Below are 112,277 nucleotides of genomic sequence, written 5' to 3'. Positions count from 1 at the left end.
TGAGAAACAGATTCTGGTCAGCCGTCATCTTGGCCGTTTGCGCCAGGGTAAATTGCCAGCCCAGCAGCGAGCCGACACAGGCCATGACGGCCAGGGCCATGACGATATTACCCACCATCGGGCTGAACATCGTGGCGTAGACCAGCGCGAAAGGTGCCGAGGACTTGGCCAGTTCATCGTTGGGAATGATGCCCTGGATGACGGTGGTCGACAGCACATAAACCACCGCGGCTCCGAGGGTGCCGAACAGACAGGCCAGCGGTACGTTGCGCTTGGGGTCTTCCACGGCATCGGTGGCCTGGGCTGCGGATTCCATGCCCAGGAATGCCCACAGGGTCAGGGGTATGGCTTTGCTGACGGCTTCGGAAATCGCCAGGTTGTTGGGGTTCCAGGCGGCGGCCAGCACATCCGGCTTGAACCAGAACCAGCCGATGATGCTCAGACCGGCTACCGGAATGATCACGCCCCACACCGTGAAAGCGCCAATCTTGCCGGTAATGCCAGGGCCACCGAAGTTGGCGAAGGTGGTCAGCCAGATCAGCCCGATCGTGCCGACGCATAACGGAATGGCACCCGTGCCGAGCCAGGGCACGAAGGCCGTCATGTAGCCCACTGCCGAGATGGCCACGGCCACGTTGGCGATGGCCAGGGACAGGAAGTACAGGTACGAACACAGGAAAAAACCGGACTTTGAATGGGCTTCCTCGGTGTAGGCGGACAAGCCGCCTGAACGCGAACAAAAGACGCCGCACTGGGAAAAACAGTAGGCGATGGCCATCGAACCGATTGCGGTGAAAATCCATGACAGCAGCGACACGGCCCCCAACTGAGCCATATTAGTGGGCAACATGATGATTCCCGAGCCCATCATGTTGACTGTTACCAGCGTCGTGAGCCCCATCAGGCCCATTTTTTTGCTTGAATCAGCCATCGCAAACTCCTTGCCTTGTGCGAAGTTTTGAACCTGGGTTCGGCAACGTGCAGCACGCGACCGGACAGGGGCTACTGCTTACTGCTTGACTACGTAAACCTTGTAGGTCGGGCGCCCCTGGCTGTCGCGTTCGATCTCGACGCCATGGTTGTCATGTTCAAAACCGGGAAACCGGCCGTCGAAAGTCTCCATCGCCAGCAAATAGTCGACGATCGCTTTTTTGTCATTGCCTGCTTTTTCACCAGGCATCATCAGCGGAATGCCTGGCGGATAAGGAACGATCTGCACGGCAACGGTGCGATCGACCATATCGCGTACGGCAATCTGCTCGATTTCACCTTTGACCAGGCAGGCAAAAGTCGCCCTTGGCGAGGACACCGGGTCGGGCAGCAAGGTGTAGGCGGCATCCATGTTGTGCAGCATTTTCGTGGCCAGCATGTCCTGGTGCATCTCTTCGGCCAGGTCCTTGAGGCCCAGGCCGCTGTAACGCTCACCATGGCTGTCGACCAGGTCAGGCATCACCTGTTCGAGGGGCGAGTTGCCATCGTAGTGCTTCTTGAACTCCATCAGCCCAGCCACCAGCGAACCCCATTTGCCCTTGGTCACCCCCAGGCTGAACAGCAGCAGGATTGAGTAGGGTTCGGTTTTCTCGACCACGATGCCGCGACTGGAAAGGAAGGACGACACCAGCGGAGCCGGGATGCCGCTGTCCTCCATCTGCCCTTCAAGGGTTTGCCCTGGCGTGAGCACGGTGACCTTGATCGGGTCGAGCATGCAGTAATCGCTGCCCAGGTCGCCGAAACCGTGCCAGGTTGCCGTAGGCCTGAGCACCCAGGCGTCGCCGTGGTGCAACACCTGCGGGTCGACGTCAGCAAACGGCACGCCGTCGATCTGGTCCGGTTGCCACACGCCGAACCACCAGTCCTTGGCGTTGCGTTGCTGTATTTCGTTGTTCAGACGCGCCATGGCTTGGCGAAAGGCAATGGCTTCGTCAATGGATTCATCGGTCAGGTAACCACCGGCATCGTTCATCATTTTCGCCGAGACATCGGTCGACGCGATGATGCTGTATTGCGGTGATGTCGAGGTGTGCATCATGAAGGCTTCGTTGAACAGCGCCGGCTTGACCGGCACCTTGCCCGAGCGGATATGGATCATCGAGGCCTGGGACAGCGCCGCCAACAACTTGTGGGTGGAGTGGGTGACGGTCACCGTGGCGTCGTCGGCATGCCGTTCGCCGCGATGCATGCCATAGCGCCCCTCGTACAAGGGATTGAAACGGGCATAGGCATACCACGCTTCGTCATAGTGAATGCGGTCGACGCTCTGGCTCAGTTCGCGGGTGGTGGTCTGCACGTTGTAGCAGAGACCGTCGTAGGTCGAGTTGGTCAGCACCGCCAGCACCGGCCTGGCAGTCTTGTCGGTTGCCAGTGGGCTGTCAGCGAGTTTCTGTGCGACGGCCGCAGGCGTCAGCTCGCTAAGCGGCACCGGTCCGATCAAGCCACGCGCATTGCGCCGTGGCCGCAAGTACAGCGGCACCGCGCCGGACATGTTCAAGGCATAGTTCAACGACTTGTGACAGTTGCGATCGACCAGAACAGGGTCACCATCGGTCACTGCCGAATGCAGGACAATCTCGTTGCTCGCGGAGCTGCCGCCCACGGAAAAGAAGGTGAAGTCAGCGCCAAACACCCGTGCCGCATATTTTTCCGCTTCATTAATCGGGCCGGAATGGTCATTGAGCGAGCCCAGTTCGCCGACCGAAACACTCAGGTCCGAGCGAAGCATCTGCTCACCGTAGAAGTCGAGAAAAGTACGGCCCACCGCAGTTTTCATGAAGGCGGTACCACCGGTGTGCCCCGGGGTATGCCAGGAATATTCATGGGTGCCGGCGAAGTTCACCAGTGCGCCGAAAAACGGCGGGAGAATACTGTCGAGGTAACGCCGGGCGGCGGCTTCGACGCGTCCAGCGATGAACTCCGGACTGTCTTCGGGCAGCCAGATAAAGCCGTCGATGTTCTCCACGAAAGCCAGCGGCACCTGGCTCTGATGTGCCTGGCTCATGCCGAGCATGATCGGCAACTGTGCCGTGCGGCGACGGATCAGCTGAATCAACTTCAGCGCCTGGTCCTGATTGTTTTCGCAAAGGCCCCAGCCAATGATCGCGCAGCAGTAGGCGGAGTTGGCACTGACGGCGATGTCTGCCTCCTCCAGCGACCCGACCAGTTCCACCTCCATCTCATGCTCACGCAAGACGGCAGCAATCGCCTGAGCACTGCGCAGAATGATGCTGTCGTCATGTTCCTGGATGTTGGCCACGATCAGCACCGGGAAGCGCTGTGCCAAATCGACTGGCAAGCGGGTAAGCGAGTGACTCATGCGTATCTCCTTGAGCAATGTTGAAAATGCAACATCAGACCTTGAGCACGTACCCATAGGCGCGGGTACGACCGCCGTCCTGTTTCAGGTACACGCCCTGCAACTCCGGTGTGAAGCCAGGCAAGCGGTTAATGCCCTCCTCCAGTGCCAGGAAGTACTTGAGCACCGCGCCGCCCCATATTTCCCCGGGCACCACGCAGAGCACGCCGGGTGGATAAGGAAGCGCACCTTCGGCCGCAATGCGACCATCGGCGTCAGCCAGGGGCACAAGCTCGACATTGCCGCGGATGTACTCGATTTGCGCCTGCTGTGGATTCATGGCCTTTTTCGGGAAGTGTTCCTTGCGGAACATTTCCTTCTGCAACTGCTGCACGTTGTGGTGGCGATAGAGGTCGTGCATTTCCTGGCAGAGTTGGCGAATGGTGTAGTTGCGATAACGCTCCTCGTGCTGGTTGTAGATGGCCGGCAGCACCTGGCTCATGGGCGCGTCGTCATGTACGAAGCGTTCGAAACGCGCGATCTGTGCCGCCAGATGGCTCATCTTTGCCCAGTCTTCGGCCGGCGTGAGCAGGAACAGGATGGAGTTGAGGTCACACTTTTCCGGAACGATGCCGTTCTGGCGCAAGAAGTTGGCCAGGATGCCGGCATGAATACCGAAATCGGTATAGCTGCCATCCACTGGATCGATGCCCGGCGTGGTGAACAGCAACTTGCACGGGTCGATGAAGTACTGCTTCTCGGCATAGCCCGGGAAGGCATGCCAACGATCCTTCGGATGGAACTCAAAGAAACGGACGTCGCTGGCGATGGCGTCGGTCGGATGGTCCTGCCAGGGGCGCCCGTCGATTGAATCCGGCACGAAGGGGCGGACCAGGGTGCAGGCTTCCAGGATCAGCTTGCGGGCATTGATGCCGAACTTCACGCAGTCGTCCCACAGGCGCAAGCCGCTACGGCCTGCGTGAATACGCGCATTCACATCCAGCGAGGCGAACAAGGGGTAAAACGGGCTGGTGGATGCCTGGGCCATGAAAGCGTTGTTCAGCCGTGCGTGATTGCAATAACGCGGCTGGCCCTTGATGTGTCGGTCCTTCTTGTGAATTTGCGAAGCCTGGGAAAAACCGGCCTGCTGTTTATGCACCGATTGCGTGACGAAGATCCCGGGGTCGTTCTCGTCCAGATCGAGCAACATGGGCGAGCAGTCCTTCATCATCGGGATGAACTGTTCGTAACCGACCCACGCCGAATCGAACAGGATGTAGTCGCACAGTTTGCCGATGCGCTCGACCACCTGCCGGGCGTTGTAGATCGTACCGTCATAGGTACCCAGTTGAATGATCGCCAGGCGAAAGGGTCGTGGAAGTTGAGCTTTGTCCGGTGCGACTTCGGTAATCAATTGGCGCAGGTAGTCTTCTTCGAAACAATGGGCGTCAATGCCGCCGATAAAACCGTAGGGATTGCGCGCGGTTTCCAGGTAGACCGGTGTGGCGCCGGCCTGCAGCAGCGCGCCCTGGTGATTGGATTTGTGATTGTTGCGGTCGAACAGCACCAGATCGCCCGGGGTCAACAGGGCGTTGGTCACCACCTTGTTCGACGCCGAGGTGCCGTTGAGCACGAAGTACGTCTTGTCGGCGTTGAACACTTTCGCGGCGTGTTTTTGCGCCAGCAGCGCCGGGCCTTCGTGGATCAGCAGATCACCGAGTTTGACGTCGGCGTTGCACATGTCGGCGCGAAACAGGGTCTCGCCAAAGAAGTCGAAGAACTGCCGGCCCGCCGGGTGTTTGCGAAAGAACTGGCCGCCCTGGTGGCCCGGGCAGGCAAAGGTCGCGTTGGCCGATTCGGTGTAGTGCTTGAGTGCGTCGAAGAACGGTGGCAGCAGGGTTTCTTCGTAGGCTTTGGCTGCGGTCTCCAGTTGATTGCCGTAGTACTCGGCATTGTTGCTGGACGAATCGAAGACGCCATTGACCTGCAAAATGACATCCTGCAGCTGTTTATAGACCTCCAGGGAGCGATTGCTGCGTCCCTGGGATGCCACGAGGAAGATCGGGATATCGAAGCCTGTTCGCTTGATGGAGTCCAGCGCCCCTGCTGCCAAATCATCTACCGAAAGAACGGCGACCGCGACATCGGTAAGGTCGGTCTGGTCGAACGGGACGATTTCACGGGTCGTACGAAAGCAATTTCGAACTGCATCGCTGGCAGCGATTTTCAAAGCGTTCATAACCAGAATCTCTCGGTCTGTTTGACGTTGAAGTTCCTGGGACGACCATCTTTAAATGGCATCAGGTCCCGGAGTCAGGAGCGATTGCCCTATTGGGTATAGTTCATTTTTATATTCTGTTGCTCGTTAGCTAGTTTTTTTGAGGGGGTATGTGAGGCATGGCGCAGTAACCGGACCATTTCTGCTAACAGGCCTTTCGGTGTTTGTCCGGGGTTATCGGGAGCTCTATTTCGAGAGTGTTAATCGATAACAGAGCATCGTGATATCGACTCTGTACTACATACTTTCGGACACCGAAGCTTCTCTTTTTCAACGCGGCATAAAGGTCACGTATAAAAAACGCTACTCATTAAGTGGCTTTTCTTTAAGAAATCTGGAGCGGGAAACGAGACTCGCAACTGGCGTCCGTCCCGTTGAATTCCAAGGGGTTCTTTCTTGCCTAGGCAGACTCAATTCTGGATTTCAACCCATCAAGAGCGCCAACTGGCGCGAAGCGTCGCGCGTGCTCCTTTAAACTCACCCGCTGCCCGGCAGCCCCTAAGGAACGGTTGGTAATCACAAGGAGGGGTCAACCACGGAGAAAAAGGCAAAAAGGCGCCGGCAAGCCGCAAGATGTGGAGCGCCGTATCGTGGCCACTACGTATTCACAGTGCGACAAGGGACGGGCGACGATTGCTTCATCGCCCTCCTCCAGTCCATTCGATGGGCCGTTAGATCCCGCTGCTCGACCGCCTCAACGGTTACGTTGAACCAACTCGGCCGTTCGCCTCCCTGGGCGAGTGCCGCCGGCCGCCGATCACTTAAGGCCCTTACTCGGTCAAACCAACGATGTGCTCAGGTGCAGGCTCGGCATCGCTGATCGGCGCGTTGAGCAACAGGTAATACGCCAGGGCCGAACACAGCGCCACCACCGCACTGATCATGAACGCGGTATTGAACGACCCCGAGTACTGGATGCTGAAGCCGGTGACAATCGGCGCGACGGAACCGGCGATGTAGCCGCCGAAGTTCTGGATGGAACCGAACGAGGCCACCCGACGGCTGTCGACGATGGTGTTGACGATCATCCAGGCCGTGGCACTGGCCATGTTGATGCTGAACAGCGCCAGGCAGAGCAGGATGATGCAACCGGTAAGGCCGGTGACAAACGACAGCGGCACGGTAAACAGTGCAGCCAGTACCAGGCCAGTGATCACGCCGAACTTGCGGCTGGCCAGGATGCTCATGCCACGGCGCACCAGCCTGTCGCAGAAGCGCCCGGCGACGATAGTACCCACCGCGCCGAAGCCATAGGCCAGCGACACCAACCACGCGGTCTTGTACAGGTTCATGCCATGCTCGCGCTCAAAGTAGCCCGGCAGCCAGGTCAGGTGCAGCCAGAGCATGTAGATCACGCCCATGAAGCCCAGGACGGCACCCCAGGTGCTGCGGTGTTTGAACAGGTCGAGCCAGCCGGCGAAGTAAGAGACCTTCGGTGCGGTGGCCGCTTGCACTTGAGGCTTCTTCTCGGTCGGCAACGGTTTGCCTTCAGCCGCGAGCTCGGCCAGGTACTGCGCCTTGCTTTTGTAGAAGGTAAGCCAGCACACGGCCAAGACGATACCGATTGCGCCAGTGATGATAAACATCCCGCGCCAGCCAAAGTTGACCATGAAAAGCGTCAGCAAGGGCGGCGCCAGGCATGGGCCCAGGCAGGTCGACGACCAGACGATCCCGGTCGGCGTACCACGCTCGTTGGCATCGAACCATTCGGACAGGGCCTTGGCCGCCGAAGGGAACATCGGTGCCTCGCCAATCCCCAACAGCACGCGCAGGCCCATGAAACCGGCGAAGCTGTTGACCATGCCAAACGTCGATTGAGCCACCGACCAGGCCAACAACGATGCGCCAAGAGCGATCTTGCTGCCCAGGCGGTCGATGATCATGCCCATCGGCAACTGCGCAAAAGCGTAGGCGATGGAGAAGGCCGACAACAGAATGCCCATCTGCGAGGGGCTGATCATCATGTCCTTCTGGATCGAGGTATTGGCGATCGACAGCGCACTACGGTCCAGGTAGTTGACGATGCCAATCAACAACAGGAAAACAACGGTGATGCTTTGATACTTCTTCAGTGTGTTCATCTGATGGCCTTTATTATTTTTATTGCAGCGGTTTCAATGCCCGGTGATCCTTCAAGCGGTGACACACTCATCCTTGGGGTATGACGAAAAGAATCAGGGCTGACGCGCCGTCACAGCCGCCTCAAGCAGGCCACGTCGACTCAGGCTCTCGATCAGTGAGCGCAGGCCGAAATTCCACTGCGGCGCCTGGTCGCTGGTGGTCACGCGGTTGCTCAGGGTGCCCAGTTGCGCGTTGCTGATGGCCACCATATCGCCCAGCTTGTGGGTGAAACCGTTGCCCGGCTGGTCGCGGTCCTGCTTGGGGGCGAACAGGGTACCGAGAAACAGCACCAGGCCATCGGGATATTGGTGGTTTTCGTTAAGGGTCTGCTGGACCAGGTCGAGCGGGTCGCGGCTGATCTGGCGCATCGAACTGTGGCCTTCAAGGATGAATCCGTCCTGGCCTTCGACGCGCAAATCCACTTGCGCGTTACGCACGTCATCCATGTTGAAAGTCTCGTCGAACAGACGCAGCAAAGGTCCCAGGGAGGTGGATGCGTTGTTGTCCTTGGCCTTGCCCAATAGCAAGGCGCTGCGCCCTTCGAAGTCGCGCAGGTTGACGTCGTTGCCGAGCATTGCGCCACGCACGATACCGTTGCTCGACACCGCCAGCACCACTTCCGGCTCCGGGTTGTTCCAGCTCGACTTGGGGTGAATCCCGATGTCGGCACCGTGACCGACCGCCGACATCGGCTGGGCCTTGGTGAAGACTTCGGCGTCCGGACCGATGCCCACTTCCAGATACTGGGACCACAGGCCCTGCTCCACCAGGACCTTACGCAAGGCTTCGGCCTGGGCCGAGCCAGGGACGATTTGCGAAAGGTCAGCGCCAATGCGGCTGGCCAGCGCGTCGCGGATCGCGTCGGCCTTGGCCGGATCACCCTTGGCCTGTTCTTCGACCACACGTTCCAACAGGCTGGCGGCGAAGGTCACGCCAGCGGCCTTGACCGCTTGCAGGTCGATCGGCGCCAGCAGCCACGGCAAGTTTTCGTCGCGCAGGGTCGGGTCACTATTGTCCAGCAATGCGGGCAACTCGATCAGAGCCGGGGTCAAGGGTAATGCACGCAAATACGCCACGGGGTCAGCCACTTCAAGCAAGGCCGAGACGGTCGCCACATGGTCACTGATATCGTGCACGGCGCTGTCCTTGACCAGAACCACTGCTGGCCCCTGGCCGGGTAACCAGACACGTCCGACCCAACTGCCGGTATTGAATACGGTGGCGTTGTTGCTTAACTGCAGCGGTGCTTGTGCTCTTGATTCGTTTGTCATCTCTGCACTCTTGTTGTCGTTGTCAGTCATTGAAAAAGCGCTGGCAGTTGCAACTGCACGGCGGTCTGGTTGAGGTCATCGACCACCTTCTGTGACAGGTTCACGCCTTCGCGCAGGGATTGCTCGCGCAGCTTCAGGCCGGCCTGTCCAGGCAAGCGCACCGGGCGCTCCGGGTCTACCGGGCGGCTGGCCAGGATCAATTTGCTCAGGAACGAACTTTCGTCGGTGAAAGCATCCAGCCCGCCGAAGAAACGCGGGTCAATCACCACGGCTGTTGCCGAAGCCCCCCATTGATCGGGAACGTCCTTGCGCCCGTGGCCGGCCAACCCCGAGGTCAGGGCCTCGACCAGAATCGCCAGAGCAAAACCTTTGTGGCCAAAGGCCTGACCACCCAGGGGCAGGATGCTGCCCGGCGGGGTGGTGAAGAAGTCGGCCGGGTTGTCGCTCAGGCGGCCCTCATTGCTCATCAACACCGGGTGCGGCAGTGTGCTGCCGGTATCGCGGCACTGGCCGATCAGGCCCAGGGTGACGGTGGACATGCTTACATCCAGCAAAATCGGCTCACCCCGGGTCGGGATACCGGCGGCAATCGGGTTGGGTGTGTAGATCGGGTCGATCCCGCCATGGGCGCACACCAGTCCCACTGACGGATCCGAGGAATACACCATCGCCACCAGGCCACGGTCAGTGAAAGGCTTCAGGTAAGCCGCCAGGCAACCGATGTGCGAGGCACGACGCACTACGGCGATACCTATGCCCTGCGCCGTGGCGCCTTTGGCCGCGCAGTCCAGGGCGCGGCTGACACAATAAGGGCCCAGCACATAGTGGCCATCGAACAGAGCCGAAATGCCGCTGTCCGAGACATGCTCAAGCAACTGGGTACTGGCCTTGACCTGCCCTGTCAGCATGCCGCCGATATAGCGGCTCACCAGATTGAGGCCGTGGGTGCGATGGCCCAGCAGTTCACCTTCGAGCAGTACCCGGGTCACCACCTGGGCAACTTCGGCATCAGCCCCTGCCGTTTCGAAAAGTTGCTCGACGAACGTGGTAAGCGTTTGCGCGTCGTAGCGTTTGGCTTCAGTCATGCTTGCTACTCCGAGATCAACCCAAGGCCGCTGTGCTGTGCTTGCCATCGACCAGACGCTGTATGCCCAGTGGGTTGGCGTTCTTCAAAACATCGGGCAGCAACGCATCGGGCACGTTCTGGTAGCACACCGGACGCAGGAAGCGATCGATCGCCAGCGTCCCGACCGAGGTGCCGCGTGAATCAGAAGTCGCCGGGTACGGGCCGCCATGGACCATGGCGTCGCACACCTCGACACCGGTCGGGTAGCCGTTGAGCAGCACCCGACCGACCTTCACTTCCAAGGCGCCGAACAGTTGACCAAATGCGGCCAGGTCATCGTTGTCGGCCAGCAGCGTGGCGGTGAGCTGACCACGCAAGGCGTCGACAGCGCGTAACAATTCAGCCTCGTCCGCTACCTGGACGACCACTGTGCAAGGGCCGAAGACCTCTTCCTGCAGCAGCTCATCCTGTTCCAGCAACAGGCTGATATCGGCCTCGAACAGCTGCGGCTGCGCCTGGTTGCCTGTTTGCGTCAAGCCGCTCAAGTGTTTGATGCGCGGGTGAGCAAGCAAGGCCTGCAAGCCTTTGCCGTAACTGTTCAAGGTGCCGACATTGAGCATGGTCTGTGGCGCCTGCTCGGCCATGTGTCCGGTCAAGCGCTCAATAAAAGTACTGAACGCCGGTGAGCGAATACCCAACACCAGGCCAGGATTCGTGCAGAACTGGCCACACCCCTGCACCACCGAGGCAGTCAGTTCCTTTGCCATCTGCGCGCCTCGATTGACCAGGGCCTGCGGCAAGATCAGCACCGGGTTGATGCTCGACATCTCGGCAAACACCGGGATCGGTTGCGCCCGAGCGGCAGCCATGTCGCACAGGGCACGGCCGCCCTTCAGCGAGCCGGTAAAGCCGACCGCCTGGATGCCAGGATGCTTGACCAGCGCTTCGCCGACGCCAGCACCGAAGATCATGTTGAACACGCCGGCCGGCATGTCGGTGCGCTCGGCGGCGCGGATCAGCGCTTCGGCCACCCGCTCGGCTGTCGCCATGTGACCGCTATGGGCCTTGAACACCACAGGACAACCAGCGGCCAGGGCCGCGGCGGTATCACCACCGGCCGTGGAGAACGCCAGAGGGAAGTTGCTGGCACCAAACACCGCCACCGGGCCTACACCGATGCGGTACTGACGCAAGTCAGTGCGTGGCAAGGGCGTGCGTGCAGGCAGAGCCTGGTCGATGCGTGCACCATAGAAGTCGCCACGGCGCAGCACCTGGGCAAACAAGCGCATCTGGCCACTAGTACGACCGCGCTCACCCTGGATGCGGGCGCTCGGCAGCGCCGTTTCCTGGCAAGTCAATGCAATGAAATCCTCGCCCAAGCCGTCGAGCTCGTCGGCGATGGCTTCAAGAAATTCCGCCCGGCGTACCGCCGGCAGGTTGCGAAACAGCGCAAATGCCGCGCTCGCAGCTCCCACCGCCGTATCGACCTCCGCAAGGGTTGCCTGATGGAAAGCGCCTGGCAGTCGTTCGCCAGTGTGGGCGTCGACGCTGTAGACCAGGGTGTCGCCCAGCGCGCTGCGCTGGCCGGCAATAAAGTTGTATCCGGAAACTTGCATGTACTTTTCGCCTCGTGAAAGTTGCAGGGCTGTCAATCAGGTCACGGCACCGATCTGCCAGGGCACGAACTCGTTCTGCCCATAACCATGTTGTTCGCTCTTGCTGCGCTCGCCGGAAGCGATGCGCAGCATCTGTTCGAAAATGTAGGCGCCGCACTCTTCAATGCTGGTGGAGCCGTCGGCGATGCCGCCGCAGTTCACGTCCATGTCTTCTTCCTGATGCTCGAACACCCGGTTGTTGGTCGCCAGCTTGATCGAAGGTGTCGGCGCGCAGCCGTAGGCTGAGCCCCGGCCGGTGGTGAAGGCGATCAGGTTGGCGCCGCCGGCGACTTGCCCCGTGGCCGAGACCGGGTCGTAGCCTGGGGTGTCCATAAACACCAACCCCTTGGCCCGGACCGCTTCGGCGTACAGGTACACATCCACCAGGTTGCTGGAGCCGGCTTTGGCCACCGCCCCCAGGGATTTCTCCAGGATGGTGGTCAGGCCACCGGCCTTGTTGCCAGCCGAGGGGTTGTTGTTCAGTTCGGCGTTCATGCGCTGGCAGTAGTCTTCCCACCAGTGGATGCGCGCGATGAGTTTTTCCCCCACCTCGCGGCTCACGGCGCGGCGCGTCAGCAGATGCTCGGCGCCATAGATCTCCGGGGTTTCCGAGAGAATCGCGGTACCGCCCGCCGCCACCAGACGGTCAATGGCATTACCGAGCGCCGGGTTTGCGGTGATGCCCGAATAACCGTCCGAGCCACCGCATTGCAGGCCGACGATCAGATGGCGAGCGCTGACCGGCTCACGCTGCACCTGGTTAGCCGTTGACAGCAATGCCTTGACCTGCTCGATGCCACTGGCGATGGTTTTCGACGTACCGCCTGCGCCTTGTATGGTGAAGGCACGTAACTGGTCACTGGCCTTGAGACCTTGAGTCTCAAGCAGGCTCTCGATCTGGTTGGTTTCACAGCCCAGGCCGATGATCAGCACCGCAGCAAAGTTAGGGTGGACGGCGTAGCCACCGAGCGTGCGACGCAATAACCCCAAGGCCTCGCCGTTGGGGTCCACTGCGCAACCGGCGCCATGCGTCAGCGCCACCACGCCGTCGATGTTCGGGAAGGCGGCCAATGCCTCGGGGTGGATATCCCGGCGAAAGTAATCGGCCACGGCCCGGGCCACGGTCGCGGAACAATTGACCGAAGTGAGGATACCCACATAGTTGCGGGTCGCGACGCGGCCATCGGCACGCACGATGCCCTGAAAGACGGCTTCAGTGCTTGGCGTGGCGTGGGCATCGACGCCGAAGGCGTAGTCACGGGCAAATTCGCCCATCTCCACGTTATGCACATGCACGTGGTCGCCGGCTTCGATGAGCTGTGAAGCAAAACCGATAATTTGCCCATAACGGCGCAGCGGCTGGCCCTGCTCCACACGCTGGGTAGCGACTTTGTGCCCGGAGGGAATCAGCTGGCGCACAGTGATCGCTTCGGCTTCCAGGCTCAGGCCTTCAGGCAGGGCCTGCCGTGCAATCAGAACATTATCCAGGGGGTTGAGGCGGATCACGGCAGCGTCGCTGGTCCGGGTTCTGGCAATCAGTTGCATGGGACCTCTCAGGGCAGTACGGCAGTCTTCTTGTTATGGCGTCGCCCTTTCTGCGAAGGGCGAATCTGCGATAACTGTATGGACCCTGCCTGAACATTCCCAATGAGATGATCCGATCAATCGATAACCTGGCGTTATCGATTCGTCTTATTCAACCGTGTTAATCAATCAATCGCCGTCTCCTCCTCCCGTCGCTGGAGTGCGAAATCGAGCAGGATGTCGGCGAACTCACGGGCCGACCCTGTCAGTGGCTCGTCTTTGCGGGTGATGATGCCGTACTCCAATGGCGCCAGGCGTAGCGGGGTCTGCAGCTCTTTGAGCTGGCCGCTATCCAGCTGCGCTGCCACCATGGATCTGGGCAGCATGGCGATCATGGGCCCCGATTGCAGCAGTTGCAGGAACATCTGCATGGAGATGGTATCGACGCTGTCTGCCGGCGATGCGAGGCCAGCGGCCTTGAACGCCAACTCCAGGCGATCGCGAATGGGCGTACCGACCGGATACAGCACCCACGGCCACTGGCCCAGCGCTTCAAGCGGTGTAGAGTCCAGTTCGTTAAGCGGATGACGGCTGTTGACCACCAGGCTGAAGGGCTCAGGCTCCAATGGGTGGAAGTCAAAGACCTGGCTGTAACGCTCTTCGGTGAAGCGGCCGATCATCAGGTCGAGCTTGTTTTGCTCAAGCATGGTGAGCAGGTGATCGCTGGACTGCTCCACCACTTCGATCGACAGCAAAGGGCTGCGCGCCTTGATAGCGGCGATGGCCTGGGGCAGTACCATCGAGGTTGCCGCAAAAATCCCGCCCACCTTGAGAAAACCATGGCCGCCTTTGCGCAGCCGGTTGACCTGGTCGACAAACTTGTGTGAATCGGCCAGTGCACCTTGGGCGTAGCGCACCACGTGCTCGCCCAGCTCCGTTGGTGGCATGCTACGTGGCAGGCGCTGGAACAGGGCAAAGCCGAACTGCTCCTCCAGGTCACGCAGCATTTTGCTCAAGGCTGGCTGGCTGAGGTTCATCCGTATGGCGGTGGCGTGCATGTTGCGCGTGCGTGCCAGAGTGTCGATCAGCACCAGGTGCTTGAAGCGCACCCAGTTGCAAAAACTGGAATGGGTAATGTCCGACGGCATCGGGTCAGTGCCTCCTGAAGGTGGTGTGCAGCGTCTGTCAGGTGTTGCGGGATGTCTGTAAAGCCAAAGCTATTGCTCCCGCAAATACTGCAGCAGCGTATTCAACGCCACCGACCTTGGCCGGGAACGCAAGGTCAGCAGGCCAATATTGACCATGGAGATCGGCAACTCGACCGGCAAGATAGCGACCATGCCATAGCGCGCATAATGCTCGGCCACGTCATTGGGCACCACCGCGATCATGTCCGAAGCCTCAAGCATCGCCGTGGTTGCCAGGATCGAAGCGGTCTCAATAATGTCCAGCGACTGCACCATACCGCCGGCCTGCAGGGCCGTTTCCACCCGGCGGCGCATGGGGCTGCCGATGGGGTGAAGGATCCAGGTCAATGTAATCAAGTCGGACAACTGCAATGGCGAGGCACCCGCCAATGGGTGACCAGCCCGGGCGATCACGCGCATCTGCTCGCCGTTGTCGAACAGTTCGATATCCAGGTCCTGACTGTCGCTCTGGTCCGGCAGGCGCCCCAGCACCACATCGAAATCACCGCGCAGCAAGGCCGGCAGCAAGGTGTCACTAGTGCCCACCTCAATGGAAATCCGCACCTTCGGGTGATCGCGCTTGTACGCCAGCACCGCTTTGGTCAGCAGCCGGGGCACCGGCCCCATCACGCTGCCGACGCGCACCCGTCCCATGGCCCCGCGCTCCAGTTCAGAGATCTGCGCCTGGGCCTGCTCGAACTCATGCAGCGCACCTTGGGCGTAACGGATCATCACCTCGCCATAAAGGGTCGGCTGCATGCCGCGGGGCATGCGTTCGAACAGGCGCACGCCGAGGCGCTCTTCCAGTTGCTGCAACAGCAAACTGGCGGCCGGTTGCGTGGTGTGCATCGCGGTGGCTGCCCGCCGCAGGTTGCCGAACTCACCGAGCGCATTGAGCAAGGTGATCTGCCGGCTGGAGATTTTCAGGGCGCCGAGGTTACGCGGTGTGGTCGTAGTGGTTTCTGGACCAGCTGACATATCGAATCCGGTATCCCTACTTACGAAACCGTGATTATGCACATATCACTTGGCGACCTACAGTCGAGTCTCCAACTGGTCATAGAGCACAAGAGCACACCATGAGCATTCGAATCACCCAACTGAGCGTTCGCGACATCCGTTTCCCCACTTCCCTGTCGCTGGACGGATCCGATGCGATGAATAGCGCGCCGGATTACTCCGCGGCCTACGTCGTGCTGCACACCGACGCCCCTGCCGACCTTGAGGGTCACGGCCTGACGTTCACCATTGGCCGTGGCAACGAGATCTGTGTGGCGGCCGTGCAATCCCTGGCACCGATGGTGGTCGGCCTGACCCTGGAAGAGATCGTTGCCGACATGGGGGCCTTCTGGCACAACATCACCGTGGGCGACAGTCAACTGCGCTGGCTGGGCCCGGAAAAAGGCGTGATCCACCTGGCCACCGCGGCCATCGTTAACGCGGTCTGGGACCTATGGGCCAAACGCGAAGGCAAGCCCGTGTGGAAGCTGTTGGCCGACATGACGCCGGAACAATTGGTCCGCTGCCTGGACTTCAGCTACGTCACCGATGTGCTCACCCCCGAAGAAGCCATCGCCCTGCTACGCCGCCAGGCGCCGGGCAAGGCCCAACGCGAGGCGCAGATGCTGCGCGAAGGCTACCCTGGCTACACCACCGCGCCTGGCTGGCTCGGTTACAGTGAAGAAAAAATGCGCCAACTGGCCCGCGAAGCGGTTGAGGATGGCTGGACCCACATCAAGCAGAAAATCGGCGCCAATCTGGAAGAGGACATCCGTCGCGCCACTGTTCTGCGCGAAGAAATCGGCTGGGAACGCAGCCTGATGATGGACGCCAACCAGGTCTGGGGCGTCGATGAATCGGTCGCCAATATGCGCCGCCTGGCGGTTTTCGAACCGCTGTGGATCGAAGAGCCGACCAGTCCCGACGACATCCTCGGCCATGCCAGCATCCGCCAGCGCATCGCACCGATTGGCGTCGCCACTGGGGAGCATTGCCACAACCGGGTGATGTTCAAGCAAATGTTCCAGGCCGGTGCACTGGACTTCTGCCAGTTGGACGCGGCGCGCTTGGGTGGTCTCAACGAGGTATTGATCGTGCTGCTGATGGCCGCCAAGTTCGATGTGCCAGTCTGCCCCCATGGCGGTGGTGTCGGTTTGTGCGAGTACGTGCAGAACATCGCCCTGTTCGACTACATCGCCGTCTCGGCCTCGCTGCACAACCGTGTTCTCGAATACGTCGACCACTTGCACGAGCACTTCCTTGACCCCGTTGTGATCCGACGCGGCCGCTACATCCCTCCCCTTCGCCCGGGCTATAGCATCGAAATGACAGCTGAAACCCTGGAGCTTTACCAGTACCCCAACGGACAAGTGTGGATCGATATCGCCTGTACCTGATCGCCACGCCGCGACAACCGACAAAGTATTAGAAACCCAAAACCGCTCAACTTTCGAGGAGCAAGTGCATGTCACAGGGGGGGGCAAAGAGATAACCACACGCTCTGCGCCGCTATAGAGCTGACTGCTTAAAATGCGGTCATTGTGAAAGGCTAAAAATTATTGTGAAGCGATCAGTTTTTTCGCACCAACCAAATGAGCAAGATCTGTGTACACCCAAGAAAAAATCAAGCCCCGAAAAAACACGGGGCTTGATGTGAATCACACCTCATCAGGACTTACGTCCGCTACCAGGGCCTTGTTCACCTCCTTTGCGCCCTGCTTGAGAGGCTTTATCCCTGTCGTCGGCAAAGTTACCGCCGCGACCACTTCCCTGTCCGCCACTGGACGACCGATCCGCGTCGGAGGATTGTCGCCCACCCGAAGCCTGGCCACCTTTCTGGCCCGACTGCGAGATTTCTTCGTTGTCGTCGGTAAAGCTGCCTTCGCGTCCTGCGCCCTGACCACCGCCGGACATACGGTCAGCATCTTTTGACTGCTGTCCGCCTGAAGCCATGCCACCTTTTTGGCCAGCCTCAGAAGCCCGGTGTGGATCGTTGGCAAAATTGCCGCTTGATGCCTCGCCGCCTTTCTTGCCGGCTTCCGAGGCTTTTTCCCGGTCATTGCCAAAGTTTCCGGGGTTGTTGTTTCCAGTGTTAGCCATTTTTGTTCACCTCATTTTCAAGGACGAGCGCGTGTGCTCGCCTTCAATTACGAGGTCATGAAAAATCGAAAGTTTGAACGAAAATGCCCCTCTCGGGACGGGCGGAATGGGCAATATAGTTCCCGGAAAATCTGCCGGGAGCGACTGGCGGCACAGTCGCCGCCGATCACCTTGCGATTGGATTATTTTTCAAAAGAGTTCAGATTTTTATTAGCCTGTATTGGCTTTTGGATCCTGCGAATGTCGTGCATGGGAGGTCAGTCGATGACTGAACACATCATCCATTTTCATTGCCAGATCGACCAGGGAACGACCGAGCGCTTCAGGGATTGTTGTCTTGAAGCCATCGATCAAGGTGCCACGTCATTGCTGTTGAACCTGTCGACGTGTGGTGGCAGCACCAATTTCGGCTTCACGCTCTATACCTTTCTGAAGTCGTTGCCGGTGCCGCTGTGCGCGATCAATGCGGGCAACATCGAATCGATGGGCATCATCATGTTTTTAGCGGCAAGCCGACGCATCACGTCGCCGCATGCGCGCTTCCTGATTCATCCCATGAACTGGTACTTCAGTCAAAAATCGGTCGACCATCAACGCTTGCGCGAATACCTGTCGAGCCTCGACAACGACCTCGCCCGCTATGTACAGATCTTCAACCTCGAGACCGCTGAGGCAGAAACCAAACTCGATATTTTCCATTGCCTTTCAGCGGAAGAGAAAGTCATCGCAGCCCACGAATCCCTGGCTTACGGCATCGCCCATGAGATGCAGCAGATGGTCTTCGCCGACGATGTCAAACACTGGAAAGTCAGCGGTGGTTGAGGTCAGCGCGGTCAGTTAAGCCCCCCCACAATCCTGTAGCAGCTGGCGAAGCCTGCGTTCGGCTGCGCAGCAGTCGTAAAACCTGAACGCACGATCCGCTTCAATCGACGCGCCGGAGGGCTGCTCGCACATACGTCGAGTATCCAGGTCAGTGATGAAGTATTCCTCTTCAATACCGAACCTCAATGGCCTGTTCATTGAATTCATGGCAAGGCAAATCCCCGAGCTATTTTTGATGGGTCAACAGGACTCGACGCAGGTTCAGGGGCGCCGACAAGAGGCGCAAATCCAGACGAAAAAAACACTTGATTCACACGCTTCAGAAGGTCTGTTAAACACTTTGAATTTTTTTTGACGCACTCACTCCTTTGTCTATGAGCATAAGGAGGGGGTCTTATGAACCGCACTGATCTCTTCGTCATCGAGTACAAGCTCCATGGAGAGCCGAGGTCCTTCATCATCCGGGCCAAGAAAATGTGCAATGCGGATGCCTGGCATTGGGCGAGTTGTGATGCCGGATTGGCGCCTATTCCCAGGCCCGGGAAACCGCCGCTTAAAGTCGTATCCAAACCCCAGGCCGAGCGGTACGGCGTCACGGATGTGAAATGGCGCGAGTCCGCAGCGCTGGATTGGACGCAGGTTTAGACTTAACGAGGGATAAAAAACGGGAGGTCAGTTCTGGCCTCCCGTCTTTCATTCGACCTTTTACGAAGTGCCTAACCCTCGTGATAGATCGGCTGGTGAATCGGACGCAGGACGGCGCTCCCCATCCGGCCTGACCTCCGTCTGCGAATGATCAGTGGTCTTTGTCACGGTGTCGCGCACCGCCTCAAAGCCCTCCCGTGCCTGTTGCTTGACCTTGTCAGCCAGACCGGCGCTGGTCTTGCCCAGGTACCGCTGTTCAGTCGCCGTCGACGGCAAAGCCGCCCCCAGCATGGCGCCCAAGGCGATGCCAGCAGCGGCGACCACCAAGGGTTGTTCCTTGAGCAGATGGCTGAACTGATTGCTCATGACGTGGGTGCTGCGCACCAGCCGGTCGCCGACATCATGCACGGTGTGGCTGATGTTTTCGGTGGCGGCACCCAGGTTATCCGTCAGGTTGGCGGCTTTGCTTTTGACCGTCTGATAACCCTCTTTGAGCGTATCGGTGGTGTGGTGCAAATGCTCGCGCGCACTGTCGATACCTTCCGCCAGGCCATCGGCCCACTCGCCAACCCTGTCCTGATCGGGAACCGTTCGATAAACCGGGGTCGGTGGACGATTCTGACTCATCATCAACCACAGCAACCCGACTGACGTCAGTACCGCTGGAACGGGGTTGTTACGAACGCTGGTGCCCAGGTTGCTCAGGAACATCGTGCCATTGCTCTGCATCAAACCCAGCGCCTGATCGAATATCTGACCCGGGGTGAATTTGCTTTCCAGCGCATCAACGATATTGCCGATGCTGGCCCGCTGCGCATCGATTTCACGTTCGATGGTTTCCGGGCTTTTTTGTGATTCCAGTTCAAGTTCACGGTTCATGAGACTTTCCTCCGCAGGGCTTCCTGATCTTTATTCAAAGCGTCCAGTGTGCGATCTGGCTTGAAGTGAGACGGCTCGAATTGTTTTTTTCCTGACTGCAACATGGCGAACCCGATGATCATCACCACCACACCCACAATCAGCGCAGCCAACCAGGGCGCCATCACGAGGCTCAGTCCGTAGACGGCAGACATCAACAAGATAATGAAGCCTGCCAGCAGCACAATCGCACCGCCCGCGACCGCGGCAATGCCGGCCTTGAGCGTCGTCAGGCTGGCTTGAAGCTCGGCTTTGGCCAATGCCAGTTCCTTGGTAAACAACGCTGGCACTTCGCGCGACAGCTGGCGTAACAAGCCGACAACCGACGCGTCATGCTCAGTGGCGGACACCGGTCTTGTGCCGGGAAAATCTGAATCTTCTCTGTTCATCACAGTTCTCCTTTGAAGGCTGTCGAGCCAGGTGTGGAGGTCGTTGCGAAGTCCGAAGGACGGTCTTGTTCATTTGGTGAAGGCGGCGTGATGCCAGTGTCCGGACCGGCGCCTGGATCGGTGCGTGGTGCCACGGAAGTTTCATAGGGTCGTTGGGCGCCAAAACCGCCTGGTGGCGGCATTGAATGGCCTGCCGCCGGGTCGCCGGTGTCGGGGAATGTCGCCGCAGGGGCGCTGCCGGCTTTGAGGAAGCGCGACAGGCCAAAACCCAGCGCAACACTGCCTGCGATGAAAAGTGCCGGGTTGTTACGCGCCAGGTCGGCCGCGTCGTGCAACAGCTGTTCGGCGCTCTTCCCACGCAGGTTGCCCGCCAGGCCGCTCATGGACTCCGCGATGTCTGACAGGTAGTCGGACATACCGAGCGTGTCTTTGCTTTCAATCTCGGAAACGAAGGATTTCGTTCCCTGCGCCAACGCCTCGATCTGGTCTGCTGCCGTGTCGCGGTATTGCCCAAACTGCGCATCGGCCTGCTGTCTTGCGTCGCCAAGCGCCTCTGTTACGTTTTCCTTCAAGTGTTGAAAATCCTGCTCCGGTGTTCCGGTGCCCTGCTGATCGGTCTGACCGTCCGTTCTGGTGTCTGAAGTATTCATGACTGCCCTCGCCTTCTAGATGAAAAAAGCGGTATCGGGTTCGCCACGAAACGCCCGTAGCCCCCCTCATTGCAGAGGACGGAGCAGCGTTATGGGAGTTCCAACGAAATGATGAGCGATGCGTCGGCAAGACAGATATGAACGGCAATGGCAAATATTGATTTAAAGACTTTAATCATAAAAATAACTTATTTTTGAAAACGACAATATAAAGGCGCCACTTAAGTGACTATCAAGCGCATGATAGCTCTGACAATCCGCTCTCACCGCGACACTTATAGATAAGGAATAATTCAAACTTCCAGACAAACGGACAATAAACTTTAAATACTTATAAAAACATAAACTTAAGCAATAATTTATTAACCCCGATAACCTTTCATAAAATATCGAAAAACTAGAAAAGACCCGCAACCCATATAAAAGTTTCAAACTTATTCGCTTAAATAAAAAACGCATATACCCCTTTGAGATATGTACATTCGATGCTAATAATCCCGGCCGGTTACTGCATCCAAACACTCAGTACATATCAACACTCCCACTGAGCACTCGGCCTCTCCCAACTCCAACTATCGCTTGCGGCCCAAGTTTCAATAGAACTTGAACTGCTGTTGTGCTGCGCACTGAAGCTGCGCAAGGAAGACACCATCATTCACCCTCATTCAAGGCTGAAAATCCTTTCGATCTTCGGTACCCGTCCGGAAGCCATCAAGATGGCGCCGTTGGTCAAGGCCCTTGCTGCAGAACCTGGCATTCATTCGCAGATATGCGTTACCGGCCAACATCAAAGCATGCTTAAACAGGTGCTGGATCTGTTCGACCTCAAGGCCGATTTCACCCTCGATGTCATGACCCCCCATCAGACGCTCAACTCGCTGACGGCGGCGCTTTACGGGGCGATTGATCCGGTTCTGGAAACGATTCGGCCGGACCGGGTGCTGGTGCATGGCGATACGACTTCGGCGATGGTGGCCGCGATGGCTGCTTTTCACCGTCGGATCCCGGTCGGTCATGTGGAAGCCGGGTTGCGAACCGGTGATATCTACAGCCCATGGCCGGAAGAAATGAACCGGCGCTGCATCGATATGGGGGCGGACATGCTCTTTGCGCCGACTCACGAATCGCGCAAAAACCTGCTCGACGAACGCCTTCAAGGTCGTTCCTTCGTGACCGGTAATACGGTGATCGACGCGTTGCAAATGACGGCGCGGCGCATTGAGCGGGACGCTGAGTTGCGTGCAAGCCTGGACCGGCAATTCCTGTTCCTGAAACCCGGCCGCAAGGTTCTGCTGGTAACCGGGCATCGTCGGGAAAACTTCGGCGAAGGCTTCCTCGATATCTGCAAGGCGCTGAGCCATTTGGCCCGACGGGCTGATATCCAGATCGTTTATCCGGTGCACTTGAATCCCAATGTCATGGGGCCGGTTACCGAGCACCTGGGCGACCTGCCCAACGTGCACCTGATCAAGCCACTTGACTACCTGGCGTTCGTGCGCCTGATGCAACGTGCGCATGTGATCCTCACCGACTCCGGTGGCGTGCAGGAAGAAGCCCCCTCCCTGGGCAAACCCGTGCTGGTCATGCGTGACGTTACCGAGCGCCCCGAAGCTGTCGCCGCGGGCACTGTGCGTCTGGTTGGCACCTCGCCCAACTCGATCATCGCTGGCGTCAATGCATTGTTCGATGACGACTTGCTGTGGCGCCGTTGCTCCCAGGCTGCCAACCCTTATGGCGATGGCAAGGCCAGTGCGCGCATCGTCGACGCCCTGATGGGTCGCCCGGTCGATGAATTCGTCGTGACACGGGGGCTTTTACCCAAGTTCCTGCACTACCCGTCCGGGGTGCCTGTTACCGAAAAATATCACCCGGCCTTCACCTGAACCGCTTCTCCCCTTATCAGCTCGAGATCTACCTGAATGAAGTCTTCCGTTGCCATCCATACGGGTGCGCTCAGCGCCCTTGCCTGTGGCGTGAGTCTGCTCGCACTCATGCCGACCTTTGCTCTGGCCGCGGACAGCCCGCTCACCCAGGCGATCAACCGGCTCAATGCCGACACGCGCCAGGAGCGTGAGGTCCGCTTGAGCGATCTGGGGATCGACGCTCCCATCATCCTCGGTTCGACCGATGCCCGGCGCGAACTGTATCTGCCGGTACCGGCGGGTGTGCCGCTGACGGATGCCACCCTGAATTTCGACGCCAGCTACCTCAATGGCGAAGGCGGCCGCAACACGCTGCTGTTGTCGCTGGACGGCTATCCGGTGAGCGCGCAAGGGCTCAGCGAACCCCAGGGCGACGCCAGCGTCACGCTCGGCGTGGATAAGAAAGCGCGAGAAAACGGCTCGTTACGCCTCGGGGTTGCCTGGTCGTCAATCGTGTCCCGTGTGCTGTGCGAAGACGAACGCGCCATCGGCAACGTGTTGCGCATCGAACCGGACACCCGCCTCACTTACAGCTACGACGCCAGCCAGTTGCAGGACGTCGGTGCCGCCTGGACGGCATTGCCCGGCAAGCCGGGGATCATGGTCGCGCCGGGCACCTTGTCCGCCGAAAGCTACGACGCGGCCTGGCGCCTGGGTGTGGCACTGGAGCGGATTGGCAAACACAGCCGCATCCTGCCCTTCCCCGCCGTGCAGGACAGCGTTGACCTGACCGGCCTGCGCATTCCGGCCGAACTGCAAATGATTCCAGCCTTCGCCAGCCTCAACGTTAAAGGCCCGCACGTTCTGGCGAACCCGGCAGAAATCGGCGCCCTGTTGATGTTGGGACAGACGCCGAACGTCCAGGCGGATCTGGCCGTCAACGATCCGCAACTGCTCAATGCCGTCAACCAATCCCTGGACGCGTTGCAGAGCCAGGTTCAAGGCCTGGACGCAACGGCAGCCCGCGCCTTTACGCAATGGCGTGAGCGGCATATCAACGCAGGCCTGGCCGCCACCGGCACGGACAACGTGCGCCTCGCATTGCTGGGCACCCGCCCGGTGCTGATGATCGCGCCACAAGCGACCGGCAAGGCACTGGCCTTGTTCAGTTCAGCCTGGAACACATTGGCACGCAGCCGCCAATTGACCGTCAGCGAAGCACAAATGCCCTTGAGCGCCGACGGCCGCGTGGCCTTGTCGCGCCTGGGTGGAAACGCCGGCGCCATTGACGTGCTGGCCAAATCCGACTGGAGCACCTCGTTCCCGCTGGGTAGCGTCGCCTACGACGGTCGTTTGCCGGTGAAGGCCGTGATCGATGTGTCTGCCGCCCCTGGCGCCTCGGATACCGCGCCGGTGGCCTCGCTGTTTCTCAACGATTACCTGATCGGCGCGCAACAGCTGGTGGCCGACGGTGAGAAGCAACGCATCGAAGCGCGAATCCCGCGGTACGCCCTGGGTTCGAAAAACGTGCTGCGCGTCTCTTTCCAGCGTCAGCCGGTCAGCGACCGTTGCCTGGAAACACCACAGGCCTTCCCGGTCTCAGTGCTGCCGACCAGCCACATCGTGCTGGAAAAAACCGCGTTGGATGATGACTTCTCCGGCATGGCTGCGCGCTTTGCCATGGACGCGCAAATCCTCGTGCCGCAGGCCTACCTTGAGCAACCGGCGAGCAGTTTGCCGCAAGTGATTTCGGTCGCTGATGCCACCGGCGTTTCACCGTTGCGTGCGCACTTGAGCGTCAGCGCCGACTCCAAGGTTTCGGCCACGCCGGACAAAGCCTTCCTGGCGTTCGAGCTGCCGATCAAGGACAGCAAAGAGTCGGTGCAGGTCGATGAGCAGGGTCGCCTGCGCATCAATCACAAGGATCAGGTGCTGCTGGACGTCCATCCCCTCAATCATCTGGCCTCGCTGCAAGTGGTGGATGCTGGCGGCCAACACGGTCTGGTCTATCACGCCCTGGGCAACGACGCGCCCCGCTTCGCCAGGCAGATTCTGCTGACCCGCGGCGACGTGGCCATCCTCGGTGATAACGGCGTGCTGTCCACCTTCGATGCCAAGGATCCAAGTGGCAGCCAACTGATCGACAACGACGAACCCAAGAGCCTGGACGCCTGGCGCACGCCGTCGCTGTTGTGGCTGATTCCGGGTGGAATCCTGTTGGTCCTCATCCTGATGCTGGCTGGCCGTAACGCCCGTCGCAATCGCCAGTAACGGAAGCCCTCGATGACGTCGCTCTATTGGCCCTATTGGCTGGCCCACTACTACAGCTTCCTGGAGATCGCGACCATCGTGGTCGCGGTGCTGATCCTGATTTCCAGCCTGGACGACCTGTTTATTGACCTGTGGTACTGGTCTCGCCGCCTGTTCCGCAAGTTCACTGCGGACCGCAGGTACCGGCCGCTGACCGCCGAACAGTTGATGGCCCGGGATGAACAGCCTCTGGCAATCATGGTCCCGGCCTGGCTGGAATATGACGTCATCGCCCCGATGATCGAAAACATGGTCTCGACCCTCGATTACCAGAACTATGTGGTCTTCGTCGGCACCTACATCAACGACCAGCGCACCATCGATGAAGTGGAACGCATGCGTCGGCGTTACAAGCAGCTGCATCGCGTGGAAGTCCCGCATGCCGGGCCAACCTGCAAGGCCGACTGCCTGAACTGGGTGATCCAGGCCATCTTCCTGCACGAAAAAACCCACGGCATGACCTTCGCTGGCGTCGTGTTGCACGACAGCGAGGACGTGCTGCACCCGCTGGAGTTGCGCCTGTTCAACTACTTGCTGCCGCGCAAGGACATGATCCAGTTGCCCGTGGTTTCGCTGGAGCGCAACTGGTACGAATGGGTGGCCGGCACTTACATGGACGAATTCGCCGAATGGCATGGCAAGGATCTGGTGGTGCGTGAAAGCATGACCGACACGGTGCCATCGGCCGGAGTCGGTACCTGTTTCTCCCATCGTGCCCTGCGAGTACTGGCCGGGGAAACCCAGAACCAACCGTTCAACACGGACAGCCTCACCGAGGACTATGACGTCGGCGCACGCCTGGCCAAGGTCGGCATGAACGCGATCTTCGTACGCTTCCCGGTGCAGTTTCGCGTGCTACGCAAATCATGGTTTCGCAAGCCTTACGAATCGACCCTGAAGATGCCGTTGTGCGTGCGTGAATTCTTTCCCGACACCTTTCGCACTGCGTTTCGCCAGAAAGCCCGCTGGACATTGGGCATCGGCCTGCAAGGCTGGGAGCAAATGGGCTGGAGCGGCTCACTGGCCAACCGATACCTGCTGTTCCGTGACCGCAAAGGCATAGTGACGGCGTTCGTCAGCATCATCGCCTATGTGATTCTCTTGCAGTTGCTGGGCCTGATTATCCTGCGCCAGAGTGGCCTGTGGGATGTGAGCTTCCCGACCCCGTTTGAAACCAGTGGCGTGATCAAATACTTGCTGCTGGCCAACGGTATCGCGCTGGCCTGGCGCATCGCACACCGCTGCTATTTCACCACCGTGCTGTACGGCTGGCAGCATGGTTTGCTGTCCATTCCGCGGATGGTCGTGGGCAACTTTGTCAACTTCATGGCCGCCTCACGGGCCTGGCGCATGTTCCTGGTCGGCAAGGTGCTGAACCGCAAGCTGGTGTGGGACAAGACCATGCACGACTTCCCGTCCACCGACCTGGTTGCCTTCGCACCGCGCAAGTTGGGCAGCGTATTGCTGTCGTGGCAGGCGATCAACGAAACCGACCTGCAAAGCGCCCTCGCCGAACAGAAAACCCGGCACATGCCATTGGGGCGGATATTGCTCAGTAACGGCTGGCTGGATGACGAGACACTGGCTGAAGCCATTGCCTTTCAGAACGACTTGCCGCGCGTGTTCAATGTGGCGGCCATGGCTCAGGATTCCACCCAGGCCCTGGACGATGAATTCGCCCTGCGCTGGCGCGTAGTGCCGCTTGGCTTGAATGCCGACGGCCGCGCGCAAGTCGCGGTGGCCAGTCCGCTGACGGCTGAAGGCCTGCAACAGATCAGCGATGAACTGGGCACCGAACCGCTACAGCTGATTGCCCGGGAAAGCGAAATCGTCGCGCAGTTGCGTCAACAGAACGTGCGTGAAGGCCAATCGGTGCCGGATGCGCGAGCGCCACTGTTGGGTGACCTGCTGATCGAAATGGGGCTACTGGATCGCGACGTGTTCAGTCGCGCCATGTTGCAGTACCGCCCACAGCATCACGGACGCATCGGCGACTATCTGGTCGACAGCGGCGTGTTGCCCCGCTCCACCATCGAAAAGGCCGTGGCCCGTCAGCACAGCCACTACCCTGAGGAACTTCCGGCATGAACCGTCCCTTCCTGACCCTAATGGCCACGGGACTGTGCCTGATACCCGCCGTTGCGCCTGCCGAGACGCTGCCATTGCCGTTGACCGGCCCGGCCTATGTCACGGCCAACGAGGCCTATAGCGCTTACGAACGCAAAGACTACGACCTGGCCATTGCCAAGGCCCGCGAGGCGTTGCGTCAGCGGGCCGATATCACCCGTTTGAACACGCTGATTACCTTGGCCCAGCGCGACAAGGATCTGCGGGATCATCCCAAACGCTACCCACAGTCGCGCCAAGCCCCGGGCTTCGGCGCCGCGGCAAAGGCGTTCAAGGCCTATGATCGCGATGACTTCGGCGCGGCTGCCCAGGCGGCACGCACCGCTGTCGCCCAGGCGCCGAAACGCATGGATTATCGGCTGCTGCTAATCGAGTCCTTGCAGCGTCAACAGCATCTGCAAGAAGCGGATCAGGCCACCACCCAGGCACTGGCGATGTTCCCGGACGACGATACGTTGCTGGTGCGGCGTGAAGTAATTCGTCGTCAACTGGCGGCGCCGCTGGCGGTACAGGGGTATCACGCCCTGGAGCAAGGCAATGTGACCTTGGCCGTTGACCAGGCCAGGAAAGCCGTCGCCTGGGCGCCCGAGATCAGCGCCAATCAGCAACTGCTGATCAGTGCGCTGCTGGCTGGCAAGGATTACCGCGGCGCCGAACAGGCTGCGTCTGCAGCATTGGCACAGGACGATAGGGACGCTGCGCCGTGGATTTTGCGCAGCTACGCCCTCGATCGCCAGGGCAAAACCCGGTTAGCCCAGGCTGACCTGAATCACGCGCTGGCCGTCGATGGCCTGCCGAAAGCGGAAACCCGCCACATTCGGTTTTTCGCCGCCGACACCGCGTTGGCCCATGGCGAGCCGCAGCAGGCGCTCGATCATTTGCAGCCACTGACCGACGATGACAGCGGCGAACTGGCCCGCCGACGGACTGCCGCGCGAATGGCGTTGCGGCAGAAAAACAACGGCTTGAACGCTGTCGCCCTCTTTCCGGCACCCGCATTGAACTGTCAGGAAAGTGCCTTCGGCCTGGTCTGCAATATCTGGCCGGGCAACCGGCGCGACGGGGGAACCGACATGGCCTCCCAGGCCTACGCGGCGTTGGCCCGCAAGGCCCCCGAGACGGCAGTTGCCCTGGCGAAGGTAGCCATTGATCGCGCACCGGAAAATCCGGCCTACCGACGTCTGTTGGTCAGCGCCCTGAGTGAGCAGAAACGCTTCCCCGAAGCCATCACCGCAGCCAACGACGGCCTCAAGTTCAATGCCGATGACGCGCAACTGTTGGCCCAGCGTGGTCGTCTGCGTCAGCAATCGGGGGACGATGCCGGGGCTCGCAAGGACTTTACCCAGGCCTTGGCACTGGGCAGCTTGCCCGCTTACGAGGAGGCCAGCCTGTATGCGGCGATCGGTCAGCGCCGAACTGCGCGCGAGCGATTGCAGCAAGCACGGGCAACGGGCGAACTGGAATCGATGAGCGATCTGCAGATCGCCTACCTGTCCGTCCAGGCGGGTGATGACGACGGCGCCCACACGTCGTTCCGCAACGCCGATGCCGATAACCCGCTCACGCCGACGGCAACGCAGGACGCGGCGTATACCGCAATGCGGGTCAATGACGACGAGCAAGCCGTCAGCTACTTCAAGCGTGTCATCGACGCACAAGCCTCCGGCGAACGGGACATGTCGGCGCAGCAGTTGTTCGATACCCGCCGCGCAGTGGCCGATGTTTCGCGCACCTGGGGCTTGACCAGCACCACCAGTTATCGCGGCAACAATTCCAGCAGTGGCCTGAGTTCAGCCCCGAGCGGCGGCAGTAGCAATGACAGCTTGCAGAACAGCACCGAACTGTCCTGGCGTCCCTTGGGTTATCGCAACGCCCGTTTCGTCGAACTCTACGGACGCGTCACTGACACGCTGTGGAGCAAGAACGGCGATTCGGACACTGGTTTCGATGCGCTGCAAGGCGCTGTCGGCGTACGGGTCAAACCGTTCACCTCGCTGAATGTGATGGCCGCGGTCGAACGCACGTTCCCGTTGGGATCGTCGGACATTGACGGTGATTGGCTGGTGCGCCTGGGCTACGGTTCAAGCATCGGCACCGATCTGCGGGTCGATGCCTCCAGCTGGTGGACCTCGCAGTTGTTCGCCGAGGCCGGGCACTACATCAACGACTCGCGAGACTATTTCAACAGCGAATGGCAGGTGGGTCGCAGCTACGCGATTGGTGGAGCAGGCTCGCGCTGGGTGAGTTTCCCGCATGTCGTGGCGGCGTTCGACTACGATTCCAAAATGAACAGCGGGACCGATGCCGATGGCAGCACCGGCTCATCATCCGGCAAGGCCGGTGGCGTGGGTGTCGGTAATAACGTTCGCTACTGGTTCCGCGAGGATGCCTACAACGCTCCCCGCTCCTACGTGGATTTTTCCTTGCAGTATCGCGTGAAGGTGCTGGGTGACGATCGCGCTCAAGGCGTGTTCGGGCGCCTGACTTATTCCTATTGAAAGGCACTGCCGTGAAAGTCTTTAACTACAACGTCAGTCGCACGACAGTTGCCGCGCTCCTGTTTGCCGTCACGCTTGCCGCCACGACCGGCGTGCTCTACGTGACGCGCACCCAGGCTGTCGAACCGGGGATTGTCGGCATCGTCTGGCAGCCGGACAACCAGACCGTCGGCATCAACGGGCACTGGGAAAAACTCGGGGCTCGTGAGTTGCTGGTGCAGTGGACCGTCGTTGACGATCAGGCCTTCATTCCCGGTACCGGCTTGCCCGGCGTGCCGGTACTACCCGATTGGGCGCGCATCGCCAAGGCGCCCTGGGCGCAGGATGTCATCCTTGGGCTGGCGGGTTATTTCAGCGAAAACCGTTCACGGGACAACATCGAGCAACTGGCTGCTGTCTCGGAACGCATCGCCAAACTGCCCACGCCGTTAAACGTCACCGGCTGGTATTTCCCCGTCGAAGTCGACCCGAGCTGGACCCGTGCCAAAGAGCTGCCCGCCCTGCTGGCCAAATTACCGCGACCGTTATGGATCAGTGTTTATGACGGCGCCAATATCGGCCCGGTCGCCACGGCCGAATGGCTCAAACGCTGGCTGCCGGATGACATCGGCGTGTTCTTCCAGGACGGCGTCGGTGTCTACGCCCGCAGCGCGCCGGTCGCCAGAACCTACGCCGACGCCTTGCGCCAACGTCTGGGTGAAAAACGTGTGCGCATCATCGTCGAAGCCTTTCGCCCGAGTTTCGGTGGCGGATTCCGCTCCGCCACGGCCGCCGAGCTCAAGACCCAATTGGCGGCCTATGACGGTTACCCGCTCTACCTGTTCGACGGACCGCACTACGTGACCGATGAGTTGGTGGAGCAACTGGTGCGCTAATACCCATCGCCTCAATGGCACCGAAACATCCAGAAATTGTCGCACTTTAAACAGCGCTACATTTCTCGCGCAAAGATTGAATGCGGAGATTTAATCATGAGCACAACACGGCGACCAAGCCTATGACCTTGGAGTGAAAGTCATTCATATCGCCGAATACGATTCTCAGTGTGCTGATCGCCGTAAAGAAATCGGAGAGTTCGTAAACACATGGTCAGTGGAAGGCTTCATCCCCGGAGGCATGCCAGCCCGCTGAACTTGGCTGGGGCAGCCATGAGTTTCCGGAGCACAGCATCAGCCGGACGACCCTTGGCAATTTCGCAATTTTCGAGCCGGCTGGTGAATGCATGAAAGAACTTCAAGATCGGTTTCGACGATGAAGGGTCGGTCATGGATCTCATTTTTCCTGGCACTTCAGCGGGTGTCCCTTACCCGGAATAGAAATGTCAGCGGCACGCGAATTGTTCCTGGCGCGTGATCTGGAGCGCTACCACCTCGATTGAGATAATCGCCTGAAGCCGTCATCGCCCCGGTCGCAATAGATCCCGCTGCTCCAAATCGTATTTGAACGTCTCTCCTTCATCGTCCTGGGGCATTACTTGCTCTGTTCAGCCTTACCTTCTTGCATCTGCACCGATGATTTGGTGCCGTCGGTATTTTGCTTGGTTGTATTTTTTGAGCTATCGAAGCAACCCTGCAGCAGAAACAGGCTGCCGAGGGTAAGGCACACGTATAGTTTTTTCATGGCTGTCTCCTGCTTTGGTAAATTTCAAAAAACCTTCAACGCTGTCGACAAACGGACAAGGTTTTATCCTTTGCTGTGTTCCTGCGAGGTTGGCCCCTCCTTGATTCCGCGCGGCCCTGCAACACCCCAAACGATCACTCCAATCACCGGAAAGAGGATGAGGCCGATAGCCCAAGCGGCTTTCACCCCCACCGTTTTGTCGCTGCGAAACACACTGATGATGGCCCAAAGGTCAACGAGCAGAATGAACACCGCGACAGCGATTGAAAAATAGCTGATAGCTTCAGACATGGTTTTGCCCTCCTGCGATTACTACTGATTAGGTCTCAGCCGAAGACAGGGGTTCAACCCAGGTTTTGCCTCGAAAGGGATGTCACTTGACGCTTCAGACCGTTAGGTGGGACAACGTGCGTGGCCCGGATGCAAGCGTTGGGTTCAACAGGAATCAAGGAAGACTCATTTGAAAACCCTACTGTGTTTGCTGATCGCCAGCGGCGTCGGCACCGCACTGCAATATGCCGGTCTCCCCCATGGCCTGTTGCTTGGTTCAATACTCGCCACTGCATTGATCGCCAGTAACCGTCCTGACCCATCACCTGGTGCGCATGGTCGTGCTGCACTTTGCGCCGGCGTTGGCGTGAAGACGTTTGATCGCCGGAAGGACTAAGCCGGAGAGATCGTGGCCAGGGCACCAATCAGAATGGTCAACACCAGAAATCCACCCAGGAAAATCGCCATCTTGCCCATTGGGCCTCCTACATTATGAGTTTGCGGTGCAGCGTTCGCTGCGAGTGCGGAGCGTGCCGTTATTGTGAGGCGGCGGCTGTGTGCGTTACAGATGCAGATAGCGCAGGAAAATACGGATCAGAACACCGAGTTGGGGCTGGATCGCCTTTAAACATCAATTGCGCCAGGATCTTTGTATGCCGCTGAGTTTTCAAAAAATGCACGCCAATGGCGATGACTTCGTTGTAGTGGACTCACGAAACGCGGCCAACCCAATGACAAGTGCCCTCGCTCGGCGAATGGGTGATCGCAACCGAGGCGTCGGATTCAATCAACTTGCGGTGGTGCTCGATTGCGATGATGCCGATGCGCGTTTGATGTTTTGGAATGCTGATGGCTCCACACTGGATGTTTGTGGCAGTGCCACGCGGGGCGCCGCGCATATGCTGATGCGCGAATCGAACAGCACTTCGATAGCGCTCCGAACCAACCGTGGTCTACTCACTTGCGAACGAACTTCAACCGGCGCAATTTCCGTCAACATGGGAGAGCCGCTTTTCAGCTGGTCGGATATTCCCCTGGCTCTGGAACTGGACACTGCTGTTTTGCCACTTACCGGTGACCCAACAGCTTGCAGCATGGGAAATCCGCACTGCACCTATTTCGTGGAGGATCTAACAGCCATCGATATAGCGACCATCGGCCCGACAATTGAAACCAACCCCCTGTTTCCACTCAGGACGAACGTGCATTTCGTCCAGATCATCGACCGAAAACATATTCGGTTGCGCATTTGGGAGCGCTGGGGTGGCATTCCGCTCGGTTCAGGTTCCTGCTCTTGCGGTGCCGCTGTTAACGGAATTCGTCGTGGCTTGTTAGATAACTCCGTTGAGGTTGAATGTGATGGCGGAACCGTAACGGTTCAATGGGATGGCGTGGGACCTGTGTTTCTCATCGGACCGGTCGAGGCGACTTTTTCGGGAGTATTCATGGATGGTTTATTGCACGTTTTATAGCTGCTTTATCATGGTCATCAGGGGAGTTGATCCTTTACGAAAACACCCTGCGGAATTATCAAAAAAATACTTAACCGCTACGCGACAAGCTCGACATAGCTCGACTCCCCACCTCCAGTCGCGCCCGACAGCCAACCCCATACGAAGGTCAGCGTGGTACGTCCTGCGTGATCAATGCCTACCGTGCCCCGGGACCAGCCGGAAAGAATCTCACCATCCGTAGTCAGGCACTGATAAAGAAGCTCAATGGTATCGGGGCCCGTCGCACGTCCGACTTGATTACCCAGGCGGATATGGCCGCCCTTGTAAGTACCCCAAACAGCATTTTCCTCGACATGGTAGTGAAATATTGTGCGTGCATCGGACAGCCCTTGGGCGTTGTCTGCTACTGAAAATCGGCGATTGTTCAAACGCTCGCTGATTTGAGAAAAGTGGATTTCCATAATTGTCGCGTCCTTTAGTCGAGATGTATCAATCCAGTCTTCAGTGATCTTAAGCCACATTATCGTGACAGAAGAAGGCACTGCTTTGGCCCGATGGAGCTGCGAACTCGGGAGACACCGTTTGTCAGCTTCTTAGCACCTTCCCTTTCCCGCTTTTTCCAACGCTGTACATCCCCTCACACGGCAGGCCCATCTGATGAACAGGACAATTGCTGCACTCACCATCGCAGGCCTGTTCGCCTGCCCGCTTTTCTCACTTGCGACCGAAAAGGTCACTGAAGATGCTGCTGTGCCACCTGCCACGCTCCCCGGAATCAATCAGACCCAGGGCACTGAATCCAAAGAGGAAAAGGCCGACAAAAAAGGTGAGGAAGCTTCGGGTTCAAACTCCGGCGCCGACCCGGAAGCGATGGAAAAAGATGCGGCCACCTCTAGCGATTCGGAGGACATTGAGCAAAAACCAACGCAGTAGCGTTATGACGGATGCGAAGTCTCCATTAATCGCTATTGTTACAGCGCGCGTCAGGCCCGCCACGGTGGAAGAGCCCCTTCGAAAAGAGAAAAGGCTCGATGCATGAAACTGTTGAAGCGAGCGGCATCGCGCCGCAGCCCTGCCTGTTGACCACCAATCAGGCACATATGGGCCACAAGCCCGATCACTTCTGCTTCGCCTGGCAGATGGACCAAGCGGCGGCAAGTTCGTATCGCGAAGTCCAGACGTCTTGTATCCACACGCTGCTGAAACTCGCCTACCAACGGATCGTGCAGCGACCAGGCTCGGATGGCAACTTCCCGCCCAGGTTGTTTCTCAGCGGCAATATTCAAGTAGCGTTTCAAGGTTTCGCCCGCGCTACGACCCTGCGCCGCATAAGCGAGCATGCGCTCCGTGTAGTCTTCTTCCCAAGCGGCCAGCAAGGTGCGGACAAAGTCTTCGCGATTGCGGAAATGGTGATAGAACGATCCGCGGGTCACATTCAATCGGCGCGATAGGCTCTCGGCCGAAACGCCAACATGCCCTATTTGGTCGAGGGCCTCAAAACCAGCCGCGATCCAATGGTTACGAGTTAGTGTGCTCACCAGTTTTTTCGCTCCATATTTAGCGCCATACAGACTGTGTATGGTGCGCAACCGATTGATACGCTGCGAACACCAGCAAAGATGGCCGTTGCGTTTTGCACGCCGCACTTTTCATGGAGCTCGCCTTGAAAAAAATCGTTCTGGTTGCTTTCGACCAATTCACTGATATCGACCTGTTCCTGATGTGGGACATCTTAGGCCGTAATACTGAGGACTGGCACGTCCGAATATTGGGTTCCAGCGCTATCGTGCGATCGGCGCACGGCTTGCCTGTTTCGGTGCACGGTCCGCTTTCCGAGGCCAATAGTGCTGACGCGGTATTGTTCGTCAGCGGCAAGGAAGGGATACCCGCTGCACTTGCCGCCCCGGATTTCCTGCCGTCGTTTGAACTTGACTCCAGGCGCCAGCGAATCGGCTCCATATGCGCCGGAGCGTTCATTCTCGAGCGGCTTGGGCTGCTCAACGGCCAAGCCACTACACACCCGGATGCACGATCGGGATTACAAGCTCTGGGACTTGAGTCCGTGAATCAGCCTCTTGTATGCCAGGGAAACGTTGCAACCGCTGGCGGATGCCTTTCGGCGCTCTATCTGGTGGGATGGCTGGTTGAATCCTGGTTCGATGCCGACAAGCGCCGGGCGACGTTGCTCCCTGTTCTGCCAACTGGGCAGCAAGCGCTCTATGATGCTTTGATCGGACTCAGTATCCGACAAGGAGAAGTTGGTGCCTCGTGCCGGACAGCCTAAGCAGGAAACGCGACATGGCATGTCGTCCAATCAGTAGTTGGAACTCAGGAGAGATCACCGATGCCCCGAGAATTTGAGCTCATTAAGTCCGTGCCAGTCCCCTCGAGGTCCGGCATCACCCACCTTTACAAGTCGATGAACCTGGCGGACGCTTTTGCGATTCGGCTGCCTGCGGGCACATCCGGCAATCCAGATTTGCTAGCTCGATTCATCCTTTCCCACCAGCCATCCTGGATCGGATGGCTCATGAAAGTCCGAGACACTATCGTTGCCTGTTTTGGTCTCAAGACAGCCAGACAGTTGGCATCACTTGCCAATCGGGTTGGAATCTTCAAGGTCTACAGCACGAACCACACTGAAATCGTGTTGGGAGAGGATGACAAGCACCTCGACTTCCGGATATCGATCCTGTGTTCTGGAGAGGCAGAGCCAGAAGGCAGTCGCCAACTCGTTTTTTCAACCGTGGTCCATTGCCATAACCGCTTAGGCCGGGCCTACATCTTCGTTATTGCCCCCTTTCACCGCATGGTTGTTAAGGCCAGTCTTCTTCGTGCAGCGCGCATCGGTTGGCCACTGGCTACCTGCCCCCAAGGCTGAGAGCGCTGACCCATCACGCACAAAAAAGCCCACTGACCGTCACCGGTTCAGTGGGCTTTTGATCAGGCCTCTAGTTACAGAGCCATATCTGTCGCAGCATTAGCCTTCGGCGCCTTGGCCGGAGCAGCCGGAGCAGCCGCCGGAGCCGCCATCTGACCAATCGCCGGCGGCGGAGTCAGCTGCAACACCTTGGCGGTGTAAGCCCACTCTTCAGCCACTTTCGCAGGGTTGCCATTCAACTGAGTGCCATAGCTCGGCACGATCTGGTGCAGCTTTTCCTGCCAGGCAGGCGATGCAACCTTGTCCTTGAACACCTTCTGCAGCACGGTCAGCATGATCGGTGCGGCAGTCGAAGCACCCGGCGATGCGCCTAGCAGGCCTGCGATGGTGCCGTCTTGCGAGGCAACGATCTCGGTACCCAGCTTCAGCACGCCGCCAGCGGCTTCATCACGCTTGATGATCTGCACGCGTTGGCCGGCTTGCCACAGGCGCCAGTCTTCGGCTTTGGCGTTCGGGAAGTATTCTTTCAGGGCGTTGAGGCGGTCTTCATCAGACAGCATCAGTTGGCCAGCAAGGTACTCGACCAGCGGGTACTCCTTGATGCCGACCTTGGTCATTGGCCACACGTTGTGCGTGGTGGTAGTGGTCAGCAGGTCCAGGTACGAGCCTTCTTTCAGGAACTTGGTGCTGAAAGTCGCGAATGGGCCAAACAGGATGACGCGCTTGCCGTCCAGGACACGGGTGTCCAGGTGCGGAACCGACATTGGCGGTGCGCCAACGGAGGCTTTGCCGTAGGCCTTGGCCAGGTGTTGCTCGGCCAGGGTCGGGTTCTCGGTCACGAGGAACGAGCCGCCTACCGGGAAGCCTGCGTATTCCTTGGCTTCAGGAATACCGGACTTCTGCAGTAGGTGCAGTGCACCGCCGCCCGCGCCGATGAACACGAACTTGGCGTCGGTTTCGGTTTTGCTGCCGTCTTTGAGGTTTTTGTAGCTGACGCGCCAGGTGCCGTCTTCGTTCTTGGTGATGTCTTGCACTTCGCTAGACAGTTTCAAGTCGAACTTTGGCGTGGTTTGCAGGTGCGCAACGAACTGGCGGGTGATCTCGCCGAAGTTGACGTCGGTCCCGATAGGAGACCAGGTGGCCGCGACTTTCTGGTTCGGGTCACGCCCTTCCATCATCAGCGGAACCCACTTCTTGATCACAGCCGGGTCTTCGGAATACTGCATGCCAGCGAACAGCGGGCTCGCTTGCAGGGCTTCGTAGCGCTTTTTCAGGAACTTGATGTTGTCATCGCCCCACACGAAGCTCATGTGCGGCGTGGAGTTGATGAACGAACGCGGATTCTTCAGCACGCCTTGCTGAACCTGCCAGGCCCAGAACTGACGGGAGATCTGGAAGGCTTCGTTGATTTCAACGGCTTTCGGGATCTGAACGTTGCCTTTATCGTCTTCCGGGGTGTAGTTCAACTCGGCCAGGGCGGAGTGACCGGTACCGGCGTTGTTCCAGCCATTGGAGCTTTCCAGGGCGACGCCGTCGAGGCGCTCGATCATTTCCATCGAAGTGCCAGGTTCCAGCTCATTGAGCCAGACACCGAGGGTCGCGCTCATGATGCCGCCGCCGATGAGCAGCACATCGACTTTCTTTGCCTCTTCCGCGTGAACGGACGTGATCCCCATCGACAAAGCCAGCCCCAGCAGGGCCGTGTTCATTTTTTTAAACATGTGTAGCACCTTTGATAAAACGCCATCCGCCCTTCCATCCCCATGCTTGAGGCCCCGGTTCACGGCATGCAGGCAGCATGCAGTGGGTTGCGCTCCCACAAGGATTGGAGGGTGGGCACACAAGGCCGACGTGTCTCCATCGACCTCAGTTTATATGTCCCTACTGAACTGACTTCTTATCGTTATTGGCTTCAGCTACTTGAGCGACAGTGATTCTGTTGGCGCGTCTCAAGGACACGCAAACTGAATAGGTCAAAGCAAGTTGGGGCGAAGAATATCACGACACGGCAAACCCGCGCGTCTGTTCCCGACTTGATAGTCTGCCCCGGCCACTATACTCATCGTGCTTTTCTCGATGAGCCGGTGAGGAGATGTCATGAGCGACAAGGTTGATCTGCGCAAATATTCCTCCCAAGTGGTCGACGGCGTAGAACGCACGCCCGGCCGCGCGATGCTGCGGGCCGTGGGTTTCACGGACGAAGATTTCAAGAAACCGCAGATCGGCATCGCCTCGACCTGGGCGATGGTCACGCCCTGCAACATGCACATCGACAAGCTGGCCATTGAAGCCGAAAAAGGCGCGAATGCCGCTGGGGCCAAGGGCGTCATTTTCAACACCATCACCATTTCCGACGGCATCGCCAACGGCACCGAGGGCATGAAATATTCGCTGGTATCGCGTGAAGTGATCGCCGATTCCATTGAAGTCGTGGCCGGCTGCGAAGGCTTTGACGGCCTGGTCACCGTGGGCGGATGTGACAAGAACATGCCGGGGTGCCTGATCGGTATGGCGCGGCTGAATCGCCCTTCCATCTTCGTCTATGGCGGCACCATCCGGCCGGGCGCCGGCCACACCGATATCATCTCCGTGTTCGAGGCCGTGGGTCAGCACGCGCGGGGCGATATCAGCGAGATTCAAGTCAAGCACATCGAGGAAGTAGCGATTCCGGGCCCCGGCTCCTGCGGCGGCATGTACACGGCCAACACCATGGCGTCCGCGATTGAGGCGCTGGGCATGAGCCTGCCCGGTTCCAGCTCTCAGGACGCCGTTGGCAGCGACAAGGCGTCGGACAGTTTCCGCGCTGGCCAGCAGGTCATGGAGCTGCTCAAGCGAGACATCAAACCGCGGGACATCATGACCCGCAAGGCGTTTGAAAATGCCATTCGAGTGGTGATCGCCCTCGCCGGCTCGACCAATGCCGTGCTGCACCTTCTGGCGATGGCGCATGCCGTGGATGTCGAGCTGACGCTGGATGATTTCGTCGAGCTGGGCAAGGTGTCACCGGTGGTGGCCGATCTGCGTCCCAGCGGCCAATACATGATGAGCGAACTGGTGGCCATCGGCGGCATCCAGCCGCTGATGAAGCGGATGCTCGCCGCCGGCATGCTGCATGGCGATGCGCTGACAGTCACCGGCAAGACCCTGGCCGAAAACCTGGAAAACGTACCCGATTACCCCGCAGGCCAGGACGTGATCCTGCCCTTCGACCAACCGATCAAAAAAGACTCCCATTTGGTGGTGTTGCGCGGCAACCTTTCGCCAACCGGCGCCGTGGCCAAGATCACCGGCAAGGAAGGCCTGCGCTTTGAAGGCACGGCGCGGGTCTATCACGGTGAGGAAGGTGCGCTGGCCGGCATCCTCAACGGTGAAGTCAAGGCCGGCGATGTGATCGTGATCCGCTACGAAGGCCCCAAGGGCGGGCCCGGCATGCGCGAAATGCTTTCGCCGACGTCAGCGGTCATGGGCAAGGGACTGGGCAAGGACGTTGCGCTCATCACCGACGGTCGTTTCTCCGGCGGTTCACACGGGTTCGTGGTGGGCCATATCACGCCCGAAGCCTTTGACGGCGGGCCGATCGCGCTGATTGAAGACGGCGACAAGATCACCATCGACGCCGAAACACGGCAGATTACGGTCGATGTCTCCGACGCCGAACTGGCCGAGCGCAAAACCCGTTGGGTGCGCCCGGAACCCAAGTACAAACGCGGTGTGTTGGCCAAATACGCGAAGACCGTGTCCAGCGCCTCGGAAGGCGCCGTAACGGACAAATATCTCTAGGTGTTCAGGAATGGCCTGGCGGTTACCCTGCCGCCAGTCCCTTCCCGGCCCGCTCCAGATTGCGCCACAACCAAACCGGCAGAACATCAGGGTCAAGGCTGTCGATCAGGTTCTTCAATGCCAACCCCAACTCCGTATCGCCCTCAATCACCAAACGCCGGCGAAAGAACAACGTGTCCGGATCTTCCTGACGGCTCGCCAGCAATAGAAACTCGCGCCAGTTACCACTGATCGTCACATGCGCCGTGGCGTGTTCGGCAATTCGCAACCCGTCACGAGTCAACGTCAGGAACCACGACAACCCCAGGTCCGGGATCCGCAAGCACAACCAACGCCCGCGCAAAACCTCAAACTCGCCATCGCGTAACGGCCCGGCGAGGCAGCGATTGAGCGCCTGTTGCAACGCCAGGCGCTGCACCGCAAATGGCACCCGGCGCACCAACGGCAACAACCGGTCGGCGCCTTTCAGCAGCCATTTCTTTCGATTCAACACAGGCCAACCTCCTCGACGCGCAACATGCCGGCCTGGCCATGCCAATAGCCATTGCAACCGTCGACGAACAACGGCGGTGTCTCGCCCAGACGAACCCGTTGATAGGCCGCGATCACCTCGGCCATGCCCTGAGCGCGGGGGCTCAGACGCAACAGATCGGCGCCACAGGCCACCAGCCCGGAGTAATCCGCCAGCAGATTGGTCACCTCCGCCGACATCGTTTGAATACCGTTGATGGTGAACAACGCCTGCCCTTCCTGACTGGTCAGCGGCAAGCCATCGGGGTAGTTGAGGCAGCAAAACCGGCAGTCGTCCTTGGGCAGGTTTTCCGCCCGTGCGGTGAAGCAGCGAGCGGAATAGGCCAACGGCAAATGCCCATAGGCAAAGATCTCGACTTCCGGCACCTCACGGCCCAGTTCGCGCACTTGCTCGAGCACATCGCCAATCAGCGCCGCGGAGCATTCCACCGGCGGCACCCACCGGGTCATCCCGCAGTCCAGCAGTTGCGCGAGGGTATGACCGTTGTACACATTCAGTGCCGGACCGCCCACGAATGGCAACTTGCGCTCGGCCAGAAACTGCACCGCGCCCATGTCGTTGGCCTCCACCAGCAATTGGCCGTTGTCGCACAGCCGCCGCAGGCTGGACAGTTCGGACGCCGCTTCGATCAGCGTCAGGCTGGAGATCACTAACTGTGCCTGGCTGCATTCCTGCAATTCGCGCCCCAGCCCTAGCCATTGATCCAGTGAAAAGGCCCGGCGTTTCGAACACACGGTTTCGCCCAGGTAAATCACGTCCAGCGGCAACGCCGACATTTCGGCGTAAAAGTTGCTGAGTTGCTCTTTGTCCCAATAAAACAGGACCGGTCCAAGGCTGAGTTTCATGTCGCCTCCCTCATTGCCATGATCGATGATAAGCACCCAGGGTGGTCTGGCTGCCTTCGGACAAACCGGCCAGTACCTTGCGCCATTCCTCCTTGACCCGAAAACTGCCCGGCGAGCCACGATGGGCATCCAGTGCCGCACGCCAGACTCGGGTGACTTGTTCGACATAGGCCGGGCTGCGTTGCCGGCCTTCGATTTTGACCGCCTCGACACCGATGGCCGTCAATTCCGGCAGCAAGTCCAGGGTGTCGAGGCTGGTGGGTTCTTCCAGCGCATGAAAGCGTTTGCCGCCGACCAGGAAACGGCCCTTGCACAGGGTCGGGTAACCGGCGGGTTCTTCGGGGGTGTAACGGTCGATCAGCACTTCACTGAGCCGCGCGCTCAAGCCTTCGGCGTCGTCGCTCCAGCGCACCGCTTTGGCCGGTGAGCAGACGCCGCAGAGGTTCGGCGACTCGCCGGTGATGTAGGACGACAGATGGCAACGCCCTTCGGCCATGATGCACAAGCTGCCGAAGCCAAACACTTCGATGGGCACCGGGCTGCTCGCGGCGACCTGGCGCACTTGCGCCAAGGACAACACCCGCGGCAGCACCGCACGTCGAATGCCGTAGCGTTGCGCGTAAAATTCCAGCGCCGCAGCATGGGTCGCCGAACCCTGGACTGACAGGTGCAGCGCCAGTTGCGGATGGCGCTGGCTGGCGTAGTTGAGTACTCCGGGGTCGGCGGCGATCAACGCATCCACACCGAAATCGGCGGCGCGATCGACCGCCCGTTGCCAGCGTTCCCAGCCCTTGGGTTGCGGGTAGGTGTTGACCGCGACGTAGAGTTTGCGTTGATGCTGGCGGATGTGGGCGACCGCCGCGTCGAACTGTTTGTCGTCCATGTTCAGCCCCGCGAAGTGCCGGGCATTGGTGTCATCGCGAAAACCGACATACACGGCATCGGCGCCTTCGCGCACCGCCGCTTTTAGCGCAGGCAGGTTCCCTGCCGGGCAGACCAGTTGCATGGGTGATCCTCATGGAAAAACGCGCTGCCAGTCTAGCGAGACCGGCAGGCGCGGCCTTGACGGCAATCAATTGCGATCAATGCATCAGGTCGGCGAAGGACAGGAACATCACGTTGTCGTGCTTGAGCACTTGCTGCTCGCACTCGATCACCGCCAGCCCATCGGCCCAACACGCGGCGCTCAACATCGCCGAACTTTGCTGAGGGTGCAGCTCCACGCGCAACTGGCCGTCAGCACCCGGCGTCAGTCGAGCCCGCAGGTACTGCCGACGCTTGTTGCGCTGCAACCAGTCGAACCCGGCGGGCACGGCCATTGGCAGCGGCAACACGTCTTTCACGCCCTGGGCCCTGAGCAGGAACGGCCGCACCACCACCAACGCGGTAATCAGCGCCGCCGAAGGATTGCCCGGCATGCCGATCCAGGGTTTGCCGGCCACTTCGCCGAAGGCCAGCGGTTTGCCCGGCTGAATCGCCAGCCGCCAGAAATCCAGGCTGCCGAGTTCCTCGATGGCCTGCTTGAGGTGATCTTCCTCACCGACCGAGACGCCGCCGGAACTCAACAACAAGTCGCATTCCGAGGACGCCAGGCTCAAGGCATGCCGGCTGGCCGCCAACTCATCAGCCATGACGCCATAGTCATGTACCTCGACACCCCAGCCGCTCAACAACGCCGCGAGACAGTAGCGGTTGCTGTTGTAAATCTGCCCCGGCGCCAACGAGTCGCCGGGTTCACGCAGTTCATTGCCACTGCTGAGCAGGCACACCTGCAGCGGTCGATAAACCTCGACCCGCGCAATGCCCGCGCCGGCCAGCAACCCCACTTCTTGTGCGCGCAGGCGTTTACCGGCCTGGAGCAACAGGTCTCCCCGGCGAACCTCCTCGCCTTCCTTGCGCACGTGATCGCCAACGCTTACGGACGGGAACCAGACGCGCTCGCCATCGATCCGGCAGCGCTCCTGCGGCACCACCGTGTCGGCACCCGGCGGTAATGGCGCGCCGGTGAAAATCTGTACCGCCTGCTGTGCGAGCAAGGGGGATTTCGCCTGATCGCCCGCCGCAATTCGTCCGCCAATCGCCAAATAGCCGCCGTCCGGTGGCAGGTCAGCGGCCCTGAGGGCGTAACCGTCCATGGCGCTGTTGTCCCAGGCCGGCAGGTTGACGGGGGAATGAATGTCCGCCGCCAGCACCCGACCCAAGGCTTGATCCAGACCGATCTTTTGCGCCAGGGGCGGCGGCGGTGCCTGCTCCAGCAGACGGTTGATGGCCTCGTCCACCGGCATCAGGTGGCCGAGGTCGCACACCCGGCCAGTCATGAGCGCGTCTCGCAGGCGTCGATGACCCGTTGCGCTTGCGGCTTCAAATGCGGGGCGAAATTGCACGGGCCGGTGCGGCTGTCCAATTGTTCGAGCAGGATCTGGTTCCAGGCAGTTCGACACGCGCCGGGCGAACCCGGAACGCAGCACACCAGCACGCCGTTGCTCATCCCGGCCAGCGCCCGTGACTGCAGACTGGACATGCCGATTTCCGCCAGGGACACCTGACGGAACAGTTCACCGAAGCCTTCCACGTGTTTGTCCAGCAACGGCAGGACCGCTTGCGGTGTGTTGTCGCGCGCGGTGAAACCAGTGCCGCCGGTCATCAGTATCACTTGAACCTGAGGGTCGGCGATCCAGTGAGAGACCTTGGCGCGGATCTGATAAATGTCGTCCTTGACCAGGTCACGGTCGATCAATACATGCCCGGCCGTTTGCAGCAAATCCGTCAGGGTCTGCCCCGAGGTGTCGGTGTCAAAGGTGCGCGTATCGCTGATGGTCAGCACGGCGATGTTCAGGGGTTCAAACGTGCGTTGCGCCAGATGGGCCATATCCAAGCCTTCCCGTGAATGAGGGTATGGGACAAAGCGTGAACCGGAATCCTCGGTGAGCCTATTCCTCCAAGGAGGTACCTCGACAGGGACATAAGCAGAATGTGTCGGGCACACAAAAACCTGTGGGAGCGAGCCTGCTCGCGATAGCGGTGTGTCAGGCAACATCAATGGTGACTGACACACCGCTATCGCGAGCAGGCTCGCTCCCACACTGTCTCCCATCGCTATCAGGGCGCCAGTCGGTTGCGCTGCCAAACACCATCGCGCAACCGGTAATCGAGACGGTCATGCAAGCGGTCGGCACGGCCCTGCCAGAACTCCAGACGCTCGGGGTGCAGGCAGTAGCCGCCCCAATGTTCGGGCCGCGGCACGGTCTTGCCGGCAAAGCGCTGGATGGTTTGGAGCAACAGCGATTCGAGCTCGGCCCGATTGGCCAAAGGCCGGCTTTGCGGCGAAGCCCAGGCGCCCAGGCGACTGTCCTGCGAGCGGGAATCGAAGTACGCATCCGACAGCATCGGGTCAAGCCTGGAGACCTGGCCTTCGATACGCACCTGACGCTCCAGCCCCGGCCAGAAAAAGGTCATCGCCGCATGCGGGTTGGCGGCCAGTTGCTGGCCCTTGTCGCTCTGGTAATTGCCGAAAAAGGTGAAGCCTTCATCACTCAAGCCCTTGAGCAGCAGGACCCGGCAGTGCGGGCGCCCTTCACTGTCGACCGTCGCCAACACCATGCTGTTGGCTTCGACAGGCGCGCGCTCGGTGTCGCGGGCCAGTTGCAGCCATTGCCGGAACATCGCCATCGGGTCGTCCAGCGCCGAGTCGTCTTGCAGGCCAAAAAGGGTGTAGTTACGGCGCATCTGGGCCAGGGAAAGGGGCATGACGGTGATCTCCAAAAAGGTTCTGCCCAGTGTGCAATGCACAGCGCAAGACCACCTTGACCACCATCAACCTTATTTGAGACGCAGACGCCGAGCCAGTTTGTGCAGGTTGCTGGGATCGACTTCCAGAATCCGCGCAGCGCTGGCCCAGTTCTCCCCGGACAGGCTCAAGGCCTGGAGGATTTTCTTGCGCTGGTAATCGTCGACCGCTTCACCCAGGGGCTGGAACGGCTCATCAGCCGTGACGTCCAGTGGATTTTCGACGACCGCACCCTGCCCGCCCACGGCACTGTCGAGGTCCAGAATCTCGGGCTCCAGGGTCATGATCAACGTGCGACTGGTGCCGCGACTGAGCTGCTTCAACGCGGCCCGGCTGATCACATGCTCCAGCTCACGCACGTTGCCCGGCCAGGTGTACGTCAGCAGCGCTCGCTCGGCCGCCGGCGACAGACGCAAACCGCGCAAACCGAGCCGCGCCCGATTGAGCTCGAGGAAATGCCCGGCCAGCATCAATACATCGTTACCCCGCTCGCGCAACGGTGGAATCGGCACCGGGTACACCGAGAGTCGGTGATACAGATCGGCCCGAAACAAGCCGTCGCGGATGCTGTCCGGCAGGTGCCGGTTGGTCGCGGCGATGATGCGCACATCGACATGCAGCGGCTTGTCGGCGCCGAGGCGCTGGATTTCGCCGTTCTGCAGGGTGCGCAGCAGCTTCGCTTGCACGGCCAATGGCAATTCGCCCACTTCATCGAGAAACAGCGTGCCACCGTTGGCCGCATCGAAACGTCCGGCACGGTCACTGGTGGCGCCGGAAAACGCGCCTTTGACATGGCCGAACAATTCACTCTCTGCCAGAGACTCCGGCAACGCCGCGCAGTTGACCTGCACCAGCGGCTTGTGACTGCGGCGCGACAGACGATGCAAGCGCCTTGCGAACAGCTCTTTGCCGACGCCGGTCTCGCCCAGCAGCAACACCGGCAATTCGGAGTCGGCCAGCACGTCCAGTTCATTGAGCAACTGATGCAGCACTTCACTTTGCCCGAGGATTTCGCCTTCATCAGCCGGCCGCCGCACGTCTTGAATATCGCTGCGGGACAAGCGCAGGCTGCGGTTTTCCTGCTCGAGCCGGGTGACTCGCACGGCGGCTTCGATCTGCAAGGTGCAGCGCTTGAGTTCTTCCCGCGCACGGCTGTCGAAAGTCCCGGCGTGCAGCGCATCGAGGGTGATCGCGCCCCAGATCCGCCCCTCCACGTACAGGCTCACGCCCATGCAGTCGTGCACGGGCATCGGTTCGCCGGCGTGATGGTCGAGCAAGCCGTCATAGGGGTCCGGCAGACGGCTGTCGGGCTCGAACCAGGTGGGTTCGCGCGACGCCATGATCGCCGCCAGCCGCGGATGCTGGGCGATGACGAACCGACGGCCCAACGCTTCATGCACCAGCCCCACCGTCGCCACCGGCCTGAGGCTGTCGTCGTCCAGACGCAGCAATCCCACGGCGCCACTGTTGAAGTACTCGCGCAGGGTCTGGACCAGTCGTTGCAACCGCACAGCATTGGGCAACTCGACAATCAGGTCGGCCGCCAGGCTTTCTCGCAGCATGGTAGTTATTACCCTCTATGGTTGGAATCACCCTAAAGCGTCCGGGTGCCTATCACCACAACTAAAAATAAAGCTCTATTTTTCAATACGTTAAAGATGGCATGTCGGGTGCAATGAGCCTGGGGAACCGTTGAAATCCAAACAAGGAACCCCCTGATGAGCCTGACCCTACTGGAACAAAGCCTCGGCCAACTGGCTTGCGACATTCCCGGCGCCACGCGGATTTTCCACACCTTCAAACTGGACTTCTGCTGCGGCGGGCATAAAAGCCTGCGCGAAGCGGCCGCTGGCAAAGACCTCGACCCGGTGCTGATCGCCGATGCGCTGCACCGGCTGCAAGACACCGGCGAAACCCAACACGACTGGCGCAGCGAACCGTCGGAGCTGTTGATCGCCCACCTCCTGGCGCGCTACCACGCCCGCCATCGCGAGCAACTGCCGGAACTGATCCGCCTCGCCCGTCGTGTCGAGCAGGTCCATGGTGCGCGCAGCAGCTGCCCCAACGGCCTGGCCGATCTGCTGAGCGACATGCAACAAGAACTCGAAGGCCACATGCTCAAGGAAGAGCAAGTGCTGTTCCCGATGCTGCAACAGGGCATCGGCCCTCAAGCGGCGCCGCCGATCCAGGTGCTGCGTTTTGAACATGATCAGCATGGCGAAGCCCTCGAAAGGCTGCTCGCACTGACCAACAACATCACCCCGCCGGCCGATGCCTGTAACACCTGGCGCGCCCTGTATCGTGGGCTGCTGGAGTTTCGGGATGACCTGATGCAACACATCCATCTGGAGAACAACGTGCTGTTTGTTAATGCCCTCAAACCCCGTCATTGATCGCCAACCAGTGACACCGCTTTCGCGAGCAGGCTCGCTCCCACAGAGGATGGAATTCCAATGTGGGAGCGAGCCTGCTCGCGAATGGCGTCACCTCGGAATTACGGGTTCTCCAGCGCGATCACCCGTGCCAATAGAACATCGCCTTGGCCAGGATCACGATCAACACCATGTGCCCGAGAATGCTGCGGCGAATCCAGCTGGCGCGGGTCGTGGTCAGTCGTGCGCTTTTCAGCCAGTACGCCAGCAGGAAGTAATGGCCGATGATGCTCAGGGCCAGGATGATTTTCAGACTCAGCAACGTGCCAAAACTGCTCGCCAGCGGCTGACTCAATACGCCGCGGTGTTGCCACGCCAGGCTGATGCCGGCGCCATACAACAGCAACACCACGCCATGCAGCACCTTGCGCGAACGCACTGCAATCGCTTGATCCGCCGTGGTTAGCGCGGTATCCGCCAACTGCTGGCGAGCGCGGTGCCAGATCACCACCTCAAAAAACAGCGTGCCGATGAAGGCAATCGCTGCCAGCAAGTGGGTGACCAGTAAAAAGGGATATAACACTGGCAGCCTCCATCAGTTGACTTGCTTAGCCCGGATGACCGTCGACACGGGCCCGCAGCAGCATCGGCCCATAGCGCCAGGCGTACAGCGCAAACGCCAGCGCCCAACACACACCGGCCAGCCACAACGCAGGCAGGGGAAAGAACAGGATCAACACCACCCGGCTCAGACAGGCCAGATTGAGCAGAATGAACGCCAGGGTCATGCCCGACGGCGGCTCCAGCGCACGACCGGTGTGGCCCAGGCTGACCCGCGCGATCATCGCCAGCACCAGGCCGCCCATGGCGCCGATGGTCAGGCAATGCACCGCCAGACTCGGATTGATCGGCACACCGAAATGCCACAGCGCCATTCCAAGACAGGCCGCTGCCAACCAGGCATAAGCCAGGTACAACGACCACAGCAGCGGCACGTGCCAGAGGGCCCGATCATGCCAGCGAACCAGGCGCACCAGATGCCCGGCGGCCAACATGGCGAACAACAGGCCGACCCAGAGATTGGGGTCAAGCGCAGGTCCGGCGGCATATAGCAACGCCACCAGCGGTGAGCCAATCAACAGCAGCCAATCCAGCCACGGCCAAGGGGTCACGCCATCGACCTTGCCGAGACCGCGCTGGATAAAGAACGGAATGACGCGCCCGCCGATCAAGCCCATCATCGCCGCCACCAACCAGAGGCCGGTCAGCACGCCTTGACGCTGCCAGGCTTCATGACCTTCGACCAGGCCGTAAAGGGACAACCCGTCGGCCGCCGCTAACAACAACAGCACCACCGCAATCGGGTAGTTACGTTTCTGCCGCACCTTCCACAAGGTGAAGCCCATGAGCGCCGCCACCGCCAGTGGGAACGCCAATTCCAGCACGGCGAGCACCGGCCACGGAGCATTGACCAGCCAGGCCACGCGCGCCAATAACCACAGCAACGCCAGCGCGGCCAGGGGTCGCCCGCTGAGGCCGGGACGACCGGTCCAGGTCTGCACGGCCGTCAGCAGAAAACCCGCGATGATTGCCAAGCCGAATCCGAACAGCAGTTCGTGTCGATGCCAGCCCAGCCAGCCACCCGCCGGCTGCCAGTCGGCAATCGAACCGCTGAAGACGGCCAGCCAGAGTGGAATGGCCAGCACTGCCAGCAGGCAGCCGGCGAGGAAAAATGGCCGAAAGGCCAAACGTAACAGCGGCGCGATGGCCATCGCTTTACGGCGGTCAAGCACTTGCATAAAGCCACTCCTTTACCTTGCTGCTGACCTGACGCCAACCCGCACGCGTCGAGGTAAGTCCGGGAGCAATGATCGGGTATTAGCGATCCATTGCCTTTGTCACAGATCAAGTGTGCAAAGGGCGTGCCCCGGATCCCAACTCAACCCACTGTGGCGAGGGGGCTTGCCCCCGTTGGAGTGCGAAGCACTCCCAAAACCGGTATCCGCGGTGCGTCAGATAGAACGCTTCAGCCGGTATTACGACTGCTACGCAGCCGAACGGGGTGGTGCGGCGGTCCGACAAGCCCCCTCGCCACAGGTGTTTCGGATCAGGGTAAAAATGACCATTTAAGGGTTATTTAAACCATTAACCTCGTGGTCGTTTTTACCCTCCTTTCTGACAACCCTAATAAACAAGGGGTCTCCAGGCATGGCCCGCGTCTTGCTCAGGCTTTCAGCAATCAATAAACCTTGATCCCTCTCGATCCCCAGGAGTCGTCATGAAAAAAGTCATCCAGCCATTGGCCTGGTTCGTGGTGTTGACCTCGGTGCTGGCGTTGGCCAGCGGCGTCTCGCTGGGCCTCGTTTGACTTGATCGCCCCCCCTCCTCAACCTTCAGGATGAATTCTTATGGTGCTTCATCGCGTCCATCACCAGATTCTGCGCAGTCACCACTTGTTCGAGCCGTTGAACGAAGAACAGCTGGATGAACTGATGAGTACCAGCCACTTGTTGAGCATCGACAAGGGCGAACCGTTGTTCCGCCAGGGCGAGCCGGCCGACTCGTTCTATTTCGTGATTGCCGGCGCGGTGAAAATCTACCGCCTGACACCGGATGGGCAGGAGAAAGTGTTTGAGGTGATCGGCGATCGGCAAACCTTCGCCGAGGCGATGATGCTGATGGACACCCCGAACTATGTGGCCTCGGCCGAAGCGATCTGCCCGACTCAGCTCTATCGGTTATCCAACAGCACCTACATGCGCCTGCTGCAGAGCAACAGCCGGCTGACCTTTGCGCTGCTCGGCAAGCTCTGCGTTCGCCTGCATCAACGGGTCAACGAAATCGAAACCCTGTCCCTGAAAAACGCCACCCACCGGGTCGTGCGTTATCTGCTGACGCAACTGGTGCGCCAGCAAACCGTCGACAGCCAATTCGAACTGCCGATGGCCAAGCAACTGATTGCCGGGCATCTGTCGATCCAGCCGGAAACCTTTTCGCGGATCATCCGTCGCCTGATCGATGAAAACATCATCACCCAGGACGGCCGCCAGATCGCCATTCTCGATCGTCTGCGCCTGGAACAGTTCGAGTGAGTGCCATGCCCGTCTGTTTGTATTGCCAGCACACCCACCCCGCGCAAGAAACCGAGTGCAGCCAATGCGGCATGCCCCTGCCGGCATTGGCGGCACAGGCAGGGGAACGCCGGCTGCGCCGGTTCACGTGGTTCTGCATCGGCCTGACGATCTTCTGCGTGGTCATGTTTTTCTGGCTGCCACGCAGCACCTGATCCCCACACATTTCCCTGTAGCAGCTGCCGAGCCTGCGAGGCAGCTGCTACAAGGGCGTAGGTGACTAGGGACCGTGTCGATCACGGCTGGGTCAGCTGCCGATACAACTGCGGCAAGCGCAGGGGCAATTGCTCGGGCTGGCGGATCAAGGTGTAGCCATTGGCGCCGAACATGTACGGCAGGTAGTCCCCGGCCTCGCGGTCAATCGTGATACAGAACGGCGTCAACCCCTGACGCCGCGCCTCCAGCACCGCTTCGCGGGTGTCTTCAACGCCGTAGCGACCCTCATACAAATCCAGATCATTCGGTTTGCCATCCGTGAGCAGCAGCAACAGCTTGCTACGGCGCTTGCTCTTGCCCAGCAGTTGGGTGGCCTGGCGGATGGCGGCGCCCATTCGGGTGTAATACCCCGGTTTGAGCCCTTGAATACGACCACGGGTATTGTCGTCATAACGCTGGGTGAAGGACTTGAGTTCCTGCATGCGCACTTGATGACGGCGCAGCGAGGAAAACCCGTACAGGGCGAAATCATCACCCAGCACCGACAGGGTTTCGCCGAACAGCAGCAAACTGTCGCGGATCACATCGATCACCCGATGCTCATCGTTCAAGTGCGCGTCGGTGGACATCGACACATCGGCCAGCAACAGGCACGCCAGGTCGCGGCGCGTCTGCCGTTGTTCCATGAACAGACCTCGCTCCGCACACTGGCCATGCTCGCGTTCAACGTGAAAATCCAGCCAGGCCTGCATGTCCAGTTCAGACCCTTGAGGTTGCTGGCGTAACCATTGGCGGTCATTGCGCAGGTGCTCGAACTGGCGGCGCAAACGGTGTGCCGGGGCCTTCAGCCGTGGCGGCAGTGGCTGCGCCTCGCAGTCCCGGGGCACCATCATTTGCAGATTGACGAAGCTGTCCTGCAGCTGCTGTTTGCGGTAGTCCCACTCCGGCAACTTGATGCCCTCGCCCAGGGGAATATCGTCGACATCGGCCGGCGGCAAATCCAGGTGCAGCTTGAGGCCGCCGCCCTTGCGCAGACGGGTGCGCGACAGGCTCAACTCGTCGAGGTCTTCGGCGACTCTGGCGGCGTCCGGGTTTTCGCTGTCGTCTGTCCAGCGATCCAGGTCCACGTGTTCGGTCCAACTGAACAGGTTCTCCAGGCGCACGATCAACAATCCGCCATCGCGGTTGCCTTCATCGATCCGCTTGGCGCGTTTGCTTGCGCCTTTCTGCTCACCGGGTGGGGTCGTCAGCGATTCTTCCGATTCGTCACCGAGGTCGGCCTTCTGCGGGCTGGCGAGGTTCTGCGGCGGGTACAGCCACAGCGGCAGCGGCCATGCGGCCCGTTCGCTGCGGGGAAAATGTTCGACACTGCCCGGCTCGCGTAGCGCCTGGCATAACGCTCGTTCCAGCGCCGCTTCGCCGGGGTTCAATGTGGCCGGATCCGGGCGCAATTGCAGGTGCGCATCGACTAGACGTTTATACCGGGCACGCAACGCGGGATAGCGCCGCAACAGCTGTTGCGTCCAGCGTTGATTGTCCCGCCCCCAATGACGCATCTGCCCGGCCTGGGCCGCCAGCAACGCGAGCCAGCGATAGAGCTCCTCGTTCAGTGCGACTTCAGGAAACACTGCCAGGCTCGACGGCAGACGCAGATTGGCCTCGTCGCACCACGCCAGGGGCACTTGCTTGCAGGTGCCGGCGATCTGCTGCAGCACGTTGCGCCGCAACAGCAGATCGCGGTCGCTGGCGGCTTCCACGCCGACGCCGTTGGCACCACCCATGGCGCGAAACAACAGCGCCAGCGGGCGCTGCTGGTGGATCAGTTCGACCCGGGCCTCGGGAAAGTCCGGGCTGGCGCGCCGTGTGATAAAGCGATGCCAGACACTGCCGACCCACTCTTCCAGTTCGACGGTAAAGGCCATGGTTTTTGTCCTCTGAAAACCAATGTGAAACGGCCCGCTGTACCAGCCGGGCCGTCCTCCTTCAGGGTGTTAATGACTCACGAACGAACAGCGGAGGCGGCAGTTGCAGTGATCCCCACTGGCACCCGTCGCTTGAAGCTGAACAGGTAGCAGATCAGCCCTGCGAAGAAACCGAGACCGGCGCCCAGACGGGCCCAGAACAGCACTTGCAGATGATCGACAGTGGCCATGAACGGTAACGCGACGCCATCCACCGGCCAGCGTTGCAGATAGATCTGCACGACACCGGCAGCGGTGAGCAACAGCGTGATCATCACCATCGACAGGGTCATCAACCAGAAACCCCAGATCTCGAGTTGCTGCGAACGCTCGTCCGCTGCTTCGCCGAGCCCGCGCAGTTTCGGCATGGCGTAGCTGATCAAGGTCATCACGATCATCGCGTAAGCACCGTAGAAGGCCAGGTGACCGTGAGCCGCCGTCAACTGCGAACCATGGGTGTAGTAGTTGACCGGTGCCAGGGTATGCAGGAAACCCCAGACGCCAGCGCCGAAGAACGCGGTGACCGTGGTGCCCTTGGCCCACAGCGTGGCGGCGCGGTTCGGGTGGTCCCGGCGACGGTTCTTGACCATGCTGAAGGCGAATATCACCATCGCCAGGAACGGTAGCGGCTCGAGTGCCGAGAAGATCGACCCCACCCACAACCAGACCTCAGGCGCACCGATCCAGAAGAAGTGGTGACCGGTACCGATGATCCCCGTGATCAGCGCCATGGCGATGATCACATAGAGCCATTTCTCCACGACCTCCCGGTCCACGCCGGTGATCTTGATCAGGACGAAGGCCAGCATCGAACCCATGATCAGTTCCCACACGCCTTCCACCCAAAGATGCACCACCCACCACCAGTAGAACTTGTCACGGGCGAGGTTGCCGGGGTTGTAGAAGGAGAACAGGAAGAACACCGCGAGACCGATCAACCCGGTCATCATGACCATGCTGACGGTGGTCTTGCGCCCTTTGAGCAAGGTCATGCCGATGTTGTAGAGAAAGCCCAGGCAGACCACCACGATGCCCATTTTGGAAATGGTCGGCTGCTCAAGGAACTCTCGCCCCATGGTCGGCAGCAGTTCGTTGTGGGTCAGCTTGGCCAGGCCGGCATAAGGCACCAGTAGGTAACCGAGGATCGTCAGCACACCCGCGGCGGCGAATACCCAGAACAGGATGATCGCCAGCTTCGGACTGTGCAGTTCGCGGTCGGCCTCTTCCGGAATCAGGTAGTAGGCCGCCCCCATGAAGCCGAACAATATCCAGACGATCAGCAGGTTGGTGTGCACCATCCGCGCCACGTTGAAAGGAATGATCGGGAACAGAAAGTCGCCGATCACGTATTGCAGGCCCATGATCAAACCGAACAGTATCTGACCGAGGAACAGCATCAGGGCAAACACGAAGTACGGTTTGGCCACGGCTTGCGAGGCGAATTTCAGATGCGGATTAGCAATGCTCATGTCTTAGCCCTCCTTGTTTGGCGGCCAGCCATTGGTGTTGATTTTCGAGCTCCATTTGAGGAACTCGGCGATGTCATCCACCTCCTGGTCACTCAACTTGAACTGCGGCATCGCGCGTCGGCCCGGTACGCCCAGTGGCTGCATCTTCATCCAGGCATGCAGGAAGGGTTTGAAGCCCGCCTCCCCGCCGCGCCGCTGGAACACGTTGCCCAGCTCAGGCGCGAAATAGGCGCCCTCGCCCAACAGCGTGTGGCAGCCGATGCAATTGTTTTGCTCCCAGACCAATTTGCCGCGCTCGACTGATTCGGTTAACAACGCCTCATTACTGCGCTCTGGAAAGGTCTGTTCCGTGTGATAGGTCAAAGCCAGGAATATCAGGAAGAAGAAGATGCTTCCCCCGAAGTAGATGTTCCTGGCCATGCCTTTGGTGAAGGTGTCTGACATGGTCGCTTCCTCTTTGCTAGGCCCGTCCATCATAGGAAGCGAAGGGTTGAAACCTGCTTGATGGCGATCAAGAAAGGCAGATGGTTTCGGTCGGGTATTACACCTGAGCCAAACTCGGTCCTTGTAGCAGCTGGCGAAGCCTGCGTTCGGCTGCGCAGCAGTCGTAAAATCAGGCACTGCGGTGTATCAGATTGACCGAGGTGGCAGGATTTACGACTGCTGCGCAGCCGAACGCAGGCTTCGCCAGCTGCTACAGGGATCGTTTAACGGAACAAGATAAGCGTCAGGCCTACCACCGTTGCCAACACCAGCGCCCAGCTCAACATCAAGCGCCGCCACAGTCGCGGCGCGTGGCGCATCTCCATGAAGCCGTCGGTGATCAGCCACGCCTTGCCGACCGCCACCAGCAAAATCGCAATCGACAGCAACCACGTCGCCCCGGCCTGGGCCAGCACTACGGTGCATACGCTTAACGTCGCGAGCGCCGCCCAACAGACGAGCAAAACCCTGGAAACAGACATGAGAACCTCGTCAACTCAACACGTAGACCAGCGGAAACAGCACCACCCAGATCAGATCGACCATGTGCCAATACAACACGCCGGATTCAAACCCGCTGCGATTGTCGGCGTCGTACAGGCCACGGCGACAGCGCTCGGCCAGCCATCCGAGAATGACCATGCCGAGTACTACGTGGAGAAAATGAAACCCGGTGAGGATCCAGTAGAGCGTGAAAAAGGTGTTGTGCTCCATGCCCAGCCCCGAGGCGAGCAAGTGCCGATATTCGGTGAGTTTCAACCCCACGTAGACACTGGCAACGAGCAACGCCATCAGCAGGAAAACCGCGCCATGACGAGGCCGCGAGCGCCTGACCTGCTCCTGCGCCAGTGCAGCGAACAGGCCCGCGGTGAGCAGGCTCAGGGTCATCGCCAAGCCGGTTGAGGTGTTCAGCAACAGGCGGCTTTCACTGAACATCTGCGGCTTGAGCGCCTGGGTCGCGGCGAACGTCAGGATCAGGATGGCGAACACCGACAGCTCGGCCAGAATGAAAAACCACATCGCCAGATCGCCCGGCAAGTGGCGACGCGAGACGCCCGCGGACTCAACCGAAGTGGACATCAACCACGTCCATCAGCGCGGCAACGGTCAGCGGATCATCGCTCAGTGGCTCGGCCAGGCATGCCATGCAGGCCTCACGCGGGCTCATGCCGGAGCCGATCATGCGCGCGGTAAAAATCAACAGCCGCGTTGAGGCGACCTCCTCCAGATCATGCTGATCGAGCCGGCGCAGTGCCTGCCCCAGCCGCACCACTTGCGCCGCCAGCGCGCTGTCCACCTGTGCTTCCCGAGCCACGATGCGTTCCTCATCGGCCACTGGCGGATAGCCGAAGCGCATCGCCACGAAACGTTGCCGAGTGCTGGGCTTCATGCCTTTGAGCAAGTTCTGGTAGCCGGGGTTGTAAGACACCACGAGCATGAACGACGGCGGCGCCTTCAGCACTTCGCCGGTGCGTTCCAGGAACAACTCCCGACGATCATCAGCCAGTGGATGCAGTACGACCACGGTGTCCTGGCGCGCCTCGACCACTTCGTCGAGGTAACAGATGCCGCCTTCACGCACCGCCCGGGTCAGCGGTCCGTCCTGCCACCAGGTGCCCTGGGCACCGATCAGGTGACGGCCGATCAGGTCGGCCGCGCTCAGATCGTCATGGCACGCCACGGTGTACAGCGGCAGTTTCAGCCGATGGGCCATGTGCTGGACGAAACGGGTCTTGCCGCACCCCGTCGGGCCTTTGATCAGCACCGGCATGCCGTGTCGCCAGGCTTGTTCGAACAGCGCCTCCTCATTATTCAGTGGTTGGTAGAAGGGTTCGGTCGGGTGTTCGCAAGACGGGGTACGGTCCATGGGCTGTCTGTTCCAAAAGCGGATTCAAGGAACACGCTACGGGCCCCTGCGACAACCTGGCAAGTGAGATGGCCGGCAAACTTGATCGTCGTCAAGCGGACATTGGCCTGCTCGGGCATAGCCTTGCACGGCACTAAGAACCTGCGTTCTGCGCTGCCGTTTCAGCACATCGCAAAGGTCTTGCCTGAGGAGAAATGGAATGCTGATCAGCAATAGAAAAACGTTTGCCCTGACCCTCGTCACATTGTGTTCGTCACTGGCCCTGGCGGTGAGCCATGCCGCCAGCGCTGAAGAGCCCGCCGCCGCGGCCGCCCCGCCCATGGTCAAAACCGCGGGTGCTCCCGACATGAGCCAGGCCGAGTTCGACTCGTCCAAGGAAATCTACTTCCAGCGTTGCGCAGGCTGCCACGGCGTGCTGCGCAAAGGGGCGACGGGCAAACCACTGACGCAAGACATCACCCAGTCTCGCGGGCAACCGTTCCTGGAGGCCTTGATTACCTACGGCTCGCCAGCGGGCATGCCGAACTGGGGGACGTCCAATGCGCTGACCAAGGATCAGATCACGTCAATGGCCAAGTTCATTCAGCATGCGCCGCCGACGCCGCCGGAATGGGGCATGGCCGAGACGCTGAAAACCTGGAAGGTGCTGGTCAAACCCGAGGACCGCCCGAAGAAGCAACTGAGCAAACTCAACCTGCCGAACCTGTTTTCGGTGACGTTGCGCGATGACGGCAAGATCGCCCTGATCGATGGGGACAGCAAGAAGATCGTCAAGCTGATCGAGACCGGTTACGCGGTGCACATCTCGAGGATCTCTGCCTCGGGTCGCTATCTGCTGGTGATTGGTCGAGACGCGCGGATCGACATGATCGACCTGTGGCCGCTGGAGCCGACCAAGGTCGCCGAAGTCAAAGTGGGCATCGAGGCGCGCTCGGTCGAGACCTCGAAGTTCAAGGGCTACGAAGACAAATACACCATCGCCGGTTCTTACTGGCCGCCGCAATTCACCATCATGGACGGCGAAACCCTGGAGCCGAAACAGATCGTTTCGACCCGCGGCATGACCGTCGACAAGCAGGAGTACCACCCCGAACCCCGGGTCGCGGCGATCATCGCCTCCCACGAATGGCCGGAGTTCATCGTCAACGTCAAGGAAACCGGCAAGGTCATGCTGGTCAATTACCAGGACATCAAAAACCTCACCGTCACCTACATCGACGCCGCGCCCTTCCTGCATGACGGTGGCTGGGACAGCACGCACCGCTACTTCATGACCGCCGCCAACAACTCCAACAAGGTCGCCGTGATCGACTCCAAGGAGCGCAAGTTGACCGCGCTGGTGGACGTCGGCAAAACCCCTCACCCGGGTCGCGGCGCCAACTTCAACCACCCAACCTACGGCCCGGTCTGGGCCACCAGCCACCTGGGTGATGACGGCATCTCGCTGATCGGCACCGACCCGACCAAACACCCGCAATACGCCTGGAAACAGGTCGGCTCACTCAAGGGCCAAGGCGGCGGATCGCTGTTTATCAAGACCCATCCAAAATCCCGTCACCTGTACGTCGACACCACCCTCAACCCGGACGCCAAGCTCAGCCAGTCGGTGGCGGTGTTCAACCTCGACAAGCTCGACGCGGGCTACACCGTGCTGCCCATCGCCGAATACGCCGGCATCAAGCAAGGCGCCATGCGCGTGGTGCAGCCGGAATACAACAAGGCTGGCGATGAAGTCTGGTTCTCCGTGTGGAGCGGTCAGGCAGAGGAATCGGCGCTGGTAGTGATCGACGACAAAACACTGAAGCTCAAATCAGTCATAAAGGACAAACGACTGATCACACCCACCGGCAAGTTCAATGTCTACAACACCCAACACGACATCTATTGAGCTCCATCAATGCAAGGAAACACCATGAAAAATACTCTGTTTTCACTGTTCGCCCTGACCGCTGCGCTGAGTGTGCAGCCGGCCATGGCCCAAGACGCGCAGGAGCTGTTCAAGAGCAAACCCTGCGCAGCCTGCCACTCCATCGACACCAAGATTGTCGGCCCGGCCCTCAAGGAAGTGGCGGCCAAGAACGCTGGTGTACCCGGGGCCGTGGACACCCTGGCCAGCCACATCAAGAACGGCACGCAAGGCAATTGGGGTCCGATGCCAATGCCGGCGAACCCGGTAACGGATGAAGAAGCAAAAATTCTCGCAACCTGGGTACTGACACTCAAATAACCGCCTGGAGGGCGTCTGATGGTTTATCGACACGCTGTGATTCTGGCGGCCCTCCTCCTCATTTGCGCAACCGCGGTTGCGGCGCCGGACGCCCAGCGTCAGGCACAACTCGAACACCTGCTGACCCAGGACTGCGGCGCCTGCCATGGGCTGCACCTGACCGGCGGGCTGGGCCCCGAACTGACGCGCCCAGCGCTGGCCGGCAAGTCACGGGACAGCCTGATTGCCACCGTCACCCATGGCCGGCCCGGCACGGCGATGCCCGGTTGGGCGTCGTTGCTCAGCCCCGACGACATCCGTTGGCTGGTCGATCTTCTTCTCCAGGGAAATCCCGCACCATGATCCGTTCAATCCTGCTGTCAGCGGCGACCGGGCTGTTGTTGTCCGCTTGCGTTCAACCACCGTTGCGTGGCACCGGCGACTTGGGCGTGGTGGTGGAGCGCGCCAGCGGTAGCGTGCAAATCATCGAAAGCGACACCCGCACCACGCTGGCCCGACTCGAGGGTTTCGGCGACCTGTCCCATGCCTCGGTGGTGTTCTCCCGTGACCAGCGCTACGCCTATGTGTTCGGCCGCGACGGCGGGTTAAGCAAAATCGATTTGCTGGCCCAACGTATCGACCACCGAGTCATTCAAGGTGGCAACAGCATTGGCGGCGCCATCAGTCAGGACGGCAAGTTGATCGCGGTGTCGAACTACGTGCCCGGCGGGGTCAAGGTGTTCGATGCCGACACCCTGCAACTGGTGGCCGATATTCCGGCCACACCGCTCGCTGATGGCAGCAAGCGCTCGCGGGTGGTTGGCCTGGTCGACGCGCCGGGGCAACGTTTTGTGTTCAGCCTGTTCGATACCGGCGAAATCTGGACCGCCGATTTCAGTCAGGGCAGCACACCGCAGATCAGCCGTTTCACCGGTATTGGCTCGCAACCCTACGACGCCCTGATCACCCCGGATGGCCGCTATTACATGGCCGGGCTGTTCGGTGAAGACGGCATGGCCCAACTCGACCTCTGGCATCCAGAGCGCGGTGTGCAGCGGGTACTCGGCGACTACGGACGCGGCCAGGTGAAACTCCCGGTCTACAAGATGCCGCACCTGGAAGGCTGGGCTGTCGCCGATAACCAGGCCTTTGTGCCCGCCGTTGGCCAGCATCAGGTGTTGGTAATGGATTCACGCACCTGGCAGCAGACCGCGGTCATTCCGGTCGCCGGCCAACCGATATTCGTCACCTCGCGCCCGGACGGTCGGCAGCTGTGGGTCAACTTCGCCTACCCGGACAACGATCGGGTGCAGGTCATCGACACCGAAAACCATGCCGTGGTCGCGGATCTGAAGCCGGGGCCGGCGGTGCTGCACATGGAATTCACCGCACGCGGCGACCAGTTGTGGCTGTCGTTACGCGACGGCAATCAGGTTCAAGTCTGGGATCCGTACAGCATGAAGCTGCTGAGCACCCTGCCAGCCTCCGCGCCGAGCGGCATCTTCTTCAGCAGTCGTGCGCAGAAAATGGGGTATTGAAATGAACCTTGAATTGCTCAGCCGCCAACTCATCGAGCGCTTTCAGCACGGCATGCCGTTGTGCCCGTCACCGTACAAGGAGATGGCGCGGATTCTCGGTTGCCGCGAATCGCAAGTAATGGCCTGCCTGGAAGAAATGGATCAGGCCGGCACCCTCTCACGCATCGGCCCGGTGTTCGAGCACAGCCGCGCCGGGGCCAGCACCCTCGCCGCCCTCGCCGTGCCCACCGACCGCCTGCAACAGGTGGCCGATCGCGTCAGTCAGTACCCGGAGGTCAATCACAACTACGCACGGGAGCATTTCTACAACCTGTGGTTTGTGCTGACCGCGCCTGATCGCCAACACATCGACCGTGTGCTCAAGGAACTGGAGGACGACACCGGCCTCATGCCGCTGGACTTGCCGATGTTGACCGCCTACCGCATCGACCTCGGTTTTGCCCTGGGAGAAAAATCATGACGCCCGGATTGAGCCCTCAACAAGTGCTGGATCTGCGTCGGCACCTCGAAGGCGGATTACCGTTGGTAGCGCGCCCGTATCAAGCCCTCGCCGAACGGATAAACACAGACGAAAACCAGGTGCTCGAACAAATGCGCCAGTGGAACGAGCAAGGGCTGTTTCGCCGTATCGGCCTGGTGCTGCACCATCGCGCGCTAGGCTTTACCGCCAACGCCATGCTGGTGCTGGATGTTCCTGATGCGCTGATCGACGAAGTCGGCCAGCGCCTGGGAAGAGCGCCCGGCATCAACCTCTGCTATCAACGGCCCCGGCGCTTGCCGCAGTGGCGGTACAACCTGTTTTGCATGGTGCACGGGCGTCGACGTGATCAGGTGGAGGCGCAGATTCAGGCGTTGCTGGAAGAGCATTTGCTGAGCGATTTGCCCCATCAATTGCTGTTCAGCACCCAGGTCTTCAAGCAGTGCGGCGGCCGCTTTGCGCCCTCGCGTACAGGCACACCGACCCATGGATGACCTCGACCGTCGACTGATCAACCGTTTGCAATTGGGCCTGCCGCTGGTGCGCCACCCTTGGCGGGTATTGGCTGCGGAACTGGAGAGCAGCAGCACTGAACTGCTCGAGCGACTGCATACCCTGCTCGATGACGGAATGCTCACGCGCTTCGGCCCGATGTTCGACATTGAACGACTGGGCGGCGCCTTCACCCTCGCCGCCCTGGCGGTGCCGGAAGAACGTTTCGACGAGGTCGCCGAGCAACTGCATGACCTGCCTGAAGTGGCGCACAACTACCGACGCGAACACGCCTGGAACATGTGGTTCGTGCTCGCTTGCGCAACTGAACATAACCTGACCGAAGCCCTGAACCACATCGAAACCCTGACTGGCTTGCCGCTGCTCAACCTGCCCAAAGAGGAGACCTACCATGTCGGTCTGTATTTCCCGGCCTGAAGACACACTCGTCCAGCGCCTGATCGTGTTGACCCAGGCGGGTCTGCCTTTGCTGGAAGACCCGTGGGCGTGGCTCGCCGAACAGCTGGGGCTGAACATCGACGCCACCCTGGATCTGCTCAAGCGCTTGCAGGCCGAGGGCGCGATTCGGCGGATCGCCGCCGTGCCCAATCACTACCGCCTCGGCTATCGCCACAACGGCATGACGGTCTGGGATGTGCACGATGCCGACATGCCGCGCCTCGGCGCGCTGATCGGCGCGCAACCCTTCGTCAGCCACTGCTATCGCCGTCCACGCCGAACCGACTGGCGCTACAACCTGTTCGCCATGGTTCACGGCCGCAGCGGCGATGAAATCAACAATTACCGCGAGCACCTGCGCCACTTGCTGGGTGACGCTTGTGCGGCCGACGAAATGCTGGTGAGCAGCCGCATCCTGAAGAAAACCGGCTTGCGCTTAACACCAGTCAGTCCAACACAGACCTTGTAGCAGCTGCCGAGCCTGCGAGGCTGCGTTCGGCTGCGCAGCAGTCGTGAAATCAGACAGTGCGGTGTTTCAGATAAACCTCGCACACAGGTTCTACGACTGCTGCGCAGTCGAACGCAGCCTCGCAAGCTCGACAGCTGCTACGGGTATCCGCGCTGAACACACCTGACTCAAGGAGAGTTGCATGTTGAGGATCAGCCAATACCTGCGTGCGTTAGCCGGCCAGGCGTCTGCACCCAGGACCAGTCCACCGGGCAGCAATCGGGCGCCGGTGGTGATCTGGAACTTGCTCAGGCGCTGCAACCTGACCTGCAAACACTGCTACGCCACCTCGGCCGACAGTGTCTTTCGCGACGAACTGGATACGCCCGCCGCGCTGACCGTGATCGACGACTTGCACGATGCCGGCGTCAAGGTGTTGATTCTTTCCGGTGGCGAACCGCTGTTGCGCGAGGATCTGTTTGTGCTCAGCGCCTACGCCCGGACCAAGGGTTTCTTTGTGGCGTTGTCCACCAACGGCACGCTGATCGATGAGCACAACATCGCGCAGGTCAGCGCAGCGAATTTCGACTACGTCGGGATCAGCATCGATGGCCTGGAAGCGACCCATGACGCCTTCCGCCAACTCAAGGGTAGCTTCGCCCGTTCCATGCAGGCGATCCGGCTCTGTCGCGAACAAGGCATTCGCGTCGGGCTGCGCACCACCCTGACCCAGGAGAACCATGCGCAGCTGCCGCAACTGCTGGCGCTGATGAACGAGTACGACGTGCAGAAGTTTTATCTGTCGCACCTCAACTACAGCGGTCGCGGCAAACGCAGTCGCAAACTCGACGCGCACCAGCAGATGAGCCGCGAGGCCATGACGTTGATCTTTGAGCGGGCCTGGGAAGACATCCAACAGGGCCGCGACAGCGATTTTGTCAGCGGCAACAACGATGCCGACGCCATTCTGCTGCTGCAATGGGCAGCCCTTCGTTTGCCCGAGCATTACCCACGCCTGGAAAACATGCTCCGCGCCTGGGGTGGCAACGCCTCCGGCAGTGGCATCGCCAACATCGACAACACCGGCGAAGTGCACCCCGACACCTACTGGTGGCAGCACTCGGTGGGCAATGTCCGGCGCACGCCGTTCCGCACGTTGTGGCTGGATCAGCCGGATGCCCTGCTGTTGCGCTTGCGCGAACATCCCCGCGCCGTCGGTGGCCGTTGCGCGCAATGCCGCTGGTTGTCCATCTGCAACGGCAACACCCGCACACGCGCCTGGGCCGAAGGAGATCTGTGGGGCCAGGACCCCGGCTGCCACCTCAGCGATGACGAAATCGGCGTGCCGCCGGTGACGACCATCCCTTGCATCACCCACTGAATAGCCCGTCCGGCCAACCACCTGACAAAGGTGGGGCCGGCCAACCTGATGAAGCACCAAGGACGTCCCATGCCTCCATCGATTGCTATACCGGCCACACTTGAGTCCCCGTTCCGACCGGGCGAAGTTGCCCTGGTCGGCGCCGGCCCCGGCGACCCACGCCTGCTGACCCTGCGCGCCTGGAGCCTGTTGATGCAGGCCGACGCCGTGGTGTACGACCGGCTGATCAGCCCCGAATTGCTGACCTTGATCCCCCTGACCTGCGCCCGCCATTACGTGGGCAAGGCCAGCGGCTGCCACAGCCTGCCCCAAGACCAGATCAACGAACTGCTGGCCGACCTCGCCGATCAAGGGCAGCGCGTGGTCCGGCTCAAGGGCGGCGACCCGTTCATTTTCGGTCGCGGTGCCGAAGAGCTGGAGTACTTGCTGCAACGCGGTGTTGATTGCCAGGTGGTGCCGGGCATTACCGCCGCTTCCGGCTGCAGCGCTTACGCGGGCATACCCTTGACTCACCGCGATCTGGTCAACTCCTGCCGCTTCATCACCGGTCATTTGCAACGCGATGGCGAGTTGTCGCTGCCCTGGAGCAGCCTCGCCGACAGTAGCCAGACCTTGGTGTTTTACATGGGCTTGTCGAACCTGGGCATCATCGCTAAACGCTTGATCGAAGCCGGGATGTCAGCCGACACGCCGGCGGCGCTGATCAGCAACGGCACGCGTCCCGACCAGCATGTCGCCCGTGGCAAGTTGCACCAATTGCCGACCCTGGCGCTGGATTGTCCACCGGGCATTCCGACACTGACGGTGATTGGCACCGTGGTCGATCTGTTCGCCGCAGAACAACTGGAATACCCGGCGCGGCTGTACCCGGCGCAAGCTCTGCAACGTCAGGCCAAGGTGGCGATATGAGGCGAATCCTCCTTGCCCATCTGTTATGGATCAGTGCCGCCCAGGCCGGCGCAGCGGTTCCGGCACTTGAACACGCGGCGCATAACTATCAGCAGCATTGCCAGAGTTGTCATGGCACTAACCGTCTCGGCGGTGCGGGGCCGGCGTTGTTGCCGGAGAGTCTCAGCCGGATCAAGCCTGATGAAATTCGTCGGGTGATCCAGAACGGCCGACCTGCGAGCCAGATGGCTGGTTATGCCAACGTGTTCAGCCCCGCTCAGATCGACGCGCTGGTCGATTACCTTCAGCAACCACCCGCCACCCCGCCCACCTGGAGCAATGACGACATTGTCGGCAGTCACTCGATGCTAGCGGATCTCGGCAAATTGCCCACCACGCCCCAGCATGGCGCCGATCCGCTGAACCTGTTCGTGGTGGTGGAAGCCGGCGACCATCACATCGACATCCTCGACGGTGACCGCTTCGAGGTGTTGGCGCGGTTTGCTTCGCACTTTGCCGTGCATGGCGGGCCGAAGTTTTCGCCAGACGGACGCTTCGTCTACTTCGCCTCCCGTGACGGCTGGATCAGCCTGTATGACCTGCACAACCTGAAGTTGATCGCCGAGGTCCGGGCCGGCCTCAATACCCGCAACCTGGCGGTGAGCAAGGATGGACGCTGGGTGCTGGTGGGCAACTATCTGCCGGGGAATGTGGTGGTGCTCGATGCCCGCGACCTGTCGCTGGTCAAAACCATTCCCACGATCGGCCAGGACGGCACCGCGTCACGGGTCAGCGCGGTCTACTCCGCCCCGCCGCGGGACAGTTTCATCGTGGCGCTCAAGGACGTGAAGGAAGTCTGGGAACTGTCCTGGGCCGGCACACCGGATTTCGAACCACGGCGGATCCCGGCCGGGGACGTTCTCGACGACTTCTCCTTTTCACCGGACTACAAACAGCTGCTGGCCACCTCGCGCAAGGCCCAGGGCGGCCAGGTGATCGACCTCGACAGCGGCAAGGTGATCACCGACATCCCGCTGCCGGGGATGCCGCATTTGGGCTCGGGGACTTATTGGAAACGCAACGGTGAGTGGGTGTTCGCCACGCCGAACATCAGCAAGGGGCTGATCTCGGTCATCGACTTCAAGAGCTGGAAACTGATCAAGGAAATCCCGACCCTGGGGCCGGGGTTTTTCATGCGCAGTCACGTCAATTCACGGTATGCCTGGAGCGATGTGTTCTTTGGGCCGGACAACGATGCGATTCACTTGATCGACAAACAGACGCTGGAGATTGCCCACACGCTGCGTCCGATGCCGGGCAAAACGGCTGCTCATGTCGAGTTCACTCGCGATGGCCGTTTCCTGCTGCTGAGCATCTGGGCCACCGACGGTGCGCTGATCGTCTACGACAGCAACACACTCAAGGAGATCAAACGTATCCCGATGAACAAGCCTTCGGGCAAGTACAACGTGGGGAACAAGATTGAGTTTGCCGAGGGGACTTCGCATTAGGGTTTGGATCGGGTCAACTCGCCACCCGCACAACCCCCATATCAATCCCCAAATGCACCAGTTCGGTATGGGAAGTCACCTGCAACTTACTCTTGAGCAAGGTCAGGTGATTGGAAACAGTCTTGCTGCTAATGCTCAGCTGCTCGGCAATTACCCGCGCCGGGGTACCTTTGGCAAGCATCACGAAAATCTCCAGTTCACGCTGAGTCATGCTCTGCAAGCGCGGATCACTGGCATCCTGTTGCGGATGACACGCGAGCTGAGTGGCCAGCGGCTGCTCAATGTAGGCATGACCGGCGAGGATGCGCTGCACGGCCTCGATCAGCACTTCGGGTGCCGAGCTTTTGGTCAGGTAGCCCGAAGCCCCGGCGTCGAGCGCCTGGCGCACCAACGGCAGTTCATCGTGCATGCTGAAAAACAGCACCCGCAGTTGCGGCAAGCGCTGACGCAATCGGCGGGTGGTTTCCAGACCGCTGATCCCCGGCAGACCAAAATCCATGATCACCAGATTCGGTACGGCTTCGTGTACCCGCGTCAGCGCCTCCTCGCCCGTCGCCGCTTCACGGACTTCCATTGCCGGCAACAACGCTCGCAACAGACTGGCATAGCCCTGACGGACCACCGCATGGTCATCGACCAACAGGATATTCATGACACCTCCCAAGGCATGCTCAACGTCAGCGCCCAACCGGCGCCGGGGTGACTGATGACTCGCAACTCGCCGCCCAGGCTGCGCGCACGTTCGAACATCGAATACAAACCGACACCCGGCCGCTGCGGCTGTTGCGCGCCTCGTCCGTTATCCCGAATGAGCAAGCGCAAACGGCCGCCGTGGAATTGCAGGCGGACCCGCACCTGGCTGGCTTCGGCGTGCCGGGCGATGTTGGTCAATGCTTCCTGCAACAAACGATACAGATGGGTTTTGTTCGGTGCGGACAGCGGCGGGAGCTGCGCGCTGACCCGTAACTGGCAATCGATGCCTTGCCGGCCCTGCCATTGCTCCACCAGCAAACCGAAGGCTTCGGCCAGCGGCAGGTGTTGCAACACCACCGGATAGAGGTCGTGCACCAGCGCCCGGAAGCCCTGTTGCAAATGTTCGCAGTTGTGCTCCAGTTCCCGCACCGTGCGCTCCACCACCCCGGGTTGATCGGCCACCAGTCGCAACAGGCAGGCCTGAGCGCGAATGCCCGCCAGGTATTGGCCGAGGTCATCGTGCAGGGTCTGCGCCAGATGGGTGCGTTCCTGCTCCTGCACCGCTAATAACGCCTGAGTCAGTTGGGTCTTGTCGGCGCAAGCCTGCTCCAACGCAGCGGTCATCTGATTGAAGTGCACCGCCAGTTGCCGCGCTTCCGGCACACCTTCAGCGCGCAATCGCACCTTGAGTTGCCCACCGGAGACCTGTTGCAACGCGCGCAACAATTCATCGAGCAAGCCCATGCCCCGGCGCACGGCCCAGCGGATGGTCAACAGACTCAACAGCAACGCCAACCCACAGAGGCTCAGCAGCTGTAGCAAGGAATCCCGGACTTCGTCGATTTCATCCCGCGGATCGACCGCGATCTGGACACGCCGGCCATCCTGCAAATCCAGCACTTGGGCGCTGTGTCGAGCTTGGGCAAACAACAAGCGCCCGAGCCAGGCATCGGCCCCTTCCTGAACCGGCAGCCGTGCCGCCTCGCCGGGTTCCAGCCAGCGCACTCGCACATGCCGCAAACTGCCTGTCAGCCGGGGTTGCAGGCTGGCGGGGTCACGCTCGGCGGTTTCGCTCAAGTACTCGACCACCGCTTCGGCGGATTGCAGTTCACGCTCCACGTCCGCCAGCGCCTGGTGCACCAGCAACCCCATGCATGCCAAGGTGACCAAGGCGAAAAATCCGCCGACCCAGAGGTTGATCCGCCACAGGGCCGACATCCCTAACGCCCCGGTGTCATGGGCAGGACCAGCAACGGCACGGGACGCGGGCCGTGGAGCTTGTCGACGCCGATCAGGGTCAGGATCAGCAGCAACGGCAGAAGCAGCGCTTTGAGAATACGCATGATCGATCTCCTCCCGTGTGATGGCCGTTATCGCCCATGCTAGAACCGCGCCACCCCGGGCGAGCTACTACCTTGGTACTGGCTCACTGGTACTTTCTGCATATTTCCTTCTGCCTCACAGCGTTCCTATGCTGGCGCTACCTGTAATGGAGTGCCCTATGCGCCAGCTTGCCCCTTACGCCCTGATCTACCTGTTGGCGATTGCCTGTGCCGCCGGGCTGGCGACCCAGAGCCAGGCTGCGGACGCGCCGTTGCAGGTGCAGATCGGCTACCTGGGCTATCGCCCTGATCCGGGCCCGTTGCTGTCGAACGTCATTCCCGAGCCGGTCGATGCCGGCCTGCGTGGCGCCGAACTGGCGATCACTGACAGCAACAGCACCGGGCGTTTCCTCAATCAGAGCTACAACCTGGTCAGCGCCAACGTCGACAATCCGGATGCCCTGGTCGAAGCGGCCAAGGCTCAACATGCCCAAGGCCTGCGCCTGTTTGTCGTCAATGCGCCAGCCGCCAGCCTGCGCCAACTCAGCACCGTGCTGCCCGACAGCTTGCTGTTCAACGCCGGCAGCCCCGACGACAGCCTGCGCACCAGCGACTGCCTGCCGAACGTGCTGCACAGCCTGCCAAGCCGGGCGATGCTCGCCGATGCACTGGCGCAATTTCTGGTGCTGCGCAAATGGCAACGGGCGCTGCTGATCGTTGGCCCGACCCCGGACGATCAAGCCTATGCCGCCGCCCTGCGCCGCGCCGCCAAACGTTTCGGCCTGACCCTGGTCGCGGAAAAAGCCTGGAGTTTCGACAATGATCAGCGCCGTAGCGCCCAGGCCGACATGCCGCTGTTCACCCAGACCGCCGAGTACGACGTGGTGCTGGTGGCGGATGAACGGGGTGATTTCGGCGAATACGTGCCTTACCAGACCTGGTACCCACGGCCGGTCGCCGGCACTCAGGGACTGACCCCGGTGGGCTGGCACAAAACCGTGGAAACCTACGGCGCCGCCCAATTGCAGAAACGCTTCGAAGCCCTGGCCGGACGCTGGATGAATGACCGCGATTTTGCCGCCTGGATCGCCGTGCGCAGCATCGCCAGCGCCGTGAGCAAACTGCGCCAGGCCGATCCGGTGGCGATCCGTACGCTTGAGATCAGCGATCAATTGCCGCTGGACGGTTTCAAGGGTCGCAAGCTCAGCTATCGGCCGTGGAACGGTCAGTTGCGCCAACCGATTCCCATCGTGCAGCCCCGGGCGCTGGTCAGCACGTCGCCGCAAGACGGCTTCCTGCACCCCTTCAACGAGATGGACAGCCTCGGCTACGACAAACCCGAGGTCAGTTGCCGTTTTCCCTGACCCAATAATTAAAACAACAAGGAATCTGCCATGCGCCGCACCCTGCTTTCCTGCGCTCTGCTGCTCGCCGCCGGGCACGCCGCTGCCAGCACCGCCTGGGTTTCCAACGAAAAAGACAACAGCCTGAGCCTGATCGACCTGCAGACCCTGCAAGTCACCGACACCCTGCCCGTCGGCCAGCGCCCGCGCGGTCTGCTGCTGTCCCACGACAACAAGCTGCTGTACATCTGCGCCAGCGACTCGGACCGGGTCCAGGTGATGGACGTGGCCACGCGCAAGATCATCAAGGAACTGCCCTCGGGCAAAGATCCTGAACAATTCGCCCTGCACCCGAATAATCGCTGGCTGTACGTTTCCAACGAAGACGATGCGCTGGTGACGGTGATCGACACCGAAACCTCCAAGGTGCTCGGGCAGATCAGCGTCGGTGTCGAACCTGAAGGCATGGCCGTCAGCCCCGACGGCAAGTGGGCGGTGAACACCAGTGAAACCACCAACATGCTGCACTGGATCGACACCAGCACTCAGACTCTGGCCGATAGCACTCTGGTGGATCAGCGACCGCGCTTCGTTGAGTTCACACCCGATGGCTCGAAGCTCTGGGCTTCGGCGGAAATCGGCGGCACGGTGACCATTCTCGACGTCGCCAGCCGCAAGGTCCTCAAAACCCTGACCTTCCAGATCAAGGGCGTGCACCCGGACAAAGTCCAGCCAGTGGGGATCAAGCTCAGCGCTGACGGCAAGTACGGTTTCGTCGCCCTCGGCCCGGCCAATCATGTGGCGGTGATCGATGCCAAGACCTTCGAAATTCTTGATTATCTGCTGGTCGGCCGGCGGGTCTGGCAGATGTCGTTTACCCCGGATCAAAAGCAATTACTGGCCACCAACGGCGTCAGCGGCGACGTGTCGGTGATCGATGTCGACAGCCTCAAGGTGACTAAATCGATCAAGGTCGGGCGTTATCCGTGGGGCGTGGTGGTGACGCCATGAACGCACTCGAAGTCAGCGAACTGAGCTTCGCTTATGGTGCGAAAGAGGCGTTGCGCCAGGTGAGTTTCAACCTGGCACCCGGCCGTTTTGCGGCGCTGCTCGGTCCGAATGGCGCGGGCAAATCGACGCTGATTGCCCTGCTCACCCGGCTCTATGATTTACAGCGCGGTGACATCCGCGTCGGCGACTGTTCGTTGCGCAACGCCGCACGTCCGGCGCTCAAGCAACTGGGTGTGGTGTTTCAGCAAAGCACGTTGGACCTCGACCTGAGCGTCGAGCAAAACCTGCGTTATCACGCCGCGCTGCATGGCATGTCGCGGCGCCAGACCGGCCTGCGGGTCGACGCCGAACTGGCCCGTCAGGCCTTGACCGAACGCCGTCGCGAGCGGGTTCGCGAACTCAACGGCGGCCACCGTCGCCGAGTGGAAATCGCCCGCGCCCTGCTGCATGAACCGCGCCTGCTGCTGCTCGACGAGGCCAGCGTTGGCCTCGACCCGGCCAGTCGGCTGGCGCTCAATCAACACATTCGTAGTTTGTGCCGCGAACAGAACATCAGCGTGCTCTGGACCACCCATTTGCTCGATGAAGTGCAGCCCAGCGATGACTTGCTGATTCTTCATCAGGGCCGGTTGGTGGCCAGCGGACAAGCCGATGCGCTGAGTCTGGAACATGGCGGCGATCTCGGTTCGGCCTTCGCTCGACTGACCACTTCAGGAGCCGCCCAATGAATGCCTACTGGCAATGTTTCAGCGGCATCGTGCTGCGCGAATGGCTGCGTTTTGTGTTGCAGCGCACTCGGTTTCTCAGCGCGCTGGTTCGGCCGTTGCTGTGGCTGCTGGTGTTCGCTGCCGGTTTTCGCGCGGCACTGGGGATCGCGATCATCGAGCCCTACGACACCTATATACCCTACGAGGTCTACATCATTCCTGGACTGGCCTGCATGATCCTGCTGTTCAACGGCATGCAAGGTTCGCTGTCGATGGTCTACGACCGGGAAATGGGCAGCATGCGCGTGCTGCTGACCAGCCCCCTGCCCCGGACTTTCCTGTTGTGCAGCAAACTGTTGGCGACTTCGTTGATTTCGTTGTTGCAGGTGTACGCCTTTCTGGCGATTGCCTGGGTGTACGGCGTGCAGCCACCGGCCATGGGGCTGTTGATCGCCTTGCCGGCGTTGCTGCTGGTGGCGTTGATGCTCAGCGCGCTGGGTTTGTTGCTGTCCAACGCGATCCGCCAGCTGGAGAACTTTGCCGGGGTGATGAATTTCGTGATCTTCCCGCTGTTTTTCCTGTCGTCGGCGCTGTATCCGCTGTGGAAGATGCGCGAGTCCAGCGAGTGGCTGTATTGGTTGTGCGCATTGAACCCGTTCACCCATGCGGTGGAACTGGTGCGGTTTGCCTTGTACGAACGCTTCAATCCGCTGGCACTGGCGGTATGCGTGGGGCTGACGCTGGTATTCGCCCTGCTCGCCGTACTCAACTTCAACCCGCAACACGCCGCCCTGCGCAAATCCAACTAATGCCGTGTAACCCTGATCGTTCCCACGCTCTGCGTGGGAATGCAGCCCGGGACGCTCCGCGTCCGCTCTGGGACGCGGAGCGTCCGGTGAGGCATTCCCACGCAGAGCGTGGGAACGATCAATCAGCGATCAACGGTTCGAAATTACTACTTTAGTACCGGTTTTCCTGTCTATCGTCGCATTCCAATCGCACCGAGACTGGCATGTAATAGGTTCATAACTATAAGGATTGAACCCCATGCCGCGTGCCCGACGTCGTCTGCTGCGCCCTTCTCTCGCTGCGCTATCGCTGAGCCTGTTGCTGGGCGTCGCGCAGGCCGAAACACCGCTGTTTTCCGCCGACGGCTATCGCATCGGTCTGTACCGCAGTCCGACCCCGAATCACGTACAGGGCGCCGACATCATCGATACCGCCGCCCTGCAAACCCTGCTGACCCAGACACCCCGTCCAGTGCTGATCGACGTCTACCGCCGGCAATGGCTGCAAGGACGTTTCATCGAGGACCAGCCCCACGAAAGCCTCCCCGGCAGCCATTGGCTGGCCAATACCGGCGACGGTGACCTGACGCCTGACTGGCAGGACTATTTTGCGCGTAAGCTGAACACATTGACCGCAGGTGATCTTGCACAACCGCTGGTCTTCTACTGCCGCTCCGATTGCTGGCTGAGCTGGAACGCCGTGAAGCGCGCCGCCGCCATGGGCTATAAGACTCTGTATTGGTATCGCGACGGCCTGGACGCCTGGCAGGCAGCCAACCTGCCCGTAACGCCTGCCCAGCCCGAGCCCTTCCCCTGACCTTTACGCGTGCGAGTTGTTGCCACACCCTAATCAAAATAATGAGGTGAAAGGCTATGTACAAAATTCTGATTGCCGATGATCACCCGCTGTTTCGCGAAGCCATTCATAACGTCATCAGCGATGGTTTTCCGGGCAGCGAGGTGATGGAAACCGCCGACCTGGACAGCGCCCTGGTGTTGACGCAGGAACACGACGACCTGGACCTGATCCTGCTCGACCTGAACATGCCCGGCATGCACGGCCTCAATGGCCTGATCAATCTGCGCAACGAGGCGCCGACCATTCCGGTGGTGATCGTCTCGGCCGAACAGGACAAACAAGTCGTGCTGCAAGCCATCACTTACGGCGCGGTGGGCTTCATCACCAAATCCTCGCCACGGGTGCAGATGACCGAAGCCATCCAGCAGATCCTCAACGGCAATGTCTATTTGCCGCCGGATATCATCCGCACGCAAAAAAGCGGTACAAGGCGCATGAACGATGCCCCGAGCTTCCCACCTGAACTGCTCCAGGCCTTGACCCGCAAGCAGTTGCTGGTGCTCGAACGCATGACCAAGGGCGAGTCGAACAAACAGATCGCCTACACCCTGGAAATCGCCGAAACCACCGTCAAGGCCCACGTCTCGGCGATCCTGCGCAAACTCAATGTGCACAACCGGGTGCAGGCGATCTTGAGTGCCGGCGACATTGATTTCGGGTCTTACTTACGCCGCTGATGTCTGATGATGATCGTTCCCACGCTCCGCGTGGGAATGCAGCCCGGGACGCTCTGCGTCCCTCCAGAGCCGAACGCGGAGCGTCCGTTGAGGCATTCCCACGCGGAGCGTGGGAACGATCATCTCAAGGCCTGCCGAGCAAATGACTCATCGCGGTCTTGAGCTTCATCGGCCGCACCGGTTTGTGCATCAGGGTGTGGCCCAACTCGCGGATCTGCTGTTTGAGTTCGTTGCTGTAGTTGGCGGTGATCATCATCGCCGGGATCGCCGAACCGCGACGGGCGTTGATCCGGGCCACGGCATCGACGCCGTTCTGATCGTCGTCCAGGTGATAGTCGGCGATCAGCAAATCGGCTTCTTCGTGATAGTTGTCCACTTGCCGCGCCAGGTCCTGCTCGGACAGCGCCGTGACCACCAGACACCCCCACCCTTCGAGCAAGGTGCGCATGCCGGCGCAAATGGCCGCGTCGTTGTCCAGCACCCAAACCCGCGCCCCACGCAGGCGTTCAAGCATCGGCTCACTCATCAACAGGCTCGGCAGCGCCTTGGGGGCCGTAGCGCTGAGGGGCACTTCGACCGAGAACATCGAGCCCTTGCCCGGCCACGAACGCACATGAATACGGTGGCCGAGAATCCTCGCGATCTTTTCCACGATCGCCAGACCCAGGCCTAACCCGCGATCCTGATCCGGTCGCTGCACATCACCACGTTTGAATTCCTGAAAAATCTCCTCGAGGCGGTTTTCGGCGATGCCCATGCCGCTGTCCCAGACCTCGATCGACAGGCGCTGGTGATGACGCCGACAACCGAGTACCACACGTCCGCTGTAGGTGTAGCGAATGGCATTGCTCAGCAGGTTTCGAAGAATCCGCGCCAGCAACTGAATGTCGCTGCGCACCAAGGCGGAACAAGGGATGAAATGCAGTTCCAGGCCTTCACTGCGAGCCACCTGGGTGTACTCGGCCGCAAGGTTTTCCAGCAATTCGCTGAGGGCAAATGGCGCAATGTCGGCCTTGATCACCCCGGCATCCAGCTTGGAGATATCGACCAGCGTACCCAGCAGGTTCTCCACGTCTTCCAGGGAGTTGCTGACATTTCGCACCAAAATGGCATTGGCCACCGGCTCCCGCCGTTCGAGCAACGCGCTGGTAAACAGCCGCGCGGCGTTGAGCGGTTGCAGCAGGTCATGACTGACGGCAGCGAGAAACTTGGTCTTCGACAGGTTGGCTTGTTCGGCCTCGAGCTTGGCTTCACGCAGGCGAGATTCCGCCCGCCGACGCTCGTCGATTTCGCGCAGCAACTGGTCATTGAGGGTGGTCAGTTCTGCCGTGCGTTCGCGCACCCGCAACTCAAGATTCTGATAGGCCTGGTGCAGCGCCTCGGCGGTGCGGCGGCGTTCGGTGATGTCGCGGATCAGCACGAAAATCCCCACCACTTCCCCGGTGGCCAGGCGATTGGGCACATAGGAGCGCAGCATGTAGCGCTCCTGATTGTTGATGTTGGTTTCGGCAAACTCGAACGTTACGCTCTCACCGGCCAAAGCCCTGGCGACGTAGGCTTCCAGGCGCTGGTAATGCTGTTCGCTGTGGACTTCGCGCAGGCTCTGCCCAAGCATCACGCCCCGAGGCCAGCAGTACCATTCTTCGTACACCTTGTTGGTGAATTCGTAGACCAGATCGGCATTCAGGTAGGCAATCAGCGCCGGCACATGGTCGGTGATCAGGCGGATCCAGCGCTCGCTTTCGCTCAGCGCTTCGGCGTGTTGGTAGCGTTCGGTGATGTCGGTGAAGGTGTTGACGAAACCGCCGGTGGGCAACGGATGGGTGCGAATTTCCAGCACCCGGCCATCATAGAGGCGCTGCTCGCATTCCAGCACATGCCGTCCGTTCAGATCCCGGCTGGCCGGGGTCAGCAGATTCAGCTCGCTGTCGCCGATCACTTCGGCAAACGGACGATGGGCTGCCACCGGGGCCAGGCCGCTGAGTTCGAGGAATCGCCGGTTCCACAATTCCAGAATGCCCTCGGCGTTGACCATGGCCACGCCTTGGGACAGGTTGTCGACCGCCCGTTGCAACAAGTGGGATTTCTGCGCCACCGCCTGCTCGCGGCGCACGGTTTCGCGGAGTTTGACGTCGGTAATGTCGGTGAACAGGATCACCCGCCCGCCTTCCTGGGTGGGGCGTTCGCTGACTTGCAACCAGCGACCGTCCTGCAGGCGATAAAGCAGGTTTTCGTCGGCATGCCCGCGCGGCTCTTCAGTGAACAGCCCGGTGGCGGACATCAGTCGCTTGACCTCGGTCAGGCGCATGCCGGCGTTGATCCGCACCCGGCTGTTGCCCCAGAACGCCTTGAAACGGCTGTTGAACAACACGATCCGCTGGTCCGCATCGAACAGCACGAACGCGTCGGAAATGCTCTCGATGGCATCGATCAAATGCTGATGCGCGGTTTCTGCTCGCAGGCGTGCCTCGCTGAGCAAGCGATTGCCCGACTTGAGTTCAGCCATGGCCTGGTTCAAGGCGTCGGTGCGCTCACGCACCTGCTCGGCCAGCACCACAGAATGCTGGAACGCCGCGTACGGGTCATTGCCGCGGGTGATGCCGGACTCGATCCGCTCGATCAGCGCGCCATTGATGCGCTGCAGTTTGTGGTTGTCGCGCTGCAGGCTGGCGATCTGCGCTTGAAGCTCAACGATGTCCAGGGGACCGGCCTCGGGCAATGGCGACCCCGGTGAAGGTCTGGTTGATGTGCATGCCATTGAACTGTTCTCCGTAGGTATTGAAACCCATCACCCGCTGGTCACGCAAAAACGTTCCGATCTGCTCCAGACTGCCGCTGTCTTCCAGTTCCATACGCCTTAGAAAGCAGTCGCAGCCGATGGTCAGCAACAGATCGCCAAGGCGCTCCTGCAAGCCTTCGAACAGGGTTTGCAGGTTTGGCAGCATGGGGCCGGGCTTCATGACAGTAAGGACGATGCCGTTTTCCACCGCACAGTAGAAACTCAGGCTCAGGTCCGGATGAACCTGCTGGATCGCCCTCACGTAATACTGATCGTTGATCCGCACGGCCAAGGGGTGCGCGGCGAAGATCCGGTGATCGAGCTCCGCCACCGGCACGCCAATGTGCCGGGCGTATTCCTCGGCGGCCGGTTCGGCATTCAGTTCAAAGACCCGGCGCGAGGCGCTGTCGGCGCCGGTGACCACCAGTTTTTCCGCCCGCGGCAGAATGTGGTGGGTGGTGAAAACTTCAAAGTCGAGCCAGGTATTGACCAGCACCACCACCGCTGCGCCGCTGTGGAACTCGCCATTGAAATAGACGTGGGTGTGGGTCAGGTAATTGTCGTCGCCGGCCGAACCGCCGAAATGCGGGATGTCGCCCAATGCTGCACTCAGGGCCGCGAGGACCATTTCTTCACGACTGGACAAGCCATCGAGCAGAGTCAGGGCAAAGCTGTTGCCCTTGATCGGCGCCAACGTGTTGCTGCGACAGCCACTGACCAGGCGCTCGACCATTTGCTGGGCGTCGATCAGGCTGAAGCGCTCCATCTCGCAGATCAGTTCGGCGTCGATGGAAAAATGCCGGTGGTCGAAACCCACCGCGGTCACGCAGTTGCGGCCATAGCCCAAGGGCGTGATTTCCCCGGCACTGGTGCAACCCACCAGGCGTATACCGCCGAAGCTTTGTTGCAAGGCCTGGCCCAGCGCCTGCAAGTCGTACTCGGCGGAACAGAAGAACAGCACGAAGCCCAAGTGCGGATGCAACAGTTGTCGCGCCAGCTCCTGCGCCACTTGCTGGGCATCGGTGGCCTGGGACATGGCACTGACCACACCTTCACTCTGGACCTGCTGCATCGTCGCCTCCCGCAGGTGCGCATGTATGAGGCTGGAGTGTACGAAGCCTGTGAGCTGCGACGTATGCTACTTGGGTAGCGGGTAGCCGCTTCGATGGGATGAGAGTCGGCAAATTGAGTACTTGATGACTGACGCATTTGTGGCGAGGGAGCTTGCTCCCGCTGGACTGCGAAGCAATCCCCAACCGGCCGATGCGCGACCAGGATCGGGACCGCTACGCGATCCAGCGGGAGCAAGCTCCCTCGCCACAAGTAAGCGGCGTCGCTACAGGGTTACCAGGTCAGCACAGCCCCCACCGCAAAGGTGTCGGTGTCTTCATCCTGGTCGCTGGTGTCGTGGCCGTTGATTGCGAACTGGTTGTACTCGGCCACCAGCTTGAGGTTGTCGTTGATGTCATGGAACAGCGCAACGCCGCGCGTTTCGTAATCCGCGCCGCTGCCGACCACGCCATTGCCGTCGTCGTTGGTCTTGCCGTAAGACAAGGCCAGTCGGTTCTTGCCCAGTTTGTAGGAGCCCTGCAGCAGGTAACCGTCACTGTCGACATTGCGCAGGGTCGGTTCGCCAGCGTTGTTGGTGAAAAACGGGTTGATGCCTTTGGCCTGGAAGCCGGAGCCTGTGAGGGACAAGCCGCCCATTTTCGCCTGCACGCCATAGCCGACGCCTTTGGAGGTGACGGACTCGACGGTGGAATCGGTATTGTCCGACGTCTGGTAGCTGCCGTTGACCCAGCTGTAGATCTTCGCCCCGGCGAGGTCGAACTGATAGGTGATCTCGCTTTCGGTACGCGGGTTCTCTTGGTACGCCTTGCCTGTCGGGCTGCTGTCGTTGGTGTCCACCGGGTCCATGATCCCCACGGCCACCCGCAAACCTTCCATCACCGGCGTGCGGTAGGTGATCTGCGACGTCGGGAACGGATACGGATAACCCGTGCCGATATTGCCGAACGACACCCCGCCACCGTCCACCAGCCCGAGGGTGTCGCTGACCTGGCCGTAACCGGCGAGCAATTCATCGAGCAGGATGTTGGAACGGGCGAACAGGCCGAAGTCCTTGCCGACCAGCACTTCGCCCCACTCAGGGTTGGCCACCGTGCCGTAGAACTGACGCACGTCGATGGCGGTGTCGGTGCCGTTGGTTTCGCTGTCGTTGATGGTCACCCAGAAAGAAGACCGGGCGCCGAGCTTGAGGTCATCGACCTGCTTGCCCATGTTGAAGCCCAGGTAGTTGGGCAGAAAACCCATTTTGACCCGCGCTTGCTTGCGGTCGAACTGGTCGCCGGCACGGTCCACATCGCTGTTCACGTAAAAAGCGTTGATGTAGCCGTCGGTGGAAAACGTGGTCTGGTCCTTGTCGTACAGCACGATCTCGGCTTGGGCCATCGAGCTCAAACCGAGGGTCGAAAGGCTGGCGATGAAGGCAGGCAAGAAACGATGCTTGATGTTCTTATTGTTGTGCATGACGCGCTCCGCAGCGGGGGACTGGATGTCGGAGGCGATTATCGAAAGCTGACCGGCGGCGTCATACGCTGCCTTGGAGGCGGTTTTGAAATGCTTTGGAGTGGCAGGTGATGCGCGGCAAGTTCGGTGTAAGACCGTCCGTCGACGAGGCCCGGAACTTAAGGCGTACGCCTGTGGAACGGACTGGCGTCCACAGGAACCGGTACTTGCTAAACGCCCGCTCTAAACAGCATGTAAGCGGCGACCACGACACAGATGCTGGCGAAGCCGATCTGCAATGCCCGGGCCGGGACTCGCGCACAAAGTCTTCGGCCAATGATCATGCCGACGATGCTCGCGACGATAAACGCCACGCCCAAACCGTCGATTCGCACCCCGGCCTGAAACGCGCCAATCACGCCGATGGCGGAAATCAGGCTGATCACCATCAACGACGTGGCGACGATGCCGCGCATCTGCACATCGGTCAGTTGCTTGAATGCAGGGACGATCAGGAAGCCGCCACCGACCCCGAGCAGCCCCGATACCACACCGGTCACCGCGCCCAGTGCCGCGAGGGTCGCGGTGCATTTGGCGGTCCAGGAAAAGCGCCCGGTCTGCTGATCGAGCATGCAGTTCTTCTGGCCCCAGTTGGCGTGGCCGTGGTCGCTTGGCCCTTCGTCCTGGCGCTCTCGGCGCAGCATCCGCCAGGCCACCATGACCATTAGCAGGCTGAACAGGATCATCAGGATTTTTTCCGGCAACTGATGGGCGAAGTAGATGCCGATCGGCGAAAAAATCGCCCCCAGCAGAGCGATCAGCAACGCTGCGCGATAACGCACCAGGCCATGGCGCAACCCGTCAATGGCGCCGACAGCCGCCGCACTGCCCACCGCGAACAGGGCGACCGGCGCGGCTTGCGTCATGGTCCAACCCAACCCCAGCACCAGCGCCGGCACCGCAAGAATGCCGCCACCGGCGCCGGTCAAACCGAGAACCAACCCCATCACCACGCCAAAAAAACTTGCCAGCAACATAAAACACTCGTGATCCGCGAAAAAAGCCGGGAACGCCCGGTATCGATGGCTGACAGGATAGAGCCCGCGCAGCTTTTTTGATTAATTGAATTGATGCGGGCTGGTCAGCGCAGGGAGAATGAAACTACCCTCATGGCTTGTCCTAAAAGAAAACGGCCACCATGCCTGCCTTGATTGAAGCTTTTTTAGACCCTGCCTCGTCGACCTACAGCTACGTCATCTACGAACACGATGGCGGACACTGCGCCATCGTCGACCCGGTGCTCGATTACGACCCCGCCGCGGGGCGAACCGCCACCACCCAGGCCGACAAGATCATCGCCTTCGTTCGCCAGCATCAGTTGCAGGTGCAATGGCTGCTGGAAACCCACGCCCATGCCGATCACCTGTCCGCTGCGCCGTATCTGCGTCGGGAACTGGGCGGGAAGATTGCGATTGGTCAGTCGATCAGCAAGGTTCAAAGCGTGTTCAAGACCCTGTTCAACCTTGAGCCGGAATTCTGTATCGATGGTTCGCAGTTCGATCATCTGTTCGCGCCGGATGAATCGTTCCGCATCGGCAATCTCAAGGCCACGGCCCTGCATGTTCCCGGCCACACGCCAGCGGACATGGCTTATCTGATCGACAGCGATGTGATTCTGGTGGGCGATACATTGTTCATGCCGGATGTGGGCACCGCGCGCTGCGACTTTCCCGGCGGCAATGCCAATCAGATGTTTGCCTCGATTCACAAGCTGCTGGCCTTCCCTGCCGGCGTCCGACTGTATGTCTGTCATGACTACCCGCCCGAGGGGCGTAAACCGCAGTGCATGAGCACGGTGGGTGAACAGCGCAAAAGCAACATTCACATTCATGACGGCATCGACGAAGCCACGTTCGTTGCCATGCGCACCCGGCGCGATGCGGGGTTGGGCATGCCGACGCTATTACTGCCGGCGATCCAGGTGAATGTGCGGGCGGGGAATTTGCCGCCGGCTGAGGGCAATGGCGTCACCTATTTGAAGATCCCTCTGAATAAACTCTAACGATCGAACACGTAACCCGTAGCAGCTGTCGAGCACCGCGAGGCTGCGTCCGCGGTTTACCTGAAGGAACTCGGTTGTAGGGTCTGCGACTGCTACGCAGCCGAACGCTGCCTCGCGGTGCTCGACAGCTGCTACAGGGGATTTGCGTTTAGTTCGCGAGGGTTAACCCATTCGCCGGCAACGGCAACGCCGTCTTATACCGCACCTGCTTGAGCGCAAAGCTCGAGCGGATATTGGCAACGCCGGGGACTTTGGTGAGGAAGTCCATCATGAAGCGCTCCAGCGACTGAATGGTCGGCACCAGTACGCGAATCAAGTAATCCGGGTCGCCGGCCATCAAATAGCACTCCATCACTTCCGGGCGATCCGAGATCGCTTCCTCGAAATGCTGCAACGCCTCCTCCACCTGTTTTTCCAGGCTCACATGAATGAACACATTCACATGCAGCCCCAGCAAATCGGCATCCAGCAGCGTCACTTGCTCACGAATCAGGCCCAATTCCTCCATCGCCTTGACCCGGTTGAAGCACGGGGTTGGCGACAGATTGACCGAGCGTGCGAGGTCGGCGTTGGTGATGCGCGCGTTCTCCTGAAGGCTGTTCAAAATGCCGATATCGGTACGGTCCAGTTTGCGCATGAGACAAAACCACCTGTTTTTTATGTTTATGCAGATTTTTTATCCTCAAATGATCACCAGCGCAATGAAACAGAGAGAAATATTCTTCTTGGCCCGGCCTATGATTGTTGTAGGACAAGATTTCTTTCACCGAAGAATGACGGTCAGCTCACTACAAGAAATTCACAAGATCGAGCGTAGAAGCCATGAACCAAGCGTACGAACCGCTGCAACTGCACGTTCCCGAACCATCGGGCCGTCCAGGCTGCAAAACCGACTTCTCCTACCTGCGTCTGACCGACGCCGGCACGGTGCGCAAACCCCCAATCGACGTTGAACCGGCCGACACCGCTGATCTGGCCAAGGGCCTGATTCGCGTGCTCGATGACGAGGGCAATGCCCTCGGTCCCTGGGCTGAAGGCGTGCCGGCCGAGATCCTGCGCAAAGGCATGCGTGCCATGCTCAAGACGCGGATCTATGACAACCGCATGGTGGTCGCCCAGCGTCAGAAAAAAATGTCGTTCTATATGCAGAGCCTTGGCGAAGAAGCCATCGGCAGCGGCCAGGCCCTGGCGTTGAACGTCGATGACATGTGCTTCCCGACGTACCGCCAGCAAAGCATCCTGATGGCGCGCGAAGTGCCGCTGGTGGACCTGATCTGCCAGCTGTTGTCCAACGAGCGCGATCCGCTCAAGGGCCGTCAGCTGCCGATCATGTATTCAGTCAAAGACTTCGGCTTCTTCACTATTTCCGGCAACCTCGCCACCCAGTTCGTGCAAGGCGTGGGCTGGGGCATGGCCTCGGCAATCAAGGGCGACACCAAAATCGCCTCGGCCTGGATCGGCGACGGCGCTACCGCTGAATCCGACTTCCACACCGCCCTCACCTTCGCCCACGTTTACCGTGCGCCAGTGATCCTCAACGTGGTCAACAACCAGTGGGCGATCTCCACGTTCCAGGCGATTGCCGGTGGTGAAGCCACCACGTTCGCCGGTCGTGGCGTCGGTTGCGGCATTGCCTCCCTGCGGGTCGATGGCAACGATTTCGTCGCGGTCTACGCCGCCTCTGCCTGGGCCGCCGAACGCGCCCGCCGCAACCTCGGCCCGACCATGATCGAATGGGTCACCTACCGCGCCGGCCCGCACTCGACTTCTGATGATCCGTCCAAATACCGTCCTGCCGACGACTGGAGCTACTTCCCGTTGGGCGACCCGATTGCGCGTCTCAAGCAGCATCTGGTGAAAATCGGTCAGTGGTCCGAAGAGGAACACGTCGCCGTCAGTGCCGAACTGGAAGCCGAAGTGATCGCCGCACAGAAAGAAGCCGAGCAGTACGGCACCCTCGCCGGCGGCCAGATTCCGAGCGCCGCGACCATGTTCGAAGACGTCTACAAAGAGATGCCGGAGCACTTGAAGCGCCAGCGTCAAGAGTTGGGGATCTGACATGAACGATCACAACAACAAAATCGAGTTGGAAACCGCCATGACCACGACCACCATGACCATGATCCAGGCCCTGCGCTCGGCCATGGATGTGATGCTTGAGCGTGACGACAACGTCGTGGTGTTCGGCCAGGACGTCGGCTACTTCGGCGGCGTGTTCCGTTGCACCGAAGGCCTGCAGAACAAGTACGGCACCTCCCGCGTATTCGACGCGCCGATCTCCGAAAGCGGCATCGTCGGCGTCGCCGTCGGCATGGGCGCCTACGGTCTGCGGCCGGTGGCCGAGATCCAGTTCGCCGACTACGTTTACCCGGCGTCGGACCAGATCATTTCCGAAGCCGCCCGCCTGCGTTATCGCTCGGCCGGCGAGTTCACCGCCCCGATGACCCTGCGCATGCCTTGCGGCGGCGGCATCTACGGCGGCCAGACGCACAGCCAGAGCATCGAGGCGATGTTCACCCAGGTCTGCGGTTTGCGCACGGTGATGCCGTCCAACCCTTACGACGCCAAAGGCTTGCTGATCGCCTCCATCGAAAACGATGACCCGGTGATCTTCCTCGAGCCAAAACGCCTGTACAACGGCCCGTTCGACGGTCACCACGAACGCCCGGTTACCCCGTGGTCGAAACACCCGGCCGCGCAAGTGCCGGACGGTTACTACACCGTGCCGCTGGACGTCGCCGCGATCACCCGTCCGGGCAAGGACGTGACCATCCTGACTTACGGCACCACCGTTTACGTGTCGCAAGTGGCGGCTGAAGAAACCGGCATAGACGCCGAAGTCATCGACCTGCGCAGCCTGTGGCCGCTGGACCTGGAGACCATCGTCAAGTCGGTGAAGAAAACCGGCCGTTGCGTGATCGTGCACGAAGCGACCCGCACCTGCGGTTTCGGCGCCGAACTGGTCGCCCTGGTGCAAGAGCACTGCTTCCACTACCTGGAAGCGCCTATCGAACGCGTCACCGGTTGGGACACTCCCTACCCGCACGCACAAGAGTGGGCGTATTTCCCTGGTCCGTCCCGAGTGGGCGCGGCTTTGCATCGGGTTATGGAGGTCTGAATGGGCACGCACGTTATTAAAATGCCGGACATTGGTGAAGGCATTGCAGAAGTTGAACTGTCGGTTTGGCACGTCAAAGTCGGCGACATGGTCGTCGAAGACCAGGTACTGGCCGATGTCATGACCGACAAGGCGATGGTCGACATCCCTTCGCCGGTGAACGGCAAGGTGATTGCCCTGGGCGGACAGCCTGGCGAAGTCATGGCGGTTGGCAGCATCCTGATCAGCATTGAAGTCGAAGGCGCGGGCAACGTTAAAGAGTCGGCGCAGCCTGCACCGGTTAAAGAAGCGCCGGTGTCGGCACCGAAAGTTGCCACCGCTGTCGAGAGCAAACCGGTTGTTGCCGCAGCGCCGCGAGCTGCCGTATGCCAGGGTCCGATGGTCGCTCGCGAAGCGGATGAGCGTCCGTTGGCGTCCCCGGCTGTACGCAAACATGCGCTGGACCTCGGCATTCAATTGCGTCTGGTGCGTGGCACCGGCCCTGCCGGTCGGGTGCTGCACGAAGACCTCGAGGCCTATCTGGCTCAAGGTCAACAGCCGCAATCCACCGCTGTCGCCGCTTACGCCCAGCGTAACGATGAAGAACAGATCCCGGTCATCGGCATGCGCCGCAAGATCGCCCAGCGCATGCAGGACGCCACTCAGCGCGCCGCTCATTTCAGTTATGTCGAAGAAATCGACGTCACCGCCGTGGAAGAACTGCGCGCTCACCTGAACGAAAAACACGGCGCGACCCGCGGCAAGCTGACCTTGCTGCCGTTCCTGGTCCGCGCACTGGTCGTTGCCCTGCGCGACTTCCCGCAGATCAACGCCCGTTACGACGACGAAGCCCAGGTCATCACCCGCCTCGGCGCGGTGCATGTCGGCATCGCCACCCAAGCTGACATCGGTTTGATGGTGCCGGTGGTCCGTCACGCCGAAACCCGCAGCCTGTGGGACAGCGCCCAGGAAATTTCTCGCCTCGCTATCGCTGCCCGCAATGGCAAGGCCAGCCGCGATGAGTTGTCCGGTTCGACCATCACCCTGACCAGCCTCGGCGCCTTGGGCGGTATCGTCAGCACCCCGGTGCTGAACCTGCCTGAAGTGGCGATCGTGGGCGTCAACAAAATCGTCGAACGCCCGATGGTCGTCAAAGGCCAGATTGTGATTCGCAAGATGATGAACCTCTCCAGCTCCTTCGATCACCGCGTGGTCGATGGCATGGATGCGGCGCAATTCATCCAGGCCATCCGTGGCTTGCTCGAACAACCCGCAACCTTGTTTGTGGAGTAAGACATGCAGAATTTGAACACCACGCTGCTGATCATCGGCGGCGGCCCTGGCGGTTATGTGACGGCGATTCGTGCCGGTCAGCTGGGCATCTCGACCATTCTGGTCGAAGGCGAATCCCTGGGCGGCACGTGCCTGAACATCGGCTGCATTCCGTCCAAGGCGTTGATCCACGTCGCCGAACAGTTTCACCAGACGCAGCATCACAGCCAGCATTCGGCGCTGGGCATCAGCGTGTCGGCGCCGACCCTCGATATCAGTAAAAGTGTCGAGTGGAAGGACGGCATCGTTGATCGCCTGACCACCGGCGTGGCGGCGCTGCTGAAAAAGAACAAGGTCCAGGTCATTCAAGGTTGGGCCAAGATCGTCGACGGCAAAACCGTCGACGTCGGCGACACGCGGATTCAGTGCGAACACCTGGTGCTGGCCACCGGCTCGAAAAGCGTGAACCTGCCGATGCTGCCGATTGGCGGCCCGATCATCTCCTCCACCGAAGCCCTGGCGCCGACCTCCGTGCCGAAACGGCTGATTGTGGTCGGTGGCGGTTACATCGGTCTGGAGTTGGGGATTGCCTATCGCAAGCTCGGTGCCGAAGTCATCGTGGTCGAGGCTCAGGATCGCATCCTGCCGGCCTACGACGCGGAACTCACACAGCCCGTGCATGACGAACTGAAAAAACTCGGCATGAAGCTTTACTTGAAGCACAGCGTCCAAGGCTTTGATTCTGCTAGCAATACCCTGCAAGTTCTTGACCCGAATGGCGACACCCTGAACCTGGAAACCGATCAGGTCCTCGTCGCCGTCGGCCGTAAGCCGAACACCCAGGGCTGGAACCTCGAAGGTTTGAACCTGGACATGAACGGCTCGGCGATCAAGATCGACAACCGCTGCCAGACCAGCATGCGCAATGTGTATGCCATTGGCGACGTGAGCGGCGAACCAATGCTCGCGCACCGGGCCATGGCTCAGGGTGAGATGGTTGCCGAACTGATCAGCGGCAAATCCCGCGAGTTCAACCCGACCGCCATCGCCGCCGTGTGCTTTACCGACCCGGAACTGGTGGTGGTCGGCAAGACCCCGGACGACGTCAAGGCGGCGGGCCTGGACTGCATCGTTTCCAGCTTCCCGTTTGCCGCCAATGGTCGGGCGATGACGCTGGAATCGAAAAGCGGCTTCGTGCGGGTCGTGGCGCGGCGTGACAATCATGTGATTGTCGGCTGGCAGGCGGTCGGTGTGGGCGTGTCGGAATTGTCGACGGCGTTCGGCCAGAGCCTGGAAATGGGCGCCCGGCTGGAAGACATTGCCGGCACCATCCACGCGCATCCGACACTCGGTGAGGCGGTACAGGAAGCGGCATTGCGAGCCCTCGGCCACGCGCTGCACCTGTAACCGCTTCATCTGATCGTTCCCACGCTCCGCGTGGGAATGCCTCAACGGACGCTCCGCGTCCGCGTTAGGGATGCGGAGCGTCCCGGGCTGCATTCCCACGCAGAGCGTGGGAACGATCAAAGGAACGAATTGCGGGCTGCGAAACAGGCCCGGAATGAAGTATTGTTGTCCCCATCCAGAAAAACGTCAGAAGCCTTGAACCGTTTCGGCGGTTGTTAAGCGATAGAGGGTGTCATGGGTAACGAAAGCATCAATTGGGACAAGTTGGGTTTTGACTACATCAAGACAGACAAGCGCTATCTGTCGCACTGGCGTAATGGCGAGTGGGACAAAGGCACCCTGACCGAAGACAATGTGCTGCACATCAGCGAAGGTTCCACTGCCCTTCACTATGGCCAGCAGTGCTTCGAAGGGCTGAAGGCCTATCGTTGCAAGGACGGTTCGATCAACCTGTTCCGCCCGGACCAGAACGCCGCCCGCATGCAACGCAGCTGCGCGCGCCTGCTGATGCCACAGGTGTCTACCGAGCAGTTCGTCGAAGCCTGCAAGGAAGTGGTCCGCGCCAACGAGCGTTTCATCCCGCCTTACGGCACCGGCGGCGCGCTGTACCTGCGTCCGTTCGTGATCGGCGTGGGTGACAACATCGGCGTGCGTACCGCCCCCGAGTTCATCTTCTCGATCTTCGCCATCCCGGTCGGTGCCTACTTCAAGGGCGGCCTGACCCCGCACAACTTCCTGATCTCCAGCTACGACCGCGCCGCCCCACAAGGCACCGGTGCAGCCAAGGTCGGTGGTAACTACGCGGCCAGCCTGATGCCAGGTTCCCAGGCCAAGAAAGCCCACTACGCCGACTGCATTTACCTGGACCCGATGACCCACACGAAAATCGAAGAAGTCGGCTCGGCCAACTTCTTCGGGATCACCCACGACAACAAGTTCGTGACCCCGAATTCGCCGTCGGTCCTGCCGGGCATTACCCGCCTGTCGTTGATCGAGCTGGCAAAATCGCGTCTGGGCCTGGAAGTGGTCGAAGGCGACGTGTTCATCGACAAGCTGTCCGACTTCAAGGAAGCCGGCGCTTGCGGTACTGCTGCGGTGATCACCCCGATCGGCGGCATCAGCTACAACGATCACCTGCACGTGTTCCATAGCGAAACCGAAGTCGGCCCAGTCACCCAGAAGCTCTACAAAGAGCTGACCGGTGTACAGACCGGCGACATCGAAGCGCCAGCGGGCTGGATCGTCAAGGTTTGATTTGACGGGACCTGATCCCCAGCGGCACATAACCCATCCATCGCTTTGCCGATGGGTGGGTTTTTTATTGCACAAGGAATGGCGATTCGGGGTCCGTACCCATTCCCTGGTTCACTTGATAAACTAGCCCATTTTTCAGAGCCGAAGGCTAGGGACTGCGCCGTGAATTTAGAAACTTTGACGATGCATTGGAAATCGGAAGTTTCAAACAAGAAAAAACCAGGAAGTCGCATCGGCCTGATCACCAATATTCTTAAACGAACCAGAAAGAGCAACACGCTCAGGTACTTGTTCATATTCAGACTGGCGCAGTATTTAAATGCTCGCAAAGGTTTGTGCCGCGTTTATGCGAAACGGCTGGAAAGAAAGAGCAATCTAAAGTACGGAGTTGACATAAATATCGATGCCCAAATAGGCCCCGGCTTTCGTATCGGCCATTTGCCTGGGATCGTTATCACTGGCCATGTGCGGATCGGCCGAAACTTCTTTATCCGTCAAAACACTACCATTGGCATTAAAACCATGGGACTAGCTGAATATGACCTCAAGATCGGCGATAACGTAAGTATCGGGGCAAATAGTTGCATCATCGCGGACACCCTCTCAATTGGTGATGACGTTACTATCGGGGCCATGTCCTTCGTCAATAAAAACATTCCCGCAGGCACTACTTTTTATAACGCCCGATAATCGTGAGTGCATCCCGTTCTATCTGAGCAAACAACCACTCCACAAACACCCGTGTCTGCGCCGTCACATTAGGCGCGACACCGTAGTAATAACGCGGCAACGGCATTCGCAATTCGGGCAATGGGCAAATCAGGCGACCGCTAGAGAGATGGGTGCCCAGCAAAGAGGTCGGGCACAAGGCAATGCCCTGTCCTTCCACGGCGGCCTCAAGCACCCGGTGCATGTGGTCAAACTGCCGGGTGACCTGAGAGGCTGACTGGCCTTGACCAAAATGCAGGGCCCAGTTGTGCCAATCTTCGCGACGCGCCTTGGCGGTCAGTAACGTGTGACGGCTCAGGGACGCGAGGTCTTCAAGGGCCAGGCGCTCGATCAGCGAAGGTGCCGCGACCAGCAACAGTTCGTCTTCGAAGAGCGCTCGTGCCTCGATCGCCGGTGCCCAGTCATCACGACCACGGCGAATGACGATGTCGAACCCGTCGCGGGCATGATCGGGTGCCTGGGTCTGGGTCATCACTTGCGGCTTGATGTCGGGGTGCTGCGCGATGAAATCTTCCAGTCTGGGCGCTAGCCACAGCATCGCAAAGGATGGGCGGACATTGATCTTCACGGTCGGCAGCGAGGCATGTTGCTTGAGCGCAGCGGTGGCGTTGGCAATCTGCGCCAGCCCGGCACTGACCTGCTCATAAAAGCGTTGACCCGCCGGCGTCAGCACCGATTGCCGGACACGCCGCTCGAACAGCAGCACACCCAGGTGCTCCTCAAGCAATTTGATGTGCCGGCTGACGGCACTGTGACTGACATGCAGCTCTTCGGCCGCCAGGCTGAAACTCTGATGGCGAGCAGCAACAGCAAAGGCGCGAACAGCATTGAGGGGCGGTAGTGGATTGATCATGTGTCTAATTTAGTCACATATGCAGCGCAATTAAAGCGTTTGTCACGCCCACGTCGTCACGCCAATCTGCTCGCACGCAGCCAGCGCCACCTGACGGAGCAAGACATGAACAGCTACGGACTCTTTCTATTGTTCGCCACCCTGACCATTTTGAGTCCGGGGCCTGGCGTTGTCCTGACCCTGTCCAACGCGGTGCGCCATGGCTGGACCGGGGCAGTGCCGGGCATTCTGGGGATCGCATCGGGTGCGTTTATCGTCGCCGCCATCAGCGCCACCAGCGTCGGCCTGATCCTCAGCACTTCCGCCAACGCCTTTACTGCGTTGAAATACGCAGGGGCCGCCTATTTGCTGTACCTGGGTTACAAGAGCTGGCGCTCGGCAGGTTTCAACACGCTGCTTGAAACACGTCCCTCAAGCCCGGGCTACCGCTTCCTGGAAGCGGCTTCGATCCAGTTTCTGAACCCCAAGGCCGTGTTTTTCTTTCTGGCGGTGTTCCCGCAATTCATCGACACCTCAGCGCACTTCTCCACCCAGTTTTTCAAACTGGTCGCCTCCTATGGCGTGCTGGTGATCCTCGTGCATGGCAGCTATGCCTTGCTCGCCAATGCTGCCAAAGGCTGGTTGTCGAGTCCGAAAGGTTCCTGGCTGGCGGCGAAAGTCTCGGGTGTGACCTTCGCCGGTTTCGGCGTGCTGATGGCCTCGGCCAGTCGCTAAGGTGCAGACCTGGCGATCGCTCGACGCCGGGGCTCGGTGAGCGCGGTTTGTGTTGTCGATACCTGAACTGGCAGTTCAACAGCGAACCGGCTGCTGAGTTCCTTGCGTCCCGTCGCCGTCAATGCCAGCGCGCGGCTGTCCAGGTCTTGAGTCACCCATTTGCGCGTGATCGCCGTTTTCAACAACGCCGCCCCCAGCGATCCACCCAGATGCGGGCGGCGCATGCTCCAGTCCAGGCATGGGCAGGCAAAGCGGCGGCGCAGCGTGCTCAAATCCTTGACCTCGATACCCAACCCTTCAAACAACGCCTCACCGCTTTGGCTCAACTGATAAGCCTGTTCATCGGTTGCCAGCAGCCACCCCGCTTCGATCATCCGGTCATGCAGCAGCACCGCCAACGTGCCGGCCATGTGGTCGTAACACGTGCGGGCGAATTGCAGGCGATCCGGGGTGCGCGAATTGAAGGTCGGTGCAGCGTTCTGGCCGATCACCATCAACGCTTCCAGCGCCTGGGCCACACGCTTGTCCGTCAGGCTGTAATAGCGATGTCGGCCCTGCACGTGCAGCCGCACCAGCGCCAACTCCTTGAGTTTGGCCAGATGCGCGCTGGCGGTGGACGCACTGACTTCGGCAATCGCCGCCAACTCAGTGCTGGTGCGGGCGTGGCCGTCCATCAGCGAACAGAGGATTTTCGTCCGGGCCGGTTCCGCGATCGCTGCAGCCACCTGAGAGACGCCGATGTCGTGCTGTTCTACGTTCATATTTCGTTCCCGGACGAATCAAGGCCCTTTCGGACTGGAGATAGTAGCAACACTTTTCCAACCACGAACAAGGCTGCGACCCATGGACCCGATCATCGCTGCGACTCATGCCGATCCTTATCCCTATTACGCGCAACTGCGCGCGCAGGGCGGGATGGTTTTTCACCAAGGACTGAAAGTGTGGGTGGCGAGTAGCGCCCGAGCCGTTGCGGCAGTGCTGGCGCATCCTGACTGTCATGTTCGACCGTCCCATGAACCGGTGCCCAAGGCGATAGTTGGCGGGATGGCCGGCAAGGTCTTCGGTCGGTTGATGCGGATGAATGAGGGCGAGGGGCAGCGTTGCCCGAGGTCGGCGATACAGCCAGGGTTGGCGTCTATTGATGCAGATGAAGTCAATGCGCTCGTCGGCGCTCGCCTGATCACTGCAGACGCCGATGGGTTGTACAAGGCAATGTTCCGCGGGCCGGTTTGCGTGGTGGCTGCATTGCTGGGGTTCTCTGCGGCTCAAAGCCGCGCTATCAGCGAGCTGACCGTAAATTTCGTCGCGTGCCTGTCGCCCCTCGGCGATCAGGCGCAACGGGATGCCGCGCACGTAGCGGCGGAACACTTGAGCGGCTATTTGATTGAGCTGCTGGATGACCCGAACAATCAGAGCGCCCTGCTCGCCGGGATCCGCCAGCGCTTCGCGGCAACCTCTGGCGACTCCGAAATGTTGATCGCCAACCTGATCGGGTTGTTTTCCCAGACCTATGAGGCCACCGCCGGACTGATCGGAAATGCGTTGTTGGCGCTGATTCGAAACCCGTCGTTGCACAATCAATCGACATCCGTGAACGACCTGATCGCTGAAGTTCAGCGCTTCGATCCGTCGGTGCAGAACACCCGCCGGTTTGTCGCTGCGCCTTGTGAAATCGAGGGGGTAAGCCTGAACCCCGGCGACGTGATTCTGGTGCTGTTGGCCTCGGCTAATCGTGATCCGCAGCTCAATGACCATCCCGACGTCTTTCTTCTGGATCGTCCAGACCGGCGCAGCTTTACCTTTGGTGCGGGGCGGCATCAATGTCCGGGGCAGGTGTTGGCCTTGAGTATTGCCTGCGCCACCTTGAGGGAGATTCTGACGTTAAAACCTGCGTTGGATCGCCTGACCTGGCATTACCGGCCTTCGCTGAACGGGCGTATTCCGCTGTTTAGTGATTTGCCGTAAGACCACGTCAACACGCAACGGTCACGCCAGTCGCTGCGCAACAAAATCGATAAAGGCTTTCAACTTCGGCAGTGATTTTCGCGAGCGTGGATACACCATCTGTACCGGCTTGGGTGGCGGCGCATAGGCGTCCAGAATCCGCACGAGTTCGCCTTTGGCCAACGCGGCCGACACCAGGAAATCGGGCTGCATCAAAATCCCCTCTCCGGCCACGGCCGCCTGCAGCAGCACTTGGCCGTCATTGCTTTTCAACACCGCTCCTTCGGGCCAGGGAACCTCGCTTGCGCCGTTTTGCAAAGGCCAGGCAAAACGATTGCTCCAGGACGTGTGGGTGAGGATTCTGTGTCGGTGCAGGTCTTCGGGGGACTGAGGTACCTGCCATTTTTCCAGATACCGGGGCGATGCGCAGATCACCATTCGATACGGTGGCAATGGCTTGGCCAGCAGATTCACGCCGATCAGTTCGGAAATCCTGAACGCCAGATCGAATGACGTCTCGTACAGGTCCACCACTTCGTTGCTCAGAATCAGCTCGACCTGGATCTGCGGATAACACTGCATGAACGCCGAAACCAGAGGACCGACCAATGCCACGCCGAGGGTCATCGGTGCGGTGATTCGCAACAGTCCGCTGGGCTCCGGGTTCGACGCCTCCACCCGGCTGAACGCGTACTTCACCTGCTCCAGTGCCCGCTTGGCTTCTTCATAAAACAACCGACCTTCCCCGGTGATGGATTGGCGTCGGGTGGTGCGTTGAATCAATTTGGTATTGAGGGTTTTCTCCAGGCTTTGAATATGCCGTCCAACCATGACCGCCGACATCCCGACATCACTGGCCGCATCGGCAAAGCTGCCTGCCTCGACCACGGCGACGAAAACCTCCATTTGCCTGAGTTTGCTCATGACCATGCCTTGTGAAGGGAGAAAGCGGAACGCTTGATTAAGTACATCAGGTTAAAGGAGTAATAACCGGCAATGCGTTTATCACGAAGGGCGTCCTCCATAGAGTCACATTATTAAAGGTGAACAACGAGGCTCCATTGATGCAAACCCTACTGGACACGTCACTGAGTTGTTTTGCGCGGGCAGAGCTCCTGCAAGGCACCACGCCCATTCAGCGCGCTGAACGCCTCGAACACCTGCTGGGCTTGAAGCCGCAGGGAATCGGCCTGTTTCTCAAGCGCGACGATCATATGCTGATTGGCGGTGGCGGTAACAAACTGCGCAAACTCGAATTTCACATCGGCGCAGCGCTGGCGGCCGGAGTCGACACGGTGATCACTGTGGGCGGCATTCAGTCCAACCATGCGCGCCTGACCGCCGCGGTGTGCGCGCGCCTGGGCCTTGCCTGTGAACTGATTCTGACCCGCGCGGTACCCAAAACCGATGTGGATTACGAACTTAACGGCAACGTCCTGCTCGACCAATTGTTCGGCGCACAGCTACAGGTGCTTGCCGGCGGCAGCAACTCACTCGCCGTGGCCGAAATACGGGCCGCACAACTTCGGGATTTGGGGCGCAACGTGCTGGTGATTCCCACCGGTGGTTCAACGCCGCTGGGCAGTCTCGGTTATGCGCGCTGCGCAGCGGAGATCGCACAGCAAGAGACGGAACTCGGCCTCAGCTTCAATCAGGTCGTGGTGCCCAACGGCAGCGCCGGCACTCACGCAGGGCTCGCGGCGGGCTTCCAGTTGCTGGGCCGAGGCACCTCGATCGTCAAGTCCTATTCGGTTTTGTCCGATCGAGACACGTCAGGGGACAGAACCCGGCAATTGACCCAGGACGCATTGGCACTGTTGGGTAGCAAGGCCGTCGTTCAGGCCGAAGAGATCGCCATTGACGGCAGTCAGTTGGGCGACGGTTACGGTCTGCCAACGCCAGCCATGCAGGAAGCAGTGCGCCTGATGGCTCGCGCCGAAGGCCTGTTGATCGACCCGGTGTACTCCGGCAAAGCGTTTGCCGGGCTGTTGGCCGATCTCAGACAAGGACGCTACCGTACCGGAGACAACGTGCTGTTCGTGATGACCGGCGGAACACCGGGTTTGTATGCCTATCGGGAGACCTTTCAGTCTTAGCGGTTAATCATCCCGCGTCAGCACTTCCAGCAGTTCATAGAGCCACGGACATGTCAGAACATGGAATAAACTCCATCAAGATATGAAAAATGTATTAATCAAGGCAAAAAAAGCCGATATAAAGGGAAACATCCTGGGAGCTAGACAGTGAGTCTGATCTACCACGATCCGTCGATTAGCCATGACGAAGCAGTCGGTCTCTTTGATAGCGGCTTAGAAAAGAACATTATCACCGCGCTGATTTCCATCGGATTAAATGAGCAAGACAGTGCCTGGGCTCAGACCATTTGCCTGAAACATCTCGAGAGTGGCACTCAGTCGGTGGCTGCGGCAGCAATCACCGCACTCGGCCATGTAGCCCGCAGATTCGGTGAGCTTGAAATGCAAGCCGTGATGCCCGCCCTTGATTCCGTAAAAGGAAAATTCCCTGCACTTGAAGCCACAGTTGCTGACACGCTCGACGATATTGAAATGTTCACCTGACTCGCTGAATCAAACCAGAAAACATAAAAACCCCACCATTTCTTCTAACTGAGATGGCGGGGTTCGCCATTTCAGCCCACACCCAACAAATCAATCATCCCGCGTCAGCACTTCCAGCAATTCAATCTCGAAAATCAGGTTCGAGTTCGGCGTGATCTTGCCCATGGTCCGTTCACCGTAGGCCAGATGCGCCGGCACCAGCAATTTGCGCTTGCCGCCGACCTGCATGCCCATAATCCCCTGGTCCCACCCCTTGATCACCCGCCCCGTGCCAATCACGCACTGGAAAGGCTTACCCCGGCTGTAGGAGGAATCGAATTCTGTCCCGTCTTCCAGCCAGCCGCGGTATTGGGTGGTAATCAGCGCGCCTTTGACGGCGGCTTTGCCGTCGCCCGGCTCAAGGTCAATGATTTGCAACTCGTCGCTCATGATTCCTACTCGTTAACAGTCGCCCGGTGTTTGGGGCGTGGACGGAGGTTTTCGCAGAAACCGGCGCGCAAGGCAATCCACGGAACCGAAAGACCGTCCTCCGGCTCACATGAATAACGTCTTCGTTTCAGGAAAGGATGCTCTGATGACCGACTCATCACCGCTGTACAGTTTCATCCCGCCCTACATCCTCAACCGAATCATCGCCTACGGTTCCGACCATCAGCGCTCCAGCGCCCAGGCCACGCTGAGCCATGTCCGTCGTCTGCGGCACAATCCCGGCCCGCCATCGCGGCCACCCGCCAAAGCGATCCTGCCGCTGTCCGGTCGCCCCGGCCTGGCACAGCGCAGTATTCATGACGCGCAAGGCAAAATGCTGCTGCCGGGTATGCCTGTGCGACTTGAAGGTCAGGCGGCAACCGGCGATCCGGCGGTCGACGAAGCCTACGACGCAATGGGTGCCAGCTATGATTTCTTCTGGAAGGTGCTGGGTCGGGACTCCATCGACAACAAGGGTTTTGCCTTGGTCGGCAGCGTGCATTACGGCCAGGATTACGAGAACGCCTTCTGGAACGGCGCGCAAATGGTGTTCGGTGACGGCGATGGCGAAATCTTCGAGCGTTTCACCCGCTCTCTGGATGTGGTCGGTCACGAGTTGACGCACGGCGTGATCGAAAGCGAAGCCGGTCTCGTTTATGCCAACCAGTCCGGGGCATTGAATGAATCGATATCGGACGTTTTCGGGGTGCTGATCAAACAACATGTACTGGGCCAGACCGTCGAAGAGGCTGACTGGCTGATCGGCGCCGACTTGTTGGCACCGGGCATCAAAGGTATCGGTTTACGCTCGATGGCCCATCCGGGCACGGCTTATGACGACCCGTTGCTCGGCAAGGATCCGCAACCGGATCACATGCGCAAGTTCGTCATCACCCAGGAAGACAACGGCGGTGTGCACATCAATTCGGGCATCCCCAATCGGGCGTTTTATCTGGCCGCGATGGCGCTGGGCGGTTTTGCCTGGGAAAAAACCGGCCGCATCTGGTACGACGCGCTGTGCGACAAGCGCCTGGGTAGCGAAGCGACATTCAGTGCCTTCGCGCAACTGACTGTCGAGCATGCCCGGCAAGGATTGGGGGCAACAGCAGTCGAAGCGGTGCGACACGGCTGGTCTGAAGTGGGCGTCGACCTGACGCTGGAGGAACAATGAAAACCTTGCCAACGCTGGACGATAACGCGGTGGTCTGTGTCTCCCGCCAGGGCGGCGTAGCGGCGATCCACAGCTTGACCCGCCCCCGAGAGATCGAATTCGCCCAATGCGATGCAGAGCAACGTAGCCGCATCTGCTCGTTGCTCGAAGGTTGCCTGCCAATGACGAGTTCATCCGCCGGCCGCGGCGATCAGCGCTTCTATCAAATCGAAGTGCGCTACCGCAGCGGCGAACAGGACGACCGGATGGTGATGAAGGTGCCTGAAGATAAAGCGCCTGGAGAATTGGTGCATCTGTGGGACAAAGGTGAACTGCTATAAGTTTGGCGCCTCCGGTAATAGAGGCTGCTGATCGAGGGCCGTGTGAACTAACATAGGCGCACCTCTCCCGATACGGCTGATACGCGACGATGGCAAAACCTGCATGAATGTGGACTGGACCAGCGTCGCCATCGGCTCAGTGATGCTAGCCCTGATCGTCGCGTTGATCGGTCGCGAGCGCTCGCTGCAAAAGCAGCTGGCCGAGTATCGCGTGCTGCTCACCAGCCTGACTGACGGACAAAACATCCGCCAGGACGGTGACGCCGAACGCTTCAAGCGCAGCCAGTATTTTGCCCGTATCGGCACATGGGACTGGGATGTCGACACCGACAAGCTCTACTGGTCGGAAGCTATCTACGGCATGTTTGGCTTCAAGATCGACGAAGTAACGCCCTCCTACGCGCTGTTTTGCTCATGTGTCCACCCGGACGACCGGGCCAGGGTCCGGGCCGGGGAATTGCGCTGCCTGGATACCGGCGACAACCATGACGAGGAATATCGGGTGGTGTGGCCCGACGGCACGATCCGCTGGCTTCGGGAAACAGGCAATGTGGTCAAGAACGACCACGATGCAACGATCAAGATGATGGGTGTGGTACGCGATATCACCGAGGAAAAAGCCTCCGCCAGCTACCTGCAACACCTGGCCCATTTCGATCCGCTGACTGGTCTGCCCAATCGTCTGGTGCTCGAGGAGCGTCTGTCCGAAGCGCTGGAACAGGCGCGCATCAGCGCCACGAGGGTTGCGCTGGTATTTGTCGATCTCAATGGTTTCAAGGCAATCAACGACCATTACGGCCATGCCGCCGGCGACCGGGTATTGATCACCACCGCCACGCGATTGAAGAAAATCCTGCGTTCAACGGATACCGTCGCCCGGATTGGTGGTGATGAATTTGTGGTCATCCTTCAAGGCCTGCCCCAAGGCAACAGCCTGCAAGACGAAGCCCGCAGCATCTGCCAGAAAATCTTCGTCGAACTGTCGCCACCGGTGACCATCGGCAATGATCAACGACACATCGGCACCAGCCTTGGGGTCGCGGTGTTCCCGGACCATGCGCCGAGCATGGACCGGTTGATTCATATTGCGGATCTGGCGATGTATGAGGCGAAGCGCAGTGGGAATAACCAGTATCGGTTGGGTGAACAATCGATGAGTCATAGCCGGGTCGATTGACCCGTTCAGTCCTTGCGCCGGCCGAAAGGAATGCCGTTAAACGTGTGGGTGCAGCAATGACAGTTTGGCGTCATGTGCTCGGCTTTCAGCTCAGGATTGACGATCCGCAGATACCCTTGACCATCGACATACAAGCCGCTGAAGTAGCTCGACTCTCCCAGACACACCTGCTCTTTCCTTTCGTTTTCATGCAGAGCAACCATCCAGAACACCGGTTCAGGCCGATCGAGGCGAGCCACCGTTTCGCTGAAAACCTCATCCCATTGCCTACCGACGCGAGACAGCAGAAACCGGAACAACGGCGTGTAATCGAACCCGTGCCGGCGAGTTCCATGCATCGAACCCCGTGACGCATCGTTGTTGATTTCATTCTTGGTATTGCGCTGATGCCGGTAATGCCCGGTAATTTCGTTACGCCAGACACCCCAAGTGCGGGTATTGACCTTGCGGTAGAGGGGTTTCTTGTCCAACGGGTAGCTCCTGACATCCAGTCAATGAAATCGCCGCCGAGCTTTACCGGAACCGCTGGCGATTTCAATCAGCCTTCAATGGCCAAATGTTGCTTGCGGGCTAACGCTCCACTGGCGTGATATCCACAAGCAGGCGCACTCCCACATTTATTTGCAGGGGGCGGAGATACTGTGTCCACCGCAGAACCATTGTGGGAGCGAGCCTGCTCGCGATGGCAGTAGGCCAGGCAACATCGTTATCTGTCATTGCTGACGCATGAAGCATCACCCTTTATCCTTGTCCCCCCCGCCATACCGAGTGAATGGAGTTTTTGTCATGCCCCATGAAGGCAACCTGCTGCAAGCCGCTGTCGTGTTTCTGTTCGCTGCGGTGCTCACCGTTCCCTTGGCCAAGCGCCTGCAACTGGGGGCGGTGCTGGGTTACCTGTTTGCCGGCGTGATCATCGGCCCGTCGGTGCTGGGCTTGATTGGCAATCCGCAAAGCGTCAGCCACATTTCCGAACTCGGGGTGGTGTTGCTGCTGTTCATCATTGGCCTGGAACTGTCGCCGCGACGTTTGTGGGTGATGCGCAAATCGGTATTCGGCGTTGGTCTGGCGCAAGTGCTGCTGACGGGCACGGTGATTGGTGTGCTGGCGTTGTTCGTGTTTGGCCAACCGTTGAACAGCGCGATCGTACTGGGCTTGGGCCTGGCGCTGTCGTCTACGGCATTCGGATTGCAAAGCCTGGCCGAGCGCAAGGAACTGACCAGCCCCCACGGACGTTTGGCATTTGCGATTCTGCTGTTCCAAGACATCGCCGCTATCCCGTTGATCGCCATGGTGCCGTTGCTGGCGGGCGGCGATCACGCCAGCAGCGCGGGTGAAGGCCTCAATCACGGCTTGCGCGTGCTGGGCAGCATCGCGGTGATGGTGATCGGTGGCCGATACCTGTTGCGGCCGGTGTTCCGGGTGGTGGCCAAGACCGGTTTGCCGGAAGTCTCCACGGCCACCGCATTGCTGGTGGTGATGGGCACGGCATGGCTGATGGATCTGGTCGGCGTGTCCATGGCGCTGGGGGCGTTTCTCGCCGGGTTGCTGCTGGCGGACTCCGAATACCGCCACGAACTGGAAGCGCAAATCGAGCCGTTCAAGGGATTGCTGCTGGGGCTGTTTTTCATCAGTGTCGGCATGGGCGCGAACCTGAGCCTGCTCCTGAGCGCCCCGATCACGGTGCTGGGCCTGACCCTGCTGCTGATCGCAATCAAATTGCCGCTGTTGTTCGTTGTCGGTCGGCTGGCCGGTGGCTTGGGCAAGGTCAGTGCGATTCGCCTCGGCATCGTGCTCGCGGCCGGTGGTGAATTTGCATTTGTGGTGTTCAAGATTGGCCGCGATCAGGGGCTGTTCGAGCCGAACCTGTACGACTTGCTGGTGCTGACCATCACCTTGTCGATGGCGGTGACGCCATTGCTGTTGCTGATTTGCGCGCGACTGGTCAGCCCCAAGGTTCAACCGGTGGTGGTGCCGGAGAAATTCCGCGAAATCGATACCGACACGCCACGCGTGGTGATTGCCGGCATGGGCCGTATGGGGCAGATCGTTGCGCGGATTCTGCGCGCGCAGAACATCAAGTTCGTCGCCCTCGACACCTCGGTGGAAACCATCGAACTGTCGCGCAGTTTCGGCGGTGTGCCGGTGTTCTACGGCGACCCGATGCGCCCGGAGATCCTCAGTGCGGCCAAGGTCGAGCAGGCGGAGTACTTTGTCATCGCCACCGACGACCCGGACACCAACATCAAGACCGCCGAACTGGTGCACAAACTCTACCCGCACATCAAAATCATCGCCCGGGCACGGAACCGCCAGCATGTGCATCGCTTGGTGGACCTTGGCGCCGAGGCCATCCGGGAAACCTATTATTCGAGTCTGGAAATGAGCCGGCGCACGCTGGTCGGCCTGGGACTGACCCAGGCCCAAGCCGACGCGCGGATCAAGCGTTTCAAGCATCACGACGAGCAGGTGCTTGAGGCCCAGCACATGATTTATGACGATGCGGCGAAGGTCTTGCAGACGGCGCAGGAAGCCCGGGCGGAATTGGCGAGATTGTTTGAGTCGGATCAACTGGAAGAAGAATCAGGCAAGGCATAACTGATCGTTCCCACGATCGACATAAGGAATCCACAATGGCCGCTGACCAACCCGCTCCCGCCCTGAAAGAAATATTCAACGCCGACCGCCTCAAGCACATCGCCACCGAGATGACCGCCGTCTACCCCGCGTTCAACGCCAAGGCCTTCCTTAAACTGGCCAACGACGGACTGGCCGAATTATCCATCATGCAGCGCATGGCCCGAGTCAGCGAGTGCCTGCACGCGGTCCTGCCGTTGAACTATGAAGAAACGCTGGAAGTGCTGCGCGCCCTCGCCCCGCGACTGAACAGCGGCTTCGTCAGCATTTCACTACCGCATTACGTCGCGACCTACGGCGGACAGGCCTTCGAGCAGTCGATGGAGGCGCTGAAATATTTCACCACCTTCGGCTCCTCGGAATTCGCGATCCGCTATTTCCTGCGCAGCGACATCGAACGCTCCCTGGCGGTCATGCACGGGTGGTCCCTGGACGAAAACGAACACGTCCGCCGTCTGGCCAGCGAAGGCAGCCGCCCGCGCCTGCCATGGTCGTTTCGACTGGAACAAGTTCAGGCTGACCCGACATTGGCGGCGGCGATCCTCGACAACCTCAAGACCGACAACAGCCTCTACGTGCGCAAATCCGTGGCCAACCACCTCAACGACATCACCAAGGATCACCCCGAATGGGTGCTGGACCTGATCGAAGGCTGGTCACTGGACAACAAACACACGGCATGGATCGCCAAACACGCCCTGCGCAGCCTGATCAAACAAGGCAATCAACGCGCATTGGCGATCATTGGCGCGGGCAGCAAGCCTGAGGTCGAGATCATCTATGTGAAGGTGGAACCGGCGGTGATTCGTCTGGGTGAAAAAATCACCCTGTCCTTCACCGTGAAATCCAAGGTGCAGGACAGTCAGCGACTGGTGATCGACTACGCGATCGATTACGTCAAAGCCAATGGCAGCACCTCGGCGAAGGTGTTCAAGCTCAAGGCGCTGACGCTTCCCGGCAAGGCGACTGAATCCATCGCCCGTAGCCAGCAGATCAAGGAACTCACCACCCGTCGGCATTACGCCGGTCAACACGCCGTGCACATTCTGGTGAACGGCGAGCGCCTGGCCAGCACCGGGTTCGAGATTAGCGCTGACGTTGATTGACCGTATTGCCGGATCGACCGGGCAGCATGCGCGTCAGGGTGTTGTCGCGGACCCAATAGTGATGAAACAACCCTGCCGCCGCATGCAAGCCGATCAGCCAGTAACCGGCGCTGCCGAGCAATTCGTGCCAATGCTTGAACTGCTTGGCCAGGTCAGGATCGACCGCCACCGGCGAAGGCAGGAAAAATCCGAAATAAGGCATCGGCTTGCCACCCGCCGACAGCATCAGCCAGGCCAATAAAGGCGTGGCGATCATCAGCCCATACAACGCCAGGTGCATCAGGTGCGAAACGCCTGTCTGCCAGACGGGCAACGTCGGCGTAATCGGCGGACGCGGGGTGAGCCGCCCGAGCAAGCGCACCCACACCAACACAAAAATGCTCAGCCCGAACAAGCCGTGCAACCCAAGAAACAAGCTCTTCAAGGCGTGTCCCTTTGGCAACAGCCCTTTGATTTCGATGCAGGCATACACGCCGACAAACAGCGCGAGCATCAGCCAGTGCAAGGTGATCGAGAGTTTTCCATACTGGTGAGCGAGTGCATCGCGGGTCATAACAGGCCTCGTGAACGTTATTGTGGCTGTCGAGTCATTCGCGCAGCCCGGTTGCGCTGTGTTGCCGAACCGATGGGCGCCACCCTGCCCGCCCAGTCTTAACGCAATCTGAAGGCTGGCCCGAGCGATCTTTCGGCCACCTTCAGACTCCGTTAAGAAATGCCTCCGATACTCCTCCCACACTTACTTGGGGAGGCGTCTTTCAATGCCCGATTTCAACTGGAACATCCCTCTGCCCCTGCATTTGGGACAAGCCGAAACATCGCAGATGAGTTTGGCCAGAGCCCTGCCGGACGAACCCCTGCGTCCCGTCTTCGAAGCCTTTATCCAGCAACGTTTCCGTAAGGCCCACGGTGCCGACATCCGTCATTTCATGCCGGAGCTGTTTGGCATGAACAACGCGTCAGGTGAACTGTGTGCGGTGGCCGGCGTGCGGCTGGCAAATAGCGAACCACTGTTTCTGGAACGTTACCTGGACGAGCCGATCGACCCGCTGATCAGTGCCGCGGCCGATTGTGCAGTAGACCGCACGGGTATCGTCGAGGTGGGCAACCTGGCTGCCAACGACACCGGCAGTGCGCGAATGAGCATCATCGCTATCACTTACCTGCTGGCCATGGGTGGCCTGGAATGGGTGGCGTTCACCGGCAACATCGGCCTGGTGAACAGCTTTCATCGTCTGGGTTTGAAACCCGTAACTCTGTGCGCCGCCGATCCTGCGCGGCTGGGCGACGACCGCCATAGCTGGGGCAGTTACTACGAGAGCAAGCCCTGGGTGCACGTTGGCAACATCCGCGCCGGCTTCATCCATTTGCGCAATATCGGGATGTTCAATCGCCTGGGGTTGCCATCGTCGATCGAGGAATCCAGCCATGTCGCCTGAAACCGAGCGTTTCAAACAGGCCCTGCGCAGCCATGCCGAACGCAAGACCAATGCCATCGCCCTGTGGGGCGATCACCTGAAACTGGACTACGCCACGCTGTACGCAGAAGTGACGTATCGCCAGCAGCGTCTGCGCGATGAAAGCGTCAAGGTAGTTGCACTGGCCCTGGACAATGGCGTCGAAGCCATGCTCTGGGACCTGGCCGTGCTGTTTGAAGGCCTGACCTGCCTGACCTTGCCACCTTTTTTCAGCCCGGCTCAACGCAAACATTGCCTGAAGCAAAGCCAGGCCGCCCTGGTGATTGCCGAGCCAGCACTGGAAGCGGAATTGCAAATGGCAGGTTACGAAAAAACCGGTGAATTCTGGCGGTGCACCTTCAGCGGCCCGAACCGGATGCCCGAAGGCACGGCAAAACTGACCTTCACCTCGGGCACCACCGGCACACCCAAAGGCGTGTGCTTGAGCGCCGAAAGCATTCTGCGGGTTGCTCGCGAACTGAATCAGGCCAGCAAACCCACCAACCCACAGCATCACCTCGCACTTCTGCCGCTGGCGATCCTGCTGGAAAATCTGGGTTGCTACGCGGCGCTGTATGCCGGCGCGACGCTAAGCTTGCCCAGCCAGAAAACCCTGGGCATTCAGGGTGCCAGCGGTGTGGAGGTGCCGCGACTGCTCGGATGCCTGGCCACCCGTGCTCCCGAGAGTCTGATCCTGGTGCCGCAGTTGCTGTTGATGCTGGTCAGCGCCGCCGAGCAAAAAGCCTTCAGCCCCCACGCGTTGCGTTTTGCCGCCGTGGGTGGCGGTCGGGTTAGCGAAGAATTGCTGCTCCGAGCGCACCGGATCGGCCTACCGGTTTACGAAGGCTACGGACTGTCCGAGTGCGCGTCGGTGGTGTGCCTCAATCGACCAGAAGCGCGCCGCCCCGGCAGTGTCGGCCGGCCCCTGCCCCACGTGGACATTCGCCTGGCCGACGACGGCGAAGTGCTGATCAAGGGGGCGACCTTGCTCGGTTACCTCGGCGAGGCGCCGCACACCGATGAATGGTGGCCCAGCGGCGATCTTGGCGAGTTCGACCCCGAAGGCTTTCTCTACCTCAAAGGGCGCAAGAAGCATCAATTCGTTACCAGTTACGGCCGCAATGTGAACCCGGAATGGGTCGAGGCTGAATTGACCCAGCGTCGTCATATCGCCCAGGCCTTTGTCTACGGCGAAGCGATGCCAAGCAACCACGCGCTGCTCTGGCCCCATCGCCCGGATTGCACCGACGAAGAACTGGCCGCCGCCGTGGCCGAGGCCAATGAGGCCTTGCCCGATTACGCCCAGGTCCATCACTGGACCCGGCTGGATCAACCGTTCACACCCGCCAACGGTCTGCTGACCGCCAATGGCCGTCCGCGCCGGGACGCCATCGTCGAGCGTTACCGCGAGCAACTGACTGAAGCTGTCTTTTCAGAGGAATCTGCGACATGAGTTTTTTCGACACGCTGCAAGAAGCCACGCAACACGAACGCCATGAACTGTTCAATCTGCCGATCATCCGCGACGCCCTCGAGGGCAAGGTCAGCCTGGAAAGTTACCGGGCCTTCCTGGCGCAAGCCTATTACCACGTGCGCCACACCGTACCGCTGATGATGGCGTGCGGTGCCCGTTTGCCGTCGCGCCTGGAATGGCTGCGTAAAGCGGTGGGCGAGTACATCGAGGACGAATACGGTCACGAACAATGGATCCTCGACGACATCGAAGCCTGCGGCGGCGACAAGGACGCGGTGCGCGACGGTCGTCCGTCCTTGCCGATCGAATTGATGGTCAGCTTCCTCTACGACCTGATTGCCCGGGACAACCCGGTCGGTCTGTTCGGCATGGTCAATGTGCTTGAAGGCACCAGCATCGCCCTGGCCACCCATGCCGCCGACAGCATCCGCGAACGCCTGGACCTGCCGCAAAGCGCTTTCAGTTACCTCAGCTCCCATGGTTCGCTGGATATCGAGCACATGCAGACCTATCGGCGACTGATGAACACCCTCGATGATCCGGCCGACCAGGCCGCCGTGATTCATGCCTCCAAAGTGGTGTACACGCTTTACACCGACATGTTCCGCGGTTTGCCACACGCTGGAGAGAACCTGCATGCACCTGTCTGAGACTCGCGTGGTGTTGACCGGCGCCAGCGGCGGCATCGGGTTGGCAATCACTACTGCCTTGTGTGCCAGTGGCGCCCGGGTATTGGCGGTGGCTCGGCATCGGGAACCGTTGGCGCCGTTACTCGAACGCTATCCGCAGCAGCTGTGCTGGATCGGCGCCGACCTGACGTTCCTCAATGACCGCCGCAAAGTGCTGGCCGCCGCCGAAGCCATCGGCGGTATCAACCTGCTGATCAATGCCGCCGGGGTCAATCACTTCGCCATGCTTGAACAGCTCGATGACAGCGACATCAACGCCATGCTGGCGGTGAACATCAGCGCGCCAATCTGCCTGACCAAGCTATTACTGCCGCTGCTCAAGCAAGCTGAAAGCGCGATGGTGGTGAACGTCGGTTCGACCTACGGCTCCATCGGCTACCCCGGTTACGCCAGCTATTGCGCCACCAAGTTTGCCCTGCGGGGGTTCTCCGAAGCCCTGCGTCGGGAACTGGCCGACACCCGCGTTGGCGTCTTGTACGTCGCGCCACGTGCCACCCGCACCAGCATGAACAGCCCGGCTGCGCAGGCCTTGAATGACGCACTCAAATCCAGTGTCGACAACCCGCAAACAGTCGCCTCGGCGGTGATGCACGCCATTGCCGGTGACCACCGCGACTTGTACCTGGGCTGGCCGGAACGCTTTTTCGTACGCCTGAACAGCCTGTTGCCAAACCTGGTGGATCGCGGCCTGCGCAAGCAGTTGCCACTGATCCGTCGCCTGAGTCAGAAACCTGATAACGAGAACCTCAAACCATGAAAAAACTCTTTGCCTGCCTGCTGATGGCCGCCTTGAGCCACAGCGCCTGGGCGCTGGACGCCGCCGATCAACAACGTCTCAATGGCATCCAGCAAAGCTGGGCGCACATTCAATACGAACTGCCGGCCGAGCAGCGCACCGCCGCGTTCGAAAAACTCGCCGGCCAGGCCTCGGCGTTCACTCGCGAACGCCAATCGGTGGCCGAAGCCTGGATCTGGTCCGGTATCGTCTCTAGCAGTTGGGCCGGCGCCCAGGGCGGGCTCGGTGCGCTGAGCAAGGTCAAGGATGCAAAAGTCGACCTGGAGAAAGCCCTGGCCCTGGACCCAAAAGCCCTGCAAGGCTCGGCCTACACCAGCCTCGGCGCGCTGTACGACCGTGTACCGGGCTGGCCCATCGGTTTCGGCGACGCCGACAAGGCCGAACAGTTGCTCAAGCAGGCCTTGCAACTGAACCCGAACGGCATCGATAGTCTGTACTTCTGGGGTGATCACCTCTACCGTCAAAAACGCTACAGCGAAGCCCGGGGCGCGCTGCAAAAAGCCCTGCTGGCAGACCCAAGACCCGGCCGGGAAACCGCCGACGCCGGGCGGCGCAAAGAGATCGAAGCGTTGCTGGCGGACGTGAACAAGAAAATCGACTGACAGGAATCTGTGTGCGCTTATTACTGATTGAGGATGACACGGCCCTGGGCGAAGGCATCCAGCAGGCCCTAGGCCGCGAAGGTTACACCGTCGACTGGTTGCAGGACGGCAGCAGCGCGTTGCATTCGCTGCTCAGCGAATCCTTCGACCTGGCAGTGCTCGACCTCGGCCTGCCGCGGATGGACGGGCTGGAAGTATTACGCCGCTTGCGTGACAGCGGCTCCAACCTGCCGGTTCTGATCCTCACCGCGCGGGACGCCACCGAAGACCGTATCGCCGGGCTGGATGCCGGGGCCGACGATTACCTGATCAAGCCCTTTGATCTGTCCGAACTCAAGGCGCGTCTGCGGGCCTTGCTGCGGCGCAGTGCCGGCCGCGCGCAGATGCTGATCGAACACGCCGGCATCAGCCTCAACCCTGGCACCCAGCAAGTCAGCTATCAGGGCGAACCGGTGGCGCTGACACCCAAGGAATATCAGCTGCTTCACGAATTGCTCTCGCCACCAGGCCGGGTCATGACCCGCGATCACTTGATGCAGTTGCTTTACGGCTGGAACGAGGAAGCCGAAAGCAACACCCTGGAAGTGCACATCCACCACCTGCGCAAAAAGTTCTCCACCGACCTGATCCGTACCATTCGCGGTGTCGGTTACCTGGTGGAGGAGCGTCGATGACGTCCATTCGGCGCCGCACCCTGACGCTGATCATCGGCCTGGTGCTCGCCGGTCTGGCGGTGATCAGTGTGTTCAACTGGAACGACAGCAACCACGAAATTGCCGAAGTCTATGACGCCCAGCTCGCACAGAACGCCCGGCTGCTGCAGGGTGTGATGCGCATGCCGCTGGCCAGCAAGGAACACGCCGAGCTGTATCAGGCGTTCAACAAAGCCCTGGGCGAAGCGGTGCCGAGCGTCGATGGCCATCCCTATGAAAGCAAGATTGCCTTTCAGGTCTGGAATCGTCAGGGCGAAGTGCTGGTGCACACCGCCAGCGCGCCCTCCTTCACCGCGCCACCGTCGAAACCCGGTTTCAGCGATGTGGTGGATCTGAGCCACCGCCATTGGCGCGCGTTCATGCTGGAAGACAAACAAACGGATTTGCGGATCTGGGTGGGCGAACGCGACGATGTGCGTTCGGACCTGGTGGACCGGATCCTGCGCCATACCCTGTGGCCCAATGTGCTGGGCAGCCTGATTCTTGTGGCGTTGGTCTGGCTGGCCATTGGCTGGGGCCTCAAGCCCCTGGCCGATATGGCGGCGACGTTGCGGGCACGGCACAGCGGTTCTCTGGAACCGCTGCAACTGACCCCGCTGCCCAGCGAGCTCGAACCGATGCAAGCGGCGCTCAATCGCATGCTCACGCAAATTCAGGAAGTGCTCGGCCGCGAACGGCGCTTTATCGCCGATGCCGCCCATGAAATGCGCACGCCCTTGGCGGTGCTGCGGGTGCATGCGCAAAACCTGTTGGAAGCCGGCACCGAACAAGAGCGCCGGGAATCCTTGGCGTTTCTGATTTCGGGCGTGGACCGAGCCAGCCGATTGGTCAACCAATTGCTGACCATGGCTCGCCTTGAACCCACAGCCGTAATGCCGGTGCTGCACTCGATCGACCTGACTCAAACGGTGCGCGACAGCCTGGCTCAGCTAACACCCTGGTTACTGAGCAAGAACCTTGAGCTGGCTTTCGACGTCACTGACCGGCCGCTGAACGTAATCGCTGACGCCGCCGCCATCGACATCGCCCTGAATAACCTGATCAGCAACGCGGCAAATTTTTCCCCCGCGCACGGCGTCATCACCGTGCGCCTCGATCAGGCTGACGGGTTCTATTCATTGAGTGTCGAAGATCAGGGGCCAGGCATCGACGAAGCTGAACGCGGCCGGTTGTTCGAACGTTTTTACAGTCGCGGTAACGTCCAGGGGGCGGGATTGGGGCTGACTATCGTCAACACCATTGCGACTCGGCTGGGCGGACAAATCACCCTGGTCAACCGGCCGGAGGGCGGGTTGCGGGCGACGCTGTCGATTCCGGACGGCCCGTGTTCCGCGATGCCCTAGGTGTTACGTGTGATCGGTGTAGCGAGGCTTACCCGCGAAGAACGAGTAGGCGGGTATGTCAGGCCTGACGCCTTCGCGAGCAAGCTTCGCTTCTACAGCGGATTTGGGCCTAGTAATAAGTCTTGCTCGGCCTCACATAACCCCACCACGTAATCCCACAACACCCGCAACCGCACGGACTTGTGCAGCTCACGCCGCGTGCTGATCCAGTAGCTGCGCTGAATACCCTCATCCGGCAGTAACGGCACCAGGCCGGGATCGGCGCTGGCCATGTAGCACGGCAGCACGGCGATCCCCAACCCGGATCGCGCGGCCTGTTGTTGGGCAATGACGCTGGTGCTGTGAAACACCACCTGCGGATTGCGGCAGAAGCTGTTGAGGAACATCAGCTCCTGGCTGAACAACAAATCATCGACATAGCCGATCCAGGCGTGGCGACCGAGGTCTTCACGGCTGCGCAACGGTGGCGAGCGGTCCAGATACTCCTGGCTGGCGTACAGCGCCAACCGATAGTCAGTCAGCTTGCGCGTGACCAGCATGTCGGCGGCCGGGCGCTCCAGGTGGATGCTGATTTCGGCCTCGCGGTTGAGAATGCTGACAAAGCGCGGCACCGCCACCAGTTCCACTTCCAGCCCCGGATAACGTTCGAACAAGCCGTTCATGCGGCTGGCGAGGAACATGATGCCCAACCCTTCGGTCACGCCGACGCGGATCTTGCCTAACGGTGCACTCGACTGAGTGATTTCTTCCTGAGCCAGCAAGGCGACGTTTTCCATGGCTTCGGCGTGTTTGAGCAACGCTTCGCCCGCAGGGGTCAGCTCATAACCCTGGGCATGCTGGACAAACAACGCCGTGCCGAGGCTCTTTTCGATGGCCTCGATGTGCCGGGCCACGGTGGCGTGGGTGGTGTTCAAACGCCGGGCAGCGGTGAGCAAACGCCCGCTGCGCTGCAACTCGAGAAAAAACCGCAGGTCATTCCAGTCGAACATGAACCGTCCTTGAAGTAAGGCTGTTTAAAAACGCACAGCGGCTGCGCAAAAACTAACATTCTTTTGACGAAAGCTAACAACTAGGATGACCGACAACAAGAACAACAACATGAGGTCATGGATGCAGACTTCCCTGGATGAATTCGACTACATCGTGGTCGGTGCCGGCCCGGCCGGTTGTTTGCTGGCCAATCGGTTGTCGGCCGATCCGCAGAACCGCGTGCTGCTGCTCGAAGCCGGCGGCCGCGACAACTATGCGTGGATTCACATCCCCGTGGGTTACCTGTTCTGCATCGGCAACCCGCGCACCGACTGGTGCTTCAAGACCGAAGCGCAACCCGGTCTGCAAGGTCGCACCCTGAGTTACCCGCGTGGCAAGGTGCTCGGTGGCTGTTCGTCAATCAACGGCATGATCTACATGCGCGGCCAGGCTGGCGACTACGACGGCTGGGCGGCGCAGGGCAATCCCGGCTGGAGCTGGAACGACGTGCTGCCGTTGTTCAAAAAGAGCGAAAACCACTTTGCTGGCGACTCGGAGTTTCACGGCGCAGCCGGGGAATGGCGGATCGAACGTCAGCGGCTGTCGTGGCCGATTCTCGATGCCTTCCAAAGCGCCGCCGAGCAAACCGGCATCGCCAGCATCGATGACTTCAACCAGGGCGACAACGAAGGCTGCGGCTACTTCCAGGTCAATCAGAAGGCCGGTATTCGCTGGAACGCGGCCAAGGCGTTTCTCAAACCGATCCGCAACCGCCCCAATCTCACCGTGCTGACCAACGTCGAAGTGGATCGCGTGCTACTGGAAAACAGCCGTGCATCGGCGGTCAGCGCGCGTTGGCAGGGTCAGGCGAAAACCTTCAAGGCGCGCAAAGAAATCGTGCTGTGCGCCGGTGCCGTCGGCTCACCGAGCATCCTGCAACGTTCCGGGATTGGCCCTCGCTCGCTGCTGCAAAAACTGGGGATTGGCGTTGCCCATGAACTGCCCGGCGTGGGTGGCAACCTGCAAGATCACCTGCAATTGCGCCTGATCTACAAACTGGAAAACGCCCGTACGCTGAATCAAATTGCCGGCAGCCTGTGGGGCAAGATGGGCATGGGCCTGCGCTACCTGTATGACCGCAGCGGCCCGCTGTCCATGGCGCCGAGCCAACTCGGGGCCTTCGCCCGTTCGGGACCGGAGCAGACGTCGGCGAATCTCGAGTACCACGTTCAGCCGCTGTCTCTGGAGCGTTTCGGTGAGCCATTGCACGCCTTCCCCGCCTTCACGGCGTCGGTGTGCGATCTGCGCCCGCAAAGCCGTGGTCGCATCGAGATTCGCTCCACCGATCCGCAGGAAGCGCCACTGATTCAGCCCAATTACTTGAGCCATCCGCAGGACTTGCGGGTGGCAGCAGACGCGATTCGCCTGACCCGCCGCATCGTCGCCGCACCGGCCTTGCAAGCGTTCAAACCGGTCGAGTACTTGCCCGGCGACAGCTTGCAGAGCGATGAAGAATTGCATGAAGCCGCCGCCCGCATCGGCACCACGATTTTCCACCCGGTCGGCACCTGCCGCATGGGCAATGACGTGGACGCCGTGGTTGATGCGCAGCTCAAAGTCCATGGCATTCCGGGCCTGCGCATCGCTGACGCCTCGATCATGCCGCGCATTACCTCGGGCAATACCTGTTCGCCTACGCTGATGATTGCCGAAAAGGCAGCACAGCTGATCCTTAACACTTCGACTGTAAACCTATCCCCTGTGGGAGCGAGCCTGCTCGCGAAAGCGGTGGATCATTCAACATCGAGTTGACTGACACGACGCCATCGCGAGCAGGCTCACTCCCACAAGGATCGCACTAGATTCGCGGATGTTGGAATGACCCCTGCAAGGAATACGCAACACCAGTGGAACAAAAAAAACAATCACTGTGAGGGATACCGATATGTCAGAACATGTTCAGCCCCTGGAAGCCGTGCGCAGCGCGGGCACCAGCAAGGAAACCCAGAAAGTCATCTTCGCCTCGTCGCTCGGGACAGTCTTCGAGTGGTATGACTTTTTCCTCTATGGCGCCCTCGCGGCGGTGATCAGCAAACAGTTTTTTGCCGGGGTCAACGACACCACGGCGTTCATCTTTGCGCTGATGGCCTTCGCTGCCGGCTTCATCGTGCGGCCGTTCGGCGCCTTGGTGTTCGGCCGGTTGGGGGACATGATCGGGCGTAAATACACCTTCCTTGCGACCATCATTCTCATGGGCGTGGCGACCTTCTGCGTCGGGCTGTTGCCGACCTACTCGAGTATCGGCATTGCCGCGCCGATCATCCTCGTGGTGCTGCGCATGCTTCAGGGCCTGGCCCTGGGCGGTGAATACGGCGGCGCTGCCACTTACGTGGCGGAACATGCGCCGATGGGTAAACGCGGTTTCCACACCAGCTGGATTCAGTCCACCGCAACCCTCGGCTTGCTGCTGTCGCTGCTGGTGGTGCTCGGTTGCCGCTACTTCACCGGTGACCAGTTCGAAGTCTGGGGCTGGCGGATTCCGTTCCTGTTCTCGATCATTTTGCTGGGCATCTCGACCTGGATTCGCATGAGCCTGCACGAGTCGCCGGCGTTCGTGAAAATGAAAGAGGAAGGCAAACTCTGCAAATCGCCGCTGCGCGATTCCTTCGGCAAATGGGAAAACCTGAAAGTCGTGCTGATCGCCCTGTTCAGCATCAACGCTGGACAAGCCGTGACCTTCTACGCAGCGCAGTTCTACGTGCTGTTCTTCCTCACCCAGTTCCTGAAAATGGACCCGGCGTTGGCCAACAGCCTGCTGATCGTCAGTGTGATCATCGGCGCACCGTTCTTCATTTTCTTCGGCTGGCTGTCGGACAAGGTCGGGCGCAAACCGGTGCTGATGATCGGCCTGCTGCTGGCCACCGCACTGTACTTCCCGATCTTCAAATCCATCGCCCACTACGCCAACCCGGCCATTGACCAGGCCAGCCGTCAGGCACCGATCACCGTACTGGCGGACCCGGCCACCTGCACCTTCCAGTTC

Annotated in this window: 108 protein-coding genes and 1 pseudogene (2 of these 109 running past the window's edge); 60 read left to right on the top strand and 49 right to left on the bottom strand. The window is 60.2% G+C overall.

The annotated features are described in order from the left end of the window. The 10 genes from potE to AC3WP4_RS08750 all read right to left on the bottom strand — a co-directional run. Positions 1 to 931, bottom strand: the 5' portion of a protein-coding gene (gene potE, locus AC3WP4_RS08795; RefSeq protein WP_074876139.1) for a putrescine-ornithine antiporter. The gene continues 410 nt to the left of window position 1, outside the view; the window shows 931 of its 1,341 coding nt (coding positions 1-931); the start codon lies at positions 929 to 931; its stop codon lies beyond the left edge, outside the window. 78 nt (positions 932 to 1,009) lie between these two features. Continuing rightward, the gene (locus AC3WP4_RS08790; protein ID WP_074876137.1) at positions 1,010 to 3,310 is read right to left on the bottom strand and encodes an Orn/Lys/Arg family decarboxylase; all 2,301 of its coding nucleotides are present in this window, start codon (positions 3,308 to 3,310) and stop codon (positions 1,010 to 1,012) included. Between the two features lie 34 nt (positions 3,311 to 3,344). Further along, positions 3,345 to 5,528, bottom strand: a complete 2,184-nt coding sequence (gene speF, locus AC3WP4_RS08785; protein ID WP_102615431.1) for an ornithine decarboxylase SpeF — start codon at positions 5,526 to 5,528, stop codon at positions 3,345 to 3,347. 809 nt (positions 5,529 to 6,337) lie between these two features. Then, positions 6,338 to 7,648 carry an MFS transporter gene (locus AC3WP4_RS08780; protein ID WP_102615430.1) on the bottom strand — a complete coding sequence of 437 codons (1,311 nt, stop codon included), beginning with the start codon at positions 7,646 to 7,648 and terminating at the stop codon, positions 6,338 to 6,340. A 93-nt stretch (positions 7,649 to 7,741) separates the two neighbouring features. Continuing rightward, complete coding sequence (locus tag AC3WP4_RS08775; protein ID WP_102615429.1) at positions 7,742 to 8,959, bottom strand: fumarylacetoacetate hydrolase family protein; 1,218 nt, start codon at positions 8,957 to 8,959, stop codon at positions 7,742 to 7,744. A 26-nt stretch (positions 8,960 to 8,985) separates the two neighbouring features. Then, the gene (locus AC3WP4_RS08770; RefSeq protein ID WP_102615428.1) at positions 8,986 to 10,044 is read right to left on the bottom strand and encodes an Ldh family oxidoreductase; all 1,059 of its coding nucleotides are present in this window, start codon (positions 10,042 to 10,044) and stop codon (positions 8,986 to 8,988) included. Positions 10,045 to 10,060: 16 nt separating this feature from the next. Beyond that, positions 10,061 to 11,641 (bottom strand): aldehyde dehydrogenase (NADP(+)), encoded by a 1,581-nt coding sequence (locus tag AC3WP4_RS08765; protein WP_074876127.1) that lies wholly within the window; start codon positions 11,639 to 11,641, stop codon positions 10,061 to 10,063. Between the two features lie 36 nt (positions 11,642 to 11,677). Further along, on the bottom strand, positions 11,678 to 13,225 hold the full coding sequence (locus AC3WP4_RS08760) for a UxaA family hydrolase (RefSeq protein ID WP_102615427.1): 1,548 nt from the start codon (positions 13,223 to 13,225) through the stop codon (positions 11,678 to 11,680). A 164-nt stretch (positions 13,226 to 13,389) separates the two neighbouring features. After that, positions 13,390 to 14,352 (bottom strand): LysR family transcriptional regulator, encoded by a 963-nt coding sequence (locus tag AC3WP4_RS08755; RefSeq protein ID WP_074876123.1) that lies wholly within the window; start codon positions 14,350 to 14,352, stop codon positions 13,390 to 13,392. A gap of 69 nt (positions 14,353 to 14,421) precedes the next feature. Continuing rightward, positions 14,422 to 15,369 (bottom strand): LysR family transcriptional regulator, encoded by a 948-nt coding sequence (locus AC3WP4_RS08750; protein ID WP_102615426.1) that lies wholly within the window; start codon positions 15,367 to 15,369, stop codon positions 14,422 to 14,424. Between the two features lie 101 nt (positions 15,370 to 15,470). On the opposite strand from AC3WP4_RS08750, the gene AC3WP4_RS08745 reads away from it, so the two are divergent. Next, entirely contained in the window at positions 15,471 to 16,787 is a 1,317-nt protein-coding gene (locus AC3WP4_RS08745) for an L-fuconate dehydratase (RefSeq protein WP_102615425.1), read from the top strand. A 271-nt stretch (positions 16,788 to 17,058) separates the two neighbouring features. On the opposite strand, the gene AC3WP4_RS08740 is transcribed toward AC3WP4_RS08745, so the two are convergent. Continuing rightward, on the bottom strand, positions 17,059 to 17,490 hold the full coding sequence (locus tag AC3WP4_RS08740) for a con-10 family general stress protein (protein WP_102615424.1): 432 nt from the start codon (positions 17,488 to 17,490) through the stop codon (positions 17,059 to 17,061). Between the two features lie 264 nt (positions 17,491 to 17,754). On the opposite strand from AC3WP4_RS08740, the gene AC3WP4_RS08735 reads away from it, so the two are divergent. Both AC3WP4_RS08735 and AC3WP4_RS08730 read left to right on the top strand, forming a co-directional pair. Next, the gene (locus tag AC3WP4_RS08735) at positions 17,755 to 18,312 is read left to right on the top strand and encodes an ATP-dependent Clp protease proteolytic subunit (RefSeq protein WP_074876115.1); all 558 of its coding nucleotides are present in this window, start codon (positions 17,755 to 17,757) and stop codon (positions 18,310 to 18,312) included. Between the two features lie 396 nt (positions 18,313 to 18,708). Next, positions 18,709 to 18,957 (top strand): DUF6555 family protein, encoded by a 249-nt coding sequence (locus AC3WP4_RS08730; RefSeq protein ID WP_074876111.1) that lies wholly within the window; start codon positions 18,709 to 18,711, stop codon positions 18,955 to 18,957. A 60-nt stretch (positions 18,958 to 19,017) separates the two neighbouring features. Here the strand turns inward: AC3WP4_RS08730 and AC3WP4_RS08725 are convergent, their stop codons facing one another. From AC3WP4_RS08725 to AC3WP4_RS08715, 3 genes are read right to left on the bottom strand one after another with little or no spacing between them, the layout of a single operon-like run. Next, positions 19,018 to 19,836: a DUF3618 domain-containing protein gene (locus AC3WP4_RS08725; RefSeq protein ID WP_102615422.1), complete on the bottom strand. Its 819-nt coding sequence runs from the start codon at positions 19,834 to 19,836 to the stop codon at positions 19,018 to 19,020. After that, a complete protein-coding gene (locus tag AC3WP4_RS08720) occupies positions 19,833 to 20,264 on the bottom strand; it encodes a phage holin family protein (RefSeq protein ID WP_074876108.1) in 432 nt (143 codons plus the stop codon). The genes AC3WP4_RS08725 and AC3WP4_RS08720 overlap by 4 nt, the downstream gene beginning before the upstream one ends. Next, positions 20,264 to 20,914 carry a hypothetical protein gene (locus AC3WP4_RS08715; RefSeq protein ID WP_074876106.1) on the bottom strand — a complete coding sequence of 217 codons (651 nt, stop codon included), beginning with the start codon at positions 20,912 to 20,914 and terminating at the stop codon, positions 20,264 to 20,266. The genes AC3WP4_RS08720 and AC3WP4_RS08715 overlap by 1 nt, the downstream gene beginning before the upstream one ends. A gap of 716 nt (positions 20,915 to 21,630) precedes the next feature. On the opposite strand from AC3WP4_RS08715, the gene wecB reads away from it, so the two are divergent. From wecB to AC3WP4_RS08685, 6 genes and pseudogenes are all read left to right on the top strand, one after another. Beyond that, positions 21,631 to 22,797 carry a non-hydrolyzing UDP-N-acetylglucosamine 2-epimerase gene (gene wecB, locus AC3WP4_RS08710; RefSeq protein WP_235865041.1) on the top strand — a complete coding sequence of 389 codons (1,167 nt, stop codon included), beginning with the start codon at positions 21,631 to 21,633 and terminating at the stop codon, positions 22,795 to 22,797. Between the two features lie 36 nt (positions 22,798 to 22,833). Next, entirely contained in the window at positions 22,834 to 25,047 is a 2,214-nt protein-coding gene (locus AC3WP4_RS08705; RefSeq protein ID WP_102615421.1) for a hypothetical protein, read from the top strand. A gap of 12 nt (positions 25,048 to 25,059) precedes the next feature. After that, complete coding sequence (locus tag AC3WP4_RS08700) at positions 25,060 to 27,174, top strand: glycosyl transferase family protein (RefSeq protein WP_102615420.1); 2,115 nt, start codon at positions 25,060 to 25,062, stop codon at positions 27,172 to 27,174. Then, complete coding sequence (locus AC3WP4_RS08695) at positions 27,171 to 29,711, top strand: bacteriophage N4 adsorption protein A (protein WP_102615419.1); 2,541 nt, start codon at positions 27,171 to 27,173, stop codon at positions 29,709 to 29,711. Before AC3WP4_RS08700 ends, AC3WP4_RS08695 begins: the two co-directional genes overlap by 4 nt. Positions 29,712 to 29,722: 11 nt before the next feature. After that, entirely contained in the window at positions 29,723 to 30,586 is an 864-nt protein-coding gene (locus AC3WP4_RS08690; RefSeq protein WP_102615444.1) for an alpha-amylase family protein, read from the top strand. 127 nt (positions 30,587 to 30,713) lie between these two features. Then, positions 30,714 to 30,864, top strand: a pseudogene (locus tag AC3WP4_RS08685) (saccharopine dehydrogenase NADP-binding domain-containing protein); the annotation flags it as partial. A gap of 317 nt (positions 30,865 to 31,181) precedes the next feature. Here AC3WP4_RS08685 and AC3WP4_RS08680 read toward each other — a convergent pair. Beyond that, positions 31,182 to 31,331 carry a hypothetical protein gene (locus tag AC3WP4_RS08680; protein ID WP_162842858.1) on the bottom strand — a complete coding sequence of 50 codons (150 nt, stop codon included), beginning with the start codon at positions 31,329 to 31,331 and terminating at the stop codon, positions 31,182 to 31,184. Positions 31,332 to 31,394: 63 nt separating this feature from the next. Then, positions 31,395 to 31,622: a PLD nuclease N-terminal domain-containing protein gene (locus AC3WP4_RS08675; protein WP_102615418.1), complete on the bottom strand. Its 228-nt coding sequence runs from the start codon at positions 31,620 to 31,622 to the stop codon at positions 31,395 to 31,397. 169 nt (positions 31,623 to 31,791) lie between these two features. Between AC3WP4_RS08675 and AC3WP4_RS08670 the strand changes: the two genes are divergently transcribed. Both AC3WP4_RS08670 and dapF read left to right on the top strand, forming a co-directional pair. Then, positions 31,792 to 31,998 carry a hypothetical protein gene (locus tag AC3WP4_RS08670; RefSeq protein ID WP_309475426.1) on the top strand — a complete coding sequence of 69 codons (207 nt, stop codon included), beginning with the start codon at positions 31,792 to 31,794 and terminating at the stop codon, positions 31,996 to 31,998. 256 nt (positions 31,999 to 32,254) lie between these two features. After that, positions 32,255 to 33,073, top strand: a complete 819-nt coding sequence (dapF, locus tag AC3WP4_RS08665; protein WP_102615417.1) for a diaminopimelate epimerase — start codon at positions 32,255 to 32,257, stop codon at positions 33,071 to 33,073. 77 nt (positions 33,074 to 33,150) lie between these two features. Here dapF and AC3WP4_RS08660 read toward each other — a convergent pair whose 3' ends face one another. Beyond that, positions 33,151 to 33,516, bottom strand: coding sequence for an avidin-fold protein (locus AC3WP4_RS08660; protein ID WP_102615416.1), 366 nt, complete (start codon positions 33,514 to 33,516; stop codon positions 33,151 to 33,153). Positions 33,517 to 33,712: 196 nt separating this feature from the next. Here AC3WP4_RS08660 and AC3WP4_RS08655 point away from each other — a divergent pair, with 196 nt between their 5' ends. After that, a complete protein-coding gene (locus AC3WP4_RS08655) occupies positions 33,713 to 33,988 on the top strand; it encodes a hypothetical protein (RefSeq protein WP_074876091.1) in 276 nt (91 codons plus the stop codon). A gap of 50 nt (positions 33,989 to 34,038) precedes the next feature. On the opposite strand, the gene AC3WP4_RS08650 is transcribed toward AC3WP4_RS08655, so the two are convergent. Continuing rightward, on the bottom strand, positions 34,039 to 34,593 hold the full coding sequence (locus AC3WP4_RS08650) for a TetR/AcrR family transcriptional regulator (protein WP_074876089.1): 555 nt from the start codon (positions 34,591 to 34,593) through the stop codon (positions 34,039 to 34,041). A gap of 125 nt (positions 34,594 to 34,718) precedes the next feature. Here AC3WP4_RS08650 and AC3WP4_RS08645 point away from each other — a divergent pair, with 125 nt between their 5' ends. Together AC3WP4_RS08645 and AC3WP4_RS08640 are read left to right on the top strand one after the other, a co-directional pair. Then, positions 34,719 to 35,339 (top strand): DJ-1/PfpI family protein, encoded by a 621-nt coding sequence (locus tag AC3WP4_RS08645; RefSeq protein WP_102615443.1) that lies wholly within the window; start codon positions 34,719 to 34,721, stop codon positions 35,337 to 35,339. Positions 35,340 to 35,399: 60 nt separating this feature from the next. Continuing rightward, positions 35,400 to 35,936 (top strand): DUF2867 domain-containing protein, encoded by a 537-nt coding sequence (locus tag AC3WP4_RS08640; protein WP_074876087.1) that lies wholly within the window; start codon positions 35,400 to 35,402, stop codon positions 35,934 to 35,936. 74 nt (positions 35,937 to 36,010) lie between these two features. Here AC3WP4_RS08640 and mqo read toward each other — a convergent pair whose 3' ends face one another. Further along, complete coding sequence (mqo, locus tag AC3WP4_RS08635; protein ID WP_102615415.1) at positions 36,011 to 37,657, bottom strand: malate dehydrogenase (quinone); 1,647 nt, start codon at positions 37,655 to 37,657, stop codon at positions 36,011 to 36,013. A 376-nt stretch (positions 37,658 to 38,033) separates the two neighbouring features. Here mqo and ilvD point away from each other — a divergent pair, with 376 nt between their 5' ends. After that, entirely contained in the window at positions 38,034 to 39,716 is a 1,683-nt protein-coding gene (ilvD, locus tag AC3WP4_RS08630; RefSeq protein WP_102615414.1) for a dihydroxy-acid dehydratase, read from the top strand. Positions 39,717 to 39,738: 22 nt separating this feature from the next. On the opposite strand, the gene ubiT is transcribed toward ilvD, so the two are convergent. From ubiT to norR, 7 genes are all read right to left on the bottom strand, one after another. Continuing rightward, positions 39,739 to 40,209: a ubiquinone anaerobic biosynthesis accessory factor UbiT gene (gene ubiT / locus AC3WP4_RS08625; protein ID WP_074876082.1), complete on the bottom strand. Its 471-nt coding sequence runs from the start codon at positions 40,207 to 40,209 to the stop codon at positions 39,739 to 39,741. After that, positions 40,203 to 41,093: a U32 family peptidase gene (locus tag AC3WP4_RS08620; RefSeq protein ID WP_074876080.1), complete on the bottom strand. Its 891-nt coding sequence runs from the start codon at positions 41,091 to 41,093 to the stop codon at positions 40,203 to 40,205. Before AC3WP4_RS08620 ends, ubiT begins: the two co-directional genes overlap by 7 nt. A gap of 10 nt (positions 41,094 to 41,103) precedes the next feature. After that, on the bottom strand, positions 41,104 to 42,099 hold the full coding sequence (gene ubiU, locus AC3WP4_RS08615; protein WP_074876078.1) for a ubiquinone anaerobic biosynthesis protein UbiU: 996 nt from the start codon (positions 42,097 to 42,099) through the stop codon (positions 41,104 to 41,106). A 76-nt stretch (positions 42,100 to 42,175) separates the two neighbouring features. After that, positions 42,176 to 43,411: a molybdopterin molybdotransferase MoeA gene (locus tag AC3WP4_RS08610; protein WP_074876076.1), complete on the bottom strand. Its 1,236-nt coding sequence runs from the start codon at positions 43,409 to 43,411 to the stop codon at positions 42,176 to 42,178. Next, positions 43,408 to 43,962 carry a molybdenum cofactor biosynthesis protein B gene (moaB, locus tag AC3WP4_RS08605; protein WP_046052662.1) on the bottom strand — a complete coding sequence of 185 codons (555 nt, stop codon included), beginning with the start codon at positions 43,960 to 43,962 and terminating at the stop codon, positions 43,408 to 43,410. Before moaB ends, AC3WP4_RS08610 begins: the two co-directional genes overlap by 4 nt. A 230-nt stretch (positions 43,963 to 44,192) precedes the next feature. Further along, positions 44,193 to 44,840, bottom strand: a complete 648-nt coding sequence (gene pdxH, locus AC3WP4_RS08600; RefSeq protein ID WP_102615413.1) for a pyridoxamine 5'-phosphate oxidase — start codon at positions 44,838 to 44,840, stop codon at positions 44,193 to 44,195. Positions 44,841 to 44,912: 72 nt separating this feature from the next. Next, on the bottom strand, positions 44,913 to 46,442 hold the full coding sequence (gene norR / locus AC3WP4_RS08595; RefSeq protein ID WP_074876070.1) for a nitric oxide reductase transcriptional regulator NorR: 1,530 nt from the start codon (positions 46,440 to 46,442) through the stop codon (positions 44,913 to 44,915). A 156-nt stretch (positions 46,443 to 46,598) separates the two neighbouring features. Here norR and ytfE point away from each other — a divergent pair, with 156 nt between their 5' ends. Further along, a complete protein-coding gene (ytfE, locus tag AC3WP4_RS08590; RefSeq protein ID WP_102615412.1) occupies positions 46,599 to 47,273 on the top strand; it encodes an iron-sulfur cluster repair protein YtfE in 675 nt (224 codons plus the stop codon). Positions 47,274 to 47,394: 121 nt separating this feature from the next. Here the strand turns inward: ytfE and AC3WP4_RS08585 are convergent, their stop codons facing one another. Then, positions 47,395 to 47,835, bottom strand: coding sequence for a CopD family copper resistance protein (locus AC3WP4_RS08585; protein WP_074876066.1), 441 nt, complete (start codon positions 47,833 to 47,835; stop codon positions 47,395 to 47,397). Between the two features lie 25 nt (positions 47,836 to 47,860). Further along, the gene (locus AC3WP4_RS08580) at positions 47,861 to 49,051 is read right to left on the bottom strand and encodes an NnrS family protein (protein ID WP_102615411.1); all 1,191 of its coding nucleotides are present in this window, start codon (positions 49,049 to 49,051) and stop codon (positions 47,861 to 47,863) included. Between the two features lie 609 nt (positions 49,052 to 49,660). Between AC3WP4_RS08580 and AC3WP4_RS08575 the strand changes: the two genes are divergently transcribed. Both AC3WP4_RS08575 and AC3WP4_RS08570 read left to right on the top strand, forming a co-directional pair. Then, positions 49,661 to 50,344 (top strand): Crp/Fnr family transcriptional regulator, encoded by a 684-nt coding sequence (locus AC3WP4_RS08575; protein ID WP_076031340.1) that lies wholly within the window; start codon positions 49,661 to 49,663, stop codon positions 50,342 to 50,344. Further along, positions 50,341 to 50,538: a protein DnrP gene (locus tag AC3WP4_RS08570; RefSeq protein WP_173860445.1), complete on the top strand. Its 198-nt coding sequence runs from the start codon at positions 50,341 to 50,343 to the stop codon at positions 50,536 to 50,538. The genes AC3WP4_RS08575 and AC3WP4_RS08570 overlap by 4 nt, the downstream gene beginning before the upstream one ends. Positions 50,539 to 50,619: 81 nt before the next feature. On the opposite strand, the gene AC3WP4_RS08565 is transcribed toward AC3WP4_RS08570, so the two are convergent. The 6 genes from AC3WP4_RS08565 to AC3WP4_RS08540 form a co-directional block, all read right to left on the bottom strand. Further along, the gene (locus tag AC3WP4_RS08565) at positions 50,620 to 52,461 is read right to left on the bottom strand and encodes a nitric oxide reductase activation protein NorD (protein WP_102615410.1); all 1,842 of its coding nucleotides are present in this window, start codon (positions 52,459 to 52,461) and stop codon (positions 50,620 to 50,622) included. A gap of 77 nt (positions 52,462 to 52,538) precedes the next feature. After that, on the bottom strand, positions 52,539 to 53,969 hold the full coding sequence (locus AC3WP4_RS08560; RefSeq protein WP_008156281.1) for a cbb3-type cytochrome c oxidase subunit I: 1,431 nt from the start codon (positions 53,967 to 53,969) through the stop codon (positions 52,539 to 52,541). A gap of 3 nt (positions 53,970 to 53,972) precedes the next feature. Next, complete coding sequence (locus AC3WP4_RS08555; RefSeq protein ID WP_008156283.1) at positions 53,973 to 54,413, bottom strand: c-type cytochrome; 441 nt, start codon at positions 54,411 to 54,413, stop codon at positions 53,973 to 53,975. A 263-nt stretch (positions 54,414 to 54,676) separates the two neighbouring features. Further along, a complete protein-coding gene (locus AC3WP4_RS08550; RefSeq protein ID WP_074876058.1) occupies positions 54,677 to 54,934 on the bottom strand; it encodes a cytochrome C oxidase subunit IV family protein in 258 nt (85 codons plus the stop codon). Positions 54,935 to 54,944: 10 nt separating this feature from the next. Next, complete coding sequence (locus AC3WP4_RS08545) at positions 54,945 to 55,532, bottom strand: cytochrome c oxidase subunit 3 family protein (RefSeq protein ID WP_102615409.1); 588 nt, start codon at positions 55,530 to 55,532, stop codon at positions 54,945 to 54,947. Further along, positions 55,516 to 56,319: a CbbQ/NirQ/NorQ/GpvN family protein gene (locus AC3WP4_RS08540; protein WP_074876054.1), complete on the bottom strand. Its 804-nt coding sequence runs from the start codon at positions 56,317 to 56,319 to the stop codon at positions 55,516 to 55,518. The genes AC3WP4_RS08545 and AC3WP4_RS08540 overlap by 17 nt, the downstream gene beginning before the upstream one ends. Positions 56,320 to 56,518: 199 nt before the next feature. Here AC3WP4_RS08540 and AC3WP4_RS08535 point away from each other — a divergent pair, with 199 nt between their 5' ends. From AC3WP4_RS08535 to AC3WP4_RS08485, 11 genes are all read left to right on the top strand, one after another. Next, positions 56,519 to 58,207, top strand: a complete 1,689-nt coding sequence (locus tag AC3WP4_RS08535) for a nitrite reductase (RefSeq protein ID WP_074876053.1) — start codon at positions 56,519 to 56,521, stop codon at positions 58,205 to 58,207. Between the two features lie 24 nt (positions 58,208 to 58,231). Beyond that, positions 58,232 to 58,546: a c-type cytochrome gene (locus AC3WP4_RS08530; protein WP_074876051.1), complete on the top strand. Its 315-nt coding sequence runs from the start codon at positions 58,232 to 58,234 to the stop codon at positions 58,544 to 58,546. An 18-nt stretch (positions 58,547 to 58,564) separates the two neighbouring features. Next, positions 58,565 to 58,888 carry a c-type cytochrome gene (locus tag AC3WP4_RS08525; protein WP_102615408.1) on the top strand — a complete coding sequence of 108 codons (324 nt, stop codon included), beginning with the start codon at positions 58,565 to 58,567 and terminating at the stop codon, positions 58,886 to 58,888. Next, positions 58,885 to 60,063, top strand: a complete 1,179-nt coding sequence (locus AC3WP4_RS08520) for a cytochrome D1 domain-containing protein (protein WP_102615407.1) — start codon at positions 58,885 to 58,887, stop codon at positions 60,061 to 60,063. Before AC3WP4_RS08525 ends, AC3WP4_RS08520 begins: the two co-directional genes overlap by 4 nt. 1 nt (position 60,064) lies before the next feature. After that, positions 60,065 to 60,523 (top strand): Lrp/AsnC family transcriptional regulator, encoded by a 459-nt coding sequence (locus tag AC3WP4_RS08515; protein WP_102615406.1) that lies wholly within the window; start codon positions 60,065 to 60,067, stop codon positions 60,521 to 60,523. Next, positions 60,520 to 61,035: a siroheme decarboxylase subunit beta gene (gene ahbB, locus AC3WP4_RS08510; protein ID WP_102615405.1), complete on the top strand. Its 516-nt coding sequence runs from the start codon at positions 60,520 to 60,522 to the stop codon at positions 61,033 to 61,035. The genes AC3WP4_RS08515 and ahbB (AC3WP4_RS08510) overlap by 4 nt, the downstream gene beginning before the upstream one ends. Then, a complete protein-coding gene (locus AC3WP4_RS08505) occupies positions 61,028 to 61,471 on the top strand; it encodes an Lrp/AsnC family transcriptional regulator (RefSeq protein ID WP_102615404.1) in 444 nt (147 codons plus the stop codon). Before ahbB (AC3WP4_RS08510) ends, AC3WP4_RS08505 begins: the two co-directional genes overlap by 8 nt. Then, positions 61,446 to 61,961 carry a siroheme decarboxylase subunit beta gene (gene ahbB, locus AC3WP4_RS08500; protein ID WP_102615403.1) on the top strand — a complete coding sequence of 172 codons (516 nt, stop codon included), beginning with the start codon at positions 61,446 to 61,448 and terminating at the stop codon, positions 61,959 to 61,961. Before AC3WP4_RS08505 ends, ahbB (AC3WP4_RS08500) begins: the two co-directional genes overlap by 26 nt. Before the next feature lie 181 nt (positions 61,962 to 62,142). Beyond that, complete coding sequence (gene nirJ / locus AC3WP4_RS08495) at positions 62,143 to 63,321, top strand: heme d1 biosynthesis radical SAM protein NirJ (RefSeq protein WP_102615402.1); 1,179 nt, start codon at positions 62,143 to 62,145, stop codon at positions 63,319 to 63,321. Between the two features lie 69 nt (positions 63,322 to 63,390). Then, on the top strand, positions 63,391 to 64,230 hold the full coding sequence (cobA, locus tag AC3WP4_RS08490) for a uroporphyrinogen-III C-methyltransferase (RefSeq protein ID WP_102615401.1): 840 nt from the start codon (positions 63,391 to 63,393) through the stop codon (positions 64,228 to 64,230). Beyond that, positions 64,227 to 65,720: a nitrite reductase gene (locus tag AC3WP4_RS08485; RefSeq protein WP_074876033.1), complete on the top strand. Its 1,494-nt coding sequence runs from the start codon at positions 64,227 to 64,229 to the stop codon at positions 65,718 to 65,720. The genes cobA and AC3WP4_RS08485 overlap by 4 nt, the downstream gene beginning before the upstream one ends. Positions 65,721 to 65,733: 13 nt before the next feature. Here AC3WP4_RS08485 and AC3WP4_RS08480 read toward each other — a convergent pair whose 3' ends face one another. From AC3WP4_RS08480 to AC3WP4_RS08470, 3 genes are read right to left on the bottom strand one after another with little or no spacing between them, the layout of a single operon-like run. Beyond that, entirely contained in the window at positions 65,734 to 66,372 is a 639-nt protein-coding gene (locus tag AC3WP4_RS08480) for a response regulator (RefSeq protein ID WP_074876031.1), read from the bottom strand. Then, positions 66,369 to 67,631, bottom strand: coding sequence for a sensor histidine kinase (locus tag AC3WP4_RS08475; protein WP_102615400.1), 1,263 nt, complete (start codon positions 67,629 to 67,631; stop codon positions 66,369 to 66,371). The genes AC3WP4_RS08480 and AC3WP4_RS08475 overlap by 4 nt, the downstream gene beginning before the upstream one ends. A gap of 2 nt (positions 67,632 to 67,633) precedes the next feature. Then, complete coding sequence (locus AC3WP4_RS08470) at positions 67,634 to 67,756, bottom strand: hypothetical protein (RefSeq protein ID WP_256581177.1); 123 nt, start codon at positions 67,754 to 67,756, stop codon at positions 67,634 to 67,636. A 158-nt stretch (positions 67,757 to 67,914) separates the two neighbouring features. Here AC3WP4_RS08470 and AC3WP4_RS08465 point away from each other — a divergent pair, with 158 nt between their 5' ends. The 6 genes from AC3WP4_RS08465 (at position 67,915) to AC3WP4_RS08440 (ending at position 73,120) form a co-directional block, all read left to right on the top strand. Next, the gene (locus AC3WP4_RS08465; RefSeq protein ID WP_102615399.1) at positions 67,915 to 69,099 is read left to right on the top strand and encodes an ABC transporter substrate-binding protein; all 1,185 of its coding nucleotides are present in this window, start codon (positions 67,915 to 67,917) and stop codon (positions 69,097 to 69,099) included. A 30-nt stretch (positions 69,100 to 69,129) separates the two neighbouring features. Continuing rightward, on the top strand, positions 69,130 to 70,089 hold the full coding sequence (locus AC3WP4_RS08460; protein ID WP_074876026.1) for a YVTN family beta-propeller repeat protein: 960 nt from the start codon (positions 69,130 to 69,132) through the stop codon (positions 70,087 to 70,089). After that, entirely contained in the window at positions 70,086 to 70,817 is a 732-nt protein-coding gene (locus tag AC3WP4_RS08455; protein ID WP_102615398.1) for an ABC transporter ATP-binding protein, read from the top strand. Before AC3WP4_RS08460 ends, AC3WP4_RS08455 begins: the two co-directional genes overlap by 4 nt. Then, positions 70,814 to 71,605, top strand: coding sequence for an ABC transporter permease (locus AC3WP4_RS08450; RefSeq protein WP_102615397.1), 792 nt, complete (start codon positions 70,814 to 70,816; stop codon positions 71,603 to 71,605). The genes AC3WP4_RS08455 and AC3WP4_RS08450 overlap by 4 nt, the downstream gene beginning before the upstream one ends. Before the next feature lie 238 nt (positions 71,606 to 71,843). Further along, entirely contained in the window at positions 71,844 to 72,401 is a 558-nt protein-coding gene (locus AC3WP4_RS08445; RefSeq protein ID WP_076031358.1) for a PQQ-dependent catabolism-associated CXXCW motif protein, read from the top strand. A 56-nt stretch (positions 72,402 to 72,457) separates the two neighbouring features. Continuing rightward, a complete protein-coding gene (locus AC3WP4_RS08440) occupies positions 72,458 to 73,120 on the top strand; it encodes a response regulator transcription factor (RefSeq protein WP_074876021.1) in 663 nt (220 codons plus the stop codon). 124 nt (positions 73,121 to 73,244) lie between these two features. Here AC3WP4_RS08440 and nahK read toward each other — a convergent pair whose 3' ends face one another. The 4 genes from nahK to AC3WP4_RS08420 form a co-directional block, all read right to left on the bottom strand. Beyond that, complete coding sequence (nahK, locus tag AC3WP4_RS08435; RefSeq protein WP_074876020.1) at positions 73,245 to 75,839, bottom strand: hybrid sensor histidine kinase/response regulator NahK/ErcS'; 2,595 nt, start codon at positions 75,837 to 75,839, stop codon at positions 73,245 to 73,247. Then, positions 75,808 to 76,971, bottom strand: coding sequence for a nitric oxide-sensing protein NosP (gene nosP / locus AC3WP4_RS08430; RefSeq protein WP_074876019.1), 1,164 nt, complete (start codon positions 76,969 to 76,971; stop codon positions 75,808 to 75,810). The genes nahK and nosP overlap by 32 nt, the downstream gene beginning before the upstream one ends. A 272-nt stretch (positions 76,972 to 77,243) precedes the next feature. Continuing rightward, positions 77,244 to 78,428 (bottom strand): porin, encoded by a 1,185-nt coding sequence (locus AC3WP4_RS08425; RefSeq protein WP_074876018.1) that lies wholly within the window; start codon positions 78,426 to 78,428, stop codon positions 77,244 to 77,246. Positions 78,429 to 78,637: 209 nt separating this feature from the next. Further along, entirely contained in the window at positions 78,638 to 79,444 is an 807-nt protein-coding gene (locus AC3WP4_RS08420) for a sulfite exporter TauE/SafE family protein (protein ID WP_102615396.1), read from the bottom strand. A 161-nt stretch (positions 79,445 to 79,605) separates the two neighbouring features. Between AC3WP4_RS08420 and AC3WP4_RS08415 the strand changes: the two genes are divergently transcribed. Continuing rightward, positions 79,606 to 80,469 (top strand): MBL fold metallo-hydrolase, encoded by an 864-nt coding sequence (locus AC3WP4_RS08415; RefSeq protein ID WP_074876015.1) that lies wholly within the window; start codon positions 79,606 to 79,608, stop codon positions 80,467 to 80,469. Positions 80,470 to 80,617: 148 nt separating this feature from the next. Here the strand turns inward: AC3WP4_RS08415 and bkdR are convergent, their stop codons facing one another. Continuing rightward, on the bottom strand, positions 80,618 to 81,106 hold the full coding sequence (gene bkdR / locus AC3WP4_RS08410; protein WP_017339472.1) for a Bkd operon transcriptional regulator BkdR: 489 nt from the start codon (positions 81,104 to 81,106) through the stop codon (positions 80,618 to 80,620). Positions 81,107 to 81,291: 185 nt separating this feature from the next. Between bkdR and AC3WP4_RS08405 the strand changes: the two genes are divergently transcribed. From AC3WP4_RS08405 to AC3WP4_RS08380, 6 genes are all read left to right on the top strand, one after another. Next, positions 81,292 to 82,527, top strand: a complete 1,236-nt coding sequence (locus AC3WP4_RS08405) for a 3-methyl-2-oxobutanoate dehydrogenase (2-methylpropanoyl-transferring) subunit alpha (RefSeq protein WP_102615395.1) — start codon at positions 81,292 to 81,294, stop codon at positions 82,525 to 82,527. A gap of 1 nt (position 82,528) precedes the next feature. Continuing rightward, complete coding sequence (locus tag AC3WP4_RS08400; protein ID WP_008149725.1) at positions 82,529 to 83,587, top strand: alpha-ketoacid dehydrogenase subunit beta; 1,059 nt, start codon at positions 82,529 to 82,531, stop codon at positions 83,585 to 83,587. Further along, on the top strand, positions 83,588 to 84,859 hold the full coding sequence (locus AC3WP4_RS08395; RefSeq protein ID WP_102615394.1) for a dihydrolipoamide acetyltransferase family protein: 1,272 nt from the start codon (positions 83,588 to 83,590) through the stop codon (positions 84,857 to 84,859). A gap of 3 nt (positions 84,860 to 84,862) precedes the next feature. After that, entirely contained in the window at positions 84,863 to 86,245 is a 1,383-nt protein-coding gene (lpdA, locus tag AC3WP4_RS08390) for a dihydrolipoyl dehydrogenase (protein WP_102615393.1), read from the top strand. 234 nt (positions 86,246 to 86,479) lie between these two features. Then, on the top strand, positions 86,480 to 87,499 hold the full coding sequence (locus AC3WP4_RS08385) for a branched-chain amino acid aminotransferase (RefSeq protein WP_102615392.1): 1,020 nt from the start codon (positions 86,480 to 86,482) through the stop codon (positions 87,497 to 87,499). 162 nt (positions 87,500 to 87,661) lie between these two features. Next, positions 87,662 to 88,189 carry a serine acetyltransferase gene (locus tag AC3WP4_RS08380; protein WP_074880639.1) on the top strand — a complete coding sequence of 176 codons (528 nt, stop codon included), beginning with the start codon at positions 87,662 to 87,664 and terminating at the stop codon, positions 88,187 to 88,189. Here AC3WP4_RS08380 and AC3WP4_RS08375 read toward each other — a convergent pair. Beyond that, positions 88,167 to 89,081, bottom strand: a complete 915-nt coding sequence (locus AC3WP4_RS08375; RefSeq protein WP_074876002.1) for a LysR substrate-binding domain-containing protein — start codon at positions 89,079 to 89,081, stop codon at positions 88,167 to 88,169. The two genes, AC3WP4_RS08380 and AC3WP4_RS08375, sit on opposite strands and share 23 nt — an antisense overlap. 105 nt (positions 89,082 to 89,186) lie before the next feature. On the opposite strand from AC3WP4_RS08375, the gene AC3WP4_RS08370 reads away from it, so the two are divergent. Next, positions 89,187 to 89,795, top strand: coding sequence for a LysE family translocator (locus tag AC3WP4_RS08370; RefSeq protein WP_008149720.1), 609 nt, complete (start codon positions 89,187 to 89,189; stop codon positions 89,793 to 89,795). Here AC3WP4_RS08370 and AC3WP4_RS08365 read toward each other — a convergent pair. Continuing rightward, on the bottom strand, positions 89,792 to 90,556 hold the full coding sequence (locus tag AC3WP4_RS08365; protein ID WP_102615391.1) for an ArsR/SmtB family transcription factor: 765 nt from the start codon (positions 90,554 to 90,556) through the stop codon (positions 89,792 to 89,794). The two genes, AC3WP4_RS08370 and AC3WP4_RS08365, sit on opposite strands and share 4 nt — an antisense overlap. 82 nt (positions 90,557 to 90,638) lie before the next feature. On the opposite strand from AC3WP4_RS08365, the gene AC3WP4_RS08360 reads away from it, so the two are divergent. Beyond that, complete coding sequence (locus AC3WP4_RS08360) at positions 90,639 to 91,760, top strand: cytochrome P450 (protein ID WP_102615390.1); 1,122 nt, start codon at positions 90,639 to 90,641, stop codon at positions 91,758 to 91,760. Positions 91,761 to 91,781: 21 nt separating this feature from the next. Here AC3WP4_RS08360 and AC3WP4_RS08355 read toward each other — a convergent pair whose 3' ends face one another. Continuing rightward, a complete protein-coding gene (locus tag AC3WP4_RS08355; protein WP_074875995.1) occupies positions 91,782 to 92,663 on the bottom strand; it encodes a LysR substrate-binding domain-containing protein in 882 nt (293 codons plus the stop codon). 140 nt (positions 92,664 to 92,803) lie between these two features. On the opposite strand from AC3WP4_RS08355, the gene AC3WP4_RS08350 reads away from it, so the two are divergent. Together AC3WP4_RS08350 and AC3WP4_RS08345 are read left to right on the top strand one after the other, a co-directional pair. Continuing rightward, positions 92,804 to 93,835 (top strand): D-cysteine desulfhydrase family protein, encoded by a 1,032-nt coding sequence (locus tag AC3WP4_RS08350; RefSeq protein ID WP_102615389.1) that lies wholly within the window; start codon positions 92,804 to 92,806, stop codon positions 93,833 to 93,835. A gap of 147 nt (positions 93,836 to 93,982) precedes the next feature. Next, positions 93,983 to 94,318: a hypothetical protein gene (locus AC3WP4_RS08345; RefSeq protein ID WP_102615388.1), complete on the top strand. Its 336-nt coding sequence runs from the start codon at positions 93,983 to 93,985 to the stop codon at positions 94,316 to 94,318. A gap of 90 nt (positions 94,319 to 94,408) precedes the next feature. Here AC3WP4_RS08345 and AC3WP4_RS08340 read toward each other — a convergent pair whose 3' ends face one another. Continuing rightward, complete coding sequence (locus AC3WP4_RS08340) at positions 94,409 to 94,747, bottom strand: FKBP-type peptidyl-prolyl cis-trans isomerase (RefSeq protein WP_102650628.1); 339 nt, start codon at positions 94,745 to 94,747, stop codon at positions 94,409 to 94,411. A gap of 145 nt (positions 94,748 to 94,892) precedes the next feature. Here AC3WP4_RS08340 and AC3WP4_RS08335 point away from each other — a divergent pair, with 145 nt between their 5' ends. From AC3WP4_RS08335 to AC3WP4_RS08325, 3 genes are all read left to right on the top strand, one after another. Next, positions 94,893 to 95,957, top strand: coding sequence for a M4 family metallopeptidase (locus AC3WP4_RS08335; protein ID WP_102616544.1), 1,065 nt, complete (start codon positions 94,893 to 94,895; stop codon positions 95,955 to 95,957). Continuing rightward, positions 95,954 to 96,277, top strand: a complete 324-nt coding sequence (locus AC3WP4_RS08330) for a protealysin inhibitor emfourin (RefSeq protein WP_102616543.1) — start codon at positions 95,954 to 95,956, stop codon at positions 96,275 to 96,277. The genes AC3WP4_RS08335 and AC3WP4_RS08330 overlap by 4 nt, the downstream gene beginning before the upstream one ends. Before the next feature lie 103 nt (positions 96,278 to 96,380). After that, positions 96,381 to 97,454 (top strand): sensor domain-containing diguanylate cyclase, encoded by a 1,074-nt coding sequence (locus AC3WP4_RS08325; protein WP_102616542.1) that lies wholly within the window; start codon positions 96,381 to 96,383, stop codon positions 97,452 to 97,454. 5 nt (positions 97,455 to 97,459) lie between these two features. Here AC3WP4_RS08325 and AC3WP4_RS08320 read toward each other — a convergent pair whose 3' ends face one another. Beyond that, a complete protein-coding gene (locus AC3WP4_RS08320) occupies positions 97,460 to 97,924 on the bottom strand; it encodes a hypothetical protein (protein WP_102616541.1) in 465 nt (154 codons plus the stop codon). 316 nt (positions 97,925 to 98,240) lie between these two features. Here AC3WP4_RS08320 and AC3WP4_RS08315 point away from each other — a divergent pair, with 316 nt between their 5' ends. Beyond that, positions 98,241 to 100,049, top strand: a complete 1,809-nt coding sequence (locus AC3WP4_RS08315; RefSeq protein WP_102616540.1) for a monovalent cation:proton antiporter-2 (CPA2) family protein — start codon at positions 98,241 to 98,243, stop codon at positions 100,047 to 100,049. Between the two features lie 35 nt (positions 100,050 to 100,084). Then, positions 100,085 to 101,194, top strand: coding sequence for a DNA alkylation repair protein (locus AC3WP4_RS08310; protein ID WP_102616539.1), 1,110 nt, complete (start codon positions 100,085 to 100,087; stop codon positions 101,192 to 101,194). On the opposite strand, the gene AC3WP4_RS08305 is transcribed toward AC3WP4_RS08310, so the two are convergent. Beyond that, the gene (locus AC3WP4_RS08305) at positions 101,175 to 101,747 is read right to left on the bottom strand and encodes a cytochrome b (protein ID WP_102616538.1); all 573 of its coding nucleotides are present in this window, start codon (positions 101,745 to 101,747) and stop codon (positions 101,175 to 101,177) included. The two genes, AC3WP4_RS08310 and AC3WP4_RS08305, sit on opposite strands and share 20 nt — an antisense overlap. Before the next feature lie 205 nt (positions 101,748 to 101,952). Here AC3WP4_RS08305 and AC3WP4_RS08300 point away from each other — a divergent pair, with 205 nt between their 5' ends. From AC3WP4_RS08300 to AC3WP4_RS08270, 7 genes are read left to right on the top strand one after another with little or no spacing between them, the layout of a single operon-like run. Beyond that, positions 101,953 to 102,630: a thermostable hemolysin gene (locus AC3WP4_RS08300; protein WP_074875975.1), complete on the top strand. Its 678-nt coding sequence runs from the start codon at positions 101,953 to 101,955 to the stop codon at positions 102,628 to 102,630. Then, a complete protein-coding gene (locus AC3WP4_RS08295) occupies positions 102,620 to 104,101 on the top strand; it encodes an AMP-binding protein (RefSeq protein WP_102616537.1) in 1,482 nt (493 codons plus the stop codon). The genes AC3WP4_RS08300 and AC3WP4_RS08295 overlap by 11 nt, the downstream gene beginning before the upstream one ends. Continuing rightward, a complete protein-coding gene (locus tag AC3WP4_RS08290; RefSeq protein WP_102616536.1) occupies positions 104,098 to 104,772 on the top strand; it encodes an iron-containing redox enzyme family protein in 675 nt (224 codons plus the stop codon). The genes AC3WP4_RS08295 and AC3WP4_RS08290 overlap by 4 nt, the downstream gene beginning before the upstream one ends. Further along, on the top strand, positions 104,759 to 105,568 hold the full coding sequence (locus AC3WP4_RS08285; protein WP_074875968.1) for an SDR family oxidoreductase: 810 nt from the start codon (positions 104,759 to 104,761) through the stop codon (positions 105,566 to 105,568). Before AC3WP4_RS08290 ends, AC3WP4_RS08285 begins: the two co-directional genes overlap by 14 nt. Continuing rightward, on the top strand, positions 105,565 to 106,209 hold the full coding sequence (locus tag AC3WP4_RS08280; protein ID WP_102616535.1) for a tetratricopeptide repeat protein: 645 nt from the start codon (positions 105,565 to 105,567) through the stop codon (positions 106,207 to 106,209). The genes AC3WP4_RS08285 and AC3WP4_RS08280 overlap by 4 nt, the downstream gene beginning before the upstream one ends. 11 nt (positions 106,210 to 106,220) lie before the next feature. Continuing rightward, entirely contained in the window at positions 106,221 to 106,883 is a 663-nt protein-coding gene (locus AC3WP4_RS08275; RefSeq protein WP_074875964.1) for a response regulator, read from the top strand. After that, entirely contained in the window at positions 106,880 to 108,265 is a 1,386-nt protein-coding gene (locus AC3WP4_RS08270) for an ATP-binding protein (protein WP_102616534.1), read from the top strand. Before AC3WP4_RS08275 ends, AC3WP4_RS08270 begins: the two co-directional genes overlap by 4 nt. A gap of 92 nt (positions 108,266 to 108,357) precedes the next feature. On the opposite strand, the gene AC3WP4_RS08265 is transcribed toward AC3WP4_RS08270, so the two are convergent. Beyond that, positions 108,358 to 109,254 carry a LysR family transcriptional regulator gene (locus tag AC3WP4_RS08265; RefSeq protein ID WP_102616533.1) on the bottom strand — a complete coding sequence of 299 codons (897 nt, stop codon included), beginning with the start codon at positions 109,252 to 109,254 and terminating at the stop codon, positions 108,358 to 108,360. Positions 109,255 to 109,375: 121 nt separating this feature from the next. On the opposite strand from AC3WP4_RS08265, the gene AC3WP4_RS08260 reads away from it, so the two are divergent. Together AC3WP4_RS08260 and AC3WP4_RS08255 are read left to right on the top strand one after the other, a co-directional pair. Next, positions 109,376 to 111,046: a GMC family oxidoreductase gene (locus tag AC3WP4_RS08260; RefSeq protein ID WP_102616532.1), complete on the top strand. Its 1,671-nt coding sequence runs from the start codon at positions 109,376 to 109,378 to the stop codon at positions 111,044 to 111,046. Positions 111,047 to 111,179: 133 nt separating this feature from the next. Continuing rightward, on the top strand, positions 111,180 to 112,277 hold the 5' portion of the coding sequence (locus tag AC3WP4_RS08255; protein WP_102616531.1) for an MFS transporter. Its footprint extends 525 nt past the window's final position; 1,098 of the gene's 1,623 nt are visible here — the first part of the coding sequence; the start codon lies at positions 111,180 to 111,182; its stop codon lies beyond the right edge, outside the window.

The sequence above is a fragment of the Pseudomonas sp. FW305-20 genome (genome assembly GCF_058788075.1).
This window is presented reverse-complemented; position numbering and strand designations above follow the sequence as displayed.

Bases quoted from the DNA above. Each gene is read 5' to 3' on its own strand.
- AC3WP4_RS08790 (WP_074876137.1), bottom strand. From the start codon at position 3,310: ATGAGTCACTCGCTTACCCGCTTGCCAGTCGATTTGGCACAGCGCTTC.
- speF (WP_102615431.1), bottom strand. From the start codon at position 5,528: ATGAACGCTTTGAAAATCGCTGCCAGCGATGCAGTTCGAAATTGCTTT.
- AC3WP4_RS08780 (WP_102615430.1), bottom strand. From the start codon at position 7,648: ATGAACACACTGAAGAAGTATCAAAGCATCACCGTTGTTTTCCTGTTG.
- AC3WP4_RS08775 (WP_102615429.1), bottom strand. From the start codon at position 8,959: ATGACAAACGAATCAAGAGCACAAGCACCGCTGCAGTTAAGCAACAAC.
- AC3WP4_RS08770 (WP_102615428.1), bottom strand. From the start codon at position 10,044: ATGACTGAAGCCAAACGCTACGACGCGCAAACGCTTACCACGTTCGTC.
- AC3WP4_RS08765 (WP_074876127.1), bottom strand. From the start codon at position 11,641: ATGCAAGTTTCCGGATACAACTTTATTGCCGGCCAGCGCAGCGCGCTG.
- AC3WP4_RS08760 (WP_102615427.1), bottom strand. From the start codon at position 13,225: ATGCAACTGATTGCCAGAACCCGGACCAGCGACGCTGCCGTGATCCGC.
- AC3WP4_RS08755 (WP_074876123.1), bottom strand. From the start codon at position 14,352: ATGCCGTCGGACATTACCCATTCCAGTTTTTGCAACTGGGTGCGCTTC.
- AC3WP4_RS08750 (WP_102615426.1), bottom strand. From the start codon at position 15,369: ATGTCAGCTGGTCCAGAAACCACTACGACCACACCGCGTAACCTCGGC.
- AC3WP4_RS08745 (WP_102615425.1), top strand. From the start codon at position 15,471: ATGAGCATTCGAATCACCCAACTGAGCGTTCGCGACATCCGTTTCCCC.
- AC3WP4_RS08740 (WP_102615424.1), bottom strand. From the start codon at position 17,490: ATGGCTAACACTGGAAACAACAACCCCGGAAACTTTGGCAATGACCGG.
- AC3WP4_RS08735 (WP_074876115.1), top strand. From the start codon at position 17,755: ATGACTGAACACATCATCCATTTTCATTGCCAGATCGACCAGGGAACG.
- AC3WP4_RS08730 (WP_074876111.1), top strand. From the start codon at position 18,709: ATGAACCGCACTGATCTCTTCGTCATCGAGTACAAGCTCCATGGAGAG.
- AC3WP4_RS08725 (WP_102615422.1), bottom strand. From the start codon at position 19,836: ATGAACCGTGAACTTGAACTGGAATCACAAAAAAGCCCGGAAACCATC.
- AC3WP4_RS08720 (WP_074876108.1), bottom strand. From the start codon at position 20,264: ATGAACAGAGAAGATTCAGATTTTCCCGGCACAAGACCGGTGTCCGCC.
- AC3WP4_RS08715 (WP_074876106.1), bottom strand. From the start codon at position 20,914: ATGAATACTTCAGACACCAGAACGGACGGTCAGACCGATCAGCAGGGC.
- wecB (WP_235865041.1), top strand. From the start codon at position 21,631: ATGGCGCCGTTGGTCAAGGCCCTTGCTGCAGAACCTGGCATTCATTCG.
- AC3WP4_RS08705 (WP_102615421.1), top strand. From the start codon at position 22,834: ATGAAGTCTTCCGTTGCCATCCATACGGGTGCGCTCAGCGCCCTTGCC.
- AC3WP4_RS08700 (WP_102615420.1), top strand. From the start codon at position 25,060: ATGACGTCGCTCTATTGGCCCTATTGGCTGGCCCACTACTACAGCTTC.
- AC3WP4_RS08695 (WP_102615419.1), top strand. From the start codon at position 27,171: ATGAACCGTCCCTTCCTGACCCTAATGGCCACGGGACTGTGCCTGATA.
- AC3WP4_RS08680 (WP_162842858.1), bottom strand. From the start codon at position 31,331: ATGAAAAAACTATACGTGTGCCTTACCCTCGGCAGCCTGTTTCTGCTG.
- AC3WP4_RS08675 (WP_102615418.1), bottom strand. From the start codon at position 31,622: ATGTCTGAAGCTATCAGCTATTTTTCAATCGCTGTCGCGGTGTTCATT.
- dapF (WP_102615417.1), top strand. From the start codon at position 32,255: ATGCCGCTGAGTTTTCAAAAAATGCACGCCAATGGCGATGACTTCGTT.
- AC3WP4_RS08660 (WP_102615416.1), bottom strand. From the start codon at position 33,516: ATGGAAATCCACTTTTCTCAAATCAGCGAGCGTTTGAACAATCGCCGA.
- AC3WP4_RS08655 (WP_074876091.1), top strand. From the start codon at position 33,713: ATGAACAGGACAATTGCTGCACTCACCATCGCAGGCCTGTTCGCCTGC.
- AC3WP4_RS08640 (WP_074876087.1), top strand. From the start codon at position 35,400: ATGCCCCGAGAATTTGAGCTCATTAAGTCCGTGCCAGTCCCCTCGAGG.
- mqo (WP_102615415.1), bottom strand. From the start codon at position 37,657: ATGTTTAAAAAAATGAACACGGCCCTGCTGGGGCTGGCTTTGTCGATG.
- ilvD (WP_102615414.1), top strand. From the start codon at position 38,034: ATGAGCGACAAGGTTGATCTGCGCAAATATTCCTCCCAAGTGGTCGAC.
- AC3WP4_RS08620 (WP_074876080.1), bottom strand. From the start codon at position 41,093: ATGAAACTCAGCCTTGGACCGGTCCTGTTTTATTGGGACAAAGAGCAA.
- ubiU (WP_074876078.1), bottom strand. From the start codon at position 42,099: ATGCAACTGGTCTGCCCGGCAGGGAACCTGCCTGCGCTAAAAGCGGCG.
- AC3WP4_RS08610 (WP_074876076.1), bottom strand. From the start codon at position 43,411: ATGACTGGCCGGGTGTGCGACCTCGGCCACCTGATGCCGGTGGACGAG.
- moaB (WP_046052662.1), bottom strand. From the start codon at position 43,962: ATGGCCCATCTGGCGCAACGCACGTTTGAACCCCTGAACATCGCCGTG.
- pdxH (WP_102615413.1), bottom strand. From the start codon at position 44,840: ATGCCCCTTTCCCTGGCCCAGATGCGCCGTAACTACACCCTTTTTGGC.
- norR (WP_074876070.1), bottom strand. From the start codon at position 46,442: ATGCTGCGAGAAAGCCTGGCGGCCGACCTGATTGTCGAGTTGCCCAAT.
- ytfE (WP_102615412.1), top strand. From the start codon at position 46,599: ATGAGCCTGACCCTACTGGAACAAAGCCTCGGCCAACTGGCTTGCGAC.
- AC3WP4_RS08580 (WP_102615411.1), bottom strand. From the start codon at position 49,051: ATGCAAGTGCTTGACCGCCGTAAAGCGATGGCCATCGCGCCGCTGTTA.
- AC3WP4_RS08575 (WP_076031340.1), top strand. From the start codon at position 49,661: ATGGTGCTTCATCGCGTCCATCACCAGATTCTGCGCAGTCACCACTTG.
- AC3WP4_RS08565 (WP_102615410.1), bottom strand. From the start codon at position 52,461: ATGGCCTTTACCGTCGAACTGGAAGAGTGGGTCGGCAGTGTCTGGCAT.
- AC3WP4_RS08560 (WP_008156281.1), bottom strand. From the start codon at position 53,969: ATGAGCATTGCTAATCCGCATCTGAAATTCGCCTCGCAAGCCGTGGCC.
- AC3WP4_RS08555 (WP_008156283.1), bottom strand. From the start codon at position 54,413: ATGTCAGACACCTTCACCAAAGGCATGGCCAGGAACATCTACTTCGGG.
- AC3WP4_RS08550 (WP_074876058.1), bottom strand. From the start codon at position 54,934: ATGTCTGTTTCCAGGGTTTTGCTCGTCTGTTGGGCGGCGCTCGCGACG.
- AC3WP4_RS08545 (WP_102615409.1), bottom strand. From the start codon at position 55,532: ATGTCCACTTCGGTTGAGTCCGCGGGCGTCTCGCGTCGCCACTTGCCG.
- AC3WP4_RS08540 (WP_074876054.1), bottom strand. From the start codon at position 56,319: ATGGACCGTACCCCGTCTTGCGAACACCCGACCGAACCCTTCTACCAA.
- AC3WP4_RS08535 (WP_074876053.1), top strand. From the start codon at position 56,519: ATGCTGATCAGCAATAGAAAAACGTTTGCCCTGACCCTCGTCACATTG.
- AC3WP4_RS08530 (WP_074876051.1), top strand. From the start codon at position 58,232: ATGAAAAATACTCTGTTTTCACTGTTCGCCCTGACCGCTGCGCTGAGT.
- AC3WP4_RS08525 (WP_102615408.1), top strand. From the start codon at position 58,565: ATGGTTTATCGACACGCTGTGATTCTGGCGGCCCTCCTCCTCATTTGC.
- AC3WP4_RS08520 (WP_102615407.1), top strand. From the start codon at position 58,885: ATGATCCGTTCAATCCTGCTGTCAGCGGCGACCGGGCTGTTGTTGTCC.
- AC3WP4_RS08515 (WP_102615406.1), top strand. From the start codon at position 60,065: ATGAACCTTGAATTGCTCAGCCGCCAACTCATCGAGCGCTTTCAGCAC.
- ahbB (WP_102615405.1), top strand. From the start codon at position 60,520: ATGACGCCCGGATTGAGCCCTCAACAAGTGCTGGATCTGCGTCGGCAC.
- AC3WP4_RS08505 (WP_102615404.1), top strand. From the start codon at position 61,028: ATGGATGACCTCGACCGTCGACTGATCAACCGTTTGCAATTGGGCCTG.
- ahbB (WP_102615403.1), top strand. From the start codon at position 61,446: ATGTCGGTCTGTATTTCCCGGCCTGAAGACACACTCGTCCAGCGCCTG.
- nirJ (WP_102615402.1), top strand. From the start codon at position 62,143: ATGTTGAGGATCAGCCAATACCTGCGTGCGTTAGCCGGCCAGGCGTCT.
- cobA (WP_102615401.1), top strand. From the start codon at position 63,391: ATGCCTCCATCGATTGCTATACCGGCCACACTTGAGTCCCCGTTCCGA.
- AC3WP4_RS08485 (WP_074876033.1), top strand. From the start codon at position 64,227: ATGAGGCGAATCCTCCTTGCCCATCTGTTATGGATCAGTGCCGCCCAG.
- AC3WP4_RS08480 (WP_074876031.1), bottom strand. From the start codon at position 66,372: ATGAATATCCTGTTGGTCGATGACCATGCGGTGGTCCGTCAGGGCTAT.
- AC3WP4_RS08475 (WP_102615400.1), bottom strand. From the start codon at position 67,631: ATGTCGGCCCTGTGGCGGATCAACCTCTGGGTCGGCGGATTTTTCGCC.
- AC3WP4_RS08470 (WP_256581177.1), bottom strand. From the start codon at position 67,756: ATGCGTATTCTCAAAGCGCTGCTTCTGCCGTTGCTGCTGATCCTGACC.
- AC3WP4_RS08465 (WP_102615399.1), top strand. From the start codon at position 67,915: ATGCGCCAGCTTGCCCCTTACGCCCTGATCTACCTGTTGGCGATTGCC.
- AC3WP4_RS08460 (WP_074876026.1), top strand. From the start codon at position 69,130: ATGCGCCGCACCCTGCTTTCCTGCGCTCTGCTGCTCGCCGCCGGGCAC.
- AC3WP4_RS08455 (WP_102615398.1), top strand. From the start codon at position 70,086: ATGAACGCACTCGAAGTCAGCGAACTGAGCTTCGCTTATGGTGCGAAA.
- AC3WP4_RS08450 (WP_102615397.1), top strand. From the start codon at position 70,814: ATGAATGCCTACTGGCAATGTTTCAGCGGCATCGTGCTGCGCGAATGG.
- AC3WP4_RS08445 (WP_076031358.1), top strand. From the start codon at position 71,844: ATGCCGCGTGCCCGACGTCGTCTGCTGCGCCCTTCTCTCGCTGCGCTA.
- AC3WP4_RS08440 (WP_074876021.1), top strand. From the start codon at position 72,458: ATGTACAAAATTCTGATTGCCGATGATCACCCGCTGTTTCGCGAAGCC.
- nosP (WP_074876019.1), bottom strand. From the start codon at position 76,971: ATGCAGCAGGTCCAGAGTGAAGGTGTGGTCAGTGCCATGTCCCAGGCC.
- AC3WP4_RS08425 (WP_074876018.1), bottom strand. From the start codon at position 78,428: ATGCACAACAATAAGAACATCAAGCATCGTTTCTTGCCTGCCTTCATC.
- AC3WP4_RS08420 (WP_102615396.1), bottom strand. From the start codon at position 79,444: ATGTTGCTGGCAAGTTTTTTTGGCGTGGTGATGGGGTTGGTTCTCGGT.
- AC3WP4_RS08415 (WP_074876015.1), top strand. From the start codon at position 79,606: ATGCCTGCCTTGATTGAAGCTTTTTTAGACCCTGCCTCGTCGACCTAC.
- bkdR (WP_017339472.1), bottom strand. From the start codon at position 81,106: ATGCGCAAACTGGACCGTACCGATATCGGCATTTTGAACAGCCTTCAG.
- AC3WP4_RS08405 (WP_102615395.1), top strand. From the start codon at position 81,292: ATGAACCAAGCGTACGAACCGCTGCAACTGCACGTTCCCGAACCATCG.
- AC3WP4_RS08400 (WP_008149725.1), top strand. From the start codon at position 82,529: ATGAACGATCACAACAACAAAATCGAGTTGGAAACCGCCATGACCACG.
- AC3WP4_RS08395 (WP_102615394.1), top strand. From the start codon at position 83,588: ATGGGCACGCACGTTATTAAAATGCCGGACATTGGTGAAGGCATTGCA.
- lpdA (WP_102615393.1), top strand. From the start codon at position 84,863: ATGCAGAATTTGAACACCACGCTGCTGATCATCGGCGGCGGCCCTGGC.
- AC3WP4_RS08385 (WP_102615392.1), top strand. From the start codon at position 86,480: ATGGGTAACGAAAGCATCAATTGGGACAAGTTGGGTTTTGACTACATC.
- AC3WP4_RS08375 (WP_074876002.1), bottom strand. From the start codon at position 89,081: ATGATCAATCCACTACCGCCCCTCAATGCTGTTCGCGCCTTTGCTGTT.
- AC3WP4_RS08370 (WP_008149720.1), top strand. From the start codon at position 89,187: ATGAACAGCTACGGACTCTTTCTATTGTTCGCCACCCTGACCATTTTG.
- AC3WP4_RS08365 (WP_102615391.1), bottom strand. From the start codon at position 90,556: ATGAACGTAGAACAGCACGACATCGGCGTCTCTCAGGTGGCTGCAGCG.
- AC3WP4_RS08360 (WP_102615390.1), top strand. From the start codon at position 90,639: ATGGACCCGATCATCGCTGCGACTCATGCCGATCCTTATCCCTATTAC.
- AC3WP4_RS08355 (WP_074875995.1), bottom strand. From the start codon at position 92,663: ATGAGCAAACTCAGGCAAATGGAGGTTTTCGTCGCCGTGGTCGAGGCA.
- AC3WP4_RS08350 (WP_102615389.1), top strand. From the start codon at position 92,804: ATGCAAACCCTACTGGACACGTCACTGAGTTGTTTTGCGCGGGCAGAG.
- AC3WP4_RS08340 (WP_102650628.1), bottom strand. From the start codon at position 94,747: ATGAGCGACGAGTTGCAAATCATTGACCTTGAGCCGGGCGACGGCAAA.
- AC3WP4_RS08335 (WP_102616544.1), top strand. From the start codon at position 94,893: ATGACCGACTCATCACCGCTGTACAGTTTCATCCCGCCCTACATCCTC.
- AC3WP4_RS08330 (WP_102616543.1), top strand. From the start codon at position 95,954: ATGAAAACCTTGCCAACGCTGGACGATAACGCGGTGGTCTGTGTCTCC.
- AC3WP4_RS08325 (WP_102616542.1), top strand. From the start codon at position 96,381: ATGAATGTGGACTGGACCAGCGTCGCCATCGGCTCAGTGATGCTAGCC.
- AC3WP4_RS08315 (WP_102616540.1), top strand. From the start codon at position 98,241: ATGCCCCATGAAGGCAACCTGCTGCAAGCCGCTGTCGTGTTTCTGTTC.
- AC3WP4_RS08310 (WP_102616539.1), top strand. From the start codon at position 100,085: ATGGCCGCTGACCAACCCGCTCCCGCCCTGAAAGAAATATTCAACGCC.
- AC3WP4_RS08305 (WP_102616538.1), bottom strand. From the start codon at position 101,747: ATGACCCGCGATGCACTCGCTCACCAGTATGGAAAACTCTCGATCACC.
- AC3WP4_RS08300 (WP_074875975.1), top strand. From the start codon at position 101,953: ATGCCCGATTTCAACTGGAACATCCCTCTGCCCCTGCATTTGGGACAA.
- AC3WP4_RS08295 (WP_102616537.1), top strand. From the start codon at position 102,620: ATGTCGCCTGAAACCGAGCGTTTCAAACAGGCCCTGCGCAGCCATGCC.
- AC3WP4_RS08290 (WP_102616536.1), top strand. From the start codon at position 104,098: ATGAGTTTTTTCGACACGCTGCAAGAAGCCACGCAACACGAACGCCAT.
- AC3WP4_RS08285 (WP_074875968.1), top strand. From the start codon at position 104,759: ATGCACCTGTCTGAGACTCGCGTGGTGTTGACCGGCGCCAGCGGCGGC.
- AC3WP4_RS08280 (WP_102616535.1), top strand. From the start codon at position 105,565: ATGAAAAAACTCTTTGCCTGCCTGCTGATGGCCGCCTTGAGCCACAGC.
- AC3WP4_RS08270 (WP_102616534.1), top strand. From the start codon at position 106,880: ATGACGTCCATTCGGCGCCGCACCCTGACGCTGATCATCGGCCTGGTG.
- AC3WP4_RS08265 (WP_102616533.1), bottom strand. From the start codon at position 109,254: ATGTTCGACTGGAATGACCTGCGGTTTTTTCTCGAGTTGCAGCGCAGC.
- AC3WP4_RS08260 (WP_102616532.1), top strand. From the start codon at position 109,376: ATGCAGACTTCCCTGGATGAATTCGACTACATCGTGGTCGGTGCCGGC.